This window comes from Methanolinea sp., assembly GCA_016699325.1.
Classification (GTDB): Archaea; Halobacteriota; Methanomicrobia; order Methanomicrobiales; family Methanospirillaceae; genus UBA9949.
Genome location: CP064971.1, coordinates 915,620 through 1,030,962, shown reverse-complemented (window position 1 = coordinate 1,030,962; position 115,343 = coordinate 915,620). Strand labels below are relative to the sequence as shown.

At 56.1% G+C, this 115,343-nt stretch carries 114 protein-coding genes, 1 tRNA gene and 1 pseudogene (1 of these 116 cut by a window edge); 66 read left to right on the top strand and 50 right to left on the bottom strand.

What is annotated here, in order from left to right; all coding sequences use genetic code 11:
• Window positions 1-123, top strand: partial view of a methionine synthase gene (locus tag IPI71_05465; protein ID QQR71957.1) — the end only. The gene continues 759 nt to the left of window position 1, outside the view; 123 of the gene's 882 nt are visible here — the last part of the coding sequence; its start codon lies off the left edge, out of view; its stop codon occupies window positions 121-123.
• 148 nt (window positions 124-271) lie between these two features.
• Here IPI71_05465 and IPI71_05460 read toward each other — a convergent pair whose 3' ends face one another.
• From IPI71_05460 to IPI71_05450, 3 genes are all read right to left on the bottom strand, one after another.
• A complete protein-coding gene (locus IPI71_05460; protein QQR71956.1) occupies window positions 272-766 on the bottom strand; it encodes a hypothetical protein in 495 nt (164 codons plus the stop codon).
• A 129-nt stretch (window positions 767-895) separates the two neighbouring features.
• Window positions 896-2,428, bottom strand: a complete 1,533-nt coding sequence (locus IPI71_05455) for an AMP-binding protein (protein ID QQR71955.1) — start codon at window positions 2,426-2,428, stop codon at window positions 896-898.
• A 90-nt stretch (window positions 2,429-2,518) separates the two neighbouring features.
• Complete coding sequence (locus IPI71_05450) at window positions 2,519-4,939, bottom strand: CDC48 family AAA ATPase (GenBank protein QQR70156.1); 2,421 nt, start codon at window positions 4,937-4,939, stop codon at window positions 2,519-2,521.
• Window positions 4,940-4,985: 46 nt separating this feature from the next.
• Between IPI71_05450 and larC the strand changes: the two genes are divergently transcribed.
• Window positions 4,986-6,173, top strand: a complete 1,188-nt coding sequence (gene larC, locus IPI71_05445; protein QQR70155.1) for a nickel pincer cofactor biosynthesis protein LarC — start codon at window positions 4,986-4,988, stop codon at window positions 6,171-6,173.
• Window positions 6,170-6,889 carry a DNA repair and recombination protein RadB gene (gene radB / locus IPI71_05440; GenBank protein QQR70154.1) on the top strand — a complete coding sequence of 240 codons (720 nt, stop codon included), beginning with the start codon at window positions 6,170-6,172 and terminating at the stop codon, window positions 6,887-6,889. The genes larC and radB overlap by 4 nt, the downstream gene beginning before the upstream one ends.
• A 145-nt stretch (window positions 6,890-7,034) precedes the next feature.
• On the opposite strand, the gene IPI71_05435 is transcribed toward radB, so the two are convergent.
• The gene (locus IPI71_05435; protein QQR70153.1) at window positions 7,035-7,853 is read right to left on the bottom strand and encodes a diaminopimelate epimerase; all 819 of its coding nucleotides are present in this window, start codon (window positions 7,851-7,853) and stop codon (window positions 7,035-7,037) included.
• Between the two features lie 162 nt (window positions 7,854-8,015).
• Window positions 8,016-8,975 (bottom strand): ribose 1,5-bisphosphate isomerase, encoded by a 960-nt coding sequence (locus IPI71_05430; protein QQR70152.1) that lies wholly within the window; start codon window positions 8,973-8,975, stop codon window positions 8,016-8,018.
• Between the two features lie 55 nt (window positions 8,976-9,030).
• Between IPI71_05430 and IPI71_05425 the strand changes: the two genes are divergently transcribed.
• From IPI71_05425 to IPI71_05385, 9 genes are all read left to right on the top strand, one after another.
• Entirely contained in the window at window positions 9,031-9,843 is an 813-nt protein-coding gene (locus IPI71_05425) for an HAD family hydrolase (GenBank protein QQR70151.1), read from the top strand.
• A gap of 70 nt (window positions 9,844-9,913) precedes the next feature.
• Window positions 9,914-11,530, top strand: coding sequence for a methyl coenzyme M reductase system, component A2 (gene atwA / locus IPI71_05420; GenBank protein QQR70150.1), 1,617 nt, complete (start codon window positions 9,914-9,916; stop codon window positions 11,528-11,530).
• Window positions 11,527-13,059: a methanogenesis marker 3 protein gene (locus tag IPI71_05415; GenBank protein QQR70149.1), complete on the top strand. Its 1,533-nt coding sequence runs from the start codon at window positions 11,527-11,529 to the stop codon at window positions 13,057-13,059. Before atwA ends, IPI71_05415 begins: the two co-directional genes overlap by 4 nt.
• A complete protein-coding gene (locus tag IPI71_05410) occupies window positions 13,056-13,514 on the top strand; it encodes a methanogenesis marker 6 protein (protein QQR70148.1) in 459 nt (152 codons plus the stop codon). The genes IPI71_05415 and IPI71_05410 overlap by 4 nt, the downstream gene beginning before the upstream one ends.
• A gap of 1 nt (window position 13,515) precedes the next feature.
• Window positions 13,516-13,965, top strand: coding sequence for a methanogenesis marker 5 protein (locus IPI71_05405; GenBank protein ID QQR70147.1), 450 nt, complete (start codon window positions 13,516-13,518; stop codon window positions 13,963-13,965).
• Window positions 13,962-15,197, top strand: a complete 1,236-nt coding sequence (locus tag IPI71_05400; protein QQR70146.1) for a methanogenesis marker 15 protein — start codon at window positions 13,962-13,964, stop codon at window positions 15,195-15,197. Before IPI71_05405 ends, IPI71_05400 begins: the two co-directional genes overlap by 4 nt.
• On the top strand, window positions 15,198-15,776 hold the full coding sequence (locus IPI71_05395; GenBank protein ID QQR70145.1) for a methanogenesis marker 17 protein: 579 nt from the start codon (window positions 15,198-15,200) through the stop codon (window positions 15,774-15,776).
• The gene (locus IPI71_05390; GenBank protein ID QQR70144.1) at window positions 15,773-16,711 is read left to right on the top strand and encodes a methanogenesis marker 7 protein; all 939 of its coding nucleotides are present in this window, start codon (window positions 15,773-15,775) and stop codon (window positions 16,709-16,711) included. The genes IPI71_05395 and IPI71_05390 overlap by 4 nt, the downstream gene beginning before the upstream one ends.
• Window positions 16,712-17,070: 359 nt before the next feature.
• Complete coding sequence (locus IPI71_05385) at window positions 17,071-17,523, top strand: carboxymuconolactone decarboxylase family protein (protein QQR70143.1); 453 nt, start codon at window positions 17,071-17,073, stop codon at window positions 17,521-17,523.
• A gap of 165 nt (window positions 17,524-17,688) precedes the next feature.
• On the opposite strand, the pseudogene IPI71_05380 reads toward IPI71_05385, so the two are convergent.
• The 6 genes and pseudogenes from IPI71_05380 to IPI71_05355 all read right to left on the bottom strand — a co-directional run bounded on the left by IPI71_05380 (window position 17,689) and on the right by IPI71_05355 (window position 24,475).
• Window positions 17,689-19,553 (bottom strand): annotated as a pseudogene (locus IPI71_05380) (YgiQ family radical SAM protein).
• The gene (locus IPI71_05375) at window positions 19,553-20,017 is read right to left on the bottom strand and encodes a DNA-binding protein (protein QQR70142.1); all 465 of its coding nucleotides are present in this window, start codon (window positions 20,015-20,017) and stop codon (window positions 19,553-19,555) included. Before IPI71_05375 ends, IPI71_05380 begins: the two are co-directional and overlap by 1 nt.
• Before the next feature lie 78 nt (window positions 20,018-20,095).
• Window positions 20,096-21,916: a DUF2207 domain-containing protein gene (locus IPI71_05370; protein QQR70141.1), complete on the bottom strand. Its 1,821-nt coding sequence runs from the start codon at window positions 21,914-21,916 to the stop codon at window positions 20,096-20,098.
• Between the two features lie 8 nt (window positions 21,917-21,924).
• Entirely contained in the window at window positions 21,925-22,497 is a 573-nt protein-coding gene (locus IPI71_05365) for a LemA family protein (GenBank protein QQR70140.1), read from the bottom strand.
• Window positions 22,498-22,620: 123 nt separating this feature from the next.
• Window positions 22,621-23,583, bottom strand: a complete 963-nt coding sequence (locus IPI71_05360; protein QQR70139.1) for an elongation factor Tu — start codon at window positions 23,581-23,583, stop codon at window positions 22,621-22,623.
• Between the two features lie 34 nt (window positions 23,584-23,617).
• Window positions 23,618-24,475 carry a nucleoside 2-deoxyribosyltransferase gene (locus tag IPI71_05355; GenBank protein QQR70138.1) on the bottom strand — a complete coding sequence of 286 codons (858 nt, stop codon included), beginning with the start codon at window positions 24,473-24,475 and terminating at the stop codon, window positions 23,618-23,620.
• Between the two features lie 368 nt (window positions 24,476-24,843).
• Between IPI71_05355 and IPI71_05350 the strand changes: the two genes are divergently transcribed.
• On the top strand, window positions 24,844-25,335 hold the full coding sequence (locus tag IPI71_05350; protein QQR70137.1) for a DUF367 family protein: 492 nt from the start codon (window positions 24,844-24,846) through the stop codon (window positions 25,333-25,335).
• Window positions 25,336-25,351: 16 nt separating this feature from the next.
• On the opposite strand, the gene IPI71_05345 is transcribed toward IPI71_05350, so the two are convergent.
• Complete coding sequence (locus tag IPI71_05345) at window positions 25,352-27,853, bottom strand: PAS domain S-box protein (protein ID QQR70136.1); 2,502 nt, start codon at window positions 27,851-27,853, stop codon at window positions 25,352-25,354.
• A 797-nt stretch (window positions 27,854-28,650) separates the two neighbouring features.
• Here IPI71_05345 and IPI71_05340 point away from each other — a divergent pair.
• Window positions 28,651-29,118: a response regulator gene (locus IPI71_05340; GenBank protein QQR70135.1), complete on the top strand. Its 468-nt coding sequence runs from the start codon at window positions 28,651-28,653 to the stop codon at window positions 29,116-29,118.
• A 375-nt stretch (window positions 29,119-29,493) separates the two neighbouring features.
• On the opposite strand, the gene IPI71_05335 is transcribed toward IPI71_05340, so the two are convergent.
• Entirely contained in the window at window positions 29,494-30,333 is an 840-nt protein-coding gene (locus IPI71_05335) for a hypothetical protein (GenBank protein ID QQR70134.1), read from the bottom strand.
• 281 nt (window positions 30,334-30,614) lie between these two features.
• The gene (locus IPI71_05330; protein QQR70133.1) at window positions 30,615-31,577 is read right to left on the bottom strand and encodes a DNA-3-methyladenine glycosylase 2 family protein; all 963 of its coding nucleotides are present in this window, start codon (window positions 31,575-31,577) and stop codon (window positions 30,615-30,617) included.
• A 443-nt stretch (window positions 31,578-32,020) separates the two neighbouring features.
• On the opposite strand from IPI71_05330, the gene IPI71_05325 reads away from it, so the two are divergent.
• From IPI71_05325 to IPI71_05300, 6 genes are all read left to right on the top strand, one after another.
• Entirely contained in the window at window positions 32,021-33,043 is a 1,023-nt protein-coding gene (locus tag IPI71_05325) for a type II glyceraldehyde-3-phosphate dehydrogenase (GenBank protein QQR70132.1), read from the top strand.
• Between the two features lie 146 nt (window positions 33,044-33,189).
• The gene (locus tag IPI71_05320) at window positions 33,190-34,131 is read left to right on the top strand and encodes a tyrosine--tRNA ligase (GenBank protein ID QQR70131.1); all 942 of its coding nucleotides are present in this window, start codon (window positions 33,190-33,192) and stop codon (window positions 34,129-34,131) included.
• Between the two features lie 13 nt (window positions 34,132-34,144).
• Window positions 34,145-34,933: a serine protein kinase RIO gene (locus IPI71_05315; GenBank protein QQR70130.1), complete on the top strand. Its 789-nt coding sequence runs from the start codon at window positions 34,145-34,147 to the stop codon at window positions 34,931-34,933.
• A gap of 19 nt (window positions 34,934-34,952) precedes the next feature.
• The gene (locus IPI71_05310; protein QQR70129.1) at window positions 34,953-35,492 is read left to right on the top strand and encodes an RNA-processing protein; all 540 of its coding nucleotides are present in this window, start codon (window positions 34,953-34,955) and stop codon (window positions 35,490-35,492) included.
• Window positions 35,493-35,644: 152 nt separating this feature from the next.
• Window positions 35,645-37,804, top strand: coding sequence for an ATP-dependent DNA helicase (locus IPI71_05305; protein QQR70128.1), 2,160 nt, complete (start codon window positions 35,645-35,647; stop codon window positions 37,802-37,804).
• Between the two features lie 6 nt (window positions 37,805-37,810).
• Window positions 37,811-38,326 (top strand): hypothetical protein, encoded by a 516-nt coding sequence (locus IPI71_05300; GenBank protein QQR70127.1) that lies wholly within the window; start codon window positions 37,811-37,813, stop codon window positions 38,324-38,326.
• Between the two features lie 223 nt (window positions 38,327-38,549).
• On the opposite strand, the gene IPI71_05295 is transcribed toward IPI71_05300, so the two are convergent.
• Complete coding sequence (locus tag IPI71_05295) at window positions 38,550-39,038, bottom strand: MogA/MoaB family molybdenum cofactor biosynthesis protein (protein QQR70126.1); 489 nt, start codon at window positions 39,036-39,038, stop codon at window positions 38,550-38,552.
• Window positions 39,039-39,095: 57 nt separating this feature from the next.
• Here IPI71_05295 and IPI71_05290 point away from each other — a divergent pair, with 57 nt between their 5' ends.
• From IPI71_05290 to pdxS, 8 genes are all read left to right on the top strand, one after another.
• Window positions 39,096-39,335 carry a hypothetical protein gene (locus IPI71_05290; protein QQR70125.1) on the top strand — a complete coding sequence of 80 codons (240 nt, stop codon included), beginning with the start codon at window positions 39,096-39,098 and terminating at the stop codon, window positions 39,333-39,335.
• A 400-nt stretch (window positions 39,336-39,735) separates the two neighbouring features.
• Entirely contained in the window at window positions 39,736-41,016 is a 1,281-nt protein-coding gene (locus IPI71_05285; GenBank protein ID QQR70124.1) for an ORC1-type DNA replication protein, read from the top strand.
• A gap of 7 nt (window positions 41,017-41,023) precedes the next feature.
• A complete protein-coding gene (locus IPI71_05280) occupies window positions 41,024-41,515 on the top strand; it encodes an Lrp/AsnC family transcriptional regulator (GenBank protein ID QQR70123.1) in 492 nt (163 codons plus the stop codon).
• A gap of 8 nt (window positions 41,516-41,523) precedes the next feature.
• Window positions 41,524-42,687: an aminotransferase class I/II-fold pyridoxal phosphate-dependent enzyme gene (locus IPI71_05275; protein ID QQR70122.1), complete on the top strand. Its 1,164-nt coding sequence runs from the start codon at window positions 41,524-41,526 to the stop codon at window positions 42,685-42,687.
• 339 nt (window positions 42,688-43,026) lie between these two features.
• Window positions 43,027-44,037 carry an adenylosuccinate synthetase gene (locus IPI71_05270; GenBank protein ID QQR70121.1) on the top strand — a complete coding sequence of 337 codons (1,011 nt, stop codon included), beginning with the start codon at window positions 43,027-43,029 and terminating at the stop codon, window positions 44,035-44,037.
• On the top strand, window positions 44,034-44,243 hold the full coding sequence (locus tag IPI71_05265) for a Trm112 family protein (GenBank protein QQR70120.1): 210 nt from the start codon (window positions 44,034-44,036) through the stop codon (window positions 44,241-44,243). Before IPI71_05270 ends, IPI71_05265 begins: the two co-directional genes overlap by 4 nt.
• Window positions 44,244-44,341: 98 nt before the next feature.
• Window positions 44,342-45,265: a cobalamin biosynthesis protein CobD gene (gene cobD / locus IPI71_05260; protein ID QQR71954.1), complete on the top strand. Its 924-nt coding sequence runs from the start codon at window positions 44,342-44,344 to the stop codon at window positions 45,263-45,265.
• A complete protein-coding gene (gene pdxS, locus IPI71_05255; protein ID QQR70119.1) occupies window positions 45,262-46,158 on the top strand; it encodes a pyridoxal 5'-phosphate synthase lyase subunit PdxS in 897 nt (298 codons plus the stop codon). Before cobD ends, pdxS begins: the two co-directional genes overlap by 4 nt.
• 891 nt (window positions 46,159-47,049) lie before the next feature.
• Here pdxS and IPI71_05250 read toward each other — a convergent pair.
• Both IPI71_05250 and IPI71_05245 read right to left on the bottom strand, forming a co-directional pair.
• Window positions 47,050-49,071, bottom strand: a complete 2,022-nt coding sequence (locus tag IPI71_05250; GenBank protein ID QQR70118.1) for a sodium-translocating pyrophosphatase — start codon at window positions 49,069-49,071, stop codon at window positions 47,050-47,052.
• 352 nt (window positions 49,072-49,423) lie between these two features.
• Window positions 49,424-50,821, bottom strand: coding sequence for a DNA-directed DNA polymerase II small subunit (locus IPI71_05245; protein QQR70117.1), 1,398 nt, complete (start codon window positions 50,819-50,821; stop codon window positions 49,424-49,426).
• A 105-nt stretch (window positions 50,822-50,926) separates the two neighbouring features.
• Between IPI71_05245 and IPI71_05240 the strand changes: the two genes are divergently transcribed.
• Both IPI71_05240 and cofH (IPI71_05235) read left to right on the top strand, forming a co-directional pair.
• Window positions 50,927-51,832, top strand: a complete 906-nt coding sequence (locus tag IPI71_05240) for a S26 family signal peptidase (protein QQR70116.1) — start codon at window positions 50,927-50,929, stop codon at window positions 51,830-51,832.
• Window positions 51,833-51,842: 10 nt separating this feature from the next.
• Entirely contained in the window at window positions 51,843-52,919 is a 1,077-nt protein-coding gene (gene cofH / locus IPI71_05235; GenBank protein QQR70115.1) for a 5-amino-6-(D-ribitylamino)uracil--L-tyrosine 4-hydroxyphenyl transferase CofH, read from the top strand.
• Window positions 52,920-52,921: 2 nt separating this feature from the next.
• On the opposite strand, the gene IPI71_05230 is transcribed toward cofH (IPI71_05235), so the two are convergent.
• A complete protein-coding gene (locus IPI71_05230) occupies window positions 52,922-53,872 on the bottom strand; it encodes a radical SAM protein (GenBank protein ID QQR70114.1) in 951 nt (316 codons plus the stop codon).
• Between the two features lie 45 nt (window positions 53,873-53,917).
• The gene (locus IPI71_05225) at window positions 53,918-54,220 is read right to left on the bottom strand and encodes a YunC family protein (GenBank protein ID QQR70113.1); all 303 of its coding nucleotides are present in this window, start codon (window positions 54,218-54,220) and stop codon (window positions 53,918-53,920) included.
• An 89-nt stretch (window positions 54,221-54,309) separates the two neighbouring features.
• Between IPI71_05225 and cofH (IPI71_05220) the strand changes: the two genes are divergently transcribed.
• Window positions 54,310-55,434, top strand: coding sequence for a 5-amino-6-(D-ribitylamino)uracil--L-tyrosine 4-hydroxyphenyl transferase CofH (gene cofH / locus IPI71_05220; protein QQR71881.1), 1,125 nt, complete (start codon window positions 54,310-54,312; stop codon window positions 55,432-55,434).
• A gap of 70 nt (window positions 55,435-55,504) precedes the next feature.
• Here cofH (IPI71_05220) and IPI71_05215 read toward each other — a convergent pair whose 3' ends face one another.
• The 3 genes from IPI71_05215 to IPI71_05205 are packed head-to-tail and all read right to left on the bottom strand — an operon-like array spanning window position 55,505 to window position 57,107.
• A complete protein-coding gene (locus tag IPI71_05215) occupies window positions 55,505-56,056 on the bottom strand; it encodes a flavodoxin family protein (GenBank protein ID QQR71880.1) in 552 nt (183 codons plus the stop codon).
• A gap of 15 nt (window positions 56,057-56,071) precedes the next feature.
• Window positions 56,072-56,512 carry a GIY-YIG nuclease family protein gene (locus tag IPI71_05210; GenBank protein ID QQR71879.1) on the bottom strand — a complete coding sequence of 147 codons (441 nt, stop codon included), beginning with the start codon at window positions 56,510-56,512 and terminating at the stop codon, window positions 56,072-56,074.
• A complete protein-coding gene (locus tag IPI71_05205) occupies window positions 56,505-57,107 on the bottom strand; it encodes an MBL fold metallo-hydrolase (protein ID QQR71878.1) in 603 nt (200 codons plus the stop codon). The genes IPI71_05210 and IPI71_05205 overlap by 8 nt, the downstream gene beginning before the upstream one ends.
• Before the next feature lie 35 nt (window positions 57,108-57,142).
• Between IPI71_05205 and thiC the strand changes: the two genes are divergently transcribed.
• Window positions 57,143-58,426 (top strand): phosphomethylpyrimidine synthase ThiC, encoded by a 1,284-nt coding sequence (gene thiC, locus IPI71_05200; protein QQR71877.1) that lies wholly within the window; start codon window positions 57,143-57,145, stop codon window positions 58,424-58,426.
• Between the two features lie 221 nt (window positions 58,427-58,647).
• On the opposite strand, the gene purE is transcribed toward thiC, so the two are convergent.
• Entirely contained in the window at window positions 58,648-59,034 is a 387-nt protein-coding gene (purE, locus tag IPI71_05195) for a 5-(carboxyamino)imidazole ribonucleotide mutase (GenBank protein QQR71953.1), read from the bottom strand.
• Window positions 59,035-59,092: 58 nt separating this feature from the next.
• Here purE and IPI71_05190 point away from each other — a divergent pair, with 58 nt between their 5' ends.
• The 9 genes from IPI71_05190 to IPI71_05150 all read left to right on the top strand — a co-directional run bounded on the left by IPI71_05190 (window position 59,093) and on the right by IPI71_05150 (window position 67,981).
• The gene (locus tag IPI71_05190) at window positions 59,093-60,223 is read left to right on the top strand and encodes an alanine--glyoxylate aminotransferase family protein (protein QQR71876.1); all 1,131 of its coding nucleotides are present in this window, start codon (window positions 59,093-59,095) and stop codon (window positions 60,221-60,223) included.
• Window positions 60,220-60,681 (top strand): riboflavin synthase, encoded by a 462-nt coding sequence (locus IPI71_05185; protein ID QQR71875.1) that lies wholly within the window; start codon window positions 60,220-60,222, stop codon window positions 60,679-60,681. The genes IPI71_05190 and IPI71_05185 overlap by 4 nt, the downstream gene beginning before the upstream one ends.
• 56 nt (window positions 60,682-60,737) lie before the next feature.
• Window positions 60,738-61,145, top strand: coding sequence for a 6,7-dimethyl-8-ribityllumazine synthase (locus IPI71_05180; GenBank protein QQR71874.1), 408 nt, complete (start codon window positions 60,738-60,740; stop codon window positions 61,143-61,145).
• Window positions 61,142-62,275, top strand: a complete 1,134-nt coding sequence (locus IPI71_05175; protein ID QQR71873.1) for a pyridoxal phosphate-dependent aminotransferase — start codon at window positions 61,142-61,144, stop codon at window positions 62,273-62,275. Before IPI71_05180 ends, IPI71_05175 begins: the two co-directional genes overlap by 4 nt.
• A 792-nt stretch (window positions 62,276-63,067) precedes the next feature.
• On the top strand, window positions 63,068-63,994 hold the full coding sequence (locus IPI71_05170; protein QQR71872.1) for a magnesium transporter CorA family protein: 927 nt from the start codon (window positions 63,068-63,070) through the stop codon (window positions 63,992-63,994).
• 278 nt (window positions 63,995-64,272) lie between these two features.
• Window positions 64,273-64,965, top strand: coding sequence for a YIP1 family protein (locus IPI71_05165; GenBank protein QQR71871.1), 693 nt, complete (start codon window positions 64,273-64,275; stop codon window positions 64,963-64,965).
• A 1-nt stretch (window position 64,966) separates the two neighbouring features.
• Entirely contained in the window at window positions 64,967-66,109 is a 1,143-nt protein-coding gene (locus tag IPI71_05160) for a hypothetical protein (protein ID QQR71870.1), read from the top strand.
• The gene (locus IPI71_05155) at window positions 66,094-66,834 is read left to right on the top strand and encodes an ABC transporter ATP-binding protein (protein ID QQR71869.1); all 741 of its coding nucleotides are present in this window, start codon (window positions 66,094-66,096) and stop codon (window positions 66,832-66,834) included. The genes IPI71_05160 and IPI71_05155 overlap by 16 nt, the downstream gene beginning before the upstream one ends.
• Entirely contained in the window at window positions 66,779-67,981 is a 1,203-nt protein-coding gene (locus IPI71_05150) for an ABC transporter permease (protein ID QQR71868.1), read from the top strand. The genes IPI71_05155 and IPI71_05150 overlap by 56 nt, the downstream gene beginning before the upstream one ends.
• A gap of 114 nt (window positions 67,982-68,095) precedes the next feature.
• Here the strand turns inward: IPI71_05150 and IPI71_05145 are convergent, their stop codons facing one another.
• Complete coding sequence (locus IPI71_05145) at window positions 68,096-69,526, bottom strand: aldehyde dehydrogenase (protein QQR71952.1); 1,431 nt, start codon at window positions 69,524-69,526, stop codon at window positions 68,096-68,098.
• 148 nt (window positions 69,527-69,674) lie between these two features.
• On the opposite strand from IPI71_05145, the gene IPI71_05140 reads away from it, so the two are divergent.
• The 6 genes from IPI71_05140 (at window position 69,675) to IPI71_05115 (ending at window position 76,264) form a co-directional block, all read left to right on the top strand.
• On the top strand, window positions 69,675-70,577 hold the full coding sequence (locus tag IPI71_05140; protein ID QQR71867.1) for a DUF362 domain-containing protein: 903 nt from the start codon (window positions 69,675-69,677) through the stop codon (window positions 70,575-70,577).
• Between the two features lie 55 nt (window positions 70,578-70,632).
• Window positions 70,633-71,139, top strand: coding sequence for a metallophosphoesterase (locus IPI71_05135; protein ID QQR71866.1), 507 nt, complete (start codon window positions 70,633-70,635; stop codon window positions 71,137-71,139).
• 42 nt (window positions 71,140-71,181) lie between these two features.
• A complete protein-coding gene (locus IPI71_05130) occupies window positions 71,182-72,702 on the top strand; it encodes an SLC13/DASS family transporter (protein QQR71865.1) in 1,521 nt (506 codons plus the stop codon).
• 554 nt (window positions 72,703-73,256) lie between these two features.
• Window positions 73,257-74,615, top strand: a complete 1,359-nt coding sequence (locus IPI71_05125; protein ID QQR71864.1) for a TrpB-like pyridoxal phosphate-dependent enzyme — start codon at window positions 73,257-73,259, stop codon at window positions 74,613-74,615.
• 74 nt (window positions 74,616-74,689) lie between these two features.
• Window positions 74,690-75,808 (top strand): ATP-NAD kinase family protein, encoded by a 1,119-nt coding sequence (locus IPI71_05120; protein QQR71863.1) that lies wholly within the window; start codon window positions 74,690-74,692, stop codon window positions 75,806-75,808.
• Window positions 75,809-75,967: 159 nt separating this feature from the next.
• Window positions 75,968-76,264, top strand: a complete 297-nt coding sequence (locus IPI71_05115) for a tryptophan synthase subunit alpha (GenBank protein QQR71951.1) — start codon at window positions 75,968-75,970, stop codon at window positions 76,262-76,264.
• On the opposite strand, the gene IPI71_05110 is transcribed toward IPI71_05115, so the two are convergent.
• From IPI71_05110 to acs, 6 genes are all read right to left on the bottom strand, one after another.
• A complete protein-coding gene (locus tag IPI71_05110; GenBank protein ID QQR71862.1) occupies window positions 76,261-76,794 on the bottom strand; it encodes a hypothetical protein in 534 nt (177 codons plus the stop codon). The two genes, IPI71_05115 and IPI71_05110, sit on opposite strands and share 4 nt — an antisense overlap.
• A gap of 269 nt (window positions 76,795-77,063) precedes the next feature.
• On the bottom strand, window positions 77,064-77,708 hold the full coding sequence (locus IPI71_05105; GenBank protein ID QQR71861.1) for a hypothetical protein: 645 nt from the start codon (window positions 77,706-77,708) through the stop codon (window positions 77,064-77,066).
• Window positions 77,709-77,812: 104 nt separating this feature from the next.
• Complete coding sequence (locus tag IPI71_05100) at window positions 77,813-78,037, bottom strand: helix-turn-helix transcriptional regulator (protein ID QQR71860.1); 225 nt, start codon at window positions 78,035-78,037, stop codon at window positions 77,813-77,815.
• 671 nt (window positions 78,038-78,708) lie between these two features.
• On the bottom strand, window positions 78,709-79,227 hold the full coding sequence (locus IPI71_05095; GenBank protein QQR71859.1) for a DNA-deoxyinosine glycosylase: 519 nt from the start codon (window positions 79,225-79,227) through the stop codon (window positions 78,709-78,711).
• 72 nt (window positions 79,228-79,299) lie between these two features.
• A complete protein-coding gene (locus tag IPI71_05090) occupies window positions 79,300-80,529 on the bottom strand; it encodes an OFA family MFS transporter (GenBank protein ID QQR71950.1) in 1,230 nt (409 codons plus the stop codon).
• A gap of 78 nt (window positions 80,530-80,607) precedes the next feature.
• Complete coding sequence (acs, locus tag IPI71_05085; GenBank protein ID QQR71858.1) at window positions 80,608-82,509, bottom strand: acetate--CoA ligase; 1,902 nt, start codon at window positions 82,507-82,509, stop codon at window positions 80,608-80,610.
• A 497-nt stretch (window positions 82,510-83,006) separates the two neighbouring features.
• Between acs and IPI71_05080 the strand changes: the two genes are divergently transcribed.
• Genes IPI71_05080 through IPI71_05060 form a run of 5 tightly spaced genes read left to right on the top strand, consistent with a single transcriptional unit; the run spans window position 83,007 to window position 87,692 of the window.
• Window positions 83,007-83,993: an N-acetyl-gamma-glutamyl-phosphate reductase gene (locus IPI71_05080; protein ID QQR71857.1), complete on the top strand. Its 987-nt coding sequence runs from the start codon at window positions 83,007-83,009 to the stop codon at window positions 83,991-83,993.
• Between the two features lie 15 nt (window positions 83,994-84,008).
• Window positions 84,009-84,482, top strand: a complete 474-nt coding sequence (locus tag IPI71_05075) for a CBS domain-containing protein (protein QQR71856.1) — start codon at window positions 84,009-84,011, stop codon at window positions 84,480-84,482.
• 13 nt (window positions 84,483-84,495) lie between these two features.
• The gene (argJ, locus tag IPI71_05070) at window positions 84,496-85,647 is read left to right on the top strand and encodes a bifunctional glutamate N-acetyltransferase/amino-acid acetyltransferase ArgJ (protein QQR71855.1); all 1,152 of its coding nucleotides are present in this window, start codon (window positions 84,496-84,498) and stop codon (window positions 85,645-85,647) included.
• Window positions 85,644-86,516: an acetylglutamate kinase gene (gene argB / locus IPI71_05065; GenBank protein QQR71854.1), complete on the top strand. Its 873-nt coding sequence runs from the start codon at window positions 85,644-85,646 to the stop codon at window positions 86,514-86,516. Before argJ ends, argB begins: the two co-directional genes overlap by 4 nt.
• 12 nt (window positions 86,517-86,528) lie before the next feature.
• Window positions 86,529-87,692 (top strand): hypothetical protein, encoded by a 1,164-nt coding sequence (locus IPI71_05060; GenBank protein QQR71853.1) that lies wholly within the window; start codon window positions 86,529-86,531, stop codon window positions 87,690-87,692.
• Between the two features lie 6 nt (window positions 87,693-87,698).
• Here IPI71_05060 and IPI71_05055 read toward each other — a convergent pair whose 3' ends face one another.
• Complete coding sequence (locus IPI71_05055; protein QQR71852.1) at window positions 87,699-87,983, bottom strand: chorismate mutase; 285 nt, start codon at window positions 87,981-87,983, stop codon at window positions 87,699-87,701.
• Window positions 87,984-88,076: 93 nt separating this feature from the next.
• Here IPI71_05055 and IPI71_05050 point away from each other — a divergent pair, with 93 nt between their 5' ends.
• Window positions 88,077-88,733 carry a peptidase M50 gene (locus tag IPI71_05050; GenBank protein QQR71851.1) on the top strand — a complete coding sequence of 219 codons (657 nt, stop codon included), beginning with the start codon at window positions 88,077-88,079 and terminating at the stop codon, window positions 88,731-88,733.
• Window positions 88,734-89,116: 383 nt separating this feature from the next.
• Here IPI71_05050 and IPI71_05045 read toward each other — a convergent pair whose 3' ends face one another.
• The 6 genes from IPI71_05045 to IPI71_05020 form a co-directional block, all read right to left on the bottom strand.
• Window positions 89,117-89,734, bottom strand: coding sequence for a flavodoxin family protein (locus IPI71_05045; GenBank protein QQR71949.1), 618 nt, complete (start codon window positions 89,732-89,734; stop codon window positions 89,117-89,119).
• 6 nt (window positions 89,735-89,740) lie between these two features.
• Complete coding sequence (locus tag IPI71_05040) at window positions 89,741-90,355, bottom strand: flavodoxin family protein (protein QQR71850.1); 615 nt, start codon at window positions 90,353-90,355, stop codon at window positions 89,741-89,743.
• A gap of 114 nt (window positions 90,356-90,469) precedes the next feature.
• Window positions 90,470-91,114, bottom strand: a complete 645-nt coding sequence (locus IPI71_05035; GenBank protein QQR71849.1) for a peroxiredoxin — start codon at window positions 91,112-91,114, stop codon at window positions 90,470-90,472.
• Between the two features lie 7 nt (window positions 91,115-91,121).
• Window positions 91,122-91,454, bottom strand: coding sequence for a carboxymuconolactone decarboxylase family protein (locus IPI71_05030; protein ID QQR71948.1), 333 nt, complete (start codon window positions 91,452-91,454; stop codon window positions 91,122-91,124).
• Window positions 91,455-91,484: 30 nt separating this feature from the next.
• A complete protein-coding gene (locus IPI71_05025) occupies window positions 91,485-91,607 on the bottom strand; it encodes a desulfoferrodoxin FeS4 iron-binding domain-containing protein (GenBank protein QQR71947.1) in 123 nt (40 codons plus the stop codon).
• Between the two features lie 142 nt (window positions 91,608-91,749).
• Window positions 91,750-91,983, bottom strand: a complete 234-nt coding sequence (locus IPI71_05020) for a hypothetical protein (protein ID QQR71848.1) — start codon at window positions 91,981-91,983, stop codon at window positions 91,750-91,752.
• 151 nt (window positions 91,984-92,134) lie between these two features.
• Here IPI71_05020 and IPI71_05015 point away from each other — a divergent pair, with 151 nt between their 5' ends.
• Window positions 92,135-92,737: a flavodoxin family protein gene (locus IPI71_05015; GenBank protein QQR71847.1), complete on the top strand. Its 603-nt coding sequence runs from the start codon at window positions 92,135-92,137 to the stop codon at window positions 92,735-92,737.
• Here IPI71_05015 and radC read toward each other — a convergent pair.
• A complete protein-coding gene (radC, locus tag IPI71_05010) occupies window positions 92,730-93,398 on the bottom strand; it encodes a DNA repair protein RadC (GenBank protein QQR71846.1) in 669 nt (222 codons plus the stop codon). The two genes, IPI71_05015 and radC, sit on opposite strands and share 8 nt — an antisense overlap.
• Before the next feature lie 207 nt (window positions 93,399-93,605).
• Window positions 93,606-93,773 (bottom strand): DNA-directed RNA polymerase, encoded by a 168-nt coding sequence (locus IPI71_05005; protein ID QQR71845.1) that lies wholly within the window; start codon window positions 93,771-93,773, stop codon window positions 93,606-93,608.
• Window positions 93,774-94,001: 228 nt separating this feature from the next.
• Here IPI71_05005 and IPI71_05000 point away from each other — a divergent pair, with 228 nt between their 5' ends.
• Together IPI71_05000 and IPI71_04995 are read left to right on the top strand one after the other, a co-directional pair.
• A complete protein-coding gene (locus IPI71_05000; protein QQR71844.1) occupies window positions 94,002-94,502 on the top strand; it encodes a rubrerythrin family protein in 501 nt (166 codons plus the stop codon).
• Window positions 94,503-94,848: 346 nt separating this feature from the next.
• Window positions 94,849-95,997, top strand: a complete 1,149-nt coding sequence (locus IPI71_04995; GenBank protein QQR71843.1) for an FAD-dependent oxidoreductase — start codon at window positions 94,849-94,851, stop codon at window positions 95,995-95,997.
• Between the two features lie 5 nt (window positions 95,998-96,002).
• Here the strand turns inward: IPI71_04995 and IPI71_04990 are convergent, their stop codons facing one another.
• Complete coding sequence (locus IPI71_04990) at window positions 96,003-97,241, bottom strand: site-specific DNA-methyltransferase (protein ID QQR71842.1); 1,239 nt, start codon at window positions 97,239-97,241, stop codon at window positions 96,003-96,005.
• An 83-nt stretch (window positions 97,242-97,324) separates the two neighbouring features.
• Here IPI71_04990 and IPI71_04985 point away from each other — a divergent pair, with 83 nt between their 5' ends.
• A complete protein-coding gene (locus IPI71_04985; protein ID QQR71841.1) occupies window positions 97,325-97,879 on the top strand; it encodes a hypothetical protein in 555 nt (184 codons plus the stop codon).
• A 6-nt stretch (window positions 97,880-97,885) separates the two neighbouring features.
• Here the strand turns inward: IPI71_04985 and IPI71_04980 are convergent, their stop codons facing one another.
• Together IPI71_04980 and IPI71_04975 are read right to left on the bottom strand one after the other, a co-directional pair.
• Window positions 97,886-99,352 carry a succinate dehydrogenase/fumarate reductase iron-sulfur subunit gene (locus IPI71_04980; GenBank protein QQR71840.1) on the bottom strand — a complete coding sequence of 489 codons (1,467 nt, stop codon included), beginning with the start codon at window positions 99,350-99,352 and terminating at the stop codon, window positions 97,886-97,888.
• Window positions 99,349-100,974, bottom strand: coding sequence for a fumarate reductase subunit A (locus tag IPI71_04975; protein QQR71839.1), 1,626 nt, complete (start codon window positions 100,972-100,974; stop codon window positions 99,349-99,351). Before IPI71_04975 ends, IPI71_04980 begins: the two co-directional genes overlap by 4 nt.
• Before the next feature lie 83 nt (window positions 100,975-101,057).
• Between IPI71_04975 and IPI71_04970 the strand changes: the two genes are divergently transcribed.
• Together IPI71_04970 and IPI71_04965 are read left to right on the top strand one after the other, a co-directional pair.
• A complete protein-coding gene (locus tag IPI71_04970; GenBank protein ID QQR71838.1) occupies window positions 101,058-102,446 on the top strand; it encodes an aspartate kinase in 1,389 nt (462 codons plus the stop codon).
• On the top strand, window positions 102,439-103,434 hold the full coding sequence (locus IPI71_04965; GenBank protein QQR71837.1) for a phosphoribosylformylglycinamidine cyclo-ligase: 996 nt from the start codon (window positions 102,439-102,441) through the stop codon (window positions 103,432-103,434). Before IPI71_04970 ends, IPI71_04965 begins: the two co-directional genes overlap by 8 nt.
• 13 nt (window positions 103,435-103,447) lie before the next feature.
• Here IPI71_04965 and IPI71_04960 read toward each other — a convergent pair whose 3' ends face one another.
• The 3 genes from IPI71_04960 to IPI71_04950 form a co-directional block, all read right to left on the bottom strand.
• The gene (locus tag IPI71_04960) at window positions 103,448-103,990 is read right to left on the bottom strand and encodes a ZPR1 zinc finger domain-containing protein (GenBank protein QQR71836.1); all 543 of its coding nucleotides are present in this window, start codon (window positions 103,988-103,990) and stop codon (window positions 103,448-103,450) included.
• On the bottom strand, window positions 103,991-104,362 hold the full coding sequence (sepF, locus tag IPI71_04955) for a cell division protein SepF (protein ID QQR71835.1): 372 nt from the start codon (window positions 104,360-104,362) through the stop codon (window positions 103,991-103,993).
• 93 nt (window positions 104,363-104,455) lie between these two features.
• On the bottom strand, window positions 104,456-104,953 hold the full coding sequence (locus IPI71_04950) for an RNA-binding protein (GenBank protein QQR71834.1): 498 nt from the start codon (window positions 104,951-104,953) through the stop codon (window positions 104,456-104,458).
• 180 nt (window positions 104,954-105,133) lie between these two features.
• Between IPI71_04950 and IPI71_04945 the strand changes: the two genes are divergently transcribed.
• From IPI71_04945 to purF, 3 genes are read left to right on the top strand one after another with little or no spacing between them, the layout of a single operon-like run.
• On the top strand, window positions 105,134-105,364 hold the full coding sequence (locus tag IPI71_04945) for an RNA-binding protein (GenBank protein QQR71833.1): 231 nt from the start codon (window positions 105,134-105,136) through the stop codon (window positions 105,362-105,364).
• Between the two features lie 22 nt (window positions 105,365-105,386).
• Window positions 105,387-105,569: a 50S ribosomal protein L37e gene (locus tag IPI71_04940; GenBank protein QQR71832.1), complete on the top strand. Its 183-nt coding sequence runs from the start codon at window positions 105,387-105,389 to the stop codon at window positions 105,567-105,569.
• Between the two features lie 9 nt (window positions 105,570-105,578).
• Window positions 105,579-107,042 (top strand): amidophosphoribosyltransferase, encoded by a 1,464-nt coding sequence (gene purF / locus IPI71_04935; GenBank protein ID QQR71831.1) that lies wholly within the window; start codon window positions 105,579-105,581, stop codon window positions 107,040-107,042.
• Here purF and IPI71_04930 read toward each other — a convergent pair.
• Window positions 107,024-107,098 (bottom strand) — tRNA-Met (locus IPI71_04930). The genes purF and IPI71_04930 overlap by 19 nt on opposite strands.
• Window positions 107,099-107,197: 99 nt before the next feature.
• Here IPI71_04930 and trxA point away from each other — a divergent pair.
• From trxA to IPI71_04910, 4 genes are all read left to right on the top strand, one after another.
• Entirely contained in the window at window positions 107,198-107,602 is a 405-nt protein-coding gene (gene trxA, locus IPI71_04925; protein QQR71830.1) for a thioredoxin, read from the top strand.
• 84 nt (window positions 107,603-107,686) lie between these two features.
• Window positions 107,687-108,244 carry a UbiX family flavin prenyltransferase gene (locus IPI71_04920; GenBank protein ID QQR71829.1) on the top strand — a complete coding sequence of 186 codons (558 nt, stop codon included), beginning with the start codon at window positions 107,687-107,689 and terminating at the stop codon, window positions 108,242-108,244.
• An 8-nt stretch (window positions 108,245-108,252) separates the two neighbouring features.
• Window positions 108,253-108,423 (top strand): hypothetical protein, encoded by a 171-nt coding sequence (locus IPI71_04915; protein QQR71828.1) that lies wholly within the window; start codon window positions 108,253-108,255, stop codon window positions 108,421-108,423.
• Window positions 108,424-108,637: 214 nt separating this feature from the next.
• A complete protein-coding gene (locus IPI71_04910) occupies window positions 108,638-110,761 on the top strand; it encodes a DEAD/DEAH box helicase (protein QQR71827.1) in 2,124 nt (707 codons plus the stop codon).
• Window positions 110,762-110,767: 6 nt separating this feature from the next.
• On the opposite strand, the gene IPI71_04905 is transcribed toward IPI71_04910, so the two are convergent.
• The 4 genes from IPI71_04905 to IPI71_04890 all read right to left on the bottom strand — a co-directional run bounded on the left by IPI71_04905 (window position 110,768) and on the right by IPI71_04890 (window position 115,185).
• Window positions 110,768-111,604 carry an ABC transporter permease gene (locus IPI71_04905; protein QQR71826.1) on the bottom strand — a complete coding sequence of 279 codons (837 nt, stop codon included), beginning with the start codon at window positions 111,602-111,604 and terminating at the stop codon, window positions 110,768-110,770.
• 3 nt (window positions 111,605-111,607) lie between these two features.
• Window positions 111,608-112,594: an ATP-binding cassette domain-containing protein gene (locus tag IPI71_04900; protein ID QQR71825.1), complete on the bottom strand. Its 987-nt coding sequence runs from the start codon at window positions 112,592-112,594 to the stop codon at window positions 111,608-111,610.
• 27 nt (window positions 112,595-112,621) lie between these two features.
• Entirely contained in the window at window positions 112,622-113,188 is a 567-nt protein-coding gene (locus IPI71_04895; protein QQR71824.1) for a flavodoxin family protein, read from the bottom strand.
• Between the two features lie 623 nt (window positions 113,189-113,811).
• Window positions 113,812-115,185 carry a hypothetical protein gene (locus IPI71_04890; GenBank protein QQR71823.1) on the bottom strand — a complete coding sequence of 458 codons (1,374 nt, stop codon included), beginning with the start codon at window positions 115,183-115,185 and terminating at the stop codon, window positions 113,812-113,814.
• Between the last annotated feature and the right edge of the window lie 158 nt (window positions 115,186-115,343).

Here is a 115,343-nt window from a genome sequence, read left to right as displayed (position 1 = left end):
TTTGCACCCGACCAGCTGCTGATCGATCCCGATTGCGGGCTCCGGATGCTCCCCCGCCCCTCTGCATTCTCCAAGCTCTCCCGGATGGTGGAAGCGGTCCGCCAGGTCCGGCAGGCCCTCTGAACCGGTCCCGGACCATCCCGGAAATCATCAGGGCACGTGCTGGTCACCGGCAACGCCTTTTCCCTGCGAAACAGTACAAAGGCCTGGGGATCCCACTCACCTCTTTTCGGGCATCCGGCGACACGGCGCCATCCCCTGGAAACCCGGCCTATACCACACGGGACGTGGTCGAGAGCTCGATTCCCTTCTCGGTGATGTTGAAGGGAATCAGCCGTTTCGTGACCTGGTTGTTCTTCACCTTGCGGACCGCCAGCTGGCGGTCAACCTCGGTCGCGTGGGTGACCTCCCTTAACTCGATGACCACATCGGCTGTCCTGAGCACGCGAATCTCTTCCCGTGCGGTATGGATATTGGTATACAGGATGAACATGATGTTTGACCCGGTCCGTGCAACTTCATCCCGTGCGCAGGTCATGCAGGAGAGTGCCGCCTCGATTCCGTGCTGCAGGATGATTGACGAGAGGGAATCGACCACGATCCGCTGGCCGGTGAAGTGCGGGGGGATCTGGCCAGGAGCAAACGCCTGTGCATCGATCATCCCTTCCTCGATCTCGCTGTCGAGCATCAGGTAGGCACCACCTTCATCATCCGTCTTCCAGAACTGCCTTGCCAGGAGATCGACACCGGCGAGCGGAGATCCCATCACGATGATGGTGGTCCCGCGGGGAAAACCTCCGTCAAGAACGGGATCGAGACCGAGGACACCGGAAGACCGCCTGTTGTTTGATGTCACGGCTCAACGCCCCCTTGTTATGTAGTATACTGCAATCCCTCATGATAAGGTTTGGCCGGGGATAAGCCCCCTGTACTCCTCGCGAAGCTTCCTTCTCAGGAGCTTCCATCCATGGACACGCGGCAATGCATCCAACCGGATAACCGCTCTCGGCACCTTGTAGCCGGCCAGCCGCTCCCTGAGAAATCCAATGAGTTCCTCATCAGAGATAGCCGCTCCCTCTTTGAGGACTATTGCGGCCACCGGGATCTCTCCCCGGTGTTCATCAGGGTGCCCGAAGACCGCCGCATCGTGAATTGCCTGATGGGCAAGGATCGCGTTCTCGACCTCGGTCGGGTACACCTTCCACCCGGACATGATGATCATATCCTTTTTCCGATCGGTGATGTAGAGGACACCTTCCTCATCCTGGTGCCCGATATCCCCGGTGAGGAACCACCCGTCCGGAAGGAACGATTCTTCGGTCAGCCCGGGCATTCCCCAGTAGCCCCGTGCCACAGAGGGGCCTCGCAACGCGACTTCGCCATCTTCACCGGGACGCAATGTTACCGTTGGATCGGCAGGGTCCACAATCTTCATTTCCGAATACCCCACCGGGACCCCCACGCTCCAGTAGTTCCCCCGTATCACCGGGGATCCGGGAAGGGTGGCGGTCCCGGTACCGACAATAATCGTTTCCGAGAGACCGTACGCATTGGCCACGGGGACCCCGTAGCGCCGGTCAAACTCCTCCCAGATGGTGGGGAGGAGCGGGCCGCCGCCACTGATGATAACCCGGACCGATGACAGGCAGTGCTCGGTCCCTTCAGGGGCATTGCACAGGGAGTGGATGACCGGGGGCATCCCTGAGAGCACGGTTATCCGGTATTCCCGGCACAGGTGCAGGTACAAGGGAAGGGAAAACCTCTCCATGGTGACATAGGTGCCACCGGCCCGCAGGACGGAAAGTCCCCAGCTGACTCCGATATGCCCCATCGGGTATATCCCGAGGTACCGGTCATCAATTGTCAGCGAGAGCACTTCACGTTCGGTCTCCAGTGCTGCCATCCAGTTCCCATGGGTGAGCATGGCCCCTTTCGGCCGCCCGGTAGTCCCTGCCGTGTACTGGAGCTGGCACAGATCATCGCACCGGCAATGCTCGGCCCGGACCTGTTCATCCGGCACCTCCTCTCCGGGCTTTTCACTATTGATTACCGCAGACAGGCCTTCCACCCGTTGCCTGACCCCGGACACCACCCCTGCACCATCGCTGGCATGGATCAGGCAGCATGTCCCCGAATCGGTAAGCACGTGGAACAGTTCTTCCTCCCGGTAGGTGATAGTGGAAGGGACGGCAACGGCGCCTATCCTCCAGATGGCAAAATAACTTATCAGGTAGTCGGGGACACTGTCGAGGTAGATGCAGACCCGGTCCCCCTTCACCACCCCCTGCTCACGCAGGCTAAGTGCCCGGGTGTTCACCGCAGAAAGAAGTTCCCGGTAGGTGTAACATATCCCGCGGGAGGGGGCGATCAGCGCCGGTCGGTCCCTGATACGCGCGTTATTATCCAGAAACGTGGTGATGTTTGTCATGTGCGGACTCCAGGACTGCCTGGTCCCGTACAACAGCGTATATAACTCTTAACCCGGTGTATTTTTTCATTTGTGATTAAAAAAAAAGAGTTACTGGTACTCCGGAGGCTGCACCTCGCGCGGCAGCCCTCTCTTGAAGTGCTGCCGTACCCGCGAATAAAAATCCCGTAACCGTTCATTCATGGTGGGATGGATCTTTTCAAGGCTCTGCTCGAAGTGCCGGGCAGTGACGGCCGTCACCTGCTCCCGCATGGCAAAGATACCCGCCTCGCGGCAGAGGCCTTCGAGGTCCGCCCCGACATAGCCCTCGGTCTGGTCCGCAATCGATGCTATGATCCTGTCCCGCGGTTCATCGATCAGGCTAAGTCCCCGCTCAGCCAGGTGATCGACAAGGTATCGCCTCCGCTGGCCCTTGCTCAGTTTCCCTTCCTTCTCGGGCACGACAGCGTCAGCAGCAGCACGGGCTTCCTCCAGGGAGAACCGGCGGGACGTCCCCAGTTGTTCGAGGACGGCATCGAGCGCTGCCTCGTCGTACCGCCCGGTAGAGTCGACCAGCTCTTCAAGCAGTGAACCCGCTAGGGGTGTGTATCGGAGATGGATGGAGAGAATGACCTTTCTCCCTTCCCGGTCTGGCTCCCCGATATAGACCAGGCGGTCGAACCGCCCTGCCCGGAGCAGGGCAGGATCGACAAGCGTGGGCTGGTTCGTGGCGGCCATGACCACCACGTCCTTCAGTTCCTCGAGACCGTCAATCTCGGTCAGTATCTGGTTCAGCACCGTCTCCATCACGTGCGATCCGAGATCGGAGCCGCGGGGCGGTGCAAGGGCATCGAGTTCATCGAAGAAGATGATGGAGGGTGCAACCTGCCGGGCTTTCTTGAAGATATCCCTTACTGCACGCTCGCTCTCGCCGACCCACTTGGAGAGGAGCTGCGGTCCCCTGATGGCGATGAAATTAGCCCCGCTCTCATGGGCAACCGCCTTGGCAATGAGAGTCTTGCCAGTCCCGGGAGGTCCGTAGAGGAGGACTCCCCGCGGCGGATCGATGCCGAGCTCATCGAAGCGTGAGCGTTCGGTCAGCGGCAACTCCACCGCCTCGCGGACCTCCTGTTTCGCATCATCAAGCCCCCCGACATCGTTCCAGGTGACATGGGTGACTTCGAGCATCACCTCGCGCATCGCACTCGGGCTGACATCCCGGAGGGCAGACCTGAAATCTCCGGCATTGACCTCCATCCGATCGAGGATCTCCTGCTCTATTTCATCGACATCGAGGTTGATCTCGGGAAGGTAGCGCCGGAGGGCACGGATGGCCGCCTCCCGGGCGAGTGCAGCGAGATCTGCGCCGACAAACCCGTGCGTCAGCTGTCCCAGCCCTTCGAGGTTGACATCTTCGGCGAGCGGCATCCCGCGGGTATGGATCTTCATGATCTCGATCCGGTCCGGTTCGCTCGGGACCCCGATCTCGATCTCGCGGTCGAAGCGTCCGGGGCGGCGAAGGGCGGGATCGATGGCATCGACCCGGTTGGTGGCACCGATTACCACCACCTGCCCCCGCTCTTCTAGGCCGTCCATCATGGTGAGGAGCTGGGCGACCACCCGGCGCTCGACCTCGCCGGTCACCTCCTCTCTCCGCGGGGTAATGGAGTCCAGTTCATCGATGAAAATGATGGATGGGGCGTTCTGTTCCGCTTCATCGAATATCTCCCGTAGCTTCTGCTCGCTCTCACCGTAATACTTGGAGATGACTTCCGGGCCGGCAATGGAGATAAAGTGCGCACCGCTCTCGCTTGCCACCGCCTTGGCAATGAGCGTCTTGCCGGTCCCGGGAGGGCCGAACAGGAGGACGCCCTTGGGCGGTTCTATCCCGAGCTTCTGGAAAAGTTCCGGGTGACGCATCGGGAGCTCGATCATCTCCCGCACCCGCTGGAGTTCGTCCTTGAGCCCGCCGATGTCCTCGTACGAGATCCGCTTCAGCCCCTCGAAACCGGCTGCCGGCTTCTCGCTGAATTCTATCTCGGTATTCTTGGTGATGATGACTGCCTGCTCAGGCTCGATCTCGATGACTTTGTAGGAGACGATCTGCGGCTGGAGGAATGGCAGCCCGATCATGATAGGCACCGAATCGTTCTTGATGACCGGAAAATCGATCAGGGCATTCAGGACATTGGGGTTGTTGCTGACCGGGATGTTCCTGGGAAGATCCTCAGGTGGGGCAAGGACCACGCGTTTTGCCTCGATCTCGTCTTTTATGGAGGAGATCCGTACCGTGTCCCCGATGCTCACCCCGGCATTAGTCCTCGTGAAATTGTCGATCCTGACCTTATTCTGGTTCCAGTCCTCCACGAGGGACCGCCAGACCTTGGCTACCGTCTTCCGTTTTCCCTCGACCGAGACAATATCCCCGGGGGATATTTTCAGATACAGCATGGTTTCGGGGTCGAGCCGGGCCTTTCCACCACCCTGATCCCCGGGATAAGCGCTATCAACCTTCAGAAAAATCTCGGGCATCACCTTAAAAGTCATATACACAGGGATTTATAAGTACTGTTGATTTATGCGCCTGCTCGTCTTCGATCCCTTCCATGGCGCCGCCGGGGACATGATTACTGCTGCCCTCCTCCATCTTGGCGCAGATCGAAAGACCGTGATATCCGCCATGGCTTCGGTCGTGGAAGAGCCGGAGGTCACCATGGTCGACCGGTCCGGGATCAGAGCCTTCTTTCTCAGGACCCATGCCGGACCTGCCAAAAGGACCTTTGACGAAGTGGCTGCCCGGGTAAAGAGTGCCCATGCGCCCGACAAAGCCATCTCTCTCGCCATCCGGGTCTTCGAACGGATCGACCGGGCAGAGCGGGAGATCCACGGGGGTGCCACCCATTTCCACGAAGTCGGTGCCGACGATGCCATCGCCGACGTAATCGGGGCCTGCACGGCCTATGTATCCCTCGCCCCTGAGGGCTGCGTCGTCCTGCCAGTCGCTCTGGGTGGCGGCCGGATCTCCGGGGCCCATGGCACCTATCCGGTCCCCGCCCCGGCCACTCTTGCAATCCTTCGCGAATCGGGACTTCCTGTCTCACTCGGCAGCGCAGAATCCGGTGAGCTCTGCACCCCCACGGGAGCTGCACTCCTCTCCGAGTTCTCAACCATTCCGGACCTGAAGGGCCTTCGGTTTTTCGTGCGTGCCATCGGGTACGGTGCAGGTTCCCGTGATCCGCCGGGTATACCGAACGTATTGCGGGCAATGGTAGTGGAGTCCACGGAGTCTGCAGATCAAGGCGGGATCGACCTCCTCGAGACGAATGTCGATGATGTCAGCGCCGAGATCATCGCTCACGCCACAGCACTGCTGATGGATGAAGGGGCCTACGATGTCAGTGTATACCCCTGCACCATGAAAAAAGGGAGACCTGGACACCTTGTCCGGGTCATTGCCCCGGCAGGATGCGGTGAACGTCTTGCATCGGTCATGGCAATGGAACTTGGTACACTCGGGATCCGCTGCATCCCGGTGGTGCACCGGTTCACCGCAGAACGCGTGGTCCGGGAGGTGCCGGTCACCATCCTGGGGAAGGAACGGACCGTGCGCGTGAAGTACGGCATGCTTGCAGGAGAGATCTTCTCCCTTAAGGCCGAGTACGAGGATACCGCAGCCATTTCCCGGGAGACAGGCCTCCCGGTGCGGACCGTGGCCCGGATCATCGAGTCCCGGGCATGGGAACTGGCAGGAAACCCGGACCGATGAACGGCGAACGGGTGAGCACCGGCGTGCCCGCCTTTGACGAACTCCTTGGAGGAGGGCTTGAACCCGGCGTCATAACACAGATCTACGGTGGCCCGGGCAGCGGGAAGAGCGTGCTCTGCATTATTGCCGCGGTCAGCTGCCTGCGGTCAGGAAAGGGAGTCGTCTTCATCGACACCGAAGGGTTTTCTATCGAGCGGTTCCGGCAGGTGGCAGGCGATGAGGCGGAATCCCTTGCCCGTGACCTGATCCTGTATGAACCCCACGATTTCGAACAGCAGGGGATCATGGTTGCAGGGATCGCCCGGCAGGTGGCGGATGGCCGGATCGGCCTGATCGTCATGGACTCAGCGACCGGGCTCTACCGCACCCAGCTTGACCGGGGCACCGATATCATGCAGCGCCTCTCCAAGCAGGTCATCCACCTCCTCGGATATGCCCGGAAATACACCATCCCTGTCCTCATCACCAACCAGGTATACATGGACATCCAGCGGAACATCTTTGTAGGCCTTGGAGGCACTGCGCTCGCCCATATATCAAAAGTCATCGTCCGGGTTGAACGGTTGAACGGCACGCGGAAAGCCGTTCTCGAAAAACACCGATCCCGCCCCGGGGGAGGTTCATTTCTCTTCGATATCGTGGAACAGGGAATTGCGGTCCGGGAACACCTGGAAGAAAAGCCCGGGGGGGCAACGAGGGATACCGGCTCCTGCTGACCAGACATCCCGTATCATCTGTGAAGGGCGCCGGAACCTCAGATCATGCAGGCCCCTGGGCTCACCCGGGCACCAGGGAAGCACTTCCCGGGACCGGAGAAGATATCTGGCGGGACGTATCACCGCCAAAGAACGGGAAGCCCGGTCAGAAACTGATGACTCCCAGAAACACCGTGGTTGCAGGGCCTTTTGTCCGGGTTGCTTCACCCAATTGAACGATGAGCGGGCCACCCGGCGTCTCGACCGTGACCGGAGAGGTGACGAACCCGAGGTGGTGGGCAACGGCTGCAGCGGCCGTCGCTCCCGTCCCGCAGGAGAGCGTCTCTTCCTCGACACCTCGTTCGAATGTCCGGACCTTCAGGGCATTATTACCCATCCTCTGCACGAAGTTGACATTTGCCCCCCTGGTAAATGTCGCGTGGTGACGGATGGGGGGACCGGCCTTTTCCAGGTTGAGGGCATCGGTGTCCTGCACGAATACGACCGCATGGGGCACACCGGTGTTTACGGCGAACACTTCCTGTCCTTCGATGGTTTCACGATACTCCCCTTCCCCGGTTGCCGGGATGTCCCTGCGATCGAACTTCGGTTCTGGCATATCGATGGAAGCCATGAAGGTGTCGTCTTCGTAGCCCATCTCCACGTGGATAACCCCTGCCATGGTCTCGACCGAACAGGTCGCTCCAACATACCCGGCATCGAAAGCAAACTTTGCAAAGCAGCGGATACCATTTCCGCACATCTCGGCCTCGCTCTCATCCGGCTGGAAGAGCCGCATCCGGAGATCGGCCTGCTCTGATCGCTGGAGGTAGAGCACCCCGTCACCCCCGATGCCGAAATGCCGGTCGCAGTAGAGGGCGGCAAACTGGGCTTTCATGTCGTCGGGGATGTACTGGCGCCCGTATTCGTCAATCAGGATAAAATCGTTCCCGTTTCCATGTAACTTTGCGAATTCAAGTTCCATACCATCTTCCTCTCCGGTTTTTCCGAATCATCGGCTCTGTTCCCGGGCATCGTCCGTAACCGTTTGGGCACCTGCCTTATTCTCTTTTTGGAAGGTGCATCAGGCGGGTTCGGGCTGCCTCCTGCCGGATACGTCCCGGCCTGTTGGGCACCTGTCTCCCGGTCACAGCCGGCCCCCTGCAGGAGAAGCTCCGGAGAACTCCCCGATCTCCCAGCCCAGAAAGTCCCTGATTATGAGGTAGGCCATCTGGGGAGGGATTGCTCCTTCTTCGGTCACGATCAGGTCAACATACCCGGGAGGGGTGACGTCAAAGGCCGGGTTCCGTACCCTGACCCGGGGAAGAGCAAAAGCGATCTCTGCGGGAAGCACCTCGGCACTTTCCCGTTCTTCGATCTCGATGTATTCGCCAAGAATTGTCCGGGGGGCAAACTTGTAGGTCTCTGCAGCGACCATCACCGATGTCCGCGATTCGTGTGCCGCCAGTGCGATCATTGATGTCCCGATCTTGTTGACCACCGCCCCATTGACCGTGACGGCATCAGCCCCGACCACCACGAGATCGATCTCCTTCATGAAGTAGCGGGCTGCGGAATCGACTATGAAACTGGTCGGAATTTCCGCATCGTGAAGGGTCCTGATGGTGAGATGCCCCTGGTTCCGGGGCCGAACCTCGGTTGCAATAACTTCGAACCGGGTGCCATTGCGATGCGCCTCTATAAGGCAGGCGAGAGCGGCTTCAGAATTGCAGTGCGTAAGCACCACGTCCCCGTCCCGGATATGCCGCGCCCCGATGGTCCCGATCCTGTCAACCGCATTCTCCGATGTGGTAATGAAGCGGGTGCAGGCTGCCGAAAACTGTTCCTTTGCTTCTGCCACCGAACCGGAATCGCAGGAAAGCGAGCCCATTACCATGTGGATCGCGTTCGGGAGAGAGACTGCAGTCGGCCTCGTAGCCAGAAGAACATCGGCGGCCTGCTGGACCGCCGCTCTGAATCCCGGGAGGTCATCGGCAGGAACACGGTTCGCATGATCCTGCAGGGCAGAAACTGCTGCACGTGCAATCCTGCCCGCGCCCCGGATTTCCATCTTCTTTATTTTCTCTGCGGTAACAGATAGGGTCATAGCCCTCCTGATCATAACATTCCAATCCGTACCAAAGAACTTTGCGGGATGATCCATGTCAATTGCCGTTGTATTCGACAGTGCCGGGACGCTCCTTCATACCTACCGTGTGGCAAAGGATATCGCCAGGCAAAAGCTCCTCCCCGGGATAGAGACCGTCACCCTGACATTCAGCTCACCGGAACGCGTCCTTATCGTCATCCATGTCCATTCGCGGGAGGTCATAGCGGCAGATCCGTCCATTCTCCTTTCATCGTATCTCATCTCTCAGCATGCCGGGTTTGGCATCAGCTGCACCCGGAAGATCACCACGGCGGACGAGATTGGAGATGTGTTGTATACCGACAAGAGAGCAACAATCGGAGACGTCCAGGACTGCATCAGGAATGTCTGGGCAGTCTGCAAGCGTGAAGCGGTAGTCACCCTCAACAGCGGAGTGATCCTGAACATGGCCGACCAATCGATCGAGTTCACGGTCACCACGGGAGGAAGACCGTTTGAGGGGGCGCATGAAACGGTTCGTGAACTCCACAGGCTTGGGATCCCGACCTTTATCGCTTCCGGTGACAGGGTTGCCAAACTCGAGAAGATGGCCGATTACCTGGGAATCCCCCGTGATCGGGTGTACGGGGTGGCAACCCCCACGGTAAAAGCCCAGATCATCGCCGATCTCCAGGGAGAATATGACAGGGTGGTGATGGTGGGAGACGGTATCAACGACCTCTGTGCCATGAAACGGGCAGATGTGGCAATTCTTACGGAGCAGCAATCGGGAGATAAACCTGAGGAGCTCTATACTGCCGCTCACTACATCGTGAAAAATGTCAGGGATGTGGTCGAAATCGTGAAAAACCTCGTAAGAGCCTAGCCACGGAGTATTGTCTTTATATAAAAAGTAATATGCCCTGAATGCAACATTAGGATATGAGAGGAGAGGAATGAAGCCACTGATCACGGTTGAAAATCTCTGCATGGACTTTGACGGTAAAAGGGTCCTTGATAATATTTCTTTTAAGATAGGGGAGGGTGAAGTCCTCGGGATCATTGGGCGGAGCGGGTCGGGAAAGACAGTCCTGATGCATCTGATTCGGGGCGTGGAACAACCACCTACGTCGGGATCCATCATATACCATATCGCCGCCTGCGATTCCTGTGAATTTGTGGGCTTCGGGAGTGCTGCCGGAAGCCCGTGCCCACGTTGTAGTGGCATGATGACGGCGCAGGACGTGGATTTATGGGACGATGCCAACAGCCACATGAAGCGCCGGATCATGCGGAGCACGGCAATCATGTTCCAGCGGACGTTTGCGCTATATGGAAATGACCGGGTGATCGAGAATGTCATCCATGCCCTGGATGATATCGAGTATCCCCAGGAGAAGTGTATCAGCCGCGCTGCAGACCTCCTCGACCAGGTCCGTCTCTCCCACAGGATGATGCACATTGCCCGGGACCTCTCCGGAGGCGAGAAACAACGGGTGGTGCTTGCCCGGCAGCTTGCAAAGGAGCCGTTCCTCCTGTTTGCCGATGAGCCGACCGGGACCCTCGACCCCCAGACCGCCCACCTCGTCCATACCATGCTGACCGAGGCAGCAAATACCAATAACATGGGAATGGTTGTTACCTCTCACTTCTCGCAGGTCATTGAAGACGTGGCCGACCGTGCGATGCTCCTTGAAGACGGCAGGATTGTCGGACTTGGGAGCCCGGCAGAAATCATCTCCACGTTTATGGCAGGGCTGTCCGATTCCGAAGACTACGAAACCCCGGAACTCGGAGATAATATTCTCGTTGCCCGCGATGTCTACAAGCGCTACATCTCCGTTGATCGCGGTGTTGTAAAGGCCGTGAACGGAGTAACCTTTGATGTGGCAGCGCGGGAGATCTTCGGCATCATCGGCAAGAGTGGCGCCGGAAAGACCACGCTCTCCCGCATCATTGCCGGGATCATCGAACCCACGTCCGGTGAAATGAACATCAGGATCGGAGATGACCTGGTGGACATGACAAAGCCTGGTATCGAGAACCGCGGACGGGCGAAGGGGTATATCGGGCTGCTTCACCAGGAATACGACCTCTATCCCCACCGGACTGTTCTCGACAACCTCACCGATGCCATAGGCCTCGAATTCCCCAAGGAGCTTGCCATGCGAAAGGCCATACTGACCCTCCGGATGGCAGGGTTTACCGATGTAAAAAGCAGGGAGATCCTGGAACGGTATCCCGGCCAGCTCTCCGAAGGGGAGCGTCACCGGGTGGCCCTCGCCCAGGTGCTCATCAGGGAACCGAGACTTATCATCCTCGACGAACCCACAGGGACCATGGACCCCCTGACCAAGATCGATGTAAAGCACTCCATCCTCCATGCACGCGACGAAATGGATGAGACCTTTATCGTTGTTTCGCATGACATGGACTTCGTCAAGGACATCTGTGACCGGCTGGCCCTGATGCGGGGAGGCAAGATCATTGAAATCGGGAAGACCGAGGATGTCCTGTCAATTCTATCCGAGGACGAACGAGAGATCATGGGGAAGGTTGACGTGAAGGAATGACCGTCATCACCATCCATCTCGATGGAGAGAAGCTCGAGATCGAGGGTGAGAAGCGATTGGGGACGGTCATCCCTGACCGGGATCCGCGGTGCAGTGTGGCGGTCATCCGCCCTCCCTCCCGGGAATCGGCACGCACATCCAGCTACCTGGTTACCACCACACAGGGAGAGATAACCATTGAGCCTTCCGGTGAAGGGGTGGATATCTTCGCCGGCCCGCTGTTTTTGCAATCGTACTCGCTGCACTGGCACGACCGGTATGCAGCGGCATTCGGCCCCTTTTCAAGTACCGTTCGCCCGGAACGGGCACCCCACCTCTACGAGCGGGGTGATGTCATCCTCGGTTGCGGCGGGTATGATCCAAAACGCTCGTACCTGATCTTTTCCAAGATGCGGCACACGGCCGACTTTGGCGCAGGGGTTGACGGTGGAGTAATCGGAAGGGTGGTCAGTGGGCTGGGAGTGCTCGATCGCTGGGCCACGGGGGATGCTATCACCCGGATCGAGCAGGTTATCAGCTGGGCCGACACCACCCGGTCCTTTACGACAACGGATCGCAACCTCGTGCTCGAAAACGGTATGGAGGTCGTGACCGGGGTGGCAATCAGTGCCCAGGGGTTCTCGGCTTTGGGAATCGATACCACCACGGCCGAAAGCGTCGAGCACCTCCTCATAGCGCTCCGGGAGGGCCTGTTCACCGTGAACCGCTCGGGAAGCACTCACATCGCCGACTTTTCCAGGATCGAGACCGATTTACCGCAGGAGCTTCGCCTCCCGCGCCGTGAAGGGCTCGTTACCATCAGAACACGGGGAAAAAACAGGGGCGGAATCTACATCTATACCGGGGATATCCCCGCATCCCCGGCGCATACGGCGGTTGGGCAGGTGACTCACGGTATCGAACTCGCCCGGCTCGCCCGGGAGGGCGATATTCTGTGCGTGAGGACAGAGCCTGAGCGGTTCGACCTGGTCGGCAAGCCTCTCGCAGAAGCGCAGGGAATTGCCCGGGAGCGGGGAATAGCCCTCACCATTGACAGCAGCGAAGGAGAACGGGTGGTCGTAGACCAGAGCCCTGCCACAACACTCGAGAGCCTGTATGCCCGCTCGGTCGAGCTTGCCACAGTCCCGTTTGACAGGGTAATCGACATATCGCTCGATGATATCCATGCCCCGGTATCCTGCGATATCTTCCGCAAGCTGACCGGGCTCAACCAGCACCGGGTGGGCAGGCTCCCTTTTTTCTTCCAGTTTGAAGATGTGTACCTCTTCAAGCCTGCCATCCCACGGGGTGTGAAGATCATCCCCGAGAATGTTCCCAGCGACACGGTCCCTGCCACAACTCTCGCCATCACCAACGATTCGAGAAGGGGATCAGGGCTGGTGGGTGTCCGGACCACCGACAACAGCGAATTCGGACCAACCTCGGAACCGTTCGAAGGCACCAATGTCATCGGGCGCGTTCTCGAACCAGAAAAACTCAAAGAGTACCAGGAGAAAGAAACGGTATTCATACGTGAGGCGGGGAAATGAAGGAATACATGCCGAAGTATGTGGGCACGGTCACGAAATACGTGTTTGTTGAATCCCCGGATATGACACCGGCGGATCTCGCGATCCGGGCCTACGAGATCTCCCAGGGTGTCATGATCAAGGAGACCTGTTTTGGCCTCCAGATCACCGGTCGCCCGGAGGACGTGGATAGGATCATCGCCCGCCTCAGGACGTTGGACCCCTCGCATATCTTTGTCAAGGACCGGGGGTTTCCCCCGGGCGATCCCCGGAGGTGCCGGGCAAACCTTGGTGGGGCGCGGCCTGGCTACTACGGACACGAGTTCGAGATCTCTCTGATACGGCATATCTCGAGGGGGATCGAGGAGCTCCCGCGAAGGGATGCGGATGCTCCGGTCCACCCGCCTGTATCCGCCGGTCCGTCCAAGCTTGATGCAAGGAGACTTCAGGAGATCATCACATCACAGGAGCCCTGACATGGCAAAGGTGTTCATTTATCCGACAACCAGCCTCATACTCTCGGACCTGGTGGCGCGGTTCGGCCATCAGCCGCTCTCCGCGGCTTTGCAGATACGCGAAAAGATCCAGACACCGGGGCTCGAATCCCCCCCTCTGCAGATCACTCCCGAGGACCCGAAGAAAGGGTTGAAGTATGCGGCGGTGGAGGTCCCGTCCGGGGTGAGGGGGCGGATGTCCCTCTACGGCCCGATGATTGAAGAGGCGCAGGCGGCAGTCATCATCCACGATGCCGATTTCTCCTTTGGCTGTATGGGATGTGCGCGGACGAATGAGCTGATCCAGTTCCTGTTAAGGAAACGGGAAATCCCCATCCTCGACCTCAGGTATCCCCGGAGCGACGATGAGGGGATCGAGTTCGTGGCCGCGATCAGGAAATTCCTGCAGGAGCTACCTGGAGGCGGCTCATGAGCAAAGTCCGCATCGCCCAGCTCTCCTGCGGGCCTGAATACAGCGGGGTTCAAAACGAGATCGCGGAGGCTGCACGGTCGGTAGACGCCGAGATATTCTTTCCGGATATCACCCTGAAGGATATCCGGTCAGGGTTCGATTTGTTCGGCCTCGATGTGAGAAGCCCGGACCTGAAACTCGCGATCGCCCGTGCACGGGCTCTCGTGGAGGGGACCGTAGATGCTGATGCCGTATTTATCGCTACCTGTTTCCGGTGCGCCGAGGCGGCAATCGTCCGGAACGAACTGCGACGCTACATCCACGAGAACTCGCGGCTCCCGGTGGTCAGCTATTCCTTCACCGAGCGGACAACCGCCGGCACCCTGCTTACCCGGATGGAAGCCCTCACAACCATCGCCCGGAGAAGAGCACTACTTGCCAGGGAAGTCCAGGAAGGACTCACGCTCGGTGTGGACAGCGGGTCGAGCACCACCAAGGCGATAGTGATGCGGGACAACCAGATTATCGGAACAGGATGGCTTCCCACGACCGCCGTCCTGAAAAGTGCAGAAGATGTCATCGAACTGGCATTGAACGAGGCTGGGGTATCCCGTGACGAGATCCAGGCCGTCGGGACCACGGGATACGGACGGTTTCTCGTCGGTGAAAAGATCGGTGCAAACCTCATCCAGGAAGAGCTCACCGTCAATTCCAAGGGGGCTGTATACCTGGCAGATTCCCAGCACGGCCCGTCAACGGTCATCGATATAGGCGGCATGGACAACAAGGCCATCAGTGTGCAGGACGGTATACCGGGGACATTCACCATGGGCGGAATCTGTGCAGGGGCGAGCGGCCGGTTCCTCGAGATGACGGCAAAACGCCTCGGTGTGGATATCACCGAGCTCGGCCCGCTTGCCATGAAAGGCATGTCGACCATGGTCCCCATGAACAGTTACTGCATCGTGTTCGGGACCCAGAGCCTGGTCAATGCCCTGGCTGCAGGGAGCTCTCAGGAAGATGTTGCTGCCGCTGCCTGTCACAGTGTCGCAGAACAGGTTTTCGAGCAGCAGCTACAGGAAGTTGACATCAAGGAGCCGGTAATCATGGTCGGAGGCACGTCCCTGATCCAGGGGCTTGTCCGGGCAATGGGTGACCTGCTGCAGACGGATATCGTTGTTCCCCACCACTCACAATATATCGGTGCTGTGGGGTCTGCCCTGCTGGCTTCAGGGTTTATCAAGGATCGCTAGATGGAAGCAGTTGAGTATTTCGAGGTGGAAAGCACCGAAGAGACCGGGGGGAATTACTACCGGAGGATTGCCGATGTAGTGCTCCTCGATCACAACCTCCTTCGGGTGATCCGGAAACTCCACATATTCATCGACCCGGGAGTGCCAATTTTTGTCGCTGTCGGCGTCACCAGGAAGCTTCCCGGGATTGTGCGAATTCGCGATTTCGCCGATGTGGCCGTAACAAAGCAGAAAGTGACCATTTCCATCGGAGATGAGACCTACCTTGCACCGCTCCTGCAGATCCTGTGGAAACGGTATGGCAAGGAGAACGTCTCGCAACCCGACCGGTTCACCATCGTGCTGCCTATTGGCGAATCGGATGCCGAGATCGAGGATATTCCTGTCGTCGACCCCAGCGAGTCCATGTACAAGGATCTCATTTATGCCCTCATGGTCATCCAGCCGGAAGGTTTCAAGGTTCGCCGACAATGGTACGGTGACGGTAAGTTTTACCTGGTTGCCAGTGAGGACACCCTGCCGGAAGATATCGAGGACCTGGTCCGGGCGAAATTTGCCATGATGGGGGAGCACCTGTGAACCTTGTACCGGTCACCTACAAGGGAGGGATTTACCGGCACAGCGAGATAATCGATCTCATCGAGGATCTAGGAGGCTACATCATCCAGAAGCACGTCCTTGCCCAGGAAGTCGTGCTCCAGGCCCTGGTGCCAAAGGAAGACATCGCGCTGATCACCGCAATCGCCAAGCCCCTGACCGGTGAGCTTACCCCGTCGCCACTGGTTGGGACAGAGATCGCCGTGGTCACCATGAGCCTTGAGATCCACCACCTCCCCCATGCTTCCTGCGATATCGCCGAGTATATCCGTAGATTTGGGGCAAAGACCAACATGGTCGGTCTCGCCCGGGGGTTTGGGAAACGCATCGCCCAGCTGAATGACGAAGAGCGCGATGTGATCAACGAGCACGACCTCGCTGTCTACCTTCTCGGGGACTTTGAGACCTGCATCAAGCAAAAATTTCCGGTTCTGCGGCGGGGAATCAACGTCCCGATTGTTGTATGCGGGGGGCCGTCACGGGAAGCGCTGCAGCGGATCATCGATCCCCCGGTTGACGGGTATATCGGGAACGTCGGCCGGTTCATGCACCGGACCAAGGAGTCTGAAGAACTTGCAAAGCTCGATGATGTCGTGAATGAGATCACCCGTGTCCTTGACCGGAAGCGGGACGAGATTGCCAAGGATCCCCCTTCAGTTTCCCCGGCGCGCCTGATGGACGTCATCTCTGAACAGGTGGACGAGATCCATGAGGTCCTTTCGCCTACACCGATCACGGTCCAGATGACAGGACTCAGGGTGAAGCTTCCGTATGACACCTTTGCCAGGGTTCTTCGGGATATCCCCGTCGAAGAAGGGATCACGATCGGTGAGATCGCAGATATCGTTCCCTCACGGATGCGTGATTATATCCTCATCCGAATCAGGCCATTCTCCGAGACCAATATCATGGTCTGAAGCGCACATGAGACTTTCAGGTCGCATGCCCCCCTGGTGAAGACCGCGGATGTGGTTTTTCATACCAACCACCGCTGACCACCGTGCGGTCGGGCATAAAGCATGAAAATAAGGTGCAGCCCATATCCTTTCGTGGATGGGTAAGCAGGGCTGGTCCTTTTTTGGTGCATCACCGCCCGGAACCAGTTCAAGGTAGCCTGACCAGGGCTTCATTCCCTTTCATTCTGTCGTTCACGGCATTCCCAAAGGCTAATCTGTGTTTAAAAAAAACTCCGCAGGATGGAGATTTTGCGAGGTCACTTCCCCCGGAAGCCCCCTCAGCGTATTCATAAGGGACCAGGGCGAAAGCTAGAAGTGTTATGTCCGATCTGTCCGATTTTGAACAGAGCCTCAGGCACATCAGCGAGCAGGGCGGGGAGCGGACCGCGGAGGAATGGATGCAGGATATCGAGGCCGAATATGGGCGGGCGCCCCTCATTTTCAAGCGGATGGCCGAGCGCCCCGAAGTCCTGATATCCCATCTCCTGTACAAAGGGACCGTGACCAGGACCAGCGCCATGGATCCCAAGCTAGTCGAACTCATCAGCCTGGCCGCGGGAGCTGCTCTGAAATGCCCGCACTGTACGAGCTACCACATGCAGGCCGCCGCAAAGAAAGGGGCGACGAGGGAGGAGATCCTCGAGGTTATTTTACTCGCAGGAATGATCTCCAACTCGTCCGTGCTGGCCAATGCCTACCGTATATTTGACGAAAAGATGGCCCGGTGTTTCCCCTGCGAGGGCCCGGGCATCGAGCTGAAGAAAAAAGAGTAGCATTAAGGCTTTTTCAGAATGAAGTGAACATGAGACTGTCAGGCCACATGCCCCCTGATGAAGACCACGGATGCGGTACCAGAACAGCTTCGCCATTCTCGTTCTTCATGCCTGACTGCATGGCGGTCACTGGGTGGCTGGTTTTGAATATGCCTCCCGGCATTTTCACCCTGCATGCGTGTCTCTCTCAAGGGACTCCTGGAATTTTTTTCCCTGCCGGGCGGGTTCTCTCCCGGGACCTCCCTGGTTTTGCCGGATGAGGCAGACCCAGGCACTCCCGATGAGATCTTCCCTACCTGCTCGGCGCAACCCCTCGGCAACAAGGTTACGGTTCTTCCTGTCCCGGAACCGGAGCAGGGCCCGCTGGATCTTCTTCTCCCTGCCTTTCGGCACATGGACCGGTTCCCGCGTTTCCGGGTGCAGACCGGTGTAGTACATGCAGGTTGAAGCGGTCATGGGAGTCGGGGTGAAGTCCTGCACCTGCTCGGTGTGGAGACCGGTATCCCTCAGGTACTCAGCCAGCTCGACCATGTCCCCAATGGTGCAGCCAGGGTGACCGGACATCAGGTAGGGCAGCAAGTACTGGCGCTTTTTCTTTCCTTCCTGGAGCTTCTCAAACCGCATCCTGAACGATTCGAATACCGCACACGGTGGCTTGCGCATCAGGTCGGTCACCCTGCGGGTGATGTGCTCGGGTGCAACTTTGAGGTGCCCGGAGACATGGTGGATGCAGAACTCATCGAGGAATCCCCCATCGTCCTCCCTGATGAGGTCGTACCGGATCCCTGACCCGACAAAGACCTTCCTGACCCCGGGGATATCCCTCACCGCTCGCAGGAGATCCAGGAACGCTCCTGGATCTCTGTCAAGGCTCGGGCAGTCAGGACCACAGGTGCGATCAGGGAGCAGGTACCCTGCTCCACCCATCGCCTGCAGGACATTCCGTACATGTTCGCCGTCGGTCCACCTATGTCCTGCACGATCCCTTTCCATCCCGGCATCCGGGTCATCCGGGTAACCTCCCGTACCACGGACGGTATGCTCCGGCTGGTGATGATGCAGCCCTGGTGCAGCGCAAGGGCACAGAATGAACAGTTCCCGAAACATCCCCGGTGACTCGTCACCGAGAACCGGACCGGTTCGAGGGCCGGGACAGGCTCCCGGTACGAGGGGTACGCTCTCCGGGAAAATGGCAGCTCGTATACCCGGTCGAGTTCACCGGCACTGAGCGGGACAGCAGGCGGGTTCTGGATGATAATCGATTTCGGGTGGGGCTGGACCAGGGTCCGCCCCCTGAAAGGGTCCTGTTCTGAAGAGATCCGGAAGAACGCCCCGGCAAAGGCCTCCCGGTCCCTGGAGACTTCAGAATACGAGGGAAGAATTACCGCCTCACCTGGAAAGGACGGGCTGGACACCGGTTTCCGGATAGCCGTTCCCCTGACATCGGTAATCTTACCGACTGGATCCCCATGTGACAGCCGTTCAGAGATCTGGATGAGAGGCCGCTCACCCATGCCAAAGACCAGGATATCGGCCGGGGCATCGGCGAGGATAGACTGGCGGACCCGGTCAGACCAGTAATCATAGTGGGCAAACCGCCGCAGGCTTGCCTCGATGCCCCCGATGATGACCGGGGTTTTCGGAAAGAGGGCATCCAGCCGGTCAGAATAGACCAGTGTGGCACGGTCGGGCCTCTTCCTCCTGCCCCCGGGAGAGTAGGTATCGGTCGATCGCGGTTTTTTCTGGGCAGTGTAGTGATTCACCATCGAATCGACATTTCCGGCCGATACGGCAAAGAAGAGGCGGGGGGTGCCCAACGCCCGGAAATCATCGGGGTTCCTCCAGTCCGGCTGGGGTATGATGCCGACCGTATATCCTTCTTCCCAGAGCACTCTCCCGATGAGCCCGGCAGCAAACGAGGGGTGATCTACATACGCGTCCCCTGAAACGATGATGATGTCAAACGCATCGATCCCGAGTTTGTGGCCTTCCTTACGTGAGACAGGTAAGAACCCGGGCTGCGGAAGCATCATTGATTTCTTCCAGATCGATCAGGGAGGTCCGGGAATGGCAGGTCCATACCCGTTACAGGATCGTAGCGGCGCCGGATCGTGGTCCCGAGTATCTCGATGACCACAGCTTCGACAACGATATATGTCATGGCTTTTTCACGGAGGCAGCCGGTGAGTGCTTCCGTTCCCCTGCCGGCCGATGCATGGTAATGGAGGTGGGGTCCCTGGGGGCCCGGAGTGATGGTTGCAAAGCCCAGGATATCCCATCCCCCTGAAAATGATTGCAGCGAGGGTTCCGGAGGAAGGACGGGCCGTGCTGGTCCGGTGACGATCCTTCCCTCTGCCACGGCACCGATGAACTGGATTATTCCGGCATGGATACCCTGTGCCCTGACAAAATTCCTGAGCGTCTCAAGCAGGTCTTCACCATGATCCACCCTGACGAAGAACACCCTTCCAAGGCTCCCTTCAGAATACCGCATGGTCTAAACTCCCATCCTCCTACATGCTCTCCAAAACATAAACCGATCCGTAACGGCACTCTGCGGTGCCGGAAAGGGTTACCGCCCCCCGACTCCTCCCCCTCCGAAACCGCCTCCGCCTCCAAAACCGCCACCGCCGAAGCCTCCACCGCCGCCTCCCTGGGAGGGTGACGAGAAGAAGAGCACGGGGACAAACGCTGCCTGCAGGCCATGAGCGGTGATCGGGGCGATGGTCTCCGGTATCCTGATATCGAGCTCCTTCATGGCCTTCTCCACCTTGTCACCAACGCCAAGAGCGGTCCCGAAGATCAGCCACTCACCCCACATGGTGATATCTGCCGGGGAATACTGCCGGATCAGGGCAAGATCAGACAGGAAACGGGCAAAGGCATCCCACTCGAGCTTCTCGCGGTACCGTTCATCCTTCCAGTGGCCAAAGAGCGTTGACGGGAAGGCGAGGGCAACACCAGCCTGGACGATGACCGAACCGAAGAGTATGACTGCTGGCACAAGTGCAGCTGCAAGCACGGAGATGGCGATGACCAGTATGAGGGATACGGCACAGCATGCGATACCGGCAAGGAGGAGCGGGAAGAGATGTTCCCGCCCATCAACAATGTACTGTGCAACGAGTGCCGGGTCAGTCTTCCTGGTCACCATGGCAAGGTCGCGCTGGTACGAGAGTATGCGGCGTTCCGCTGACCGATCGGACTTCGCATTCTTGGCAAGGATTTCGAGGTCTGCAGAACTCACCGTACCATCCTGTGCTATTTCCGAAAGGAAGGCCAGTACACGCTGTTCGTAGCGATCATCGGATGATACCGCATTCAGGCGGATCCGGATATTCGCTCCCCCGGATTCCTCGGTGATGGTGATGACCTTCCTCCGGTGGAGGTCAAGGAGGGTGGCGTAATATCCGTCCTGGTCAAAAACCTGTGCATCTCCCTTAAAAAGCAGGTTCACTGCCCAGGGCTTCATCCGGGGATTGGGTGTTGTTGAGAGGTATTCAGGGACAACGAACTCCTTCTCGCGTCCGTACCGGACATAGGTCGCAAAGAGAAGGATGGGGGTCATCAAGGCCGCAATAAACCCGGTGACCTGCAGGAGACGGGCAGTGAGCGAGGGGAGTGTGGCATACCAGGGATTGGCTGCTTCGGTCCTTTCCCTTACGCCATCGACAAAGACCGGGAATCCAGGTATGGTCTCCAGTGCATGTGAAGAGAGCAGCATCTCGATCCCGAGCCCTTCATCCGCAGCAATACTCCCGGTAACAACGGCACGGTCTCCCAGGCCTGTTACCCGGAGAGCAGGGGGGTGAGGATAGAGTTTCTCCGCGAACCCCGCCGGCACAGAGATGGCGAGATTGCGGTAGGGGATATTCCTGTCGACCAGCCGAAGGTTCAGGTGCACATCCCGGCCATCGTGCTCCAGCGGAGGATGCAGGACGTATCGGTAGGTAACCTCGTAGTGCCCGGATGGGAAATAGGATGGATTGTAAATCCCTACTTCACTGTCCTCGGCCATCCGGCGGATGAATGAAGCGTGCTCCGGACTGCCACCTCCGACCAGTGTCACTGTGCCATCATACTCCTTGATATACCCGATCGTTCCCGGAGGGATCTCCATGTCCTGAAACCCGATGTACGGACTGCTGAGCGGATCGATGGAAAGGGGGTCGACCCAGTACCGGAAGAGCATCCGGTAACTCCCCCCGGTTTTCAAGTCGTAAGTGTAGTGTTCAATGAACGTCCCGTCCTCTCCAAGCTCTGCCTGGTAGTCCGCGATCACCAGGCTTCCTTCAATGAGTCCCGGTATCGCCACCGCCACGACGCAGGCGGCGATCCCGATGCCGAACGCCACGGCAACCAGCAGGGCTATCTGCCGCTTCTCGTCAACCATTCAAAACCTTAAAATTCAATGCGGGGAGGGGTGCTGATCGCTTCTTCAAACTCGAGATACGGAAGCTTCTCCAGGCCCAGCAGCCGTGCCACAATATTTGAGGGGATCACATCGCGGAGGGTATTGTACTGCTGCGAGATGTTGTTGTACGTGTACCGCTGCCGGGCAATCTCCTCTTCGATGCCCTTCACTGAATCCATCAGGCTCAGTACCGTAGTGTTTGTCTTGAGGTCGGGGTAATTTTCGGCTACCGCAAAGAGCCTCCCGAGAATGGACCGGGACTCGCGTTCGATCTCGGTAAGATCCCCGGGACCGGCTGATCCGACACTGGCCCGCATGGCCGTGACCTTCTCGAAGGTCTCCTTCTCAAACTTCGCATAGCTTTTCACCGCCCCGAGGAGCTGGTCGATCATGTCCAGCCGTTTCTTCATGGCAACCCGTATCTGGCCGAGAGTTGCTTCCGATGAATTCTTCAGGCTGAAAAACCGGTTGTAAATCCCCACTGCGTAGAGGATGAACCCGATGACGATAAGGAGGATGATTCCGCCGATAATCCAGGGTATGAGACTTCCAAGCGCCATAGGAACCTGCTTAGGAGGTGATCCTTCCCGGCAAAAAGGATTGCGCGAAAAACGACATGAGCTGCGTGAGGGATACCGGCATGCGGGACGTAAAGTGCCTGAGGCATGTTCAAACAAAAGAGATCAATCCAGGTTAAGGGTCCCTGCCACGCGAAGCTTTCCTCCATCGAGGTAATGAAGGATAACCCGGTCCAGGGGGAAGTACACGAGTTCTTTATCGGTCCGCAGCGTGATGAGCGGCCGCTTCCAGTCGCCCGAATTATCCACGAAGGCAACCCTTGCCGGAAGGAACTGCATCCAATGACCGACATGGATAACCATCCCCGGACGCAACGGCGAGGGCCAGAACCGGACAAGTGTTGCTCTCCCGCTGAGTGTTGCCGATGCGGTGATGGACTCGCTGGCAGAGAGCACCCACCCCCGATCGAGATCGCCGACCTCGATTCCCTTCAAGGCAAGCCCGACGCGGTCTCCCGGCCCTGCAGACTGTGCATCGTCCTCATGCTTCTGGATAGAACGAACCTGTGCCTTCTTCTGTGTCGGGAATATGCGGAGGGTATCGTGACGGGATATCGTACCGGAAACCACCTGGCCAAGAACGACCACCCCGGTACCCTTGACCGGAAAGGCATGGTCAACGGGCACAGCCCCCTTTGCACCATGCACCGGCTTCTCCTGCAGCGTTTCGGCTTCGCCGATCAGGTATTCCCTGATCCTTACCGGTTCATCGGGCACCAGATCGTAGTGTTCAACGACCGTCCCCTGGATAAGGGGAGCAACCTTCTCAGGGGTGATATAATTCCGGAGGACGAGCATCCCTTTCCCGATACCGGCACAATCGAGCATCACCACGCATTCCCCAAATACAGGGCCGATCTCATCGACAACAAGCAGTGCACGATGGGCCATGGAAACGGAGAAAAAAAGGGAGGCGAGCCGATCCGGGTACCGCACGGGTTCCACGAAGGTAACGGTGTGCTCGCCCTTCTTTTGATTATAAAAAGCAATATCGGAGGTCGTTCCCTTTTTTCCAAGGTGTCCTGCATATCCTTCCGGGCCGATAACCGCGACCGTGATATTGGACATGCCCAGTGTATCTGATGCCTGCAGATATCAGTATTTACGTGCGGCCTTCCGGCAGCGGCGGGGCTTTGAGGGCTGCGAGGAGGTCTTCGTTCGAACGGACAACGCGGGCGGATTGTTCGAGCATGAGGTTGACCTGCTCGCACTGTCCCGCCATCCTGAAATCGGTCCGTATGGCGATGACAGGAATCCCGTGTGCATAGGCATACCCCATCTCCCAGGCCGTTCCCGAATCGGCATCGGCCCCGTCAATTACCGCGACCACGATATCGGTTTCCCCGAGAGCAGCAATGTGCCGGTCAAAAATCGTACGGTGCGCCTCCCTGTCGCGATGGTGAGTATCATCCCCGATTTCCTGGGGCAGGTAAACTTCGAAAAAGTGGGCAGAGAGGGTTTCAAAGAGGCTGATGTTGTACTCCTTCTCTGCCCGTGAGAAGAGGGGGGCGGCAAGGTAGAGACGGAACCGCGCGAAATCTGCAACGTCAAGAGCCGGGATCTCCGGGAACCGGGCGAGGAAGGCTCCCCTTCCCGATCTCTTTGCATTCGCCGATCCGGCGGGTCCGTAGTATGTTGCATCGACCCCGCAGGCCGGGGATGAATTGACACCTATGATGCAGAGCGGGGGGCCCCGCTCATCGATAATCGACCTGACTTCTGTTTCAAGGTTCCCGAGCAGGCAAAAAAATTCAGGCGTGTTCAATTGGTCAAGAAACATGGCCGGCTCGCGATCGGGACCAAGATACAGGGTTTCCGGGCAGGGAAGGGGGACCGCTTCGATTCCGAACCGCCGGCACCGTTCAAGGGCCCGCGAGTACCACCCGACATCTTCTTCACGGGTTATCCCCCGCGCCCTCAGGCCGGGATTGAGAATACAGGGGGAGAGGAGGACGTACATTGATCTACTATCTCGTTGCCAGGCGCGATAGTTCCACCGATCCGGAGAGCATTAACGGACATTCCGGCTTCACGGTAGCTATCCCTCTGGCAATTTCCCTTGCGATCACCTTCCCGGCTTCCTGAAATCGATGCCAGCATCCAGGAAACCCTCCGGGCCTCGGTAATAAAAACCCGGGCTTCCATTCCCTGCCCGGTGGTCATAACTCTTCGGTTGGGAATCAGGGGCTGGCGAAAGCTTCGCGTCGCCTGGCACCATCCGTCGGAGAGAAAATCGCCGACCCGCCCCAGGGATTCTTCCCGGGGTAATCAGCCATAACAAACCTCATGGATTCATAATCGCCACATAGCTTGTGTGAACGGAGAATGATGATCCCTCTCTATGCCTTCCGCGATAACAGCTGTGATCCGCGGAAATGTACGGTGAAGCGGATGGAACGCTCCGGGTTGGTGAAGGTACTCTCGAAAATCTCCCGCATTCCCCGCACAACCACCCTGCTCGATCCAACCGCAGAGCAGGCCCTCTCTCCTGCAGACCGTCCTGCGCGCTCCCTGACCGTGCTCGACTGCTCGTGGGAGGTTCTTGATACAGGTGCCATCCGGGGTTTTTTACGGCGCCGTGCTCTCCCGTTCCTGGTCGCCGCCAATCCCATCAATTTCGGCAGGCCCTGGCAACTCACCTCTGTCGAGGCCTTCGCGGCGGCTCTGGTAATTCTCGGAGAACCTGATCAGGCCGCCGTGGTGCTTGCTACCCAGAAGTGGGGTCCGCGGTTTCTCGAACTGAACGAAGAACCGCTTGGCCTTTATGCACGCGCCCGGGACAGCAGTGAGGTTATCGGTATCCAGAACCAGTATCTCTAGCCCGAAGCCGGGGACTTCAGGACGGAATCTTCTGGAGGATTACTACCCGTTCATCTCCCAGGGGTATGCCTGCAGTCCGCGCTTCTACGGGAACACCGCTGTTCCCGGTGAGGGGGATGAGGGTTATGCGAAGCATGGTCTCGCCAGGGGAGCAGGCAAGTATCTGCCTTTCATCTGCAGGGAAGAACGTGGAGAGCGGGGCACCCAGCACGATTTGACGATCTCCGTTGACCAGCTCTACAAACCGTTCGTTGGCCCAGAGGATCATTCCCGATTTATCGGTGAGCAGGACCGCCTCTTCCATCAGGTCGAGGATCGATTCCAGTTCCTGCCGCATCCGCGAGAGAGTCTCGACCTTCTGCTTTTCCTCTTCCAGTGGTGTTGCGACCGCTATCCCGGTCGCATCCATCTTCCGGAGGGATTCCCGGGCCCGTTTCCAGGCAGAGATGTCACGGATCGATTCAATGGCGCCGATCGATCGGCCTTCATGGTCGGTGAGTGCTGATGCTTTCCCCCACAGGAACGCCCCTTTTCCGCCGTTCATTGCTGAAACGAACGACTCGATGTAGACGCTGTCGCCGAACCTGCGGACCTTTGGGTATTTGTTCGCCAGTTCGTGAGGGGGGAGATCCAGGATATCGACCAGAACGGGGCGTTCGTCTCCGAAAAATGAGAAGGCATTCCGGAAATCCTTCTTACCCAGCACTTCGCCCCGTTCCACTCCGGTCAATATCTCCAATGCCCGGTTCCAGGCAATGACCCGGTGATCCTTATCGATAATGTACGTGGGATCGGGCATGAACTCGATTGTTTCCGACAGCTTCTGGCGGGAGCTCTTCAGCGCTGTCTCGATGTTCCGGAATTCGGTGATGTTTACCAGGGAGAAAAGGGTGTAGAGAATCGTCCCTGCTTCATCAAAGGAACATCGTATCGATGCGTTGAAATGCTTTTTTTCCCCTCCCGGCATGGTCACGGACATCTCGCCGCTCCATTTCCCTGCTTTTTTTATAAGAGAGAAAACCTCATCAAGCGGGGGATCGATTTCCTCGAACTGTGAGATGATATCAGCGGCCATTTTCCCCTGTATCGAGTTGAAACTGAGGTTAAATTCCGATAAACAGGAATTGTTCGCATAGATCAACCGGAAGTCGCGGTCGAAGATTGCCATCGAGGTCAGCGAGGTCTCGATAGCCGTATCCTTCATCCTGAGCTCCTCCCGGGCTTTTTTGATATCAGATATATCAATAAACGAAGCCATCATGCAGAGCGGGACACCTGACGGGTCACGTACAACACTTGCATTGAGAATCGCATTGAAGCTTTTATCGCCCCTTGTCCTGGCCAGAACTTCACCCGACCACCAGCCACGTTCCTTGAGCGATCTCCATACCTCCAGGATGTCTCCGGAGGCCTTTGCATCGCTGTGAGAAAATATATGGATCGGCTTTCCCAGGACATCGCCCTCGTGGTCGTAACCGAACATGGCCAGGAATGCACTGTTGACATACGTCACGTTTCCCGAAAGATCTGCAATACCAATCCCATTCAACGATGACGCAAGCGCAAAGTTCTTGATCAGGATCGCCTCTGCGGATTTTTTCTGCTCGGTGATATCCCGGCCTACCCCCTGGTACTCAACCAGGATTCCCCGATCGTTAAACAGGGCCTGGATTGCCCACTGATGCCAGTGACACTCCTCCTTCTTATCGAAACTCCGGTGCTCGATGATGCAGAGAGGATTCCCGGGCGTCAGGCTCCTTATCCGGCTCTCGACAAGGTCCCGCTCCTGTGCAGGGATGGAATCGAGTATGGACTTCCCGACCAGATCTTTTTCCTCCAGCCCAAAATACCGGGTAATTGCAGGATTTACAAACAGAAGGTTCAGATCTTTGTCAAACCGGTTCACCATCTCGGTTTGATTCTCCACGATTGCCCGGTACTTTGCTTCACTGACCCTGAGGCGTTCTTCGACCTCTTTTTTTCCGGTGACATCTTCAAAGAGGAACGTAGTGCCCGTTGCACCATCATCAAAAACGCTTGGCAAGACTTTGACGTAAAGGCATGTAACCGTTCCATCCCGCGTGAGAGCTATCTCATGTGAGATTTCACCGGTCTCAATGGCCGACCGGGCCAGATCGTCCAGCCTGAAGCCGTCCCCGCTGTTGATGGGGCTGGTGGAGATGATGCTGCCGATAAGGTCTTCTTTCCGTACCGGGAAATAAGAGAAAAAGTTATCATTTGCCTCGACCACCCGCATATCGCTGTCGAGCACCAGGATGAGTTCATTGGCGAACTTGAACATCGATGAGATTGGCACCCGGTTTGAGAGATAGTACATTTTGGCATTCCCGTACATCTTCATCTCGACATGTCCGGTGATGAGCAGGATCTCGAGGTATTTTGCCACGGAATTGCGGTTGATCTTCAGGTTATGGGAAATTTCAGAGATGGTAAGCCCTTTGGGTTTCACCTTGAGCAGTCGCTTGATACGGGTTATCTTCTCCTGGTCCAGGATCATGGCAATCGATCATGATCTCCTGTTCAATTAAACATTTGCACGGCGTTACTGTCCGCTCCCGCACTGTTTTTCCTAAAACGTCGCATACTAAAAGAACCTGGAGCAAGGCGATTTTAAAAAAAAAAAGAGAGGGCCCTGTTTTCCAATCCTTGTAGGCTCCCGGGACCCAGGCGATCAGGGACAGGTCGTTTTCATTCTTTCTGCTCCTGCTCACCATCAGCACCGCTGCCATCATTGACGTGTTCATCACATTAGGTGGCCTGACCGTTACCAGGCACCAATTGCCAGGAGACTGCTACACTCCTTCGAAACAAGACCGAAAGATGCTCCATGCTCTTTTTCACGGATGCGGCGGCAGCCACTCAGCCGGTTCCCCATCGATACGGTCTCTTTTACCGCTGCAAGCGCAACGATGGGTTGCGTGCCGGGAGGTGTGGCTGGGCAATACACCCGGGTATCCGGGAAATGCCGTCGGTTATGCAGATCCTGTTCTCTTCCTCTCTAACGCCCCCCTGATAAACCCGGAACAGGGATGTTTGCGGAACACGGGGCCGGGGCTTTTGAGAAGGACGGGCAGTCCGTATGTTATGCCTGGGATTGCGGGGCGGGATTCGATAACAAGTATTCCCCCAGAGTCTTCAGGATATCAGTCGAATTAACAAAGATACCCGCTCAAGATGCCGGAGTAGGGCTTGCCACAACTTTGAGCTCCCTCATCGCCATGGGGCACAATCTGGATCGATTCTTCTCCCGGAACCGGTGACAACCTTTTTCTCAAACCCCGGTAAGTTCAATACATGGACTCCGTGGGGAGTGGCGCTGAGATACTCCTTGTAGAAGATAATCCCAACGATGTTGAGCTCATCCTCCATGTCTTTCAGTGGTGCAACCTCGGAGACCGGATCCATGTGGCGTGGAACGGGGAAGAGGCACTGGATTACCTATTTGGAACCGGGCCCTATGATGGTAAGGCTGCCGGGAAACCCAAGGTAGTCCTCCTCGACCTGAAACTTCCCAAGGTTGACGGGCTCCAGGTGCTCCGGAAAATCAAGGAACATCCTCAGACCCGGTCGATTCCGGTCGTCGTGTTCACCTCGTCCCGGGAAGAGCGGGATATCATAGAGAGCTATAATCTGGGGGTGAACAGCTACATTGTCAAACCAGTCCAATTCGACCAGTTCGCCAATGTTATCCGTGACATGGGGCTCTACTGGCAGGTCATCAACCAGCCCCCGGTTGATAACGATAAAAACTGGAAAACCTGAAAGCTGTTCCTGGCGGTTACATCTTCTCCGTTCCCAAATAACGAGGTCGGGATACCGTGGCGGAGGGAGGTGACGTCAGCCACCCCAATGGAGAGGGTGAAACCCGGGGTGGAGCCACGCAACCTTTCCGGGAAAATATGGAGGTAGTTACTCGATTTTTTCATCGTCCGGTATCCGGGATTGTTTCGCTTTTCCCGGCCCTGATAAAGATCTTTTCCATGGGAAAAACACCCGACTCCGGCATCTGAACCCCGAACCGCGGTTTCCCGCAGGCAGGGCGCTATCATGATCCCACCTCCCGCAAGCCGGTGCCGGCTGTCTCCGGAGAGACGGGTATCGGCCAGCACGGACACCGGGCGCTCCCAGACGATTGCTCTACCGGACCGGGGGCACTTCGGGAACAAACGCTTCCCGTATAAGATTGCCCTGCATATGCCCGGGGATGGTTCCGGTCGTCGCAAACTGGTAGAGGGCGGCAACAAAGATGCCGTGGAGTGTGGCATGGAGAATTCCGGAGACGACGAAACCGATTATGGTGAGGGCGGTCATAACGAACACCAGGGGGAGATTTCCAGTCATCACCGAGAGTATGGTAAATAGCATCAGGAGGATTGGAGGAACGAACAGGATTCCAAGACCGAAATGAACGATGATGTTCTCTCCCCAGGTCCTTTTCAGCAACTGCCAGGAATCGCTGATGGCGGCAAAGACACTTTTATCTTCAAAGACCATGACCGGGATCACCAGGAACGTGGCAAGGCTCCAGGCGATGCCGATGATGGCGATGATGATCCTGCTGATAAACCCGGAGCGGCGGGATAGGAGGTTCAGGACCAGCCCCACGGTTGCGGCGACCAATGCCCAGGAAAGGATCTTTCCGAGGTTGTCAAGGGAAAACCGGATCCCGTCCCGCACGGTCGGATCTCCGCCGGAGAACCGGATGGTGGCGCAGGCGATCAGCCCGGTGTTGAAAAAGATAACCACGGCATATGATACATAGTAAAAGAAGAATAGGGCAAGGAACCAAACCAATGGGCCAAATCCGCCGATTTCTCCGAGGATCCCCATAAAGAATATCGGGAGAAGAAAGCTGAGGGCGATCAGGATTGTCCCCAGCCCGGACAGGACGGGAAAGAGCAGCAGCTCCTTGTCCATCATGAGCACCCGCCAGGTATTCTTCAGGAGGTCGATGCTCCGGGATAAGGTTCCGGCCATATTCTGTCCCTTGAAGGTTGGGGGTTCTGGCAAAAAAAATTCTCCTGGGTGGGGAAGAAGGTATGAAGGTTCCAATGGAGCACCATTCCAACCGTAAGGGCACCTCCACCATTTTCGAATATATAAAAGGAGGACCTATTTCACGGCTGCAGTGGGCTTCTGAAAGGCCCAGAGGCGTTCCGGTGATACCTTTTTCTTTTCCAGTGGAAGATCCCCATGGAGGCCGCCTACCGGGAATCCCCGGGTTCCAGTGATCTCTTTTCCTTTTCCAGCGGAAGTATCTAAAACCCTTGAGAAAAGCCTTCTTTGGAATTCCGTTTTCTCCGGGTCAGGGTACTCATCTGGTCGGCAATGAGCAGGTAATAGGCGGCAAGACCCTTCCATTCACCCCACTGATCGGCGATTTTGCGGGCTTCCTCGGCAGATATTTTCCCGCCGCGCTGGTAGCGCTGGGCAATCGACCGCCGGAGCCCGAGATCGTCCGCGGGGAAGGCATCCAGCCGGTGCATGCCCCGGAGGATGGCCAGTTCAGCCGTCCAACGCCCGACTCCCTTGAGCTTTACAAGCTCCGTGATAATCTCTTCCGAATCCCTGATGTTCCGGAGCCTTTCGAGATCGGGTTCTCCCTGTACGGTCCGTTCAGCAACATTCCGGATATAATCGCCTTTCATCGAAGAAAGTCCGCAGGAGCGGAACTGACCAGGTGTCGCGGATGCAATCCGTTCCGGTGCAGGGAAAGCATAGTAGGTCTGCCCGTCGACCACCAGGGAATCGCCGAACATCTTCGTAAGCCGGACCTCGAGCGTACGGGCGACGGCAAGCGAGATCTGCTGCTCGATGATTGAGTCCACCAGAGCCTCGAAGACCGTCGGAGTTGTGGAGGGTTTCAGCCCGCGGAGATGTTTTGTCAGCTCCAGCATGGGGGGATCGTTCCTTACCGCCTGATAGAACGGGGTGAGGTAATCATCGAGGTTGAGGATCCGGGAGATGGTGGTGAGGGCCTGCTCCTGCTCACCGGGTGTCAGGACATCTTCTGCGGTGAGCCTGACTTTGAGGGTGGGATTTCCGGTTGACCCTTCAGCGGTTACCTCCGCAAGCACGAGGTTTTCCCCCACCCGGATGACCTGCCAGAACCGGCCGTTTTCTGCTTTCCGGATCTGGGGATCGCCGGATGAGAAGACGAAAGTGCTGAGCGTGAAATCATAGGGGGGGACAGGGTTTAGGATCACCGCAGTTGCTCCCATGAAAGAATGAGATAAAAAGAATTAATGGATATGGTTTTTCAATCCCGGCAACAATGCCTGCAGAGGTATCCGGGGTGCCTTCATTAAACCTGAATCTGTATGACGCAAGGGAGCAGTTCCATGCCATCGGTGAATGGTTTCCACCCGCCGGCATAGTACAGGATCGTGGCCGGATCATACTGGATCGTGGATGGATCAAGAGGTAATCCCGCGCTGTCCTCCAGGGTGACCTATAATATTCACTGTCTGGAACTCGACATGAGGATCGATACTTGAGATCCAGGTCCAGGCTCGCTCAGCCGTAAGACATGCGGAACGTCTAGATGCCCGGGAGGATGCCTTGTGATACCAGGCCACTGGCATCGCGTTTGAACAATCCGAATCTGAGACCAGGATTCCAGAACGGCAACCTTTAATTCCATTTCCCCCGTAAACCTCCCCATATGATCAGAGTTGCTATCAACGGGTATGGAACCATAGGCAAGCGCGTGGCGGACGCGGTTGCCGCCCAACCGGACATGAAAGTGATCGGAGTTTCAAAGACCAAGCCGAGCCACGAGGCCTTCATTGCAAAATCACGAGGCTATCCGCTCTTTATCGCTGACATCGCCAGGAAAGGTATCTTTGAAAAGGCCGGGCTCCCTGTCTCCGGGAGTGTTGAGGACATGCTGAAAGCGGCCGATATCGTGGTGGATGCTACCCCGGGAGGGGTGGGGGAGAAGAACCGGCCTCTTTACGAGAAGCTTGGGAAGAAAGCCATCTGGCAGGGCGGCGAGAACCACGAAGTGGCCGGGTTCTCGTTCAACTCGGACTGCAACTACAGGGATGCCATCGGAAAACAGTTCGCCCGGGTGGTCTCCTGCAATACCACCGGCCTGTGCCGGATCATCCAAGCCATGGACGCGGCATACGGGGTAGAGAAAGTCCGGGCGGTCATGGTCCGGAGGGGAGCGGACCCGGCGGATATCAAGCGGGGACCCATCGATGCCATCGTTTTAAACCCGGTCCACATCCCGAGCCACCACGGCCCCGATGTCCAGAGTGTGCTGCCGCACATCAACATCGTGACCCTGGCCATGATCGTCCCGGCCACCATGATGCACATGCACGTCGTGCAGATGGACCTGAAGAAGGAGGCGGACCGCGAGGATGTCCTCCGGATTATCGAGAAACATCCCCGGATGGGGCTTGTCCGGAAAGCGACCGGGATCACCAGCACCGCCGAGCTGAAAGAATATGCCATGGACATGGGCCGGTGCCGGTCCGACCTCTGGGAGAACGGAATCTTCGAGGAATCGGTCTCCTGCCTTGGAAAAGAGCTCTATCTCTTCCAGGCCATCCACCAGGAAGCGGATGTGGTAGTGGAGAACATCGACTGTATCCGGGCCATGACCGGGACCGAGAAGGACCCTGCCAAATCGATTGCCATGACCAATAAGGCCATGAACTTCGTGGCTCTCCAGTGACCTCCTTTTTCCCGGTTTTTTTTAAAGTCTCATTCATTCCTCTGAAAGATACATACTATCATGAGGTTTTCCTCCCAGGTTCCCGCCGCCGTCCGGCCACGACATTCTCATAATTATTAACACCACCCAGATCCCATGTATAGCAAATGGATCCCTACGAGCTGGTAACGAGGAACACGGTGGAAGTAATCACCGATGACGAACTGAAGGCTCTCCTTGCCAGGGATAAAAAACGGGTATATGCCGGTTACGAGCCGAGCGGGGAGATCCACCTCGGCCACCTGGTGACCATCAATAAGCTTATCGATTTAAAAGAGGCCGGCTTCGAGGTGGTCGTCCTCCTCGCCGATCTCCATGCCTTTCTCAACCGTAAAGGAACCATGGAACAGGTCAGGGAGCTTGCCGGGTACAACCGGAGGTGCTTTGAGGGACTCGGACTCCGGGACGTCGAGTACGTGCTCGGCTCCGATCTCCAGCTCGCTCCCGACTACCAGCTCAAGGTCCTCCAGCTCTCCCAGCAGATAACCCTGAACCGTGCCCGGCGCAGCATGGATGAGGTGGGAAGGAACATGGAAGCACCGACCGTTTCCCAGATGATCTATCCCATCATGCAGATGGTGGATATCGCCCTGCTCAACGTTGATGCCGCTGTCGGTGGAATCGATCAGCGGAAGATCCATATGCTCGCCCGGGAGCACCTGGCAGCTGTAGGTTACCCTTCACCGGTCTGCATCCATACCCCGATCCTGAACGGGCTCGACGGTAAGAAGATGTCCTCTTCCAGCGGGAACTATATATCGGTGGCCGACTCGGTTGAGGAGATTGAGAAGAAATGCCAGAAAGCATTCTGCCCGCCCGAGTGTGAAGAAAACCCGGTGCTCCAGATCCTCCAGTACCACATCTTCCCCCGGATGGGAACGGTTGTGGTCCGACGCCCGGCAAAGTTCGGTGGAGACCGTGAGTTCAGAAGCTATCCCGAGATCGAGGAGGCCTACCGGAAGAAAGAGCTTCATCCTCTCGACCTGAAAAAGGCGGTGGCCACGAACATGGCAGGCATCCTTTCCTGTGTCCGGGATTACATAACCTGAGGGAGTACCCACCGTGAGTTACGACCGGATCGAGACAAGGTTCGACCGTGAGATCGAACGCCTGGGTATACGGATAAAGGATGTGGACCAGCTCAAGGTCCGCCAGGACGTGTTTGATGAAGTGACGCTCCTTGCCCTCTACAAGCTGGTACATAAAGGCTGGATTACTGCGATCGGCGGCTCCATCAGCACCGGCAAGGAAGCAAACGTCTTTTTCGGAGAGCGGGAAGACCAGGATCTCGCCATCAAGATCTACCGGATCCGGACCGCCAATTTCAACGCCATGACCGAATATCTCATCGGTGATCGCAGGTTCTCCGGGGTCCGGAAAACGCGAAAAGAAGTTGTTTTTACCTGGACTCGGAAAGAATTTTCAAACCTCAAGCGGGCTCATGAAGCGGGCCTGAGGGTTCCCGAACCGTATGGCTGGGACAGGAACATCCTGGTGATGGAGTTCATCGGAGAAAACGAGGTTCCGTTTCCCCAGATCAGGAATGTCAAACTGGACGATCCCGGTACCGTGTACCAGGAGATCGTTTCCTTCGTAAAGACCCTGTACCAGAACGCAGAGCTCGTGCACGCTGATCTCTCCGAGTTCAACATCCTCTTCTCAAACAGGCCGTACATTATCGATATGGGCCAGTCAGTAACACTCGACCATCCCCGGGCGCGGGCATTCCTCGCAAGGGATATTGCAAATGTGAACAGATACTTTGGCAATCTCTGCAGCGTCCGGACAACAGGCGAAATATTTACGGAGATTACCGGAATTCCGTTACCGGGCACGGGAGTTCCAGGATAAGGAGCCCGGATTGAAGACCATGATCCAGGAAGTTAAAGTTACCGGGAACAGAATCGGGGTTCTAATCGGCAAGGGCGGGGACACTAAAAGAGCGCTAGAGGAAAAGACGAAAACCGCCCTCTCGATCGACAGCAAGGAAGGGATTGTCCGGGTTGAAGGAGATGATGCTCCCCTCGTTCTCCGGGCTATGGAGGTTATTCAGGCCATTAACCGGGGTTTTTCCCCCGAGCGGGCATTCGTCCTCCTCGACGATGAAGACCTTCTCCTCGACATGATCGATCTCTCAGGGTTGACCGACAGCCCCCGCCAGCTCGACCGACTGAGGGGACGGATTATCGGGAAGGATGGACGTTCCCGGGAACAGATCGAACACATGACCGACTGCGAGATCTCGGTCTTTGGCAAGACCATCGCCTTAATTGGTCTCCCGGAACAGATCAAAGTCGCCCGTAGTGCCATCGAGATGCTGCTCGAAGGACTGCCCCACGAAGTGGTCTATGGGTTCCTGGAACGGAAGCGGCGCGAGGCTAAGCACGACGCCATTGACTACTACTACTGATAACCTGCTGCCAGGGCCAGAACCGGTTCGATCCACCTGGATCCGGCCTGTATGAGGTCTATTTCCATTGGAGAACGAAACGCGCGCCCAGCAGCTTGTTTATAAAACAACGCTATCCACGGCAGATATAGACTGGAATAAAAGGGGTTCAAATGAAGATAGCCAGCCTTCCCATCCCTGACTCATTGGTCCGGCACTACGAATCCGCGGGTATCGTGGATCTCTATCCCCCCCAGGCGGAATGTGTTGAGAAAGGAATGTTTGAGGGAAAGAACCTCCTGGTAGCAATCCCTACCGCAAGCGGTAAGACTATGGTGGCGGAAATGGCCATGCAGGTGCATATCGCCCGGGGAGGAAAATGCCTCTACATTGTCCCCTTAAAGGCGCTCGCCAGTGAGAAGTACGAGGATTTCAGCGGGAAAGGAGTGCAGGTTGGTATCTCGACCGGGGACTATGACCGCCGCGATGAACATCTCGGGAGAAACGACATCATCGTTGCCACAAGCGAAAAAGTCGACTCTCTGCTCCGGAACGCCTCTGCGTGGCTCACAGAAATCAGCCTGCTCGTGGTCGACGAGGTTCACCTGATCGACTCTCCAGACCGCGGACCAACCCTGGAGATGGTGATTACCAAGATGCGGACCAGGAACCCGGGTATGCAGGTTATCGCCCTTTCTGCAACCATTGGAAACCCGGGTTCCCTTTCCCGATGGCTCGATGCGGAACTGGTGACCGGGAGCTGGCGCCCCGTCGACCTCCGCCAGGGAGTTTACTACGACGGAGCGATTCATTTCCACTCCATGGTAAGGCCGGTCCGGTCGGTTTCGAAATTTGAAGACCTTAACCTCATGATGGATACTATCGAGGAAGGAGGCCAATGCCTGGTCTTCGTTGCATCGCGAAAGAACGCTGAAGCATTCGCCAAGCGGGCGGCAAAGGCGCTTGCCCTTGAAAGCCCCGAACTTACTGCTTCTGCCAGGCAGCTCGGGAAAATGGCTGAAACGGACCAGGAAAAGGCGCTCGCCCTCTGCGTATCCTCGGGATCCGCTTTCCACCATGCAGGCCTGCGGAGAGAGGCACGGACCATCGTTGAAGAAGGATTCCGGAAGGGATATATCCGGTGCATTTCTTCAACGCCCACCCTCGCTGCCGGCCTGAACCTGCCGGCACGCAGGGTCATCATCAGGGATTACCGTAGATACAGTGCGGGAGAAGGCATGGTTCCCATTCCGGCACGGGAGTATCACCAGATGGCGGGTCGCGCGGGACGCCCCCACCTCGATCCTTATGGGGAGGCGGTCCTGATCGGTCATTCCTCGCAGGATGCCGCAGAACTCTTCTCATACTATATCGACGCTCCGCCGGAAGATGTCAGCTCCCAGTGCTCAACCGAACGGGCCCTTGCCACCCATATCCTCTCACTTATCGCCTCCGGGTTTGTAGAATCTGAACCGGCGCTCCGAGAGTTCATGCGGAATACGTTTTATTTCCACCAGAAGAAGACCGACCGGTTGCTGGCCGCAGTCATCGGGAGGTCACTTTCCTTTCTTGACCGGGCTGAGATGATCACCATCCAGGAAGATGCCCTCTATGCAACAGAGTATGGGGCACTTGTTTCGCAGCTCTATATCGATCCTTTGAGCGCCGATATGATTGTTGAACAAATTACCGGTGCGAAGGAGTACTCGGATATCGGTCTCCTCCAGGTTATCTGCAGCACCCCCGATATGTTCACACTCTTCGTGGGAAACCGGGACCGGCATTATTTGGAACGGTTTGTTCTCGAACACGACCACGAGCTCTGGCTGGATCTCCCCTACAGCGATGACGAGGCATACTTCCGGAGCCTGAAAACAGCAATGGTTCTCTCTGACTGGAACCATGAGGTCCCTGATGCAACCATCTGCGAGCGGTACTCGGTAGGGCCAGGAGATATCCATACCCTCGTAGAGAGCGTCAACTGGCTCCTCCACGCGACCGGGCGTCTGGCACGAATGTTCAGGCGGGGCTTTTCTCCACAAATCGGCGAATTCGAGCTTTGCATGAAGCATGGCATTAAACGGGAGCTGATCCCCCTGGTCAGGATCCGGAATATCGGCAGGGTGAGGGCCCGACGGCTCTTCAACAACGGGTTTACCACCCCGGAAAAGATCCTCGCTGCCGGGCAAGAACGGATTGTCCCGATACTCGGCCAGGGGATAACAGCGCAGGTCTTTTCCTGGCTCAAGGGAGAGATAAGCGCCCAGCATCCAGCCCCTCAACCGGGATCGCAAGCTGATCTGTTTCAATTTGGGAAGAGAGAACCGGAGTGAACTTAGATGAAGGCAGAAGAGTGTACGGTTGTCCAGTACAGAACTGTTATCGAGGACCTGGGCGCATTCCTGACAGAAATCCGGGATATTGCTGCCAGGCATGAGATCCACATCATCCTCTTTAATGCATCGAACATGGCCGGGATGGCACATGTCCGCTCCGCACTCGGGCATGCATTCCGCTCATTTAGCACTGGCTCGGCAATATCAAACAGCGTCGAGATGGAGGCATTCCTTTATGCTTCCGGATCGCGCCAGTGCCAGGTTGGAGTCCGGTTCGGGGTGCACGCCGGCCTGAATGATACCTACCTGTGCATCTGCCCTTCATCACCGGATGCTCTTGAAGAACTTCTCAATCTGGGAGAACTATGTGATGAAGACTGGGAGTCTCTCTCTCCTGAAAAGATACACCGTCTCATGGAGCTTTTCGGCATTACCAGTGAAGAGCTTGCGGTCGTCGGTCCTTTGCGCCTTACCGAACTGGTGCTCGAGAGGGTGGCCCTCCTTGAAGTATACCGCTAACTCGGAATTGGTGAAAGTCAACGTACAGGCATCAGGGCCAGGTCCATGTATCCCGGGTGAATCCCTCACACAATTAATAACATGATAATCCCCGCCGGGTCTGTGTCAGCAATGATGAGAAAATATCATTGCAGTACTCCTGGAAAAAGAGCGGGTATCGGTGCGGCCGAATCCTTCAGGCCCCCTGGTCACCGTTCTGCATAGTTTCCGTGCCGGGAATTGTTCACTTGTTTGCATGGGTGAGAATATGCCGGATTTCCGGGATAATGAGCGCACGTGTTGCAAGCTTCACCGCTCCAGTCGATCCCGGAACGCAGAAGATAGCTTTTCCACCGGTGATTCCGGCGACTGTCCGTGAGAGCATGGCTGCGCTGCCGATTTCCGAAAAACTCATCATGCGGAATAATTCCCCAAAACCGTTGATCTGCTTATCGAGCAGCGGAGTAACGGCCTCTATGGTACAATCATCGTGAGTTAGCCCGGTACCGCCGTTCACAATGATACAGTTTGCCCGTTCAAGCGCCCGGATGACTTCATTCCTGATGGCTCCAATCTGATCCGGAACAATCGCATAATGCGTGACTGGTATTCCTGCATCGTGCATGAGGGTTTTAATGGTATCTCCGCTTGCATCATTCTCCATGGTCCGGGAGCTTGAGACGGTTATGACGGCTCCTTCGAGGTTAATCGGTTGGACATGGTCAGGATTCATCAGGTGCATCTATAGAACCGACAGGTTAAAAGTTGCTCTCTTACCTTGATGTGAAAGATGGTAGTGGGAGGATTTACCAACCCCTTTGTTTCCACTGGAACTGATATAGGCAACCCACCTGGAAAGGCGAGACAATCCCTGGTATGGGTCTTGCACCCTGCTAAAAAACCGGTAAACTGCCCGATGACCAGGATACTGGTTCCCTGGGAAGCTCCGGGATCGGGTAGGAATGTATATGCAAGTGAAATTGTAATTCTATCTTTATCCTTGCTTAAAGTATTTTTGATATTCTGTTGAATGTTGGAATGATACTCAAAATTCACTGAGATAGTTTTGATGCTCTGCTAAACATTGGTATGATACTCCAAAACTTATTGAGATCATTTTCATACTCTTTTATATAGTTGCAAAAGATATCCTAAAATGCCATCATTTTTAAAATATAAAATGCAACAATGTTGCATCATTAATTCTTTTCCACTGGAAATCATAGGGTGGGGGAGAGTATAATGACGCCCAGGATCTCGTAAAGAAAGGTCGGAATTTCCTCTCTAAAAAATTATTTTAAAAACAACTCGTTTTTGAGAATAACCAAAAAATAATGAATGTTCGACTGGAAATTAAGGGGTTTATATGCCTGACAAATGATTAAATTTTTATGAAATGATACCTAAGGTTTTCATCCCAGGGGGTCTGAATGCCGGAAGGACAGGAGTCGATAGGGTTATTTAAAAAATATCTTGCAGGGAATCATATTTTCAGGAACAGAGAAGTACTTCGCCATTCATATCGTCCCCAGATCCTTCCCCACCGGAGACCACAGATCGACCAGGTCGCATCGATTCTTGCACCGTCTCTCAAGAACGAGACACCCTCCAACATACTCATCTACGGGAAGACCGGTACCGGGAAGACCGCCGTCGTCAGATACGTTGGAACCGAACTGGAGAATGCGAGTTCCCATATGGGAACCTCGTGCAGGGTTGTCCATATCAACTGTGAGAGCATCGACACCCAGTACAGGGTACTTGCCCAGATATCGAAGAATCTCTCTGATTTCGACGAAGCTGCCAGCGATCGCGGGAGGTCGGTCATCCCGATGACCGGATGGCCTACCGACCAGGTTTACCAGGAGCTCAAGAACCAGCTTGAGGCCACCGGTGGAGTGCTGGTCATCGTGCTCGATGAAATCGACAAGCTGGTCAAAAAAAGCGGGGACGAGACTCTCTATAACCTTACGAGAATCAATACCGACCTGAAGACTTCAAAGGTGAGCATGATCGGTATATCAAATGATCTGAGCTTCAAGGACTTCCTTGATCCACGGGTACTCTCCTCATTGAGCGAGGAAGAACTGGTTTTTCCCCCGTATAACGCTCCACAGCTCTGTGACATCCTCCAGCAGCGTGCTGATATCGCATTCAATGAAAATGTGCTCGAGGATGGCGTCATCCCCCTCTGCGCCGCACTCGCTGCACAAGAGCACGGGGATGCGAGGAGGGCACTGGACCTGCTCCGGGTTTCCGGTGAGATTGCTGACCGGGAAGAGGATGCCCGGGTCGGTGAGAAGCACGTAAAGAAAGCGCAGGCGAAAATCGAGACCGACAGCATGGTGGAATGTATTGCCACGCTCCCCACGCAAAGCAAGGTGGTGCTCTATTCCATGCTCCTCCTCGACCAGATGGGGCAGAATATCTTTACCAGCGGTGAAGTCAGCCGCATCTACAAGGAAATAGCCCCTGCAATGGCCCTTGATATCCTGACCCACCGGAGAATCACCGATCTCATCTCAGAACTCAACATGCTCGGTGTGATAAATACCCGTGTGGTGAGCCGGGGCCGTTATGGACGGACAAAAGAGATGTGGTTTGACTCAAATACGCATAAGATATGGGACGTCATCCGGTGCGACCCGCGGTTGAGCGCTCACGGTCTCGATAAGATGGATCTCGCCTGGGTGAAGGCCCTGTTCAGGTGAAACCGACATGGACGAAACAGATCTCCTCCTCCTGCATCTCCTGGAGGAAAACAGCCGGCTCTCCCCCACGGAACTGGGGGTTATGGCTGAACTGTCTCCCGACGAGGTCAAGCGCCGGGTTGCAACCCTTGAAGAGGAAAAGATCATCAGGAGCTATACCACGGTTATCGACTGGGACCGGGCAGCAAACGGAGGAGTCGCAGCAATCATCGAACTCAAGGTGAACCCTGAACGCGATCACGGATATGACCGGATTGCGGAGCGGCTGTCGAACTTCCGGGAAGTCAAATCGTTGCGCCTGATCACTGGGGTGTACGATCTTCAGTTGACCGTTACCGGGAAAACGATGCAGGAGGTTGCCCGTTTTGTATCTGAATATGTGGCCCCGATGGACCGGATACGCGAGACAGCCACCCACCTCATCATGAAGACTTACAAAGAAAACGGTCAGGCGTTCTTCGAAAAAGAGGCCGGTGAACGGATCCCGTATTCCCCGTGAGGCCGACCATGAGGGATTTTGTATCTGCCCGCGCCCGGGAGATTCCTCCATCAGGGATACGGAAGTTTTTCGACCTGGCCCTCTCCATGGAGGGGGTTATATCACTCGGTGTTGGAGAGCCGGATTTTGCCACTCCCTGGAATCTCTGCGAAGCGAGCATCTACTCCATCGAACAGGGGGGAACCTCTTATACTTCGAACCGGGGAATCCAGAAGCTTCGCGAGATGCTCGCTATATGGCTCCACCAACACTACCAGCTATCCTATGACCCAAACAAGGAGATAATTATCACTACCGGGGTTTCGGAAGGCCTTGATATCGCCGTCCGGGCGGTGACCGACCCCGGCGACGAGGTGATCATCGCCGAACCCTCGTACGTATCGTATAGTCCCTGTGTCATCCTTGCCGGTGGGGTGCCGGTTCCGCTCCAGTGCAGGGAGCATGACCGGTTCCGGATCAATCCCGATGACCTGATGGAATTGGTGACCGCCAGGACCAAGGCGGTGATCATAAATTTTCCGAACAACCCGACGGGAGCGGTGATGAAGCGGGAACATCTTATGCCGCTTGCGGATATTGTCGCCGACCATGACCTCCTCCTCATCAGCGACGAGGTCTATTCCGAATTGACCTATACCGGGCGTCATGTATCTCCGGCTTCCCTGGACGGGATGCGGGAACGAACCATTACCCTGAACGGATTTTCAAAGGCATATGCCATGACCGGCTGGAGGATTGGCTACCTGTGTGCCCCCAGAGAGATCTGCGATGCAGCATTGAAGATACACCAGTACGTCATGCTCTGCGCACCCGTCATGGGCCAGGTCGCAGCACTCGAGGCTCTCCGGCGTGGCGAGGAAGAAAAGGATCGGATGGTTCAGGAGTTCCGTGTGCGACGGAACCTGTTCGTGGAGGGGCTTAACCGGATTGGACTATCCTGCCATATGCCAGAAGGCGCATTTTACGCGTTTCCATCGGTTGAAAAGACCGGGCTTACCGATCTTGAATTTGCCGAGGCACTCCTGCGGAATGAACAGGTGGCGGTCGTTCCCGGGAGCGTGCTCGGGAGAGGGGGAGAAGGTCACTGCCGATGTGCATATGCTGCATCCCGAAAGGATCTTGGCGAAGCCCTCCGGAGGATGGAACATTTCATTACCGGGAATACTGGATAGCGGCAATATTTACGTGGCAACCCTGCTATCATTTTTGCAGATCGTTCGAGTCTTTTATAATACCCTGGTGATGATCTCTTTTCCCGCCCCTGCAACCATGGCAACACTCTCCAAGTGATCGAGGATATAACCGGAACCCACGATCCTCCCAGCCGGGGTTGTGCTTCCTCCCGTCCCTCCGAAGCTCGAAGCCCAAAGTTTCTCGGCTCCTGTGTTCCGGTTTTTTCGAAAAATCTTGTGAGGTCGACGGGAGGAACGTTACCTGGAAGAATGGGACGGGGCCAGCCTTAAACCGGGTAGTTTTATGGCAACCACATCCCTATACTTGATGGTTGGACAATGAGTTGTACGATTATCGTCGGCGGATTTTTCGGTGACGAGGGAAAGGGAAAGATTGTTGCCCATATTGCCTATCATGACCGGCCTACCATCATATCCCGCGGCGGTGTCGGTCCGAATGCCGGGCACACGGTCAAGATGGGAGAAAAGGAGTACGGGGTGCGCATGGTCCCTTCCGGTTTCGCCTATCCGGATGCCCGCCTCTGCATCGGGACCGGTGTCCTCGTGGATCCGCGGGTGCTCATGCAGGAAGTCGAGCTTCTTGGCGTCAGGGATCGCATATTCGTAGACTACCGGTGTTCAATCATCGAAGAAGATCATATCAGGAGGGATAAATCGAGCGAACACCTGGCAAAGACCATCGGCTCAACGGGGAGCGGTTGTGGCCCGGCCAATGCCGATCGTGTGCTCCGGGTGGCGCGCCAGGCCCGGGAGATCCCGGAGCTCGCACCCTATCTCATGGATGTTCCTGCCGAGCTGAATGAAGCGATCGACCGCGGTGAGAACGTTCTCCTGGAAGGAACGCAGGGGTTCGGGATTTCGCTCTATTACGGGACCTACCCGTTCGTGACCAGCAAGGATACCTCGGCATCACAGATTGCTTCGGATAACGGTGTCGGCCCTACCCGCATTGATGATGTCATCGTGGTGTTCAAGGCTTACCCGACGCGGGTGGGCGAAGGGCCGTTTTCCACCGAGATGTCCCGCGAGACATCGGATCGTCTCGGCATCAAGGAGTTTGGGACCGTGACGCACCGTCAGCGCCGGATCGGGGAATGGGATGGCACGATGGCCCGTTACTCGGCGATGATTAACGGATGCACCATAGCCGCAATTACCGGGATCGACAGGGTTGACCATGATTGCTTCGGGGTCACGGAATATGCGAAGCTTTCCAAGAAAGCGAAAGATTTCCTCGCCCAGGCCGAATTAGATATCGGCGCGCCGGTATCGCTCATCTCGACGGGACCGGATGTATCCCAGATCATCGACCTTCGTGACGAGCTATGAAGCGGTCCACTCTTGCCTTCCTCTGCTGCCCCGACTGCAAAGGGGAACTCGTCCTGACCGTGACTGACGGGGATGAACAGGTCGTCAGGAAAGGAAAACTCCACTGCCCGGTCTGCCGCATCGATTATCCCATAGAGGATGGAATCCCCGATCTGCTGTCCCGGACCCGTTCGGGATGGGGATCTCCGCCCGGAAGCAGAAAATAAGATGAGGTTCTACCTCCTTTCTGTGGGTCTGGTACGGTAGAAAAGCGTTCATGGTGGTACCTGCCCTCTGAACCGCCGGAAGTGACCTGCCAATGTTCATGGTCAACGCCCTGATTCTTCCCCTCGCTCTCAGCATCGACCGAACCATCGGTGATCCGAAAATCAGGTTCCACCCTGTAGCTCTCATCGGCTCATTTATCGGATGGTGGGGGAGGCCCGGGAACTGGCGTCCTGGCCAGCAACGGGTGGCCGGGGTGGTGATGTGGATCATAACGGTGACGATCTTTGCCATCCCGTTTTACCTCGCAGAGCAATACCTCCCGTGGTTCCTCCTCCTCGCCGCCGGGCCATTCCTCCTGAAGTTCTGCCTGGCCTGGCGGAGCCTTGAAGAACATTCGCTGGCAGTCAGTGGTGCGGTCTCCCGCAACCTTGGAGAAGGGAGGAGGGAGGCAGCCCTGATGGTGAGCAGGGATACCGGGCAGCTTACGGACGAGCAGGTTCTTTCGGCAGCATACGAGTCCCTCTCAGAAAACCTGGTAGACAGCATCATCTCTCCGATTTTCTATTTCGGAATGTTCGGTCTTTCGGGTGCCGCGGTCTTTCGCGCTGCAAATACCATGGATGCCATGCTTGGCTATCGGGACGAGCGGGAACGGATAGGATGGTTTTCCGCAAGGATGGACGATATCCTCAATTACATTCCGGCGCGGATGGCAGGAATACTATTGCTCCTGGTTTTTGCTGTCCGGGGAAGGTTTTCCCCCGCCTATGGTGCGTTTAAACGGGATCGGCGCAAACGTCCGGGGCTCAACGGGGGCATCCCCATGGCCATTCTGGCGGGTGGAGCGGGGGTGCAGTTCGAGAAACCAGGGGTGTACACGATGGGAGCCCCGGAACGCTCCCTGAAGGAAGGAGGGCCGGAGATCATCTCAGCAGTGCGGGCGGTCACCGTCATCTTCTCATTCGCGGTCATGATGGTACTCATTATATTGGGATCGGTGACAATATGTACAGGCATATGAATCTCAAGGAGCTGAGATCTGGCACCGAGCTCCTGAAGCGCGGTTTTGCATCCATGGAGAAAGGAGGGGTGATCATGGATGTGGTCAGTGCCGAACAGGCACGGATAGCTGAGGAAGCAGGTGCGGTGGCGGTGATGGCCCTTGAGCGGGTCCCCGCCGATATCAGGAAGGCCGGAGGAGTGGCGAGGATGGCGGATCCAGCCATTATCGGGGAGATCATGGAAGCGGTCTCCATCCCGGTCATGGGAAAAGTCAGGATCGGGCACTTCGTGGAAGCGCAGGTTCTCGAAGCCCTCGGTGTGGATATGATTGACGAGAGCGAAGTCCTCACCCCGGCCGATGAGCAGTTCCACATCGACAAGCACCAGTTCACCGTGCCTTTTGTCTGCGGAGCACGCGATCTCGGTGAAGCAATGCGAAGGATCCAGGAGGGAGCGGCCATGATCCGGACCAAGGGAGAGGCAGGCACCGGAAACGTCGTAGAGGCGGTACGGCACATGAGGAATATCACGGGGGAGATCAGGGCCCTGCAGGGGAGGACACCCCAGGAGATTTCCGACCGGGCCCGGGATCTCGAGGCTCCAGCAGAGCTGCTCCTTGAGACCGTGAAGATGGGCCGGCTGCCGGTCGTAAACTATTCTGCCGGGGGGATTGCGACACCCAGTGATGCTGCGCTGATGATGCAGATGGGCGCAGATGGAGTTTTCGTGGGTTCCGGCATCTTCCACTCAAGCGACCCTGAGAGGATGGCAAGGGCGATCGTGGAAGCGGTCAACCATTTTGGCGAACCAGCCGTGATCGCCGAGGTGAGCAAGGGGCTCGGGCAGGCGATGAAGGGAATTGACATCCATACCCTGCGAGAGGACGAGGTGCTCCAGTACCGTGGGCGTTAGACCCGGGCTGCAGCCTCTCCAGGGCGACGTGAGCGAGCCTGTCCGTGGTTTTCAGGCGGCACTCTCGTAAAACCGGATGAGCGGAGGAGAGGCGATCCCGGTCAGGACACCTGCTGGTCTGGACAGGTCTTCGGACTCACAATCCCGGGGGAAGTCCACCACCATCCCCCACCTGATCCTGGAGCGGGGCCCTGTGAAACGCAGGTGCACTTTGACAGGGGCTTCCCTCCACCTGCACGGGCATGGTGCTGATGGCCGCCCGGGTGCGATGAAACGCGGGCGAAGGCGCTCGTGCTCATCGAAATTATTACCGTGAAAAGAAACACCGTTGGCTGCAGGCAGAGTCCTTAGAGGTGGAGATTCCCATTATTGTCCTTTCGGAACCTTACCGCACCCTTTTTGTCTGTGCACCGGCGGCAACCAGCGCTGGAAGCGGAGTCGGGATCCCTGCCCCGTGTTTATGCCGGTATTCTCGCGGTGCGAAAGAAGCAGCACACGGCACTCTCTTTTTTACCCAGAACCGGAGCACGATCCACACCTCAACATACGGATCCCTAGGAACCGCGGGCTGGTTCCGGACCTATGGCATTCACCCCTCAATCCAGGTTACTTCGGAAAGCACTTGTTAAAAATAAGTGTAGTGTTGTTGTGTTTTTTTTTCGGGAGGGTGTAAATGCCAGGGTATCAACCGGTCCCGATCCCTTCAGAACCTTCATGCGATTTGGAGCCGGTTAAAGAGAGGTCCAATAATTCCATGTCGTCGGCTTTGGAAGGACGTCTCCAGCGACCTGGGAAAACCCGTGAGCATGAATCACCGCATCAATGACACTGCTATTGTACAGGAACATGGTTAAGGGAACTGCACGTGATCGCATATCCTGCCGAAAAAAATTAAATAAAAATCGGGGCAAACACAAGGGACACAATCGCCATCAGCTTGAGCAGGATATTTAAAGCAGGTCCGGCCGTATCCTTGAAGGGGTCACCGACCGTGTCTCCGGTAACCGCTGCCTTGTGAGCAAAGGATCCCTTCCCGCCCAGGTGACCTGCCTCAATATATTTCTTGGTATTATCCCAGGCACCTCCGGCATTTGCCATCATAATTGCAACGATGAAACCGGTCGCAATAGATCCTACCAGGAGACCGGCGAGGGCCTGGGTTCCAAGAAGCAGCCCGACAAGGACAGGGGCGATAATTGCCATAAGGCCGGGGGCAATCATCTGCTTCAGGGCAGCATTGGTAGATATTGTGATGCAGGAATCATAATCTGGTTCAGCTGTCCCCTCCATCAGCCCAGGGATTTGCTTGAACTGGCGGCGGACCTCTTCCACGATGTACCCGGCTGCCCGCCCAACTGCCGTCATGGCAAAGGAACAGAACAGGAAAGGCAACACTGCCCCGATAAGGATTCCGACAAAGACGGTAGGGTCAAGCATATCTACAACCTGGAGGCCGACTGCCTGGGTGTAGACTGCAAAGAGAGCAAGGGCTGTAAGGGCTGCCCCCCCGATTGCAAACCCCTTGCCGATAGCAGCGGTCGTATTACCAACCGAGTCAAGCGTGTCAGTAATCGCACGGATCCCTTTTTCCTGGTGGGACATCTCGGCGATGCCCCCGGCATTGTCTGCAACAGGCCCGTATGCGTCGACGGACAGGGTGATCCCGAGAGTCGCAAGCATCCCCACACCGGCAAGAGCGATTCCATACAATCCTGCCTGCTGTGCAGCAATGAGGATTGCAGAGGCAACAATGAGGACCGGCCAGATCGTGCTCTCCAGTCCCACAGCAAGGCCGGTAATAATATCTGTTGCCGCACCCGTTTCAGTGGCTTTTACAATGCGCTGGGTGGGGGGACGTTCATATGACGTATAATACTCTGTCACAAGCCCGATGAGGAACCCTGCAACAAGGCCTGCAACAGTTGCTACAAACACACCATTGTATTGTGGCCCGATGAGTGTATTCACCAGCCAATAGGTGGCAATAACGGTAAGGACAAGGCTGGTGAGAGTGCCGGCGTTGAACGCCTTGTGAATAGCACTGCTCTCGTTCTTCGAACTTCGGACAAAGAATGTCCCGATAACAGAGGCGACGATGCCGAGTCCTGCAATCAGCATTGGGAGCAGCACGAGGTTCTGGACAGGGACATTGACGAACCTTGAAGTGACTGATGCTACCACGGCAAGACCCATCGTTGCAATAATTGATCCCACGTACGACTCGTAAAGGTCAGCCCCCATTCCTGCGATATCTCCGACATTATCCCCGACATTATCGGCAATGACCGCCGGATTTCTGGGGTCATCCTCAGGAATACCGGCCTCTACCTTACCTACCAGGTCCGCCCCGACATCTGCCGCTTTGGTAAAGATACCTCCTCCGACACGGGCAAAGAGGGCGATCGAGCTTGCGCCAAGTGAGAACCCGAAGAGAACGTTCACCGTTTCTGCAAGGGTTAACGCAACCATTGTAGAGAAGATATACAGGAGCGTAGAGAGCCCGAGCAGTCCAAGCCCGACGACAACCAGGCCCATAACCGTCCCGCTCGAATAGGAGACCCTGAACGCGTTTGCCATTCCCTGCCTGGCGGCGTTTGTCGTCCGGACGTTTGCATAGGTGGCAGCCTTCATCCCGATATAACCTGCAAGGGCTGAGAGTGAGGCCCCAACGATGAAACAGATAGCAGTGAAAGGATTGATCGCCAGGGTGAGAACAATTGCCATAGCGATCATGAAGACAAGAATCGCGGTGTACTGGCGCTTGAGGTACACCATGGCACCAAGCCTGATGGCAGCAGCGATCTTTTTCATCAAATCACTGCCCTCATCTTCCCGCTTCATGACCATGTAAGAGTATGCGGCAAAGAGAAGCCCGATCAAGGCACAGATCGGGACGAGAATGAACATATCCATCAAAGATTACCCTCCAAATCTCCAGTAAAAGTGAATTTTTGTACGTATACTGGTCTACATGGAAGGATAAAAATTTAGCCCCCTCCCAAAGTTACCAGCCAGCAAAGCGTTCTGGAACGTCTTTTGAGACTGAAGCCCAAAGAAATGACAGTCCCCAGTAAAAGTACATTTGCAAGCGACCACCTTTTCGACAGAACGGGTTGTATAGCGGTGTAATCGCCTGATCCGATGTATTTTATGGCGTGTCTTGTGTAATCCCATGTTTTTCGAAATCGAAAGTGAAGTTATGGAGGGGACCAATAAAAAAATTAAACGGCTTTATTTCTTCCCCTCTGCCCTGGGGTTGAATGGTTCAATTGAAGTCGATGACCTGCGGCTTCAGGGTCTGGAGATCGAGAACCACGGCCCGTGCAGGGGTGGGGTGGATGTTCATCTGTTTCTGGAATGAGGTCTGGGCCTGCCAGGCTCCCGCATTGATGCAGAGCGTCCCGCGATACTCGCCCAATCCCATGATATGTACATGCCCGGTATGGAGCACTTCGGGGACTGGATCGATGACCAGCTGATCCTCCCGGAGGGCTGCGATCGGGGTCCGCCGTCCATACGTAGGCGCCAGGTGGCGGCGCTGGAGCAGTCTCTCCATCATGGGCGCGACGTTTTCATAACTTGCACCGGGTATCAGCCCGATCATATCATCAATCGACCTGCCATGGTACATCTGTACCATGACCCCCTGGAGGCTGATTAACGCCGGGTTCTCCACGAGAACACAGTTGTCCGGGAACCCGGAAGAGAACTCCGGGGGGATTGCCGGTTGTGGTTCTGCTGCCCTCACGACATCGTGGTTTCCCGGACAGAGGATGATGCTTGTCCTTGACGGGAGATCCCTCATCATAGCCCCGAAAACCTCGTACTGTTCATAGATGTTGGTGATGGTGAGTTCCTGTTCCTGCCCCGGGTAGACCCCGATGCCATCGACCAGATCGCCGGCAATAAGGAGGTAGGAGACCGGATGATCATCGAGCCAGTCGGCAAACCGGTTCCACTCGGCTTCGAGAAAGGTATCGCTTCCGACATGGATATCGGAGATGAGAACCGCGCAACCTGGTTCCGAGCTCCTGTAGGGTGCGTGGTTGATGGGAATGTCAGGGCGGATGAGGGATTCGGCAAAGAAAAGTCGCCCGTCTCCTGAAAGTTGCCCTTTCACTCCTACCACCTCATCGGGGATGAGTTGTTCGCCTTCGGAAAAGATCGGACGATCTTTGTGGAAAAGGACCGGGAGTGAACCGGTGGGATCCTCAAGTTCGGCTATCCGGTGACCATTGGTGGTGGTCCGGACGTCCTGCACCAGTCCCATGACGGCACAGGTCTCCTGGCGAAAACGGGAATTCCGCTGAAGTCCCTGGATCGGTACCGGGTTACAGCGTGCGCGGACGAGCGTACCCAGCCGGTTATAACGGTCACGGAAGTAGGAGAGATAGTCCTGGATACATCCCGAGCTCCCGGATGAACCGGCACTTCCTTTTACAACCTCGAACCGCGGATCGGCCGTGAACCGGGTCCCGTCCCGGTCAACTACGACACCCGGGATGTGTCTTGCTGAGACGACGACGGTGTCTTCAGGGACATTCTCAATAATCCTCTCGATGAGGGCCGGGTCACCCTGCTCGGCCAGGTACCTGACCACGTCGGGATGAACCTGCATCTTGGTATCGAGAAACCGCTGAACGATAATCCTGGCGTCGAGCATGAGTACAGTAGTATTGCCGCTTCCCCATTTTGGTTTTTGGATTCAGTACTACCGGGTCCTGTGCCGATCCCTTATTTATGACGGGATAAAAAAGAATACGAAGGTATGACTGACAAGGAAAAAAATGAAGAGGGGAAGGGCCTCATCGAGCGTTTCCGCACCAGCAGGCATCCGGTAGTCGCGTTCGCCCGCGAACTGCTCTGGGTAGTAGCCGTAGTCGCAGGAATCGCGCTAGTCCTCTTTCTCGTCTCCGGCACCTGGCCTGCTGTGGTGACTATCGAGTCAGAGAGCATGGCCCCTCACATGAACGTCGGTGATCTGGTCTTTGTCGTGAGAGCCGACCGGCTGGGTGAACTGCAGACCTGGGAGAGTGGAAAGGCAACAGGGTATTTGAAATTCGGGGACTCTGGGGATGTTCTCATCTTCACCCGCAATGGGGCTGCAGGCTCCCTCATTCCAGGCCTTGGTGGAGGGGTTCACCCCATCATTCACCGGGCTATGGCAGTAACACCGGATGCATCCCGCATCCCGGTCTACTACTACTTCTTCCGGGGGGCAAGCAGCCCTGAAGTCTACCTGCCGGCAAGTATCGTGGATAATGCCTGGGTTCTTGAAGATGGCACCGTGGTGGCGAGGATTGAGAACGACATCATCGTTCCCGATGCGGGGAACAGCACCCCTGTCCAGGGATATATTCTCACTTCAGAAATAACCGCAGATACGGGAGGGTATATCACCAAGGGTGATAATAATTACCGGAGTGACCAGGGGACGTTCCTTTCCCGGCCTGAGCTTGGCATCATCCAGCCTGTCCGGGATGAGTGGGTCGTGGGAAAAGCGCTTTTTTCCATCCCTCTCCTTGGTTATATCCCCCTTCACATCATTCCCGTGGCTATCATCCTGGTAGTTCTGATGCTGGCCTGGGAGCTGTATCAGAAACGGAAAGAGAGTGACCAGAAGAGCGACAAGAGAAAGAAGACGACAGGCAGGAAGCGTTCCGGAAGAAAATAAGGCGACGGTCATGAGACACCTGCTGGATGACGTTGCGGAAGGTTACCGGATGTCGGAGGAGGAAGGCCTTGGCCTCCTGAAAGCGCGTAACCGTTTCCTGTTTGATATTCTCGCCACAGCAGACCAGATCCGCGAAGAGCGTGCAGGACCGGCAGTCAGCTATGTCCGCAACCAGAATATCCATGTCACCAATATCTGCAAGAACCTGTGCGGGTTCTGCGGCTTCGGACGAAGACCGGGTGATAAAGGAGCCTATTGCGATGATCGTGAGACCGTCCTGAAGAAAGTGGAGCGTGCCCTGGAACGACAGGTGACCGAGATCTGCCTCCTCTCTGGTGTCCACCCTGATTTCACCGCAGAGACTTACATCGAGCTCATTGCATCAGTCAGGGAAGCCGCGCCCGGAATACATATACATGCGTTCAGTCCCGATGAGGTGAACCATGCAGCATCCCGAAGCGGAATATCCACCGGAGAAGTCCTGGCAGCGATGAAGCATGCCGGGCTCGATTCGCTCCAGGGAACTGCAGCCGAGATCCTGGTCGATGAAGTGAGGCGGATCATCTGCCCGCGCAAGATCGACACCACCACCTGGGTACGGATCATCAGGGAAGCCCACGGGATGGGCATCCCAAGCACGGCCACGATCATGTATGGGACGTGCGAACGACCGGAAGACCGAATCCGACACCTTGCAATCCTGCGTGAAATCCAGGACGAAACGCGGGGCTTCACCGAGCTGGTCCCACTCTCGTATGTCTACCCGAATACACCGCTGTACCAGAGTGGCCTGGCCGGCCCCGGGGCAACAGGAAGGGAGGATCTCCTGATGATAGCCGTTTCACGGTTGTTCCTCGACAATTTCAGGAACATCCAGGTATCGTGGGGTAAACTGGGAGTGAAGCTCTCCCAGGTTGCGCTGCTCTCGGGAGGAAACGATCTGGCTGGAACAATGTTTTCCGACGAGGTCTCGGCCCAGGCGGGTGCGAGCGATGCGGGATCTTTCGATCAGGTTCTGATGGAGCGAATCTGTAAGGACATCGGAAGACCACTCCGGCAGCGGCTTACCGGTTATACCCTGGTATGATCCTATTCCGGGCAGAAATAAAAAATTCCCCGCTCTTCCCGTTTTTCTTCGATACGGTGTCCTGACTGGATCTCCCGCAGTATTTTCAGGATTTCACTCCGGGAAAGCCCGGTAGAAGCCGAGATATCTTCGAGGGTGCAGGGCCTGCGCCGTATGAGCTCGCGCACCCTGGCCACGTCATCTGACCACTGGCCCGGCATTGTTGAACCGGCTGAAAGTTCGTAACCAACCGGTTCGACCGCCCCTATGCCTGAAATACCGAGAACTCTCCGGATCTCCTCGAGTTCAGCTATGGAGGCAGGTCTCACCCACTCCTCGGCCCCGGGGCGGTCAAGGGTATTGAGATGGACCCTGTCCGGGCGGATACGGTCGATCGCCGCCCGCAGACCGTCCAGCTCCTCCGCGCTGGTGTTGATGCCGGGTATGATGAAGATTTCGAGCCAGATCTCGCCAGGATACTCGTTTCTAAGGCATTCCAGCCCTTCCACGATGTCCATGGCGGTTATACCGGGGGCCGGACGGTGTATCTTCCTGTGCGTTTCATCGAACACCGACGAGAGGGTCGGGAGAATAACGTCAGCCGGGAGAAGCTCTTCGCGGACTTCCGGTCGCACGAGCAGGCTGCCATTTGTCAGAACGGCGAGGCGGTAAGACGGATAGTTGTCTTTGAGGAAACGGATGACCTCCCCGATGGAGGACGAGAGGGTCGGCTCGCCTGAACCGGAGAAGGTGATGTAATCAAGTTCCGGGGAGCAGGAGAGGTAATCCCGGAGCTCATCGAGTACCTCGCGGGTGGGGAAAAATTCCTGCCTCCTCGTGGTCTCGACCGTTGTACGCCCGCATTCGCAGTAGACACAGTTATAGCTGCAGGTCTTGAAGGGAACAAGGTCGACGCCCAGCGACCGGCCAAGCCGACGTGAGTGGACCGGTCCGAAGAGGGCGGAGTACTGCATAATAAGAAGGGTGAACCGGCACAGGATTAAACCATTGGATGATCCTCATGAGAGCAGGTCAAGCGCCTCCCTTCCACTCATGCCTGTCACAATACCATACCGTTCGGCCGACGGATTTGTTCCGGAGACGGCACCTGCGAGCAAATCGTCGATTGTCGCTATGGAAGACCCGGTCTTCGCCCGGATCCGTGCCGCAGGATACCCGAACTTCTCAAGCGCTGCTACATCGAACGCTCCACACCCTACCATTCCGTTTCTGGCAATTACCCAGACAAGATTGACCGGGCCGAGCGGGAGCACGTAACCTGATCCTGCACCCCTGGAGAGGTGGACTGTTTGTTCCTGCATGGTTCTCCATTCCGGATAGCCCCCGGCCGGCATTAAATGACACGGTCGGATACTTTAAGTGGATATGGCTCAACCCTTCAAGTAAAGCCATGTCAAGGGGTAGCATCCTAGCCGTACGGGGTGACGATGACCGGGAGCTCATGGACATACTCGATGAGGTGCTGGCCGGGAACCGTTTGAGTGAAGAGGATGCATTCCGTCTCTTTTCAATTCGGGACAGGAGGGTATGGGATATTGCCCGTGCTGCCGATGAATGTCGCGAAGCAGCGGTTGGAAACCAGGTGACCTATGTCCGGAACCAGAACATCAATGTGACCAATTATTGCATCAATTCCTGCGGATTCTGCGGTTTTTCTAGAAAACCTGGTGAAGAAGGCGGATATTGCCACGATCTGGAGGTCATCCGGGAGAAGGCTGCCGTGGCAAAAGGGAGGAAGGTGACAGAGATCTGCAGTGTGAGCGGACTTCATCCCGGCTTTGATGCAGAAAGCTACGTTCAGATCTTCTCGGCGATCAGGGAAGGAGCACCGGGTGTGCACATCCATGCCAGCAACCCCATGGAAGTGGCATATGCTGCGAAAAAGAGCGGTGTATCAACCCGGGAGGTACTCCGGATGATGAAGGACGCCGGTCTCGGATCACTGTGCGGAACTGCAGCAGAGATCCTGGTCGACGAGGTCCGCAAGGTCATCTGCCCCGGAAAAGTCTCGACCGATGAATGGGTGAGGATCATCAAGGAGGCGCACCGGCTCGGGATAAGGAGCACCGCCACAATCATGTATGGCCATTGCGAGACCATCAAGGACAGGGTCCGCCACCTCTCCGTTATCCGCGACATCCAGGACGAGACCAGGGGGTTCACCGAATTTGTCCCCCTCTCCTTCATCCACATGAATACACCGCTGTTCCGGAAAGGGATCGCCCGTGCCGGAGCAACCGGGAGGGAAGACCTGCTGATGACTGCCGTCTCACGTCTCTTCCTGGATACCATCGACCACATCCAGGTCTCGTGGGTTAAAACAGGTGTAAGGATGGCCCAGCTTGGACTGCTTGCCGGTGCCGATGACCTCGGCGGCACGATGTTTGAGGAAAGCATTTCGAAGGGAGCAGGGGCCCTGAACACCGATTACCTTGATCCTTCCGAGATGGATCGCATCACTGCTGATATCGGGAGGTCGCTTCGGCAGAGGGATACGCTCTACAATCTCATCTGACACCCCTGCCTGGATAGACGGAAAAAGCCAGCCGCTGCGTAGTCGTGGCAAAAAAAGGAGGGGAGAACGGTCAGTCCTGCGGTTTGAGCAACTTGACGATTTTATCGCCAAGCTCGCCTGCTTTTTTCAGGGCCCGGGTGTCCTTTGCGATAGCCCCTTCGAGGTATCCCTTTCCCCTGACCCAGCCTAGGTATGAGAACTCGTGACTGTTGAGGAACCCTTCCAGTGTCTCGATGGTCCGGGCACCACCCTTGTTGGAGCAGACCGCGACCGCGACCGCCTTTCTTCCGGCAAGCTGCCGGCGGTGATAGAGGGAGTAGCTCCTGTCGATGAAGTTCTTGAGATGCCCGCAGACGTCATAGTAGTATGTCGGTGAACCGATAACCAGCACTTCGGAATCCATGACCTTCTCCATGATAGCCCCCCAGTCATCGTTCTGGATAACACACCAATCGTTTTCCTTGCACTTTTCGCAGCCAAGGCAGGGATTGATCTTTTTTCCGGAAAGAGAGATGAACTCGGTCTCGATTCCTGCCTGTTCACAGCGTTCCAGGATAACCTTGACCAGTATCGAGGTATTTCCGTCTTTTCGCATGCTACCCGAGATACCTAGCACCGTCATAAACGTGTACTCACCTTAAGACTTATTGATAGTTTTGATAGTTGCAGAAAGGTTTCGGGATGAAAAAGTAGAGATTATACGTTTTTCCGGATTTGATGGGAAATACAGGAGATGGGAAGGACACCGACAGTCGCTGCTGCCAAAACCGGGCACCGCGACCCCTCCGATGTTTCGGGCAATTGTGCACTCGCTTTCCCGATCCCCGGTTGTAGCGCAAGACACCGCTGCGAGCGAGAACTCAGGGTGAACGAGGAGGTAATCGATATGCCACCGCGGGGTGCACGGTCCTCCGCCGGCCACGCGGATGTGTCGGAGAACGCGGGAGAATCCACCGGAACCCTGGGCTGAACCTACATAGACATGCCAGCCAGGATGAAAGTTGAGGGTGCCGAGGGCCCCCACGTTCACGCTGCAACCCCGGTTGCGGAAGATAAGGCAGTAGGTTCCCCTATCCATATCCGGCCTTCAGGAGCTGCAGGGCGGCTCCGATATGCTGGTTTCCCTTCCGATGAACCGGTGTTCCATGCCCGGGATAGAGCCCTTCAACCTTGAGGGAGGCGAGACGTCCGATCGACCTGACAAGCGAGGCCCGGTCACCTCCAGGAAAATCAAACCTTCCAAATCCCCCCTCGGCAAACACGGTATCCCCTGATATGAGTGCCTGCTCGTCTTCGAGATAGAGGCAGATGCTGCCCGGAGTATGCCCGGGGGTATGGAGGACGGTGAGTGGACCGACCCGATCACCATCGGAGAGGAGGCGGTCAGGGGCAATGCCAGGAGGCCGTGAGCCGAAATGGAGGGAGAGACTGGCTCCTTCCTGCATGAGTCCCGGAGCATCCAGCGCGTGGATGGCGACTGGTGCAGAACAGAGATGGGATATCTCTTTCACATACGCTGTGTGGTCAAAGTGGCAGTGGGTGAGAACGATGGTATCAATGTCCGCCCGGTACGCCTCGATGGCAGATGGGAGCACCCCGGCATCGATGAGCACCGAACCCACGATGTATGCATTCCCGAAATAACCCCTGCCCGGGATCCAGGTAACTGGCATGTTTACTAATAGGGAGCACCAACCACATCTCTCTTATGCGTACCCTGATCCAGGAGTGTATAGCCGGCATCCCCCCCCTGGTCGAAGCGGCTGCGCGCCAGGAAGGGACAAATCCCCGCGATTTCGCCCGTGCAGTAGCTCGCGGACACATGGTGATCCCGGCAAACCCTGTGCGGCAGCATGCTGTTTGCGCTATCGGTGAAGGCTGCCGTGTCAAGGTCAACGTCAATATCGGGACCTCAGGGGAGCGATGTGATCCCGTCCTCGAGAGTAGGAAAGCCAGGGCAGCAATTGCGAACGGCACCGATACCCTGATGGATCTCTCAACCGGGGGAGATCTCCGTGCCATGAGGAGGGATATCCTCTCCCTTGGAGTGTGCACTGGAACCGTTCCCATCTATGAGGCGGTCCGCCGGGCAGGAAATGCGGCCGATGTCAATGCCGACCTTCTTTTCTCTGTGATCCGGGAGCATTGCAGGGACGGGGTAGACTTCCTGACACTCCACTGCGGCGTGAACAGGGAGGCGCTTGCTGCACTTCGGTCAGATCCCCGCATCCTGCCGGTCGTCTCGCGGGGTGGGGCATTCCATGTGGCGATGATGGCCGCCACCGGTGAAGAGAACCCACTTGCTGCTGAATTCGATTACCTCCTCGAAATCCTGGGCGAGCATGAGGTGGTGGCGAGCCTGGGCGACGGGATGCGGCCGGGGTGCCTCCAGGACGCAGACCGACATGCCAAGACCGTGGAGTACCTGAACCTGGGAAGGTTGGCTGGCAGGGCACTGGCTGCCGGAGTCCAGAGAATGATCGAAGGACCTGGACATATCCCCCTGGACCAGATCGGCTACAATGTCCGGTTCATGAAGGAACTCTCCAACGATGCTCCTCTCTACCTGCTAGGCCCCCTGGTCACCGATATCGCGCCGGGATATGACCATGTTTCGGCTGCCATCGGGGGGGCTGTGGCCTGTATGCACGGTGCAGATTTCCTCTGCATGGTGTCTCCGAGCGAACACCTGGCGCTGCCGCTGGTTGAGGATATCATCGAGGGCACCCGCCTGGCAAAGATCGCAGCCCACGTCGGGGATACGGTCCGAAAAAAGGACGGCTACAAGATGCCCCGCGAACGGCAGATGGCAGAGGCACGCAGAAGACTTGACTGGACAGAGCAGTTCCGGCTTGCCCTGTTCCCGGACGTGGCACGGGCCATCCACGCCCGGGACGGGGAGCTTGAAGCCTGCTCGATGTGCGGGGACCTCTGTGCAGTCCGGCTGATGCGGGACATTTTCGGGGAAAAGAACCGGGCAAAAAAGCAGTAGCCCCTCCATTGCCCAATGGGAAAGACCGGCACTGTCCTGCCCGGACTCGATTCATCCTTCAATCGAACGAAGATAGGGCAGCCGCGAGGTTGCACGAGGAGATACCGAATAAAGTTTCCGTTCGGCCCCGGTCACCATTGACGCGGGAAAGATAGAGACCCGAAAGCCTGCCCTGAGCGGAAGGAAACCCCGCACCCTGCCCTGGAGTGAAAACCCCGGCCTTATTTCACGGAAAGAATCCTGATTGCAAGCAATGCTGCATTCTCGCCGTTATCGATGCCGACACAGGCTACCGGAACCCCTTTTGGCATCTGGGCGATGGAGAGCAGGGCATCGAACCCCATCAGATTTCCGCTGACCGGAACGCCGATGACCGGGCGGTTCGTTTTCGATGCGATGATTCCCGGAAGAGCAGCCGAGAGCCCGGCAATGGCAATGAAGATCTTGCAGGTACTCGACTCTATAAAATCATCAAGGGTGTCAGGCTCGCGGTGGGCCGATATGACCCGGGTCTCGTAACTGATCCCGTTCTCTCTCAGGACTGCCGCGGTTCTCTCCACTACAGCGGAATCTGAAGCAGATCCGGCGAGAATGGCAACTTCGACCATGTGATATGCCATCCACACTTATATCCCGTGGTTATAAAAATACTATGGGGCTGATACAATGGAAAAAGAACCGCTCTTGATGATTCCCGGGCCGGTTCCCATGCCGGAACGGGTTCGCATGGCGATGGTACGCCAGGCCATCAATCACCGGGGGGCCGAGTTCGGCAGTATTTATGCCGATTGTGTGCAGGTGCTGAAAGAGACATTTGGCACGAAGAATGAGCTCTTCGTCATCAGCGGATCGGGAACGGCAGCAATGGAGGCGGCGGTAGCCAATTTCGGGCGGGGCAGGGAAGTAGCCTGTCTCGTGAACGGTAAGTTCGGCGAGCGTTTGTACAAGATTGCCCAGCGTTACGGGACCGCCCATGAAATCGCATCGGAATGGGGGACACCGCTCGATCTTGCGTCGCTGGAAGATCGGCTCAATGCGGGAGCTGAGATGGTGACCCTTGTCCACAATGAGACTTCTGCCGGTATCCGGAACCCTGCTGAACAGGTCGGGAAACTCGCCAGGAAATACGATGCCCTCTTCGTGATGGACGGCATCACCTCGATTGGAGGGGACGAGGTCAGGTCAGACGCATGGGGGGCGGACGTGGTGGTGGTCGGCTCCCAGAAATGTCTTGCTGCTCCGGCAGGGCTTTCGGCGGTTTCGGTGAGCGAACGGGCATGGGAGCGCCTCTCTCCCGAGCGCCCCTATTACCTTGACCTTGCCGCGTACCGGAAGAGTGCCGGGGCGAAAGTGATGGAAACCCCGTATACTCCGGCCGTACCTCTCTTCTTCGCGCTCAGGGAAGCATGCCTGATCATCAAGGAGGAAGGCCTCGTACAGCGCATTGCCCGCCACCGGAGAAACGCAGATGCGGTACGCACGGCGGCGAATACATGGGGGCTGGAGCTCCTTCCTGAACTTGATCGGGACCATGCCTATTCGAATACCGTGACCGCGGTGAAGCTTCCCCCCGGGATGCAGGACAGCGAGTTCCGCGGGACCGTCAAGAGACTTGGCATCGAGATAGCCGGTGGTCAGGACCGTCTCAAGGGCAGGATCTTCCGGATCGGTACCATGGGTGCGACCGGTGCTCCTGAAATCCTCGCCACGCTCGCCGCCGTGCAGCACGCACTCCGTATCCATGGGTATCATCCCCGGGAAGACGGAGTCTCTGCTGCCTGCGGGGTGCTCGGATGAAGATTGGAATTGCCGATACCACGTTTGCCAGGGTCAACATGGGCGCTTTTGCCGCGGATGAGCTAAGGAGGCAGGCCAGTGTCTCTATCGAACGGGTAACCGTTCCGGGGATCAAGGACCTTCCCGTTGCCTGCAAAAAGCTGATCGAAGAGCGGAAATGCGGCATGGTGATGGCACTTGGCATGCCGGGCGGGAAGGAGAAGGACCGGATGTGCGCCCACGAAGCGTCGCAGGGCCTGATAACCTGCCAGCTGATGACCAACACCCACATCATCGAGGTCTTTGTCCACGAGGACGAAGCAGTGGATGACCGGGAACTGGCATGGCTCGCAGAGCAGCGGACACGGGAGCATGCCCGGAATGTGATCAAAATGGCGTTCCACCCTGAAGAACTCACCCGGGAAGCCGGGACCGGGCAGCGCCAGGGATTCCCCGATGCCGGCCCGGCCCGGAGATGAGGAGAGGAATCGGTTTATGAATGAGCAGGTAGGACATAAACAGGCAGGAAATCGATATGAGTGTGAAACTCGGTTTTGTCGTCTCGGAATTCAACCGTGACATCACCTACATGATGGAGATTGAGGGGAGGGAACATGCGGATTTCCTCGGTGCCGAGGTTACTGAGTGCATGTATGTCCCTGGTGCATATGACATGCCGCTGGCCATTAAGAAGATGCTGAAAGAGGGCTCGGTTGACGCAATCGTCACCATCGGCTGCGTTATCGAAGGAGCAACCCAGCATGACGAGATCGTGGTCCAGCATGCGGCCCGGAAGATCATCGATCTCTCCCTCGAATTCGAAAAACCGGTCTCGCTCGGTATCTCAGGTCCGGGAATGACCCGGATGGAGGCCAGTGAGCGGATCGATTATGCACGGCGTGCCGTGGAATCTGCGGTCAAGATGGTCCAGCGATTGGGATGAGAGCGCTCTCCGAAAAAGTCACGGGCATAGCACCATCGGCCACTCTGGCCGTTGCGGAAATGGCCCGGGAGATGCAGCGGAAAGGGTTGGGAGTCATCGACCTCTCAATTGGTGAGCCGGACTTTGATACCCCTGCCCATATCAGGGAGGCATGCATCCGGGCGCTCATGGAAGGAAAGACGCATTATGCCCCGAGCAACGGGATCCCGGAACTCCTGGCAGCGATTGCCGAGAAAACACGAAGGGAGAACTGCTTTCCGTGCATTCCCTCCCAGGTGCTGGTAACCTGCGGTGCAAAGGATGCTATCTACGATGCCGTCACTGCCGTGCTGAACCCTGGAGACGAGGCTATCATCCTTGACCCGTCATGGGTCTCTTATGAACCATGTGTAACCCTCGCCGGTGGAAAACCTGTTCATCACCCCCTGCACGAGAAGACCTTCCAGGTTACAGATACTCTCCTCGAGACCGTAACCCCTAAGACCAGGATGGTGATCATCAATTCACCCTCCAACCCATCAGGTGCAGTGCTCGACCGGGCCTCGCTCAAGCTGGTTGCAGACCTCTGCGCTGACTTTGACCTCCTCGCCCTCTCCGATGAGATTTACGAGAAGCTCGTATACGGAAAGGAGCATATCTCCATCGCCTCGATAGGAGACATGGCCGAGCGCACTATCACGGTAAACGGGTTTTCCAAGGCATATGCCATGACAGGATGGAGACTCGGGTGGGCGGTTGCACCGCGCCCCATTATCACCCAGATGTCCAAAATTCAACAGCATTCAATCAGCCACCCCACAACCTTTGTGATGTACGGAGGGGCCGCAGCATTGACCGGGGACCAGGAATGCATCGCGATAATGCGCAAGGAGTTCAATCGCCGGAGGGATTACTTCGTCCAGGAGCTCCTCCTGATGGGCTTTGAAGTTGCGCCAGCGGACGGAGCATTTTACGCATACGTCAAAGCCGGCGGAGATGACATAGCAACAGCGGAACGATGGCTTGTGGAGGGCCACGTTGCGGTGACTCCGGGATCGGTGTTCAATACACCCGGATGGCAGCGTCTGTCTTATGCGACATCGCTTGACCATCTCCGGGAAGCCGTGCGGCGCATCCACCGGTTCAGCTGAAAAATTCTCTGCCAAGCCCTCATGATACGGGATGAAAGCGATGGAATTCGATGTTGGGGTATCGACAGGCAACCGGCAACCCGGATCCCGAAACCCGGGCAATGCTATCTTCAGGCTGGAAGAGGAATAGCCCCCGCAGAGAGTGACATGCCTGATCAATAGCCCTCTGCGACCACACGTAAACAGCATACGGCAGAGGGTGGCTATTGCGCTGGGAAAAACAGGCGGCCCATCTGCAATGCAACTCTTGATCATCGCGCTTTCCGATGAAGACGGTAACGTGCGGCGCTAAAATTCTGCCAGCCGGGCAATTGATCCGTTTATCCGGCCCCTCAGCGACCCCCGCGCGGGTCCCCTCCCCGGGCGGTGAAAGTCCTGGAGATGGATGGCGAACGGTAATTGCGGGATATCCATGGCACGGGATAGGCGGGGTTCCCTGCTCGTGTCAGCGATTCTCGATACTATCGATGAAAGAAAACGGAAGGTTTTCCCTTCCAAAGAGACTGCCCTGCCTGACAGTATCCATGATCAGCAAGAATCCATTGGCCGGAGAAGTTGCAGTCCGGCATGAGGGAGGCCCGGCCTGCCTTGCCGGTAACGTGATGGGCTTTTCCCGGCGAGATCGATTGTTACCGGGACACCGATCGAAAACTATTTTGCGGATACAGGGGAACGACGAGATCCGGACAGATTCGGAAAGTTGGGCAGGACCATAATGGAGAAACAGGCCTATTTGCTTGTTTTTCATTTATTGGCGGATCCTGCGGGCGGCAAGGTACCTGGGGGAACGGCATGATTACCATATACCGAAGCGGGCGGAACGGTCTCGAGACCATTGAAGAGTACGAAGGCGGATCGTGGGTACATACTGTCAATCCTACCCCCCAGGAGATCGACGCCCTGGTTGCGCGGTTTGCTATCCCTCTCGATTTTCTTACCGATCCCCTGGATGTTGACGAGCGGGCACGGGTTGAGCGTGAGGAGGGAAACACCTTCATTCTCCTCAGGACTACCCGGAGGGAGGATCCCGAAGCCGATATCCCTTTTACCACGCTCCCGGTAGGGATCATCCTGACGCAGAATGTGATCATCACCGTTTCGGTCACCGACCTGGAGGTCTTCCAGGAATTTATCACGGGGAAGGTTCGGCATTTCTCGACCGAAAGGCGGGTTCATTTCGTCTTGCTCCTCTTCTTCAGAAACACCCTCCTTTTTATGCGCTATCTCAAAGAGATCAACCGCATGACAACCCCTATCGAGCGATCTCTTTACCAGGCACTGAAGAACGAACAGCTCATCCGCATGTTGAACCTTGAAAAAAGCCTGATCTTCTTCGTCACCTCCCTCCGGTCAAATGCGCTCATGATAGAGAAGTTCTACACATTCACAAGGATGGACGAAGATGAGCAGGATCTCTTTGAAGAACTCAGCATAGAGAACAGGCAGGCCATCGAGATGGCAAATATTTACAGCGACATCCTCTCGACCATGATGGATGCATTCGCGTCTGTCATCTCCAATAACCTGAACGTGATCATGAAGCTGTTGACCACAGTCACCATCATCCTCATGATCCCGACCCTGATTGCCAGCATATACGGCATGAACGTGGATCTACCCCTCCAGCAAACGCCCTATGCATTCGCCTTCACGATGATCCTCTCCCTGGTCCTCTCCGCCATCGGAATCATCATTTTCTGGAGAAAAGAGTTTTTCTGAACAGAGCCCGGGACAAAAAAAACGCATGATTCCCTGGCCGGAGCACATGCACACAGAATGAAAGTGGCAGGGCCATTTCCATGGTTAAAACAGGATTTTCATGCTTTGTGACCGGCCGCGGGGTCATAGGTGGCTGGTATGATAAACGCATCCGTGGTTACCGTCAGGGGGAGGCATGTGACCCGACAGTCTCATGTGCGGTTCGTTCTTCCAGCAGCCTTTTCCCTTTTTCTCCTCAAAGTTGATAAACAAAGAGCTATAGAACTTCCCCGATTCATATGGCAGGACAGATTGGAGATCTCCTTCTCAGACCCGAGAGTTTTTTTGCCGGGCGTGCCGGAGAGCCCGAGAGCTTGAAGGTCCCGGCCGTGATCGCCATCACCGGCGCCATCATATCAGCCGCAGCAGCCTATCTCACCTTGGGGATTACCATGGAACTATTCGGTAACGTGCCTGAAATGGCAGGCATGACACCGATCCTTGTAATTGTTGGTGTGGTTATCGCCTTTTTCACCTTCCTCGTTCTCTGGGGGCTCATCGTCCCTGGTGTTTTTTACTTGATCTCCATGGCATTTTCCGGTACAGGTGCGTTCAAAAGGACAATTTTGTTTTCCTTGTATGGCCTTGTTCCGTTCATCATCGGATCCTTTCTTTCCCTGCTCGTTTCGCTCTATTATATCCCCATGATCCAGGTGCCCACCCTTACCGCCATCCAGGATCCAGCGGCAATTGAGGCTGCAATGCGGCAACTCATGCACGACACCGCATTCAGCGAGTTACGGTTGATTACCGCCGTGCTATCGGGCATTTTTCTCTTGTGGAGTGCAAACCTGTGGATTTTTGGCCTGAAACAGGCCCGCAGCCTGACATTGAAACAGGCAGCAATCACCGTGCTCATCCCTGTAATCGTTGGTTTCATATTCATCCTTTATACAACGGTTGCAGGTGTACCCGGTTTTGGAGGGGTTTGAAATGGAAAGATCCATCCTCCTCCTGTTCATTACCGTAACAATCGTGTCCCTGATGCCCGGTGCAGCTGCCCAGAATTCCTGCTCGGATGCAGCTGCACAGGTGACGGTCACCCGCGTCTCCATCGATCCGACAATCTTCTTCGAAGGCGATACCGGGATCATCACCGTTGAGATAACCAACAATGGGTTGGAAAGCGTTGCCATCCGGCGTGCAACGATGTACGATGCCGATATCTCGGTCCTTTCAAGCTCCTACGACACTACCACCATAGTCGGCGCAGGAAACAGCATGCAGTTCTCCTTCACGGTCAGGGCAGATGTGCTGCCCGGCATTTACTACCCCAAGTTTTCCCTCGATTTCCGGGATGCAGGATATCTCCGTTACCCGGTACAGATCCGTGTCGAAAACGATCCTCTCGAGGTATCTGTTCTTCAGAAACCGGATGTATTTGGCCCCGGGAGAAAAGAGCGGATCGATATTTTGGTCGGAAACCCTCGTGGCAACCCGGTGAGCGGCGTGGTGGTGCAGGGGAGCGGTGAGGGTATTGATATCACACCCTCGAGTTATTTTATTGGCAACCTTGGTCCCGACCAGGCTCAGCGGGTCTCGTTCAATATCACGCCAGGTCAACCTGGGGTTCTCGAATTCAGGGCAGATTATAAAAACGGGGTAAATCGCCACACATCGTCCGTGAACATCCCGCTCGGGTTCGGCATATCGAAGACCGAGGCGAACCCCCTCATCTCAAATATTATCGTACAGATCGAGAATGCAAAGTATGTAGTCACCGGTGATATCTACAATGCAGGCCTCGAAGTGGCAAACTCGGTTGTTCTTTCCACGGGAGAAGGTACCGTTCCGGTAAATCCCTACCAGAGTTATGTGGTAGGCTCCCTTGAACCCGATGACTTTTCGAGTTTCGAGCTCACCTTCACTGCCGGAGACGTCACCGAGGTTCCCATCATTGTGAACTATCGTGACGTTGACGGGAATCCCTTTGAAAAGATATTCCTGGTGAATATTCCAGCACAGGCCTCGGGAAGTGGAAAAGAGCCTGGGATAGCCATTCCCATCATTGCCCTCCTTATTGCCTGTGCGGCGGCGGTCGGCGGAGCTGTCTGGTATTCATGGAAGAAGAGCTGAATGAGATCTGCAGCAACGGGTCGATTATCAGGTTCCGTGAGGTGACCAAGATATACCCGCTTGAGGGCGGGGACGTACGGGCCCTCGACGGGGTAAGCCTCGATATCGTCCCGGGCGACTTCATCGCCATCATGGGACCCTCGGGATCGGGAAAATCGACCCTGCTCAACCTGATGGGGTGCCTCGACACACCCACCTGTGGAGATCTCTGCATAAAGGGGAGGAATACCAGGGGCATGACCGACGAGGAACTGACGGTGTTGCGGAGAGATCATATCGGATTCATCTTCCAGCAGTTCAACCTCCTCCCCCTCCTCAATGCCCTTGAGAATGTGCAGTATCCTCTCATCCTGAAGACCGGGAGCCGCAACTGCATCGGACGATGCCGGGAGGTGCTGGCTGCCATGAACCTCGATGAAAGTCTCTTTTCCCATAAACCAAGTGAACTGTCAGGAGGCCAGCAGCAGCGGGTGGCAATAGCCAGGGCGCTGGTCAACGATCCCGAGATCCTTCTTGCCGATGAACCCACCGGCAACCTGGATTCGAAGACGGGCACCGCTATCATGGTTCTTCTTGACGATCTCAACCGCAACCAGGGCAAGACGATTATCATGGTGACTCATGACCCGGCTATCGCGAAGTACGCACGGCGAATCATTCGTATTGTTGATGGTAAAATATCCATACCTGAGGAACAGGCCGGTGCACTCGCGAATGTTCTTTGATTTTGCGCGTCGGAATGTCCGCCTTCACTGGCTGCGATCCCTGCTGGCCATGCTCGGCATCATCATCGGCGTCGTAACCATCGTCTCGATCGGAATCCTTGGAAACAGCCTGGTTCTCGCCATCTCGGACAGTCTTTCCACAGTCGGTGACAGTATCATCGTGACTCCGCACACCGGGGGGATGGGGTTTGGCGGAGGCGGGAGTGCCCCCGAGCTCATATCGGATCGCGATGTTGAGCAGATACGGCGGGTGGTCGCACCGCAGGTCACCGTTCCGGTATATTCAGGGAGTGCCCGGATGAAGATAGGGGCTGAAGATACAGTAGGGGTGATATACGGTCTCAAATCAGACGATATTCCTATCCTTCTCGAGCTTGCGGAAGGAACCTATCTCCGCGGTTCTTCTTCGGCAATGGTGGGGTCGAGGTTTGCCCATGACAACCATATCAAGGTCGGGTCCCGTATTTCCGTGGGAGATAAGGGATCCCTGCGTGTTGTCGGCATCCTTGAAGAGCGGGGGATGGGGTTTGACATCAATCCCGATTATGGCATCGTGGTCGAGAGCAAGTGGTTTGAGAATGCGTTTGGCCAGAACGGGTACAATCTGGTCATCGTCAAGGTGAAACAGCTCACCCAGATCGAGGAAGTGAAATCTGATATCGAACGCCAGCTGAACCGCAGGGAAACCGTGGTGGATGTTATCGATACCCGGGCGATCCTCGACACCATCCTCACCGCTTTCGGACAGATCTCCACCTTCGTCACAGCGATTGGGGGGATTTCCCTGATTGTGGCGGGAGTGAGCATCCTCAACGTCATGCTGATGTCGGTGACGGAGCGCATCAAGGAGATCGGTGTACTTCGGAGCATCGGGACAAAGCGGAAGGAAATACGGCGTATGTTCCTCTACGAGGCCCTTATCCTCGGCCTAATCGGAAGCAGTATCGGTGGGGTTCTCTCCATATTCGGGGGATATGCCATCAGTACCGTGATGTTGCAGACTACCGAGTACCTCTTTGTTCCATCGAGCCTGATCTTCATCGCCTATGGTGTGGCGTTTGGGATAGGTACCAGCCTCCTTTCGGGTCTCTACCCGGCATGGAAGGCATCGAATCTGAATCCCATCGAAGCCCTGCGACATGAGTGAGCGGGCAAAGAACGGGGTTCTTTGGGCATCTCGTGTCACCGGGCAGGCATGGAAAGAGCTATTGATAAGAACATGCCTCACCAAGGGAGCCACCCCTGGAGCCCGGCAGGGAAATCACCAGTTCAGGAAAAAGGCCTTGGTCCGAGTGTAGTTCCGGTAGGCCTGCAACCCGTTCTCCCGTCCAAGTCCGCTTGCCTTGACGCCTCCGAACGGTATTTCGGGGGGTAGGACGGTGTGCCGGTTCAGCCATACCACACCCGCATCCACGCGCGAGAAAACCTCGCGGGCAATTACCATATCCCGGGTCCAGACAGATGCCCCGAGCCCGTACCGGGTCTCATTCGCGCGGGATATCGCCTCATCAAGGCTCCGGATTACGCTGACGGGGAGCACCGGGCCGAAGACTTCACGGTTCATGAGGGGGCAGAGCGGACCCGGATCTGTCACAAGGGTGGGCGAATAGAAGAACCCTCCCTCAAACCCGGGCCCGGAGAGTGGAAACCCCCCGGTCAGGATTGTCCCCTGGTCTTTCTTCCGTACCTCTTCTACCATCGATGCGATCCGTTCGAAGATGGCCATTCCGGTAAGAGGCCCCATCTGGACCGAAGGATTGGAACCGTCCCCGACGATCAGGCTCTCGACCTTTCGTTTCAGCTGTGCGATGAAAACACCTGCAATTTCCTCGTGGATGAACAACCGTTTCACGGCAGTGCAGGTCTGGCCAGCATTGTAGAACCGTCCGCGGACCGCACCGTCAACCGCTTCCCCGATATCGGCATCCTTCCAGACAATCATCGGGTCTGACCCGCCAAGCTCGAGGTGGATTTCCGCCAGTCGTGACCCGGCGAGCTCGCGTACCCGGTCGCCAGTCTCACCGTCACCGGTGAACGAGATCTTTCCGATCCTCGGGTGCTTCACCAGGGCCTCACCCACGACACTCCCCCTGCCGGTAACGATGTTAAGGACGCCAGGGGGAAGACCTGCTTCCTCCATAAGACTTCCGATCGAGAGGCTTGTGAGAGGGGTTTCCGATGCCGGCTTGAAGACCAGGGTGTTTCCGGCCAGGAGTGCCGGCCCGATCTTCCAGCCCATGATGATTACCGGCATGTTCCATGGAGCGATTGCTCCGCAGACGCCGATAGGCTCATGTCGCACCAGGCAGTCACCATTCGATCCGAGGTTGATAAAGTCGCCATGCATGGCTCCTGCGATACCGGCATAAAATTCGAGGATGTTGGCAAAGCCGCGGACTTCATCGACTGCTTCTCGTAACGGCTTTCCCTGTTCAGCGGTGAGGAGTGCTGCGAGCTCATTGAGCCGGTTGCGCACAGATACAGCTGCCCTGAAAAGCACCATGCCCCGCTCCCGCACTGTATGGGCGGCCCATGCATCGAAAGCGGCTTCAGCAGCACAAACAGCCTCCTCAACTTCGAAGAGCGTCCCTTCCGGCACCGTGTCAATTACCGTACCGGTTGCCGGGTTGATGACCGGGATCCAACCATCGTCGGGCGAAGAGACATCACTGCCCCCAATCCTCATCTGCATGGAGAGAGAATCGCCAGCAAGTGATTTAACCACTCCGGGACAGTTGAGTGGATTGCCGGTCTGTAACCGGGTTGTCATGGTGCGAACGCTCCCGATCCGGAAAAACCTTTAATGAGTCCATCACCCAGACTGGTTATCCGGGTTTGTCATGGCAGAGGTATTTGTAATAGCGACGAATGATCGCGCGAGTGGAATCCCGATGGTATTCGAAGCGGTTGGACCTGATATTTCCCGAAAGGCGGTGGCGCTCAAGGCAAATTATAACAGTGCAGATCCATTTCCAGCCTCAACCCATCCCGAAACCCTCGGGGCACTCGTCGATACTATCATGGACCGGGATCCGGCTTCCCTTGCCCTGCTTGAGCGGAGCGGCATGGGGTCTACCCGCCAGGTCCTCCAGCGGTGCCGTGTCTATGAAACCCTTGCCCCACTTGCAGCAGATGTCATCGTCCTGGATGAACTCCCGGCGTCAGGCTGGATCCACATCCCTCGTGACGGGAGCCACTGGAAAAATGGATTTTTCCTTCCCGAAAGGCTCCTCTCGTCCGGTGCGGTGATCCAGACCTGCTGTCTCAAGACCCACAGGTTCGGCGGCCATTTCACCCTCTCCCTCAAAAATTCGGTCGGCCTCCTGGCAAAGACCGTTCCCGGCAGTGTGTACGATTTCATGCACGAGCTCCACAGCTCGCCATTCCAGCGGCAGATGATTGCGGAAATTAACCGGGCGTATCCGGTGGACATGGTACTCATGGATGCCATGGAAGGATTTGTCGCCGGAGGGCCTGAGGATGGTGAGCTGATATCCCCCGGACTCCTGTTGGGGAGCCGGGACAGGGTCGCCATTGATGCTGCTGGGATTGCGCTACTCCGATCGCACGGGTCCACTCCCGAAGTGATGAACGGGAGGATATTCTCCCTGGACCAGATAGCACGCGCCGCTGAACTGGGGGTGGGGTGCAGCGACCCGCGGGATATTGAGCTGATTCCGCTCACCGGAGAGAGCAGGAACGATGCGGAGCGAATTGCGATGATTCTCAGGGAGGAAGGGTGACACCGGGTATCTATTTTTCAGGGCATTCCCGATCAGGTATGGGGAGGAAGTTGATATGAGAATCGGCATACTCGGTGACACTCATGATCACCTCGCGGCTATCGGGAAGGCTGTCGAGCTCCTGAACCGTGAAGCGGACGACCTCTTTCTCCATACCGGGGATTTCGTCTCGCCGTTCGTGATACCAGTCCTCGCCGGGCTTGAGGGAACTGTAATCGGGGTATTCGGGAACAACGATGGAGACCGCGATCTCCTGGAGAACCGGTGCCGCGATAGAGGAAACGTGCAGATTGTAGGCAACTTTCACGATATGGAATGCGAAGGACTCCGGGTTGCCCTGCTCCATGGTCACGAGAACGTGCTGCTGGCTGACCTGATCGAGAGCGGACTCTTTGACCTGGTCGTTCATGGGCATACTCACCAGGCTTCGGTATCGTCCCATGGCAGGACCCTGGTGATCAACCCCGGGGAGGTGTGCGGATACCTTACCGGATCTCAGACCTGCGCCCTGTTTGACACGCGGAGCAGGAAAGGGACAATCCTCCCGCTCCCTGGCGATTAAAATCGCGAGATTCATACCAGATAACATCTCATCGTTAGCTTTATGCAGAAATCGATAGGAATCATCGCGGGAATACTGGTCTTCATCGTTATATCCCTGCTCCCCCTCGATCCCGTATCGATTCCTCCGGAAGCAAAGTATGCCGCTGCGGTGACCGGCCTGATGGTCGTATGGTGGCTGACCGAGGCCATTCCTATTTATGCGACAGCGCTCGTCCCGCTGATCCTCTTTCCGGTCATGGGGATCCTGACCCCAAAAGGGGCAGCTGTATCGTATGCCGACCAGACCGTGTTCCTCTTCATGGGCGGATTCTTCATTGCCGCCGCCATGATGCGCTGGAATCTCCATAAACGGATCGCGCTCCATATCATCGGGTTGTTCGGCAGCGGCCCACGGAAACTGGTCCTCGGGTTCATGGCAGCCACCGCCTTTCTCTCCATGTGGATCTCCAACACCGCCACGGCAATGATGATGATCCCGATCGCTATGGCTCTTGTGGCAACCCTCATTCCCGAAGCAGCTCCTGATCAAAACGAAAATAATACCGAGCAGAAGCAATTTGCCATCTGTCTCATCCTTGCTGTTGCCTATGCTGCAACTATCGGCGGGATGGCGACCCTGATTGGAACGCCTCCAAACGGGATCCTTGTGGCCCAGATCTCAAATATTTTCCCCGAGGCACCAGGCATCGATTTCTTTTCATGGATGATCTTTGCGGTCCCCTTCATGGTTATCTTCCTCGCAATCGCCTGGTTCTGGCTCACGTATATCGCCCACCGGCACCTTCCCCGGGAGATATCAGGCAGCAGGAAGGTCATCCATCAGGAGCTGACCGGGATGGGGTCTCTCGGTGCCGGGGAACGGTGGACACTCATCGTTTTTTCCCTGGTCGCCCTGGCCTGGATATTCCGCGAAGAAAAGATCATCGGGGATCTGGTCATTCCCGGGATCACTACCTATGTCCCAGGGATAAGCGATGCAACTATCGCGATTGCCGGGGCGCTTGTCCTGTTCCTGCTTCCGGTAGACGTGGAAAAAGGAATATTCACCCTCGATTGGGAGTCGGCACGGAAGATCCCCTGGGGGGTACTCATCCTGTTTGGAGGCGGCATCTGCCTCTCGGAAGGGATCATCGCAAGCGGCCTGGCGCAGCTCATTGCATCATCATTCACAGTACTCCAGGTACTGCCCCTCATCCTGATCGTGCTGCTTGTCTCCCTGATGATCACCTTCCTAAACGAGGTTGTCTCGAATACGGCCATGGCTTCGATCATGGTTCCGCTCATGGCCATCACCGCAGTCTCGATGGGGATCAATCCGATGCTTTTAATGGTTGCCGCCACACTTGCATCATCGCTCGGGTTCATGCTGCCGGTGGGAACCCCGCCGAACGCCATCGCATACGGGACCGGTTATATCTCGACCAGGGAGATGGCACGGGCGGGCTTTGCCCTCAACATCATCGGCTGCATCCTGGTGACCGTATTTATGACCGTCTTTGTTCCAACGGCGCTTGGGTTATCACCCGAGATCCCGGCCTGGGCGGTCCTGCCCGGCAAATGATCGATTAACCATCCAGGGATGAGTGCTGTCATCCTGGAAAGGATGGCCAGCACTTCCCGTCAGGTATGGTATCCCGTGGTCAGTGAGGTGAACCTTCACAGGGTTACGTGGCTCCCGGGTCGAACCTGGATCATCCTTTTCAGACCGTGCAGGGGAAGGTCCAGTTGAACGTAACTGTTCATCATACATGGCGAACGCCTCTTCCCTATCTCCCGGAGAAACGTTGCGGAAAAACCGACCCCGCGTGGCCTGCCATGCGAATATTCAATGGGTGGGGAAAGGAGGCAGAAATGGGATATAACTGAACTCTGCCATCGGTTTCCCGATTTTTTTTGCACCGCAGGCATCGCTGACAGTTACGATCCAGGGGGATGCAAAGGATATCGCAACCCGATAAGATAAGCATGACCCCTGCCGGCGGTCCGGTCGCCGAAGGTGTGGTAAGGAGCCCGATCGGTTGGGAGGCTCGTGATTGATCTGTTAACCCGGATCACTCCATCAACTACCGTTCTTATACAACAATGTATATATGTATACACTGCTAACCAGCTACCATGAATACCAAGATATTCCTTTCCGAAGAGGACATTCCACGGCGCTGGTATAATGTGATGGCAGACCTCCCCTCACCGCTGGAACCACCTCTCCACCCGGCAACTGGAAAACCGGTTGTACCGGATGACCTGAAGGCCATCTTTCCCATGGAGCTGATAAAACAGGAGATGAGCCCTGACCGCTTTATCGATATTCCGGGAGAGGTGCTCGATGTCCTGCGTCTCTGGAGGCCAAGCCCGCTCTACCGTGCATACCGGCTGGAAAAGGCACTCAAGACTCCTGCCAGGATCTATTACAAGTGGGAGGGAGTAAGCCCGCCCGGAAGCCACAAGCCGAACACTGCCGTACCGCAGGTATATTACAACATGAAGGCTGGAATCGAGCGGATTGCCACCGAGACCGGAGCAGGTCAGTGGGGATCAGCGCTTGCCTTTGCAACCACTCTCTTCGGTCTGCAGGCGACGATCTACATGGTCCGGGCAAGTTATACCCAGAAACCTTACCGAAAATCCATGATGCAGGTCTGGGGAGCAGAATGTATCCCCAGCCCCAGCACCAGGACCAATTCAGGTCGTGCTATCCTTGAGAAGGCCCCTGACACACCAGGGAGCCTTGGTATAGCCATATCAGAGGCCGTAGAAGATGCGGCAACCCACGATAATACCAATTACTCGCTTGGCTCCGTGCTGAACCATGTCTGCCTGCACCAGACCGTCATCGGCCTTGAGGCGCGCGAGCAGATGGCTACTGTTGAGCATTACCCGGATACCGTTGTAGGCTGCGTTGGTGGAGGGTCCAACTTTGCCGGCATATCATTCCCCTTTGCCGGTGATAAGCTGACCGGGAAACACCCGGATATCGATATCGTCGCGGTGGAGCCGGCATCCTGCCCGACTCTGACCAAGGGGATCTTTACCTATGATTACGGTGATGTTGCCGGCCTGACTCCCCTCCTCAAGATGTATACGCTCGGGCATGATTTCGTTCCGCCTGCCATCCATGCCGGGGGCCTGCGGTATCATGGGGGCTCTCCCATTCTCTCACGCCTGGTCCACGATGGAGTTATCCGTGCGGTGTCATACCACCAGAACGAGGTGTTCACTGCTGCGCAGACCTTCGCCCGCTCTGAGGGAATCATCGTTGCACCCGAGACCTCCCATGCGGTAAAAGCCGTCATCGATGAGGCACTCAAATGCCGGCAGAGCGGGGAGGCAAAGACCATACTCTTCAACTGCTCCGGACACGGCAACTTTGACATGTCCGCGTACGACGCGTTCTATGCCAAAGCTCTGGTCGATTACGAGTATCCGGAACAGTTGATTCGGGAATCGTTAGCGCGGCTGCCGAAGGTGGGATGAGCTGGAGATACCAATCACCCCCACACTTCACCTCAACCAATAATCAGAATACCATACTCCGCTCTTTTCTGATCATGAAGACCATCGGCTTTCTCATCAACCCTATTGCCGGCATGGGTGGTGCGGTCGGACTGAAAGGAACCGACGGGATGCTTGCCGAAGCTATCAGCAAGGGCGCCCGACCGATGGCCGCTTCCCGGGCACACCAGACGATCGACCTGCTGAAGGATGTCCCGCTCCGCTACATCACCTGTTCCGGCCCGATGGGAGAGGAGGTGCTTGAGGAGGCAGGAATTACCGGTTTCCTGGTTGTTTACCAGACACCGCAGGTTACTACTGCAGCAGATACCAAAGAGGCCTGCAGGGAGTTCCTTAAATCCGGCGCCGAGCTGATCCTCTTCTGTGGCGGAGACGGAACGGCGCGGGACCTGTATGACGTGGTATCCGATACCGTCCCCCTTCTCGGCATCCCAGCCGGGGTGAAAATGTATTCAGCGGTCTTTGCAGTAAGTCCGGCGGCAGCGGCGGAAATACTCAGGACAGGTGCCTCTGCACCGCTCCACCTCCGCGATGCCGAAGTGATGGACATCGACGAGGAAGCCTACCGGAAGGGGGAACTGAAGGCGATGCTGCACGGCTATGCGAAGAGCCCGTACCTGCCGGGTTTCGTGCAGGGAGCAAAGCAGGTCTATGAAGACCAGGACGAGGACCTGGCAAAGGCCGGTATCGGGCGCTTTATCGCCGAAGTCATCCGGGGAACACCTGATATCCTTTACATTATCGGTCCGGGAAGCACCACCCGGGCGATAGCCCGGGAGCTGGATATCGAAAAGACCCTTCTCGGCTTCGATGCCGTGCAGGATGCCCGTCTTGAAGGAAGTGACCTGAATGAAGAAGGGATGCTGGCCCTCCTCGCAAACGGGAGACCGGCCCGGCTGGTGATCAGCATTATCGGCGCCCAGGGGTCGGTGCTCGGCAGAGGGACGCAACAGGTTAGTCCCCGTGTTCTCAGCCGGATTGGAACCGGGAACATCATCATCGTAGCAACCCCGCATAAGCTGGCAGAGACACCATACCTCTTCATAGATACCGGTGACCGGGAACTTGATGCTGCATTCGGGGAGTTTGTCACGGTCATCTCAGGCTATCATATCGCCCAGCGGAAAAAAGTCGGTTCAGGAAATCCTGAGTGAAGACCTCTATTTTCGCAGAGGGAGGGATGTGTGGAAAATGGTGAGACTTCCCTGATGGTTAAAAAAGCAGGAATCGTGGATTCCCAGGGATGCCCTTGTTTTTTCCCGAGATGTCGCTGGAATGCGGTCTGCCATCCGGCTGACGACACATCATGAGGCATCACAAGACTGGGAAGCATCGCACCCGAAACGCTCGCCTGCCTCAGGGCCATCAAAAAGAGAACGAAACTTCCGGTAGTTCCCGGGTTTGGGATATCTTCACCTGAACATGTCCGGGAATACGGAAAGGCCGGGGCAGATGGAGTGATTGTGGGATCGGCTATCGTGAGGATTGTTGGCGAACATGCGAGACCGGCCGGAAAGGCTGGAAGGAATGGCACGAATCCTCGTTGGCGAACTGAAACGCGCATCCCTGCACCCATGAACGGGCTGAAATTGCAGGGATATACTTTTTAGTGCATTCCAGCATCGCTTTCTTCAGCAATTGAGAACCGCCACTTGCAGAACATACCGGGAGGATGAGGCCCGGGTGGTGCAAAGAGGCATTCGACCCTGATCCGGGGATCGATTGCCCTGGCAAACCCGGTGAATTCTGCCCGGTGCATCTCGCGGCAGGGATACTCTTCAAGTCCCCTCCGCAGCCGCGCTTCCTGGGTTGGACACGAGGGAACCGAGATGATGACCTCATCGGGACGTTCTTCAATCGAATAATCCACAATCATCGCCCAGGGGAAGAACCGCTGAGCCTTCACGAAGCCCTTCAGCCCTTTCTCCGTGATATGAAATTGTTCCTTCAGCTTTTCTGCCGCCATTCCCGCAATGCGGCCCCATACCTTCTCGTTCAGCTCATCGGCAACAGGCTGGCCGAAACGCTCGGTGACAAAGATATACCAGAATCCATCCACAACCCTGTAATGCCAGAGCAGGAATTCGAGGTAGTCATGTTTCTCCTGGTCGGTCATCCGGTCAAAAAAGGTCAGGTTCATACCCATCGAGACCTCCTGAATTTAGAAGGGAGTCCTCCACAAAAGAATTTGTCACTTGAAGCGGTTTCACCCCAAGGTGTGCCAGATGGTTTTCACACGCGCCAACAGATGCATGTCTACGCTCAGGCTGATGCTCCTGATCATGTGATGATGCGAGGATCAAGCATCCCGAACCAGCCACCTTCATGAAATAGGATGTGGGCGGCCCGAAAAAAGTGGGTCATCGGGTATGTTTGGAAAAGAACCAGATATTCTCATCTTGGGTGCCATTAAAAACCTCTTTTCATGATGAGAGCCACTGCCAGTCCAATTCCCAGCGGCACCAGGATGGATGACATGACGGCTGTCGTGGCCCCCGGAGAGACCGGTATTGTTACCACGGGAGAGACTTCAGCCCGGGGTGGTGAACTTTCAGGTCCGGTTCCGGTATTGATAACCCTCCTAATAATGACCTGTTCGGTATCACCGATTGACTGCCCCTGGTTGTTCAGTTCTTCGGCCTGAATGATCCTGAACGGGGTTCCATCTGCTAGGTCCGGCACCATACCTTCAAGCGTTGCGCTTACTGTTACATCACGGTTCGTCGGGTACGAGAGGAGGTAGCCGTTTATGAACACATATTTACCGATCTGGGGAATTACTTTCGCAGGATTGCCGTCAACCATTACCACCACGTTCCACCCGGCACGTTCAAGGTCGGTGGAAAGGACAAAAGTATAACTTTCGGAAAAGGTGGTCGGTCCCTGGGGGATGATCCGGATGATTGCCGAGGTATTTACCTGGGTCCCTGCGGGTAGCGAGTCTCCATGAGGAGCAACACGTTCTTCCTGGAGACTGATGGTTGCCGCAGCAGGGACGATCAGGAAGAGGGTGAAAAGGAGCATCACGGCTGTGCACTTTTGAGAATCTGTCATGGTTATGATGTTGTCATTGTCAAAGATAAGGCTCTTCCAACAGACCTGCAGAGGGAAGACACGGGCGATTCAGAGCGCTGTATCCCGGGAGTCGGCCAGGATCATTATTCCTCGAGTACAACATCCCTGCTGGAATCATCCTCGAAGATGAAGAGGTGATCGATGGTTGTTCCGAGCGCTTTTGCCACTGCATGGGCCAGTTTCAGAGACGGGTTGTATTTTCCGGCTTCAAGGAACACGATGGTCTCCCGTCTCACCCCGACCGCCTCAGCAAGCTCTGCCTGGGTCATCTGGTGCCGTGCCCGGAGTTCCCGGATGCGGGTCTTCATCAGGCACCCTCCGGAGCCGTTCATTCCCCATCCCCCTCCTCTTGAAGGGCCATACCTGGAATACCTTGGCAGAAATTCCCATCACCAGGATGAGCAGGACACAGAGGGCGCCTGCATCCGGGGACCAGGTTCCAAAGTGGTCCAGCCAGAAGAGACCGAGGAGGGCGATGAAGGTCAGGAACCAGGACCATTGAGAGTCCCCATGCACCGATTCTCCGGGTACGCTCATCCTCCAGGTGCCGGCTCTCTCCCCGGCCCCGGTATAGCCGTAAACCGGCCATTGCCACCATGATAAAACCAAAGGTGATGAATGAAAGAGCAAGGTTGCCGGGAGTGCCTGCCTCCGGCGGCATGGATGCCAACCCAAAGAGGCCTGTAATGAGGACCCCCGGCCCGAAGAGGAACATGACTGTGACCCATTTCCCGGATCTTAGATAGGATCCGTTTTTTGTGACATGGTTACATTATGTGAACTATATCTCACACCGGTTAGAACTATACAACATTGTGTTATATATACTTAACATAATGAGGAGGCGAAAATCCTGCGATCTGAAACGGACGTGCAAAGGGGAAGGGGACCCTCGTTTTTTCCATCGGAGGTGTTCCCGGGTCCTGACACGAGGCAGATTTTCGCAGAGCGCACCGTTTTGCGGTAATCCGGTGTTTTTTCACGGTACCAGGAAACCGAGGAGTGTCTGCCACCGTTCGAGTTTCTGATCGAATGTCGAGGTTGCATTCGCAGGGCTCGTGGAGGGGAGCTGCTGGACAACAATCCGGTCCGGGACAGGGGCGCTCCGCGTAATTTTCCTGAAGCATTCCCCCGCTTTCCCCCCATTCAGGGCGACGCAGCGAAGGGTCGGGTAGCTCCGGAGAAACGTGGGAATATCCTGATAAACCGGGTTTTTTATGTCGCGGTCCCCTGCACCGACCTGGAATTCTCTCGATGCAATCACGTCCCAGAGAGCAATATGATGCTCTGTAAGGGCCTCCTGGTTTTCGGTAGTTGCCCTGCTGGTCTCAAGAGAAAGGAGGATCTGCATGATGCGCCAGAAATGGTTGCGAGGGTTGGCATAATACAGGTTCGCGGCAAGCGACATCTTCGAAGGAAAGGATCCGAGTATCAGCACCCAGGGATCCTTCCCGATGACCGGGGACAGACCGTATTCACGGGATGGAACCTGGTTCATTGGAATGGAGGGTTTCTTCCAGACAAGACTCTCACCGCTTCCTCCTGGGCTGTCACATGAAGGGAAAAAGGTTCAGGGAACCTGAGCCTTCTTCGGTGGCTTGAGCAGGCACCATGCAACGGTGATCCCGATCAGAGCCAGCACCAGGACGTAGGGGAAGACACCGAGATAATTTCCGGTGGTAGTCTTGATGAAGCCTGCCAGCTGAGGGCCGGCAATGGCCCCTGCACCGTATGCAAGGAAGACAACACCGTAGCAGCGCGGATAGTCGCAGGTCCCGAAATAGCACCCGGTTGCGGTAGGGGCGATGGCCAGCCACCCCCCTAGGCAACCCCAGAGGATGACAAACGAGAGGATGTATACCGGAACAGACGGCACCTGCCAGAGCAGAGCTGAGGCCCCTGCTATCAGCACGAAGGAGAGAAGCGCCGTGTTGCGAGGGGAAAACCGATCGGTCAGCGCGCCGAAAAGCGGTCGTCCCCCACCATTGAAGATGGCAAAGAAGCCGACAAGAATGGTAGCAAGGCCCGCCTCGATGCCGATCTCGGTGCCCACTGGCTTGGATATGGAGATGGCCATCAGTCCTGCCAGGCAGCCGATAAAATAGCAGAACCAGAGGCCGTAGAATGCAGGGGTGCGGACCATGGCCGATCGGTCGCACTCGCAGATCTCTTCACCGGGTTTTGGGACAGGTGGATTCCATCCGGCGGGCCTCCACCCGGCAGCGGGAAAGCGAAGCGGGAGGGCCAGAAGTACGATCAGGACGATGAAGACCAGACCGAAGATCCGGAATGTTGTCATGACCCCGGTTAAGGTTATAAGATAACCGGCGATATTTGCGGTGAGAAACGCCGAGAAACCAAATCCCAGCAGGGTCAGGCCGACCGCCGTCCCCCTCCTGTCTGGGAACCAACGTGCAGCCACGGCGACCGGCACGCCGTAGGCGATTCCCACGCCAATACCGCCGATGGTTCCGTACATGATATAGAGCATCCAGACCGACGTAACCGTGGATGCGAGCAGCCAGCCAAGGCCGGTAAGAACCCCTCCGATGATCGTCACCTTCCGGGGGCCGAGGCTCTCGATGAACCTCCCTGTAAAAGGCATGGCGATGGCAAAGAACGCAAGAAAGACCGAGAATGGCATCAGAACCTCGTTTGCCGTGACGGTCTGGCCGAGATCGGTCGTAAAGTAATCGGTCAGCGGTTTGACAAAGACACTCCAGGAATAGATGGTACCAAGACAGAGATTGATGATCAGGCCAAGCGCCACGAGGCCCCAGCGCCCGCGCTCGGCGGGCATCCCGAACAACGACTCATAGATGGACAACGGGATCAACTCCTGTTGATTCTCTTCTGAAACAGTATGGATGGGAAGAGATCACTCTTCCAGTGTAGAGACATCGCCGGGATCCATACCCAGCTCTTTGGCTTTGAGCACCCGGCGCATGATCTTTCCGGATCGGGTCTTGGGGAGCTTGTCAATGAACTCGATCTCCGATGGCATGGCAATAGGCCCAAGTGTCATACGGACATGGTAGATGAGGTCCGATTTGAGTTTTTCTGACCTCTGGAAACCGTCACGCAGGATGACGAAAGCCTTTATGAGGCTTCCTTTCATGGGATCCGGCTTGCCGATTACTGCTGCCTCGGCGACTGACTGGTGGGAGACGAGCGCACTCTCGACTTCTGCAGTGCCGATGTTATGCCCTGAGACGATGATGACATCATCCGCCCGGCCGATGATCATGATGTAGTCATCGACCTTTCCCTTAACTGCCAGGTCGCCGGCATTATAGCAATTCGGAATCGTATTCCAGTACTGCAGGTATCGTTCATCGTTCTTGTATACCGTGCGGAGCATCGCCGGCCATGGCTCTTTGATAACCAGGAACCCCCCGTTGCCTGGGGGAACAGGGTTGCCTTTTTTGTCAACGACATCGGCAACGACCCCCGGGAGTGCTTTTCCTGCGAAACCCGGGCGCATGGGTTCTCCCACCATTGTGGTTATCATCTGCATCCCGGTTTCGGTCTGCCACCAGGTGTCGACCAGCGGGCATTTTGCTTTTCCGATGGTGTGGTAGAACCATTCGAACGCTTCGGGATTCAGCGGTTCACCGACCGAACCGAGGAGACGAAGCGATGAGAGGTCGTACTTGGCAGGCCATTGCTCGCCGACCCGCATGAACATCCTGATAGCTGTCGGAGCAGTATAGAAGATGGTCACCCCCAGATCCTGGATCAGCTTCCAGAATGAACCGGGGTCCGGGTAGTCCGGGACCGCTTCAGCCATCACAACGGTTGCACCGGCGCAGAACGGTCCATACACGATATAGCTGTGCCCTGTTATCCAGCCGGTATCGGCGGTGCACCAGTAGACATCGGTGTCCTTGAGATCAAATACATGCTGGGTGGTGTAGTAGGTCCCCACCATGTATCCCCCGCAGGTGTGGACAATTCCCTTCGGCGGTCCTGTTGAACCTGAGGTGTAGAGGATGAAAAGGGGGTCTTCCGAATCCATTATTTCCGGTTTGCACTCTGCCGGAACCCCCTCCATCAGCTCGTAGAAGTCGATCTCCATCTCCTTGTGGAGTTCGACCGGGGCATCGATCTCTCGGGACAGTACGACGACCTTCTCCACGCTGGGAGTGTTGATGATGGCCTCCCCGACGATTCTCTTTAACGGGATCGTCTTTCCACGACGTAGAGCTACATCGGCAGTAATGACAACCTTCGCCTCGGCATCCTTGATGCGCATATTCAGGGCATTTACACCAAAACCCCCGAAAACGACGCTGTGGACAGCACCGATCCGGGCGCAGGCGAGCATGGCGATGACCTGCTCGGGAACGAGCGGCATATAGATACAGACTCTGTCTCCTTTTTTCACGCCAAGCTTCTTCAGCCCGTTCGCAAATCGGCAGACCTCCTGGTAGAGTTTATTGTAGGTGTAGATCTTCTCCCTCTCATCCTCACCCCGCCAGATGAGGGCTACCTTGTTTTTGCGGTGGTTGGCGACTTGCCGGTCCAGGCAGTTGCAGGTAATGTTGAGCTTGGCATTGACGAACCACTTTGCATGCGGGTAATCCCATTCAAGGACAGCGTCCCATTTCTTGAACCAGTCAAGGTTATGAGCCTGTCTTTCCCAGAACCCGGTCTTGTCTGCGAGGAATTCCTCGTATGCTTTTTTATAATCTTTTGTCCACGCCTGCTGCTTGTATGATGGATCGGGGATGTAAAATTTCTCATCCTCGACCAGAGGCACTTCAAATGATTCTGCCATTTATGTACACCTTCTCCGTTTTCGCACAACTCTCTGCCTGATAGTGGTCCGCACCCGGGTACGGGGTGCATGATACCTGACCAACCCGGACAGGGCTGGGAATCATGATCCTCTGAACGCAGTCCTCCGTTTTTGGAATGTCCAGAAAATTATCGATAGTCTCTACTACTGTTCCTAGAGGCAGGGTTCGGAAGTCCAGTCTGCCTCATGATGGGGTTTCGGGGATAGTTGTCCTCGTGGTTCCCTCCTCGTGTATTGTAATGATTAATCATTATAATTAAAAAACCTGCTGGTATGTTCTACGATGGGATTACCAGGAAAGGAATGAATTCCCGGTATATACGAAATAACCCGGCCCCTGCCTGGTGAAACCATGCCGTACTGGAGCGCGCAAAAGAGGGGGGATCCAGAATGAGAAGCGTTTTGCGAGGAAAAAGAGAATCGGGAAGCAATTGCAGGGAAAAACCATTAACATCCTCACAACCGAATAGGATCGTATGAAGATTGCGATCATCGGGGCTTCCGGATATACCGGAGGAGACCTGATACGGCTCCTGCTCTTTCATCCCCGGGTAGAGGTGACTGTTGCCACCTCCCGGAAGCTGGCCGGCAGGCCCGTAGATTCGGTCCACCCCCACCTCAAGGGCCTGACCAGGCTCAGCTTCGAGAATCCCTCACTTGACACCCTCGATGCCGATCTCGCGTTCCTGGCCGTCCCTCATACCGCAGCCATGACGTATGCCGGCCCGTTGCTTGAAAAGGGAATCAAGGTCGTGGATCTTTCTGCAGACTACCGTCTCCCGAAAGACACCTTCGAGAAGGTCTACGGTGTCCCACACACCGATTACTTCGAGGCACCGTATGGTCTGCCCGAGCTGCACCGGGACCAGTGCAAAGGTACTGAATTCATCGCCAACCCCGGCTGCTTCCCTACAGGGGCGACCCTTGCTGCAGCACCGCTTGCAAAGTCCGCCCATACCATCATCTATGACTCAAAGACCGGTGTTTCGGGCGCAGGAGACAATCCTTCTGCGGTGACCCACTACCCGAATGTCGGTGACAATGTCAATCCCTACAAGTGGACATCCCACCGACACCTTGCCGAGATGAAACTGGAGGCTGTTCGGCTGGGATCTGCAGCGCAGGTTTATTTCACCCCCCACCTGGTTCCTGTGAATCGTGGGATACTTACAACGGCACACATCCTCCTTGACGAACCGATGGAGCAGGACGAGGTTGAGCAGCTCTACCAACGATACTACCAGGGGGAGCCTTTTATCCGGTACCAGATGCCAATGCTGGGAGCGGTACGGGGGAGCAATTTCTGCGATATCAAGGCCGAGAGCGAGGGTGACCGGGTTGTAGTGGTTTCCGCCATCGACAACCTTGTTAAAGGTGCTGCAGGCCAGGCAATCCAGAATATGAATATCATGTGCGGATATGATGAGCGGGACGGACTGATGGTCCCCGGACTGCTCCCCTGACAGGAGGTTTCGAAGATGAAAGTATCCGAGATAATGACAAAAAACCCAATTACGGTCCAGGCCGATGATCCCGTGCGGGATGCTGCCGGGCTTCTCCGGACCCACCGTATCGGTGGCCTTCCGGTCATGGAAGGCGACCGCCTTGCTGGAATCGTGACCGAATCTGATATCATCGCCCTTCTCGATACAGGGGGCCTTTCAGATGATCTCTGGCTTCCCTCCCCGCTCGAAGTCATAGAGGTTCCGGTCAGGGAGTTCATCAACTGGGAGAAGACCAAGGCGGCCCTGACCAACATTGGGGATAAAAAGGTCAGGGAGATCATGAGTCACCCGGCCATTTCCATCAGCGAGGATGCAGAGATCGAGGATGCCGCATCCCTGATGCTCTCCCACAGGATTGCCCGGTTACCGGTTGTCAGGGATGGTCGTCTGATAGGGATCATTGCCCGGGCAGACATCATCAGGGGAATCGGAAGGTCAACAGGATGACAGGAGCATCGGTGTGAAGAGCATCTGTGCAGTTGAGGGTGTCAGCGCCTGGGGAATCAAGGAAGGGAAGTACGGCCTGGCACTGATCCGGGCCAGCGGAACAGCAGCGGGCGTCTTTACGAAGAACATCGTCCGGGCACCCCCCGTCGTTCTCATGGAGGAACGGATCCGGTCAGCATATCTCGATGCGGTGATCGTGAATTCCGGCTGTGCGAATGCCTATACCGGGGATCGCGGTTACCAGGACGCACTGCGTATGGGAGAGATTGCCGCATCAGCGCTTTCCATCAGCCCGGAATCGGTCGGTGTGGCCTCGACGGGGGTTATCGGCCGGTACCTCGATCTCCCCCTGATCTCGGACCAGTGTGAGCGTGTGGCACCGCACCTGCGCCAGACTGGTGAAGCAGAGGAGCGGGCCGCAAGGGCGATCATGACCACCGATCTCTTTGAGAAACATGCCCTTGTCCGGGGTGATGGTTTTAATGTCGGCGGAATCACCAAGGGAAGTGGCATGATCGCACCGAACATGGGCACCATGCTGGCGTTCATCTACACCGATGCAGAGATCCCCCCGGGCAGGCTGAACTCAGCCCTGAAAAAAGCGACAACTCGGAGTTTCAACCGGGTCGTGGTGGACGGGGACACGAGTACGAATGATGTCGCGCTGTGCACGGCAACAGGGCTTGCCGGTCCTGTCGACGCTGATGCTTTTGCCCGGGCCCTCGAGGAGTGCTGCCGGAACCTGGCCCTCCAGATTGCCATGGATGGTGAGGGGGCAACGAAACTCCTGGAAGTCACCGTCAGGGGCGCTCCGTCAGAAGAGGAAGGGGCAGACATTGCCCGGACCATCGTCTCTTCACCGCTGGTGAAAACAGCAGTCTACGGGGAAGACCCGAACTGGGGGCGCGTCATGGCCGCTGCAGGACGGGCCGGTGTCCGGTTTGATCCTTACGCTGCGGATCTCTGGATCAGCGATGGAATCATCAGGCAACCACTTGTTGCCGATGGTCGTATTATTGTGGATCTCGCAGCGGCAAAGCAGGCCATGCAGGGGAAAAAGGTCATCTTTGAGCTCGACCTCCATGCCGGCCCTGGGGCAGCAACAGCGTGGGGATGTGACCTTACCGAAAAGTATGTAGAGATAAACGGGAGGTACACAACATGAAACGGGAAGAGGTGCTGACCGAAGCATTGCCCTACATCCAGAAATTTCATGGAAAGACCATGGTCATCAAGCTGGGAGGGCATGCAATGGTCGATTCCGCCATTCTCGAAACGGCAATCAGCGACGTGGTCTTACTCGAGCTGGTGGGAATCAAGGTAGTGCTGGTGCACGGCGGGGGCCCTGAGATAACCGAGAAGATGAAGGCCATGGGCAAGAAACCCAAGTTCGTGGCCGGTCTCCGGATCACCGATGAGGAAACCCTGGAGATCGCCCAGATGGTCCTCGTAGGCAAGATCAACAACAACATCATCTCACTGATCGCCAAGTGCGGCGGTAAGGCGGTCGGAATATCCGGCAACGATGGAAGCCTCATTGTTGCCCGCCGCATGACACCGCAGAAGGTAAGCATCGAGGGAAAGGAAGAAGAAGTTGACCTCGGCCATGTGGGGGAGATTGAGGAGATAAATCCCGCCGTGCTCCACACCCTGCTCGATAATCGCTACATCCCGGTCATCGCGCCCCTGGCCATCGATCGGAACGGCCAGAGCCTGAACATCAATGCCGATACCGCTGCCGGGGAGATCGCCCGGGCGCTCAACGCCTACAAGCTGATCAACATGACCGATGTGGAAGGGATCATGGACCGGGAACGGGTCATGGTGTACCGCCGCCTTCCGGCTTCAGAAGCAGAATCGCTGGTAGCCAGGGGAGTGGTGAGTGAAGGGATGATCCCGAAGGTTTCCTCCATCGTGCATGCGGTCAAGGCGGGAGTATCCTTTGGGCACGTTATCAACGGGAATAAACCCCACAATCTCCTCCTCGAGATGTTTACCGATGAAGGTGTGGGGACCATGATATTTCACGATTGATCCAGGATAACCATGACCGGAGCCAAACGAGAACGCCAGAAGGGGCTATGCACATCTATCATTCTCCTTCTCCTTTTCATCACGGTGAATCCGGTCGCTGCCCAGGAATCTCCTGCCCCGCCCGTGCTCCTGAACCCCCCTGGAAGCCATTCGCCGGGATTTTCCCCGGTCCTGGTCACGGATGGAAAACCGGTCATCTATTTTTTTTATAACATGAACTGTGCAGAATGCCTGAAATCCCTCCCTTTCATAGCGGAGTTTGCAGCAAGCCACCCAGGCGTGGAGGTAAGGTATATCGATATCCGTGAAAGCAATGAAAACCTGGCATTGTTCAAGGCCTTCAAGGAATACTACGGGGCGGACTTCGTCCCGGTGCCCTCTGTCTTTGTCGGAAAATTCGTTCTCTCCGGAGCTGAAGAGATTACCAGTGGTCTTGCGGATGCGATCGCGGCGACACCCACCGTCTTTCCCACGCCTGCCCCCCAGTTCGGCATCCCACGGGAAGCAGAACTTACCATACCACTCGTGATTGCTGCAGGGCTGGTTGATGGCATCAATCCCTGCGCCTTCTCGGTGCTCATCTTTCTCCTGGTTACCCTGATCGCCCTTGGCTCGAGAAAAAAGATGCTAATCGTGGGATCAGTCTTTATCTGTGCCGTATTCATTTTTTACTTTTTTTCAGGCCTTGGACTGTTCGCAGTTATACAGTCAGCCGGGATATCACGATCCATCTCAATTGTTGCCGCTATAGTGGCGCTTGGTGTCGGCGCCTTCAGTATCCTGTCCGTTTTCGGGGAGAACGGGCAGTCAATCCTCTCCATCCCCGAGTCAAAAAAAGGTTTGATAACCCGTTTTATCAAAAAAGCCTCGATTCCGGGGGCATTTACCGTAGGAATTCTGGTTGGGATGTTCGAGCTTCCGTGCACTGGCGGGATTTACCTTGCGATCCTCTCTCTTCTCTCGAACAGGATGACGACCATCGAAGGAATCCCCTACCTCATGGTCTATAACATTTTCTTTATCCTACCCCTCATCGTTATTCTCGCCATTTGCTGCTACGGCCTCCCGGTTGAGCGACTCGAGGAGTGGCGGACCGGGTCGAGAAAGGCAGTCCGGGTACTGATGGGAGCGGTGATGATATTCCTTGGAGTTATCCTCCTGCTCGAGGTGTTCTGAATTATGTCAGGGAAGATTTCCTTCTCCTGAACACTCCCGCTGGCGCTCTTCGCTCATCTCGATAAGCAATTCGAAGACCTTCCGGACGTAGACAGGATTGATGGCCTTCTCAACGGCGTAATTGAAGGCGGCATCAAGCACCTCCCGCGTCCGTTTCGGATCATGTATCGGAAGCCCTTCGGTAGTTTTTGCGAAAGCGATCTTCCCGGCAAGCTTCTGGCGTTCGGTGATCAGATTGATGATCTCCAGATCGATCCGGTCGATCTGTGCTCGCAAGGCTTCAATGGGCATAGCATATTATACGGGCTCACCCGGGATAAAAAACATGGCGGCCCGCTCCACAAGACATATACCGCAACAGCTCCAGAGATTAAGAAGAATTCCATGCTTGAGCGGATCTCACGGAGGGAACGGTTCGACCTGGTCATTTCCTGGCTGGCGATCTCAATTGCATTTTCTCTGGCCTTTTCAGGGGGAATCGGGGTATGGATGGGAAGCCCCCTGAAGGAGATTTCACTTGGAGAATATCTCCTGTACTTCATCCTCTCCATGGTAACGGTGGGCGTGGGCTTCGTTCTCCACGAGCTTGCGCACAAGTTCACTGCCATGCACTACGGCTACTGGGCCGAGTTTCGGAAAGACAACCTCATGCTGCTCGTCGCAGTTGTTCTCGCCGCCCTTGTCGGGGTGGTCTTTGCAGCTCCAGGGGCTACCCTGATCTACGGGGCAGGGGTCACCAGGGAGCAGAACGGGAAGATATCTGCAGCCGGACCGGTTACCAATCTCCTGCTCTGCATCCCCTTCGCATTCTTGCTTGCGCTCGTCGCATGGCTCGGTATTACAACGTGGTGGGGGCAGCTCCTTACCCTGACTGGCATGGTGGGCCTCCAGGTGAATGCCATGATTGCCTCGTTCAACATGCTGCCCGTGAGCGTACTGGATGGCCGCAAGGTGCTTGCCTGGAACCCCGCGGTTTTTGCGGTCCTGATCATCGCATCGTTCGGCCTCCTCATCGCCACGCTCTACCCGGCCATTATGTAACTTCAATTATCGGCTTTTTTTTTCTTTTCCAAGTTATCAGCCCCTTCTCTTCCATGCCTGACCGGACCTTCCTGCTGCTCGAAGGGAAGATCTTCCAGGAAGATATACCGGAGGTGGCATTCGGAAACCCCGGGCACTATACGCAAGGCCCGCCTCTCGATGCCGATTGATGGGGAAGGTGAAGGTATGCTGACCGGGGAGGAGGAAGTGACGGACAACGGTCCCGTCGGGGTACCGGCCGCGCGGAGGGACGGTGATGGACAGGGAGAAGTTCATCGAGTGGCTTAAGAAACCGTCGTGTGGCATCGGGCGAAGCAGGCATGGCAGGGACGATTCCCCTGTTGAATGTCAGGAATGATATTAAAGAGGAGAATAAACAGGCATCAGCCCTGCCCGAAGCGTCCTTTCAGGTCTCCAATGACCCTGACCACCTGGTCCCCTTTCCTGCTGGCCTCGGTAAGTGCGGTAGGATGACCGCGGATTCCCTCGTACTGGTCCATGTTATTGGCGATGATATTATCGTAATATTCAAAACCCAGGGTGTTGAAGAACGCCGTAATAGCCGGGAATGCAGCGTCAAAAACGTTGTCCCAGGAAAGCCCTGCCGTGGAGATGAAGATACCCTTGTGGCACTCGATATGCTCATGGGAGAAGTAGAGCGTCTTCAGGATAAACTTACGGGCCCAGATGTATTGTGCCCGGTCGATGAGCCCCTTGAGTTCGGCAGTGATGCCCATACTGTAGATGGGTGATGCCACAGCAAGGCAGTCGACCGAAAAGATCCGGTCAAAGAGCGGGAGAGCATCGTCCTTCACAATGCACACTCCGGTTCTATGACAGACATTGCACCCCTGGCACGGGGTATAATCCAGTTCCTTGAGAACGACCTTCTCAACCGATGCACCGGCGTTTTTTGTCCCCTCGAGAAATGCATCAAGGAGGGTCTCGGTGTTCCCATGCCGGCGGGGACTTCCCGAAATCCCAAGTACGCTGACGGCCAATGGCATTCACCTCGCAAGCCGGGCCTTGACCTCAGTGATGACCTCCCGGGCAAGGCGTTCGGCCTCCCTTTGTGCGGTGGGATGCTTGAGGATGGCGCCCTTTTCGTCAACGTTATTCACCATCAGGTAATGGATGTCCTTATCCTTCACTTCGATGACGTGGAAGAAACACTTGACCGAAGGGATCGCTCCGTCAAAGACGTGGTCCCAGTTCTGCCCGGCGGTGGAAAGAAATATGCCGAGGCGCTTGCCCTTCCGCTCCGGTGGGACAATGGGGAGCCTGAGGACATATTTCCTCGATCGAAAGACCTGGAACCTGTCAATCAGTGCCTTGGCCTGTGAACAGACGCCCATGCAGAATATCGGGGCTGCGAGGATGATGATATCAGCGTTGATAATACGGTCGTGGAGATAATCCATGCCGTCCCGCTGGACGCACTTATTCAGGGTCTCACAGGCATTGCATCCCCGGCAGGGATTGATGTTGGCCTCGACCAGCACCACCTTCTCCACCTCGACTTCAGGGTCCTGCCGCATAGTATAAAGAACCCAGTCAAGCAATGTCTCGGAGTTGCCATGCCGGCGGGGGCTCCCGGCAAAGGCAAGGACTTTAACTGGCATGATGAAGGAGTTTATCAGAGAGGTTATAAGGATAGGGTTCTTGCGGAAGGACTCAGAGGAGAGGTGCCTGTTTCCGGAGCCTGTGGTACATGGGAAAAGGGAAAAAGAAAGAGATCAAATTTTCTTGAAACACAGGTACCAGTCTTTGCACTCGTAGCCTTCGGTGAGACGCTTATCCATCTCAGCCTTGTTCTTGGGTGACGGAACGACCACCTTGTCTCCCGGCTGCCAGTCTGCAGGTGTTGCGACATTGTACTTGTCGGTGGTCTGGAGCGCCTTGACCAGCCTGATAATCTCAGGGATGTACCGGCCATTCTGCATCGGGTAGTAGAGCATTGCGCGGAGGATACCCTTGTCATCGATGAAGAAGACCGTCCTGATGGTTGACGTCGAGCTCTGGCCGGGGTGGAGCATTCCGAACTTCGTTGCCACCTTCATATCGAGATCGGCGATGATGGGGAAGGGGATGTCGACGCCCATCTTCTCTTTGACGTTCTTGATCCATGCCAGGTGAGAGTGGACACTGTCGATGGAGAGTCCTAACAGCATCACGTTCATGTTCTTTAGCTCATCTGCAACACCGGCAAATGCCATGAACTCGGTCGTGCATACCGGCGTGAAGTCAGCTGGGTGGGAAAAGAGGATGATCCATTTCCCTTTAAGGTCTGAGAGCTTGATGATTCCACTGGTCGTGAGGGCCTCGAAGTCCGGGGCAGGCTCGCCGATGATTGGCATGGAACCATAATCACCTATACACATTTCTTCCTCACTCCCTCATCAGCTCGTCCAGCTGTGCCTTACCATAAACATAGGCTGGCATACCGGCAAGCAGGAATGCTACCCGCAGGGCTTCCTCCACTTCGGCCTTGGTGACGCCAAGCTTCTCGGCTCCTTCCAGCTGCGCGCGTGTCGCATGCTGATCCCGGAGCGATGCCGCGATTGCAACCGCGATGAGCTTCTTGGTCTGGCGGGTGAGTACCCCGTCGTCCCAGATATGCCCCTCGAGTTTCATCACCATCTCGTACATCTTCGGGTCTTTTACCGTGAGTTCTTTAAAGAACTTGGGCACCTTCCCGATCATCTGTTCAAGATCCTTCATCTCGGTTTTTGTTACCATAATAAATCACCGTTATCTCAGCTTCATCGGCTCGCCGCAACAGATAAGTTCACCGCCTCCGGCGACCTTGACCTCCACGACATTCCCGCAGATCTCACATTCATACACTTCTCCTACTTTTGATACATTTACCACACTTAACACCTCCTGTGAGAGATAATCTGGCTCCCCCTTAAAAATAACCTTGCAGGCATCCTGCATGGAAATACTGGTGGGACGGTATCAGGACAGCGGATATCCCGTTCCCGCACCCTCGCTCATAAAAATTAGAAGGATATTACAGGTTGCTCTTCCCACGCTTCGGTGGATGCATTACATCCTCAGGCGTCTTGATATCCGGGCGGATATGGGTCATGGGGAAGCACTGGTACTGTTCACACGCACACTGCGGGCACTTCCTGAGATCCTGCTCAACCGCATCAAGCACCAGTTCCTTTCCGCAGTCAAGGCAGACGTACTTCCCAGGACCTACCTTCTGGCCGGCTTTCGCTTTCTCGGGCAGTTTTATCACCGGATCCAATTATGGGTGCGGACATTATATATCACTTTTGTTTCTTTCAAAATACGGGGTAAAATCGAAAATAAAGGGTAATTCAGTCCGAATCCGACATGGGTGAAGAGCTGCAAAACTATATGCACGTCCCGGCGGAAACCATTCAGGCATGGGTGCAAAGATTATCGCCCTCCTCGGCAGCCCGCGACTGTCGGGAAATACAGCAAAGTTGCTGGAGGAGGCGATCCGGGGTGCGGTCGATGCCGGATGCGAAGTCGAAAAGATTGAGGTAACGACGCTCGAGTTCCGCGCCTGCCGGGAAATCTTCTACTGCAGGGAGCATGAAGCATGTGCCATGAAGGACGATATGACAGAAATATACGGGAAATTCCGGGATATTGACGGGGTAATCCTTGCAACACCGGTCATGACCATGGGAATACCCGGACATCTGAAGTCCTTCATGGACCGGTTCCAGGTCTACTTCATGGCAAAATATATGAGGGGAAGACCGATGGTCACCGAAGCCAAGCGAAAATCCCGTCTCGGCCTGTATCTTGGAATTGCCGGAATGAACGTACCTTACGTCTTTGACGGGGCAAAGCTTACGGTCAAAGCCTTTTTCCAGATCATCGATGTCAGCTACTGGGAAGACCTGCTCATCAGGGATATGGACACTATTCAGGACCTGTGTACCCGGCCGGAACTTCTGGAGGAAGCATATCGGAAGGGAAACGAGATGGGGCGAATTCTTCAGGCAGGCGTTACATGAGGCCCTGCTCTTTCATAGAGAGCCAGCCGGTGTCACAGATGATAAGGTGATCGAGAAGGCGGATGCCAAGCAGAGTCCCGGCCTCAGCGAGTTGACGGGTGATGGCAAGATCCTGGCTGCTCGGCTCAAGTGTCCCTGATGGGTGATTGTGGACGCAGATAATGGCTGCTGCCCGGTCGGTGATGGCATCCGCAAAGACCTCCCGCGGATGGACCAGGCTGTGGTTGAGGAGCCCGACGGTGATGGTCCGGACGGCCAGGACTTCATGTGCTCCGGAGAGCGTGATGCAGATAAAATGTTCCTGCTTCTTCCCCGACAGGAATGCAACGTGGGGAAGGATATCAACGGGAGCAGATATCTTTTTCCTGGATGACTGCTCCGGTGAGAACAACCGCCGCCCCAGTTCGAGGGCAGCGAGGATCTGGGACGCTTTAGCAGGTCCTACACCGTTGATGCGCGAGAGAGTCTGGAAACACACGGCAGTCGGACCTTCCTCGACCATACCGGCAATTTCCTTTGAAAGGCTCCTTACATCATATCCTGGTCCCCCGCTCCCGAGGATGGCAGCCACCAACTCCTGGTTGGAGAGACTGCCCGGCCCCCTCGTCCGTATCTTTTCTCTTGGCCGATCATGTGAACAAATCTCCCGCATCGGTTTCATCAACTCTCATCCCACGCCAATATCCGGAATGTCAGGTTCTTTTCCAGAAAAGAGTTGCTATTTGCTCTTGTAAAAACAGACGGCGAAGGAACGCACTATCTTTCGTGGAAGCACCCTCTATGCATGAGCACTCCCCCTCAAGAAGAAAATCGTTGAAAACCAGGCAAAAATTACCAGAACCTTATGGGGTAAAACCCGGAGAAAAAGTTAGTACCGGGGACGCCTGTGCTTGGGCAGGCACTCCCGGCAGTACACCGGCCTTCCCTCGGTTGGTTTGAACGGTACCTCGCATTCCTTTCCACAGTCTGAACATATGACTTTTGTCATTTCCCGGGGCGGCCTGTCTCTCGGACCACCATAATTCGACTTATACATGGTTCTTTCTCGAACAGTTTGATTAGAACTGTATCATATACTGGACGATGTGAGGTTAAAAAGCTCTCCATCGCATCACACCTCATCCCGCCGAAAACCTTGTTAATCCCGTTGCGAACCGGGTGAATCGCAGGGGGCGCAAATGGGATTCCTGGGGGAGGTTTGCGTGTCCTGGACAGGATGACCCGAAGAATATATTGATATGATAATTCTTCCAGATGTTCGTTCATGGCAACAAGAGAAAATGCACTGGAGGCGTTTGCGGGGGAATCCCAGGCAAACCGGAAATATCTGGCGTTTGCAGAGAAAGCAGAATCCGACGGTTACCTGAATATCGCCAGGCTTTTTAGGGCTGCATCGGAGGCCGAGGCCATTCATGCCCGCAAACTCATGAAAGCGCTGGGAATGATTGGCTCCACGAAGGAGAACCTGGAAAAAGCCGTCGCCGATGAAACCCATGAGTATACCGAGATGTATCCTGCCTTTGTAAGAGAAGCAGAGTCAGAAAAACAGAGCGATGCACTCCTGGCATTCCGGTATGCCCTTCAGACAGAGGAAGTCCATGCCGGGCTCTACAAGGAAGCGCTTAAATCCCTGAATGCCGGGCAGGACATGTCCAACCGGACGGTCTGGCTCTGCCCGGTATGCGGAAATATCTTTCTTGGCAAGGCTCCTGATAAATGCCCGGTTTGTAACGTGTTTAAAAAAATATTCCGGGAGATCTCCTGAATTTTCAACTCTTTAGAAAATCCTAAACGACAAGGGGTGTAACGACGACCATGAGATGCAGCGTCTCCATAATTCGATGTCTCGTCAATGAAGCAGACAAATAAGAGATCAGCGAGCAACAAACACTTACAATTTTCCTCACCCATGGTTTTCTACAGAGCAGAATTGCCTCTTTTTTTTAACCATCCTTTTTGCAGGGGAGACTTTTTCCAGGGGAGATTTATCCGTCTCTCCACGGAACGGTCGGATCCTGCACAGGGCCGGAAAGGCACGCCAGTAAATTGTATACCGGGTCTCCAGCCAGTCCATCACTTTTATTACAATTTCAGTTCTAGTTCAGGGATGAATGCCGAGGGTCACCGTATATTCCACGAAGAATTGCCCCTATTGCCGGATGGTCAAGGCCTTCCTCGAACGGCAGGGAGTCGATTACACGTCTATCGACGTCGGGGCAGATAAGGAGCAGGCAAAGAAGATGGTCGAGATCTCCGGCCAGTACGGGGTTCCCGTTGTCACTGTGGATGGAGAGGTAATCGTTGGCTTTGACGCGCAGCGGTTGAACGAGCTGTTCGGCGAAGAGAAGGTCCCAGAGCTGTATGACGTGCTTATCATCGGAGCAGGACCGGCCGGTCTCACCGCAGGGGTCTACTGCGCCCGGAAGCTGCTGAAGACCCTGGTCATCAGCGAGAATATCGGGGGGCAGGCCGTTGAGTCATGGTCGATTGAAAACTACATGGGCTTTCCAAAAATCACCGGCGACGATCTGATGAGGAAATTTGAGGAGCAGGTACGTTCCCAGGACATCAGGCTCGAGATTGACAAGGCACTCATCCTTGACCGGAGCGGCAACGAATTCAAGGTCAATACCGCGACCGGCTCGTCCTACCGGGCACGGTCGGTGATACTCGCCCAGGGGAAACACCCCAAGACCCTGGGAATCGAAGGCGAGGACCGGTACTGGGGACGCGGGCTCTCGGTCTGTTCGACCTGTGACGGTCCGATCTTCAGGAACAAGGTGGTGGCCATCGTAGGAGGTGGCAATTCAGCCCTCCAGACCGCAATCGAGATGAGCGGTATCGCACGAGAAGTGCATCTCATCGTCAGAAGCAGGATCAAGGCGGATGAGGCCTACGTCAAACTCTACGCGAAGAAGAAGAACATCATTACCCATACCAATGCCATCATCTCGGCCCTCCGGGGGACCGATATGCTCTCCGCCATCATAATCCGGGACAGGGACAGCGGGAAAGAGACCGAGATCGCCGTTGACGGCATTTTCCTTGAAATCGGATGGATCCCGAATACCTCATTCGTGGAAGGGCTGGTTGCGATGAATGATCAGAAGGAGATCGAGGTCGACATCAACTGCCACACCAGTGTCCCCGGCATCTTTGCTGCCGGCGATGTGACCAATATCATGACCAAACAGATCATTACCGCGGCAGGGGAGGGGGCGAAGGCGGCCCTTTCGGCATACGAGTTCCTGATGCGGTGATTCATTCATTCCTCTTTCCTGAAGAGGACTATCCGGTTGGTGTTGGTCCCTGAGTCGTTGTTTTCGACACCCCAGATATGGGACGTTTTTGTAAACGTTTGCTGGTTTACCATGATGGCCAGGGGGCGAAACCCGGCATCATCCCCGATTGGAACGATATGCTCATCGAGCCTGATTCGTCCTTTCCGGACTTCCCCAACTTCAAAGGCAACATATCCCCCCGGGGCGGTAACGCGGTAGAGTTCCCTGAAGGTCCCTGCCATGACCCTGCACCATTCGTGAAGCGACCGTGTAACCGTCAGCTTCCGCTCGACTTCCCGTTCATCAATCCCGTTGAACCAGCACCGGAGCCAGTTGTCCTTTGCATATTGAACGGTATCGAGAAACGGGGGGGAGGTTACAGTGAGCCGGACCGCATCCCTGGGAATGGCCGGGGTATCGCGGGAATCCCCGGTGAGAAACAGGCCTTCATCACCGGCTTTTTTCAGGGCAACCCGCTCCTGCTGGGTTATCCCCTTCAACAGCGAACGGGTCTTCCGGATGATGAGCTCCCGGACGTCCCTGAACGGTGGCACCTGGTTTCGCTTGCGGTTAATCTGTTCCTGGCGGGAGGGGGTGACAGCCTGGTTGGGAGGGAGGGTGTAGACCGAGAAGAAACCGCTGGAGTGACCGGTGAGACGGTTCGTGGCCACCATCCGGATCCAGGCATCAACATGATCCTCATCACCGGCTGCTTCACGTTCCAAGAGATAGGTTCGAAGCGAAATAAGCTGGGACTCGGTATCCCTGTGATAGAACATGGAGAGATCGATCCCGGCCCTGGCCCCCTGGAGCATCGGAATGGTGAACAGACGCTCCCTGACATCGGATTCAGAGGGGAGGTAGAACCGGGGGCGGGTTAGGATGCGGCAGAGGGGGTTTGAATCGTTGGCAATCACCTGTCTTGCCAGAAGACCCGCTTCAATGACCGTGGTCCCCCGGCCTGAAAAGGGATCATAGACCACGTCGCCAATTCCTGTTGTCCCGTTTATGAAAAACCGGGGGAGTTGCGGCTTGAAGCAAGCACGGTAGGATACTTCATGAAGCGGCGAGGCGTTCCGTTGCCGGGACGTCCAGAACTCAGCGGTCAGCCGTGGGATACTGATACCCCCGGTCTCCACCCGGTCGGTGCTGCAGGCGGCAGCCGATATCTGCGAGCCCAGGGAACTGTATCCTGACGCCATGTGTTTGAATCCACCCATCATTTATTTTCCGGGAACTATTAACCGAATCGGAAGGGAGCTATATCCGGTTGCATTATGCACCCTGCCGACAAACGCACCAGGAGATGCGTGAATTCTACCGGAAAATCGTTCATATGCTCTTTGGGCTGGGCATCGCAGCCCTCATTTTCGCAGCCCCCAAAGAACTGACCCTCGCTGTCCTGATGCTCGGCACCTTTACCGGAATTCTTTTTACCGATGCAATCCTCCGGGGATACCGTGTTCCGGTAATCTCGGGACTGGTAGATTCCCTGGAGCGGCGGGGCGCATTGCCTGGAAGAGGAGCACTCACTTTTGCCGTGAGCTCCCTGTTCTGCGTCATCTTCTTTGATAAATCAGCCGTTGTTCCGGCAATCATCGCCCTGGCCGTGCTGGACGGCACAGCGACCATCATCGGCTTCTACTTCGGGCGGGCAAAGGTTGTCCATGGAAAGACCATTGAGGGCTCCCTGGCAGGTATAACCCTCTGCTTCATCGCCCTCCTTCCCTTCCTGCCAGCCATCACTGCAGCGCTGGTCTCTCTTGTCGCCGGTTTGGTGGAACTCTTTTCACCTCTCGATGACAACCTTCTCATCCCGGTCAGTGTCTGTATTCTCCTCACCGCTCTTGCAACCGTGTAAAAACGGTTACGACCAGTCTTCCCGGACTTTCCTTTTGTCTTTTTCCCGGTAGCCCTCGAGAAGGACAGTCGTGATATTCTTCACCGGCCGGTCGGTATGCTCCATTATATGGTACTCGCAGAACGGGCAGGAACTGATCACGATGTCTGCCCCCGTCTTCTCGATCTCCTTTCTCCGGTTCTCGGCCAGGGCTGCAGCCTCTTCAGGCACTCCTGACCGCACGCCGCCCCCCGAACCACAGCAGATGGATGGCATCTCAACAAGCTCAACGACCCGGCTGATCAGCTCCCTGGGCTCGGTCCGGATACCCTGCCCCCGCAAGAGATGGCATGGATCGTGGTAGGTTGCCTTCACCGGAAGCCGTGCGGGGGGCTCGATACCGAATTTCAATAGCACTTCGTTGATATCCATCACCCGGAAAGGGCATTGGTAATCATTCTTGAGCGTGGAACCGCACCCGGCGCACATGGTCATCACGACATCGATCCCCCGGCAGACGAAGGACTCGATGTTGCGGTGCTGGAGTGTTTCCAGGTACCCGATCTGACCTGTCCGTATCAGAGGAGATCCGCAGCAGATCTGTTCCTTTGGTATGATAACCCGGATTCCGTTTCGTCGGAGGACTTCCATAGCATCGAGGGCCGTTTGCGGGAGGCGCATGTTGTACATGCACCCGACGAAAAACCCGATCATGCCTTTCGCTTCCCCGTATGGTTCAAGAACCTCGGGGACCTGCTCGAGGAAGCTGATTCCAATCCTGTCCACGCTCCTTCCGGTCTCCCGAACCAGTTTTTCAACCGCCTGGTGACGGGGCAGCGTGAGCCCCTTCCTGTTGGCAAGCGCCCGCAGCTTCTCGATAGCCTTTCCTGGGATCTGGATATCTTTCGGACATACCTTCCAGCAGGCCTGGCAGGAAGTGCAGGTAAAAAGGCCTCTGGAGACCGCTTCAGTGACCCGGTCACGTGTATCGCGGGGATCGAGGGAGAGGCGCATATCCTCGCGCATGGCCGTGGGGCCGGCAAAATCGATCACCTTCAGGGCAGGACAGGCTGAGACGCAGGCCAGGCACTCGATGCAGCTCCGGAGCGGCTTGATGGCCTCGACTTCTTCCTGTGTCGGCATCCGGAACTCACTACCCGGTTCGAGCGAGGATATCGCCTCCAGGTAAGGTTCCATGTCCACCTCAAGGTCTTTCTGGATCGGGAGATCGAGCGGATCAATGGTCATACCGTCCCGTGCCTCTTCGGTGCATGCAAGCACCGGCTCGCCGTCCACCCTGACTGCACAGCTCCCGCACTGGCCGGATCCGCAGCAGTAACGGTACGAAAGCGTGGGGTCATGCTCATCATGGATAGCATGCAGGACGTGCAGCACCCGTGCCCCTTCGCGGACTTTAACCAGGTAGTGCTGGTAGTGAGGTTGTTCATCGGTTTCCGGGTCATACCGGAACACCCTGACCGAAATATCCTTCATGACTTCACCGCCGTTTCAATACCCTGCCGTGAAAGTGACTGGTAGGTATGGCCGTATGGGGAGTTTGGGCCATCCCATGCCTGGTTGATATCTGTCCGGACATGTGCCCCACGGGATTCCTTGCGGAGGAGTGCTCCGCGAACAACCAGGGTCGCACAGACGAGCATGTGCCGGGCAATGCAGCACCCTGCAAGATTCGCCGGTGTTGCCGCTTTCAGCCGGAGTGTTCCAAGGTGCCCGATAATCCCCAGTGTCTTTTCGAGATCGGCAGAATTCCTGAAGATACCGGCACCCTCCCACATCGCAGTCTGGAGTGAGCGTATCATTGTTGAGGGATACACGTCGCCGTGAAAAAAGGATTCTAGCTCTTTTCTGATCGCTTCGATCTGGACAGGGTCTGCTCTTTTCTCCCTTTTTTTCGCCTTACCCGCCGATTCGCCAGCCCGCCTCCCAAAGACCTGGGTATCGGCGAGAGCATTCCCGCCGAGCCGGTTTGCTCCGTGGACACCCCCGGTCACCTCTCCGCAGGCGTAGAGTCCCGGGACCGTGGTTTCACAACCGGCGGTGATTCGGAGGCCTCCCATGATATGGTGGGCTGTCGGCGCCACTTCCATCGGTTCTTCCCTGATGTCGACCCCGAACTGGAGGAACTGCTCGAGCATGACCGGGAGGCGGGTCTCAACCTGGCTCCGGGGAAGATGGGTAACATCGAGATACACCCCACCATTCCTTGTTCCCCGCCCCTCCATAATCTCAGTCGCGATGGCACGGGCAACGACGTCCCGTGTGGAGAGCTCCATCCGCTCAGGGTCGTACCTGCTCATGAACCGCTCACCACGAGCGTTCTTCAGGATACCGCCTTCACCGCGGACAGCTTCGGTTACCAGCCGCCCCCGTGCATCGTAGGGGAACACCGCACCGGTAGGATGGAACTGAACCTGCTCCATGTCGATCAGCTCACCCCCGGCAGCGAACCCGAGGGAGTAGCCGTCACCTGTACCGCTCGAAGAGTTGGTTGAGATATCGTAGATCTTAGTCCCCCCTCCCGTTGCAAGCACAACGCTATCGGCAAGGAAGATGGAGAGATTGCCCTTCTGGTCCAGGCCCGCAGCCCCGCTCACCCGCGCTCCGTCTTTCAGCAGCGAGATGATAGTCACCTCGTTGACCACCATTACACCGGTGTCGTGGAGGCGGTCGATGAGGGTCAGCATCATCTCGTGCCCTGTCCGGTCACCGGCATAGCAGGTCCGTGGAAAACGCTGTCCGCCAAAGGGCCGCTGGGCGACCTGGCAGCAGTCCGTGACGTCAAAGACAGCTCCCCACCTGAGGAGATCGCGGACCCGATCAGGAGCTTCCTTCACAAGAACCTGGACCAGCTCCGGGTCATTGAGCCATGCCCCTCCTTTCATGGTGTCGTCGAAATGGATTTCGCAGGAGTCCTGTTCCCGGAGGACTGCGTTGTAACCTCCCTCGGCCATGGTGGTACAGCCCCCCTTGCCGGCCAGCGTCTTCGATACCAGGAGGGTTTCCCCATATCCTGCTGCTTCAATCGCTGCACGGACGCCAGCCCCGCCACTCCCGATTACGAGGACATGTGCATCCTGGACATCATCGGAATGCATCTTATTATAACGTGGATCGTATAGGTACATAAAGATAGAGAACGCAGTTACAAAGAAAAACGTGACCCCGAATGAGATTTCTGATGAAATTTGGAGGAACTTCAGTTGCTGATGCCGATAGCCTCGGCAGAACAGTGGACATCGTCGAAGAGTATCACAGGGCCGGGCATGAGCTGGCTATCGTTGTTTCAGCCCAGCGGGGCGTCACCGACCAGCTTATCGCCATAGCACAGGAAATCGCGGACAGCCGGAGTTCTGCAACGATTGCGCCGCTCATAAGCTCGCTCCGTCTCCGCCACATGAAAGTCCTCTCGGAGGTCGCGGCCGACTGTGCAGGCGATGTCGGGAACCAGATCGAAGAACGCCTCTCTGACCTGGAAAACATCCTGAACGCCGTCCATAATCTCCGGGAGCTCACCCCCCGATCGATGGACTACATCATCACCTATGGAGAGCGCCTGAATTCCCTGGTGGTTTCTGCTGCTGTCAGGCAGAGGGGCATCCCATCCATGGTCCTGGACGGGTGCGAGGCGGGCATCCTGACCACATCGCAGCACGGGGAGGCCATGGCGCTCCCGGAGAGCGAGGGAAGGATCCGGAGCCGGGTGCAACCGTTGTTGACCGAGACGGTTCCGGTCGTGATGGGCTTCATGGGCTGCACCGAGCGAGGAATCGTCACGACACTCGGCCGGAGCGGTTCTGACTATTCTGCGGCGATTGTCGGTGCCGGGATCGATGCCGACGAGATCTGGATATGGACCGATGTTGACGGGATCATGACCTCTGATCCGCAGCTTATCCCGGACGCACGGGTGATTTCGACCATTTCATACCTCGAGGTCATGGAGCTTTCCTATTTCGGTGCGAAAGTGATGCACCCCCGTTCTATCGAACCGGCGATGAAGAAGAACATCGTGGTCCGGGTGAAAAATATCTTCAATCCGTCGCACCCGGGCACGACCATCGTTCGACATGAGAAGCGGGACAGCAGGGTGGTCAAGGCTCTCACCTATATTGACAAAGTCGCCCTGATCAACATCTGTGGTGCCCAGATGATCGGGCGGCCCGGGGTTGCAAAAGCTATCTTTTCGGCCCTCGCTGACAAGGAGGTCAACGTCATGATGATCTCTCAGGGTTCTTCAGAGGCAAACATCTCACTGATCGTGGATGAAAGCCAGGCCGGGGTTGCCATCGATTCCCTGTCGGGACTGGTCCGGCAGGGAATGATACGCGAGGCCACCGCCAACCGCGACGTCTGTGCAGTCGCTGTGGTAGGGGTTGGCATGGCCGGTGCCAAGGGGACGGGTGGACGTATCTTTACTGCGCTCGGCAATGCCGGGGTGAACGTCATGATGATCTCGCAGGGATCTTCTGAAGTGAATATATCCTTCGTTATCAGGCAGGAAGACGGTCCGAAAGCTGTACGGGTCCTCCACGACGAATTCAGGCTCTCCGAGGAGGACGATGCCTGAACCGTTCTCCTACCGGGAATCGGGTGTTGATATCTCCCGTGAGGCGGAAGGAATATCAGCCCTGGTCCGTGCGCTTACATTCCGACGGGTCGGGACGGTTACCATGATGGGGAGTGTCGGGCACTTTGCCGGCCTGATAGATTGCGGAACCCACGCCCTGGCACTTACCGTTGACGGAGTGGGGACCAAGATGCTTGTTGCAGACCGGATGCAGGAGTGGGGGACCATCGGCATCGACTGCATCGCAATGAACGTCAACGACCTCTATGTCATGAATATCGAACCGGTGGCCTTCGTCGATTATATTGCTGCCGAGGAGGTCTCGATCCCGAAGATGGAGCAGATCGGCAGAGGATTAAACGAGGGGGCCCGCCAGGCAAATATCGACATTGTCGGTGGCGAGACGGCAACCCTGAAAGGGATGGTCACCGGTCTCGACCTTGCCGGCGCCTGTCTTGGCATCCAGGAGAAGGATCGGATCATTACCGGGGAGGCTATCCGTCCCGGTGATCTCATTCTCGGGGTTCCCTCTTCAGGTATCCACAGCAACGGGCTCACGCTTGCGCGGCGTGTTGTCGATGCCATGGACGCGTGGGAGAAGCGGCTTTCCAACGGGAGGACACTCGGTCAGGAGCTGCTTGTACCGACCCGGATCTATGCGGAAGCACTCAGGGTGTGCAAGACGACCGCGGTCTCCGGTATGTGCCATGTGACCGGTGGCGGGCTGCTCAACTTTTCCCGCCTGACTAAGTATGGCTTCTCGATTGATTCTCCGTTGCCGGTCCCGGAAGTCTTCCGGTGGATCCAGGAAAACGGTGGCATTGACCGGGATGAGATGTACCGGACATTCAACATGGGAATGGGGTATGCCTTCATCGCGCCGGAAGAAAACCTCCCGGAGATCGTTGCAGAGGTTCCTGACGCAGCTGTCGTCGGGAGCATCACCCGCGATCCGGGTATCCGGCTCAATGGGATCCCCTTCTCCTGAATAACCCTCGTTCCTACTCTTCTCCCGGTTCCCCGGAAATCCTTTCAATCCGGAAGACCCGTGCATGGTCAGCAATGATCACACTGTTCCCTGAAAGATCCTCGATGACCAGGGTGACCGGGAGGCTGCCGCCCCTGACCTCGTTCAGGCGGTCTTTCATGAGGCAGGCCTGTTCCCGTTCTTCATCAGTATCGGCCCACGAGCAGAGATTGTCGAGCACAGCCTCTACCCGGTTCAGGACCCCCTCAACGTTTGAGACAAAACCTTCGCAGGCAGGACCTGGATCGATCCTGATCCCGAGCTCGGGAATGGAAATTGCGCCGGTCATGCTACGCACCACCCTGACGTTCATATCATCAGGCGATCCGAGGGGTAGTTCCCACCGGGACGGTTCTGCATTTTTTAGGAGTTGCGTGTCGATGAACCGCCATCCGCAGGTAGGGCATACCGCAGAAATAATCAGGAGCTCGGAAAAATAGGGGATGTTTTCGGTGTGATAAAGGTATTCTATCTCGGTATTGCAGAGAGGGCACGGTCCGGGAACAGTTGTCCGCACCTATTCGACCCCACCGATCTTATCCCGTGAGATCTTTACCGAGTTAGGGGTGATAATGACATAGTGCTGGTCACCGAGCCCGGCGATGTCTCCATTGACATCCCTGGCCACTTCTTTCAAGTCCTTCAGGACCCGTTCATACATGACCTTGTCCATTTTCAGACGTGAGATATCCACGATCACGATATTGGCGTTGTAGACCTCGTCCTTGATCCGCGGACTCTCTTTGATATCGCTGATTTGCGCGATCTTGACGAACATTGCCGGGGCCCCGATCTCGGCCTCCTCAAAGGCTTCAAGGTCAAGATCCATGTAGTCATCCTCAGTGGAGGGAGTCGACTTGCCCAGGAGCGAATCGAGAAATTTTACCATAGCAAAGTTGTCTATTGGTTTTTATTTAATAGTATCTCTTTTTTAAAAAATGGCCAGATTGGACAGGAAATTTTTAGGCGTACCTCCCTCCCTTCAGAACTCAAGGTTCCAGAGATCGTCGCCGATATAATGTATCGTTTTTACTACCTTTCCCGACGTTTTTGCCAGGAGTCCGGCCGAATCGAAGAGTGCAATTCCAACGGCAATTGGTTTCCCATGCCGCTCTTCAACGACCTGTACCGGCCTTTGGGCCTGGATATCGCTGGAAACAGTAACGGTCCCGGGACGCATGATATCGGCGCCGTTCACTACGAACGGAACCGCCCCGCTATCAACGACAACCCGTCGTTCGGGAAACGGGTGCTCGAGAAGCCCTTTCAGCGTGGGAAACACCCAGCCATCCCTTTCCATGAGATTGGGTTTCTTGTCGATGAGGTATAACACGGTTCCGGCGCTCGTCTCGAGCCGCTCCACCCTCTCGCTCCAAAAGAGCCCTGCTGATGCCCCGATCTCCTCTCCAAGCAATGCATAGAGGGCTGTTGCCTGCGACTTCCTGATACTGTGCCGCTTCTTCCCCGTTATTCTTGCCATGTCCTTATACCCGTTATTACCCGGTGATGAAAAAGCATTTCAGGATGTGTGGCATATCTCATGACGTGCAGACGGAAAGCCAGTGCGCCGGACGAGTTGATGCAGGGTCACTCGCCAAGGTTTAAGTATACTTCCCACGCACATTAATTACTCCAAAGTGATGGAAAACTGGGAATACGTATGACTAAGCGGCCGTTGGATATTTTGGATCAGGTGCTGAACCGGCAGCCAGTAATCGTCTCCCTCAAGGGCGGCAGGGAGCTTCGGGGCGTATTGCAGGGATATGACGTCCATATGAACCTTGTTTTGGACAGGGCTGAAGAGGTTGCCGAGGACGGTCAGGTGCGCGGTGTCGGAACGCTGATTGTCCGCGGTGACAATGTGATCTATATCTCTCCATCCGTGGAATGAGTTGTGCGAGAAGTGAATCGATATGTCAAAGGGCACTCCGTCAATGGGAAAACGGTCAGGCAAGACGCATATCGCCTGCAGGCGGTGCGGGAGTATCTCCTTCCACCTGCGGCACAGGGTATGTTCCGCCTGCGGGTTTGGTAGAAGCGCGAGGATACGGAACTATAAGTGGGTGAACAAGAGGCCAAAGATCCCCACCCACTAGTGATCGATCATGTGCGGAATCGTTGGCATCAGGGATGCTGGCGGTGTATCATTCTCACTTTATTTTGCGCTCTATGCCCTCCAGCACCGGGGGCAGGAGAGCGCCGGAATTTCAACCTTCGATGGAACCAGGCTCTATGAGCAGAAAGGCCAGGGCCTGGTCGCAGAAGTTTTCAACTCTGAGATATTGAACCGGCTGGAAGGTCCGGTCGGAATCGGGCACGTCCGGTATCCGACAACGGGTGCCAACCGGCCGGAGAATATACAGCCCTTCAATTTTGTTTACCGGAACCATTCCGTTTCCATCGCCCACAACGGCAGCCTGGTCAATAACCGCGAACTCCGCGAGGAGTACGAATGCCAGGGCCAGATCTTCTGCACGACCACTGATACAGAGCTCATCGCAAAGGTCATCACCGGAGAATTGAGCAATTCCGGTTGTGTCGAGGATGCGGTCCATCGCTGCATGCGCCTCCTGCGGGGATCGTTTTCGGTGGTCATGATTTTTGACGGTGTGCTCTACGGGTTCCGCGATCCCCTGGGACTCAAGCCGATGTGTATTGGGAAGACTTCTCAGGGTTTTATCATTGCCTCGGAGAGCGTTGCCATCGATGCCCTTGGCGGCACCATGCTCAGGGATGTGCACCCCGGCGAACTGGTATGCATTGACGAGAGCGGGATGCGTACCATGCAGATTGCCGTCGCCGAAAGGAAAGCTTACTGTATCTTTGAATATGTCTATTTCGCGCGGGCGGATGCGGTGATGGACGGTGCGCTGGTCTATGATGTCCGACGAAAGATCGGGGCGAAACTCTCCGAAGAATCTCCGGTGAAGGCCGATTCGGTATGCCCGGTACCCGATTCCGGGACGTCGTATGCGATCGGGTATTCCCAGCAGTCAAAGATCCCGTTTGTGGAGAGCCTGATGAAAAACAGGTACATGGGCCGGACATTCATCATGCCATCCCAGGAAGAACGGGAAAATGCGGTCCGGATCAAGCTGAACCCCATACGGGAGCACCTCAAGGAAAAATCGGTAGTCCTGGTGGATGACAGCATTGTCAGGGGAACCACATCCCGCCGTATCATAGGGATTATCCGGGATGCGGGGGCAAATGAGGTTCACGTGCGGATTGGATCTCCAGCCATCAAGTCTCCCTGTTATCTCGGGGTGGATATGCCGACCCGGGAAGAGCTGATCGCCAGTGAACGGGAGGAGGAAGAGGTGCGAAAACGTATCACCGCAAGCAGTCTCCACCACATATCCCTGGATGCCCTGGTCGAAGCCATCGGCATTCCCCAGAGGGACCTCTGTACAGGGTGCCTTACCGGATGCTATCCGGTCCCCATTCCCGGCGAAGAATCACACTTAGCCGGGATCGATTTCCTGAGCGGAACCTACCAGACCAAGCTTGAGCGATTTGGAGAGAAAGATAGCGTTTCGCAAGAAAAAGATAGCGAGGGATGGATTTGAACCATCGATCTACGGGTTATGAGCCCGTCGGGATATCCTGACTACCCCACCTCGCTGTTCAGGAGTATAATAATAGAATATTGCGGGAGATATAGTTTACTCTCGTTCCGGAATCAGGGCAGCCATTAAGTGACCGGAATTCATATTATAGTCCCATGGACGATGAACTCCAGCGGATCCGGGAGAAGAAGCTACGCGAGATGGAAGAGCGGCTCCACCCGCCGAAACAGGAATTCAAGGTTCATCCGGTTGATGCCACGAATTTTCAGACCATGCTGAAAACCCACCGCTTCCTGGTAGTTGATTTCTGGGCAGAATGGTGCGGGCCGTGCCGGAGAGTGGGACCGGTTATCGAGGAACTGGCCCGGGAACTCGGCGATAAGGTGACATTCGCCAAGTGCAATACTGATCGGAATCCAGGTATCGCCTCAGGTTTCGGAATTTCTGCAATTCCCACCATAATCCTGTTTTCCGCAGGCCAGGTGGCCGATATGGTGGTCGGTGCATATCCGAAAGAGACGCTGAAGGCAAGAATTTATAAGGCGTTTGGACTTCTCTGAAACGGGTGAACGATTCTTCCAGGGGGGACCGAACCATCCTTTTTATTTCAAATGGCAGGATACTACAATTGGATGGGATATCCAATGCGTCTGATTGTAGGCCTGTCCGGGGCCAGCGGCATCATCTACGGTATCAGGATGCTCGAAGTGCTCAGGGATCTTGGAATAGAGTCCGACCTGGTCATGACAGATATGGCCGGAAAGATGCTGGATCTGGAAACGTCTTTTTCAGAGGAGGAGGTCGTCGGTCTCGCCACGAGGTCTCATGACTCCTTTGATTTCACCTCACCTCTTGCCAGTGGCGGATACCGGAACTTCGGCATGGTGGTGCTCCCCTGCAGCATGAAGACCCTGGCAGGTATTGCCTGCGGGTTTGCCGACAACCTGCTGCTCCGGGCCGCTGACTGCACTCTCAAGGAGCGGCGACCGCTCGTGCTGGTCCCCCGCGAGACGCCCCTGAATGCCATCCAGATCCGGAATATGCTCACCCTCGCAGAGGCCGGGGCGACAATCCTCCCGGCAGCGCCAGGGTTCTACCACCACCCGAAAAACATCGGTGACCTGGTGGACCATATCATTGGAAAGACACTCGATGTGTTTCATATAGAACATCGTCTCTATACCCGCTGGAAGGGAGAGTGACCTTCCTGATGCACCAGGTCTTCTCTCCTGGCAGAGATACAGGGAGAATCATAATAGGATACTTTGCTGTTCACGCTATCGGTCCTGCTGAGCCTTCCCTTCCAAACCGGAGGATAAGAATGGTGATGGCAGAGACCGGCAGGGCAATGACTACCAATTTGATTGCATTCCAGGGATAACCAGGAATGCCCGCTGGGCCGGGGAGACACCTGGAGCAAAGCCGATGGGATAAGTTCCATGGGACAATCCAACCCGCTTCTTGATGAATTCGGCGCTGCCAACCATCATTGAGGGGGTGGTGGAGGACATCAATCTTATGGGTATTTCAGATTTTTTTCCACCAGGAAGGCCGAAAACCACTTGAGCACGCCCGCCAACAGAGGAATGAAGAGCATGGAGACTTTTTCCGGGCTGCATGAAGGAGTGAAAGATGTTATCTCTCATCGCCTGGGGTGGAACGAGCTTCGGCCGGTTCAGGAAGAGACCTGCCGTGCGGTTGCCGGGGGATGCGATGTGCTGGTCGTCGCCCCGACCGCAGGGGGAAAGACTGAAGCGGCGCTTATCCCGGTCATCGATGGCATCATGAAAGGAGCATTTCCAGGTGTAGCTGCCATCTACCTCGCCCCACTCAAAGCCCTCATCAATGACCAGGAGGAACGGTTCACTGCGTTCTGCCTGCCAAACGGCCTGGAACTGGCGAAGTGGCACGGGGATGTCCCGAAGGGGGACCGTGCCTGGAAGGAGGGGGAGTCCCCCCATGTCCTGATGATAACACCCGAATCCCTGGAAGTCCTCCTCATGGAACCCACGCTCTCTTCCGATCTCTGCAACCTCCGCTACCTGATCATCGATGAACTCCATGCGTTTGTCGAATCTGACCGGGGTGTTCAGATGAGGGTCCTGCTCGATCGGCTCGACCGGGTGGCCGGCCGGGCGATCCAGCGGGTAGGGCTTTCTGCTACCGTGGGCAACCCTGGAGAAATCCTCTCCTGGCTTTCCGGAGGGAGGCGGAGGGGGGCCCTGGTCCGGATACCGTCACCGGTGCAGGAGAAGCACTTCAGATTTGTGGTCGAACAGCATGAAAATCGACGAATGCAGGCACTTGCCCGCCTCATATCCGGGAAGAAAGCGCTGGTATTTGTCAACAGCAGGTCCGATGCCGAGAGCCTGACGAGTGCGCTCTCGGGGCAGATCGAGCAGTTGATGGTGCATCACTCCTCGCTCCCGCCCGCCCTCCGCAGGGAGGCAGAGATGGCTTTCTCGGGCGGGGGCAGCGCGTGTATCATCTGCACCAGCACCCTTGAGCTCGGTATCGATATCGGCGATCTCGATGTCGTGGTGCAGGTCGGCCCGCCGGGTTCGGTCTCTTCGTTTCTCCAGCGGATGGGGCGAAGCGGGAGGAGAGGAAAGCCGCCTCACGTTGCCTGCGTTCTGAGGGATGCCGGGGAGCTCCTATGCATGGTAGCAGTGATTGAGGCAGCGAGCAGGAAGGAGGTGGAACCTCTCAGGCCCCCCGAAAAACCATTCAATGTCCTTGCCCAGCAGATCCTCCTCGAGCTTCTCCGGAAACGGCGGTCCTCGCGGGCTCGTATCCAGCGGTTCCTCCGGGTTCTCAAGCCCTTCAGCTCCATCCGGGGAAGGGAGATCGATGCGGTTCTCGCACACATGGCTGAGATGGAGATGATCGAGCGCGATGGTGATATGCTCATGGCAGGAAAAGGGGCTGAACAGGTGTTCGGCAGGTCCAACTGGAAGGACCTCTTCTCGGTCATCAGTGGCGGTGGGGAATTTCGGGCAATAACACCGGATGGAGAAGTCGTGGGAAAACTCGATGCCCGGTTTGTGGCCGCCAGGGGGAAAACAAGCTTCTCCCTCGGAGGAAAGAGCTGGACGTGTATCGGGAGCGATGAGTCGCACGACCTCGTGGTGGTGGTTCCCGGCGAGGGCGAACGGAGTGAGGTCTTCTGGACCGGAGGCCAGGCAGGGTTTTCACCGGTGGTCTGCCACTCCGTTGAAGAAATCCTTTCCAGGGGAGGGTCCATCTTACCGCTCCCCGCAAAGGAACGGGATCTCCTGGCATCGATTATCAGTGAATTTCCAGCCCTCCGGGCCGGTTCATTCCATGTGCTCGAAAAGCCGGGGCCGAAAGGACCGGAAGTGCTCATCCTGACGTTTAAAGGACGTAGGTTCAACGGCACCCTGACCGCGCTGCTCCGGGCTGAAGCTGCCCGGAAGGTCACGATCCTGTATGATGATTTCAGTATAACTGTGAAAGGAGTGGCAAAAGAAGGGTCCGCGGCTGCCGTTGCAGGGATGATCGAGCAGATCAGGAAAAAAGGAATGCAACGCGCCGCAAATGTCCTGAAGATACCCGGGCAGGACGTCTGGAAGTTTGCTCCTGCACTGCCCGGAACCTCGCTTCGCGAGATGGCTATCCACGATTATTACCGGCTTCCCGGCTTCTTCCGGGATCTTGCAGCAACCGAGCTGGTTACGAACCCTCACCAGGATCCCTGAACCTGATCAGGCCACGGTTGCTTTCCTGAACCTCCAGACAGCGAAGGCAAACATCAGGAGTGCAAAGACTGCCAGGAGGAGGAATGAAAAGATGATCTCAACCGGCGTGGCGGTATAGTGGATCCCGATTGCCTGGAAGTTATCACCAATGGCAAAGTACCGGATCCCGTTTACCAGATGGGTGAGTGGGTTGATGACCGATAGTGCCTGGAGGAGAGGGGGAAATGCATCGATTGGGTAGAGGGCATTGCTTGCAAAGAAAATTGGCATGGTGAGCAGGGTGATGATCCCCTGGAGGCCTTCGGGGCTCTCGAGACTGATGGAGATTGCCGCGGACAGGAACAGAAACCCGAGAGAAAATACCCCGGTAAAGAGGAGTATCCCGGCAATCGAGATGATGGTCCGTCCGGCGCCAAACCCGGCAAAAAATGCAGCCCCGAGGATAATTCCGAACACCATGATGATGATGGCCTGGATGAATGCCTTGGTCATGCCGGAGAGAGCGATGCCGAAAATGATATGGTTTCGGGGTAGCGGACTTGCAAAGATCTCCCGCATCAGCCCCCAATTTTTATCAAACAGGAGCACAACGCCCCCGAAAAGGCTGGTGAAGAGGGTGGTCATGGCAATGACCCCGGCGGCCATAAACGTGAGATAGTCAACGCTCGGAACACCAGGGATAGGGGGAATTACGCTCGTCAGCCGATCGAAATTGGCGGACATGGCGATCCCGAAAAATGCCATCCAGAGGGCGGGCTGGACAAGTGAAGAAATGAGCAGTGTCCTGAAGCGGAAAAACCGGATCATGTCCCGCCAGTATATCGTTATGAACCCGGTATTCAACGGTTACCGCCTCCCTGCACTTGCAGCCGCGCTGGCCGGTATCCCCGCCCCCTTATCACGAAGCTCGCGCCCCGTGAAGTGGAGAAAGACATCGTCCATTGACGGTTTCTTCAGGTTGACCGCGCTGATCCGTATGCCGTTTCCTGCCAGGTTCTCGATAATCCTCGGCAGGATTTTTGTGCCGTCACCGTCAAGCGTGGCTACAATACCATGCGATTTATCCCTGATCTCCCTCACATTGTTCATGCGGGAAAGGATCGCCCGCGCGCCAGGCAGGTCCGCAGTTTCCAGGTAAACGAGGTCTTCTCCCAGGGTATTTTTCAATTCATAAGCTGTTCCGGTTGCGACAATCCGCCCATGGTCGATAATACTGATCCGGTCGCTCAGGTGATCGGCTTCATCCATGTAGTGGGTGGTCAGAAATATGGTGGTGCCCTCATCGTTCACCGCCTTGATATACTCCCACATCCGCGTACGGGTCTGGGGGTCGAGACCTATGGTCGGCTCATCGAGGAAGAGGACTCTTGGCCTGGTCATCAGCCCCCGGGCGACCTCCAGGCGCCGTTTCATCCCGCCAGAAAGGTGCTTGGTCCGGACATCCCGCTTTGCATCGAGTTGGACCAGGGAGAGGAGTTCGTCAATTCGCTTTTTCCGTTCAGCCGCAGGCATCCGGTAGAGTCTTCCATGGAACTCCAGTATCTCGCGGCATGTCATATCCCGGTCCAGCGTGACGTCCTGAAAGACGATCCCGATAGAATTTCTCACCTGCTGGGGTTTTTTCTGCACATCAAAGCCGGCAATGGTGGCCTTTCCCTGCTGGATCGCGAGCAGGGTTATGAGTACATTGATTGCGGTGCTTTTCCCTGCGCCGTTGGGACCGAGAAATGAGAAGATCTCCCCTTCCTCTACAGAGAAACTGATCCCGTCAACTGCCACGATTTCTCCGAAACGGTGATACAGTCCCTCGACAGTGATGATTGATCCGGTCATGATACCCTCCTTTCCCGGCTCCTCCTTTCAGGACAACCTGGTGATAACCCGTGCGACATTTTCGGCAAAGAGGCGAATAGTCCTGATCCCCTCCTCGTCATCCCAGACCTCGCCTGGTTCGCGACCAAACACCATGTTCCAATAAGTCGACCCGGGCACGATCATCTCGTTGATGAAGAAGAACATCAACATCTCCTGTAAAGTCGCCGTGTGCCCGCCCCTCCGGGCGACCGCAATCGGGCCACCGACTTTCCAGGAAAGGAACCTGTCAGAAGCCATGGATACCATACCGATACGCTGGAGGGCGGACATGACATCTCCCCGGGCAGTTCCGAAGTATACCGGCGATGCGACAATGAACCCGTCGGCTTTTCGGACAGAATCGATCAAGGTGTCAAGATCATCATCAAGAACGCAATTTCCCTCTTCCTTGCAGCGGTAGCAGGCCGTGCAGGACTCGATTTTCTTCCCGGCAAGCGAGTAGATCTCGGTTTCAAGCCCCTGGTCACGGATAACCTTTGCACATTCTTCGATGACCTGTGCTGTATTTCCTTTTGGCCGCGGGCTGCCGCACAGGAGTACAACTTTCTTCATGCTATTAGAATATCAATACCAAGGATCCTAGTTCTTTCGCCCGGAAAGGGTTTCCTCGCGTGGAATCTTCATTCTGCAAGTGCACTTGCTGGATGTTCGGAACCGGAGGACGCGGGTCGGGAAGTACCTCATGGCTCTGGTAAAGGCAGTGCATTGCTTGAGATTTGTGAACGTTCTGGAAGAGCCTGTAAAAACAACGGTATAATCCCGCGGGAAACGGCGAATGGCGTTTAGCCCGTCACGTGGATGATGGCAGCATGCCGGCACAGTTCTCTGCAAAGTTGCGACAGGATTTGATGGGCAGGCAGTATGGTCCGTTTCGCAGGCATTGGGAATTCATGGGGTCCCGGTGTCAAAGGGAGGCTCCCGCACTGCCCGGTTCCGATATAGACCACCTCCGGCCGGCCGGGTGTAATCAAGTTCCCCTTCCGATAGTGGTGTATGTCCACATTCCAGATTTTCGTTCACGCGAGCGCTTCTTTGAGCGCTTCCGGATCGTCCCGGCTTCCTCCAATCTCAATCAAGCAAAGTCCGGCGGCCACCATGATGCGTTCCCCGAGGAACCCTGTGCTTGTTAATAGAAGAAATGACCCCTAATCCGGGAAAACCGTGGAACGCTCTGTTCAGACCGAACTATTCTGACCGCGGTTGATCCCCATGTACTTCCACTGCTCGGCTGGTTCAGGACCGGAGACTTTTCTCAATTTTTTTCTGATAGGGATATCTTCGAAGAGCACCGAATCTGCAGGTAACAACTCGAATTCGTGCAACATTGCAGGTGCCGGGCCGTTTATCTTATCATGGCTGTCATAACCCCGGTCTCCAGTGCCTGCAGGTTTTACCGGCATGTAGAGGGCTTTTTTCCATCTTTCTCCCATCGCCGGATCTTCCGAATGCAGGGGACCGCAGGAACCATGGATATCCTTTTTCGAAGGATCCGCTGGTGGTAGAGGGGCATGGTTCCGGGCATGAGAAGGAACAGCGGGATCCTTTCTCCAGCCAGGTTGATCGTTTTCAACTGATGAACCGGTGAGACTCCCTTCCTCTTCCGCTGTGCTCGGAAGGGTGTCTCCGCTGGTTGTTTCCGCATCGATCCCTGTTTGGGATGTATCCGATGAGCCGGGATCAGGGTAAACGGGTCGCATTTCAGAATCAAAACTTGTTTCCGGATAATGATCGGGACCGGAGTCCGACCCTCCAGGTTGAATGTTGCCGGCATCCTGTATATTTGCGCCGGAGGCTATCCAGGCAGGCTCCTGATTCCCCTTGACGCACCAGGGCCTGTTGAACTCGAGGGCAAGGCGAACCTGGGCTTCATCAAGGTCAGATATGAGAACGTCGCCCTTTGTGAAGCGCTGTGTATATATCATCCACAGTGCCATGTCACCACCAAGGTTGTCGTATTCTGCAAGGATGATCCTGCCCGCATCATAAACGAGACGGATGTTTGACCCGCCAAGGTTGATCCAGCAGGTACCCCTGAACTCAGAACGGTGCAGGTTGCGGAGGAGCGATATGATACTGACATCCCGTTCGAGAGATATGAATTTCCCCCGGGGAAGTGACATGTGGGAAAGGAATCTTCGGGGGGAAAGCTCCGCACCCTCAGGCGAGGGGTTCGGGAGGGTGGAGAGGTTGGAAACCATTAGCGGTTTCAGGAAATTGGCGGAATGCTCTGGACAGGCTCCCTCTGCAGAGGGGTATGCCATTCCCCCAGACAGGTCCCTTTCCCCGGTTGCCGTACCTCCGTCTTCGGGACGGGCGACAATAACCCTATCTGGCCGTCCTTGTCCCGTTCGCGGGGATGGTACAGGAGGTACGATAAACCCGTTCCTGACCGTGACCTCCCGTTCGGGAACTTCGAGGTGATCATTTGAAGGGGGATAAATGGTGGTGATAACGTAGTGAGGCCGTGGGGAGCTGTCCGGGAGGTAATCATCGATATTGGTCTTGGACGCCTCGCCCCTCATATGGGTATAATTATCAGATTCCGACATTGTCCCCCAGAACGAAATTAATCAGTCCGATTAATATTCACCGTAAAGGCGAAGCTTAACGATATAGAATGGAACAGTGTTCTTATAAAGGTATCTGCTTCCCGGTAACTATTTGGATGTGGATGAGATCGATCTCATACAGGTATCCCTGTGGACTG

Coding starts and splice junctions, on each gene's coding strand:
- IPI71_04990 (QQR71842.1), bottom strand. CDS start 97,241: ATGATGGGTGGATTCAAACACATGGCGTCAGGATACAGTTCCCTGGGC.
- IPI71_05080 (QQR71857.1), top strand. CDS start 83,007: ATGAAGATTGCGATCATCGGGGCTTCCGGATATACCGGAGGAGACCTG.
- IPI71_04910 (QQR71827.1), top strand. CDS start 108,638: ATGGAGACTTTTTCCGGGCTGCATGAAGGAGTGAAAGATGTTATCTCT.
- IPI71_05320 (QQR70131.1), top strand. CDS start 33,190: ATGGATCCCTACGAGCTGGTAACGAGGAACACGGTGGAAGTAATCACC.
- cobD (QQR71954.1), top strand. CDS start 44,342: ATGGTCAACGCCCTGATTCTTCCCCTCGCTCTCAGCATCGACCGAACC.
- IPI71_05375 (QQR70142.1), bottom strand. CDS start 20,017: ATGCGGTATTCTGAAGGGAGCCTTGGAAGGGTGTTCTTCGTCAGGGTG.
- IPI71_05050 (QQR71851.1), top strand. CDS start 88,077: ATGCTTGAGCGGATCTCACGGAGGGAACGGTTCGACCTGGTCATTTCC.
- argB (QQR71854.1), top strand. CDS start 85,644: ATGAAACGGGAAGAGGTGCTGACCGAAGCATTGCCCTACATCCAGAAA.
- IPI71_05425 (QQR70151.1), top strand. CDS start 9,031: ATGTCAATTGCCGTTGTATTCGACAGTGCCGGGACGCTCCTTCATACC.
- IPI71_05160 (QQR71870.1), top strand. CDS start 64,967: ATGGAAAGATCCATCCTCCTCCTGTTCATTACCGTAACAATCGTGTCC.
- IPI71_05175 (QQR71873.1), top strand. CDS start 61,142: ATGAGAGCGCTCTCCGAAAAAGTCACGGGCATAGCACCATCGGCCACT.
- IPI71_05405 (QQR70147.1), top strand. CDS start 13,516: ATGGCAAAGGTGTTCATTTATCCGACAACCAGCCTCATACTCTCGGAC.
- purE (QQR71953.1), bottom strand. CDS start 59,034: ATGGTCGAAGTTGCCATTCTCGCCGGATCTGCTTCAGATTCCGCTGTA.
- IPI71_05145 (QQR71952.1), bottom strand. CDS start 69,526: ATGCAGATGAGGATTGGGGGCAGTGATGTCTCTTCGCCCGACGATGGT.
- IPI71_04970 (QQR71838.1), top strand. CDS start 101,058: ATGAAATTTGGAGGAACTTCAGTTGCTGATGCCGATAGCCTCGGCAGA.
- IPI71_05000 (QQR71844.1), top strand. CDS start 94,002: ATGGCAACAAGAGAAAATGCACTGGAGGCGTTTGCGGGGGAATCCCAG.
- acs (QQR71858.1), bottom strand. CDS start 82,509: ATGGCAGAATCATTTGAAGTGCCTCTGGTCGAGGATGAGAAATTTTAC.
- IPI71_05230 (QQR70114.1), bottom strand. CDS start 53,872: ATGCAGTACTCCGCCCTCTTCGGACCGGTCCACTCACGTCGGCTTGGC.
- IPI71_05060 (QQR71853.1), top strand. CDS start 86,529: ATGACCGGAGCCAAACGAGAACGCCAGAAGGGGCTATGCACATCTATC.
- IPI71_05275 (QQR70122.1), top strand. CDS start 41,524: ATGAGGGATTTTGTATCTGCCCGCGCCCGGGAGATTCCTCCATCAGGG.
- IPI71_04985 (QQR71841.1), top strand. CDS start 97,325: ATGCGTGAATTCTACCGGAAAATCGTTCATATGCTCTTTGGGCTGGGC.
- IPI71_05245 (QQR70117.1), bottom strand. CDS start 50,821: ATGCTCGACGCCAGGATTATCGTTCAGCGGTTTCTCGATACCAAGATG.
- IPI71_05415 (QQR70149.1), top strand. CDS start 11,527: ATGACCGTCATCACCATCCATCTCGATGGAGAGAAGCTCGAGATCGAG.
- IPI71_05345 (QQR70136.1), bottom strand. CDS start 27,853: ATGATCCTGGACCAGGAGAAGATAACCCGTATCAAGCGACTGCTCAAG.
- IPI71_04900 (QQR71825.1), bottom strand. CDS start 112,594: ATGACCGGATCAATCATCACTGTCGAGGGACTGTATCACCGTTTCGGA.
- IPI71_05180 (QQR71874.1), top strand. CDS start 60,738: ATGAGTGTGAAACTCGGTTTTGTCGTCTCGGAATTCAACCGTGACATC.
- IPI71_05165 (QQR71871.1), top strand. CDS start 64,273: ATGGCAGGACAGATTGGAGATCTCCTTCTCAGACCCGAGAGTTTTTTT.
- IPI71_05385 (QQR70143.1), top strand. CDS start 17,071: ATGTCCGATCTGTCCGATTTTGAACAGAGCCTCAGGCACATCAGCGAG.
- IPI71_05250 (QQR70118.1), bottom strand. CDS start 49,071: ATGGATATGTTCATTCTCGTCCCGATCTGTGCCTTGATCGGGCTTCTC.
- IPI71_05270 (QQR70121.1), top strand. CDS start 43,027: ATGAGTTGTACGATTATCGTCGGCGGATTTTTCGGTGACGAGGGAAAG.
- IPI71_04895 (QQR71824.1), bottom strand. CDS start 113,188: ATGAAGAAAGTTGTACTCCTGTGCGGCAGCCCGCGGCCAAAAGGAAAT.
- sepF (QQR71835.1), bottom strand. CDS start 104,362: ATGGTAAAATTTCTCGATTCGCTCCTGGGCAAGTCGACTCCCTCCACT.
- cofH (QQR70115.1), top strand. CDS start 51,843: ATGAGACACCTGCTGGATGACGTTGCGGAAGGTTACCGGATGTCGGAG.
- IPI71_04980 (QQR71840.1), bottom strand. CDS start 99,352: ATGAAGGATATTTCGGTCAGGGTGTTCCGGTATGACCCGGAAACCGAT.
- IPI71_05005 (QQR71845.1), bottom strand. CDS start 93,773: ATGTATAAGTCGAATTATGGTGGTCCGAGAGACAGGCCGCCCCGGGAA.
- atwA (QQR70150.1), top strand. CDS start 9,914: ATGAAGCCACTGATCACGGTTGAAAATCTCTGCATGGACTTTGACGGT.
- IPI71_05140 (QQR71867.1), top strand. CDS start 69,675: ATGGCAGAGGTATTTGTAATAGCGACGAATGATCGCGCGAGTGGAATC.
- purF (QQR71831.1), top strand. CDS start 105,579: ATGTGCGGAATCGTTGGCATCAGGGATGCTGGCGGTGTATCATTCTCA.
- IPI71_05105 (QQR71861.1), bottom strand. CDS start 77,708: ATGACAGATTCTCAAAAGTGCACAGCCGTGATGCTCCTTTTCACCCTC.
- IPI71_05120 (QQR71863.1), top strand. CDS start 74,690: ATGAAGACCATCGGCTTTCTCATCAACCCTATTGCCGGCATGGGTGGT.
- IPI71_05075 (QQR71856.1), top strand. CDS start 84,009: ATGAAAGTATCCGAGATAATGACAAAAAACCCAATTACGGTCCAGGCC.
- IPI71_05460 (QQR71956.1), bottom strand. CDS start 766: ATGGGATCTCCGCTCGCCGGTGTCGATCTCCTGGCAAGGCAGTTCTGG.
- IPI71_04965 (QQR71837.1), top strand. CDS start 102,439: ATGCCTGAACCGTTCTCCTACCGGGAATCGGGTGTTGATATCTCCCGT.
- IPI71_05410 (QQR70148.1), top strand. CDS start 13,056: ATGAAGGAATACATGCCGAAGTATGTGGGCACGGTCACGAAATACGTG.
- IPI71_05030 (QQR71948.1), bottom strand. CDS start 91,454: ATGAAGGATCTTGAACAGATGATCGGGAAGGTGCCCAAGTTCTTTAAA.
- IPI71_05205 (QQR71878.1), bottom strand. CDS start 57,107: ATGCCAGTTACCTGGATCCCGGGCAGGGGTTATTTCGGGAATGCATAC.
- IPI71_05035 (QQR71849.1), bottom strand. CDS start 91,114: ATGTGTATAGGTGATTATGGTTCCATGCCAATCATCGGCGAGCCTGCC.
- radB (QQR70154.1), top strand. CDS start 6,170: ATGAACGGCGAACGGGTGAGCACCGGCGTGCCCGCCTTTGACGAACTC.
- IPI71_04950 (QQR71834.1), bottom strand. CDS start 104,953: ATGGCAAGAATAACGGGGAAGAAGCGGCACAGTATCAGGAAGTCGCAG.
- IPI71_05370 (QQR70141.1), bottom strand. CDS start 21,916: ATGGTTGACGAGAAGCGGCAGATAGCCCTGCTGGTTGCCGTGGCGTTC.
- IPI71_04920 (QQR71829.1), top strand. CDS start 107,687: ATGCGTCTGATTGTAGGCCTGTCCGGGGCCAGCGGCATCATCTACGGT.
- IPI71_05295 (QQR70126.1), bottom strand. CDS start 39,038: ATGAATCCTGACCATGTCCAACCGATTAACCTCGAAGGAGCCGTCATA.
- IPI71_05335 (QQR70134.1), bottom strand. CDS start 30,333: ATGGCCGGAACCTTATCCCGGAGCATCGACCTCCTGAAGAATACCTGG.
- IPI71_05365 (QQR70140.1), bottom strand. CDS start 22,497: ATGGCGCTTGGAAGTCTCATACCCTGGATTATCGGCGGAATCATCCTC.
- radC (QQR71846.1), bottom strand. CDS start 93,398: ATGAAACCGATGCGGGAGATTTGTTCACATGATCGGCCAAGAGAAAAG.
- IPI71_05280 (QQR70123.1), top strand. CDS start 41,024: ATGGACGAAACAGATCTCCTCCTCCTGCATCTCCTGGAGGAAAACAGC.
- IPI71_05290 (QQR70125.1), top strand. CDS start 39,096: ATGGTAGTGGGAGGATTTACCAACCCCTTTGTTTCCACTGGAACTGAT.
- IPI71_05285 (QQR70124.1), top strand. CDS start 39,736: ATGCCGGAAGGACAGGAGTCGATAGGGTTATTTAAAAAATATCTTGCA.
- IPI71_05325 (QQR70132.1), top strand. CDS start 32,021: ATGATCAGAGTTGCTATCAACGGGTATGGAACCATAGGCAAGCGCGTG.
- IPI71_05170 (QQR71872.1), top strand. CDS start 63,068: ATGATTACCATATACCGAAGCGGGCGGAACGGTCTCGAGACCATTGAA.
- IPI71_05400 (QQR70146.1), top strand. CDS start 13,962: ATGAGCAAAGTCCGCATCGCCCAGCTCTCCTGCGGGCCTGAATACAGC.
- IPI71_05350 (QQR70137.1), top strand. CDS start 24,844: ATGATCCCTCTCTATGCCTTCCGCGATAACAGCTGTGATCCGCGGAAA.
- IPI71_05225 (QQR70113.1), bottom strand. CDS start 54,220: ATGCAGGAACAAACAGTCCACCTCTCCAGGGGTGCAGGATCAGGTTAC.
- IPI71_05130 (QQR71865.1), top strand. CDS start 71,182: ATGCAGAAATCGATAGGAATCATCGCGGGAATACTGGTCTTCATCGTT.
- IPI71_05110 (QQR71862.1), bottom strand. CDS start 76,794: ATGAACCTGACCTTTTTTGACCGGATGACCGACCAGGAGAAACATGAC.
- trxA (QQR71830.1), top strand. CDS start 107,198: ATGGACGATGAACTCCAGCGGATCCGGGAGAAGAAGCTACGCGAGATG.
- IPI71_05215 (QQR71880.1), bottom strand. CDS start 56,056: ATGACGGTGCTAGGTATCTCGGGTAGCATGCGAAAAGACGGAAATACC.
- IPI71_05435 (QQR70153.1), bottom strand. CDS start 7,853: ATGGAACTTGAATTCGCAAAGTTACATGGAAACGGGAACGATTTTATC.
- IPI71_05305 (QQR70128.1), top strand. CDS start 35,645: ATGAAGATAGCCAGCCTTCCCATCCCTGACTCATTGGTCCGGCACTAC.
- IPI71_04995 (QQR71843.1), top strand. CDS start 94,849: ATGCCGAGGGTCACCGTATATTCCACGAAGAATTGCCCCTATTGCCGG.
- IPI71_05360 (QQR70139.1), bottom strand. CDS start 23,583: ATGTCCAATATCACGGTCGCGGTTATCGGCCCGGAAGGATATGCAGGA.
- IPI71_04945 (QQR71833.1), top strand. CDS start 105,134: ATGACTAAGCGGCCGTTGGATATTTTGGATCAGGTGCTGAACCGGCAG.
- IPI71_04890 (QQR71823.1), bottom strand. CDS start 115,185: ATGTCGGAATCTGATAATTATACCCATATGAGGGGCGAGGCGTCCAAG.
- IPI71_05265 (QQR70120.1), top strand. CDS start 44,034: ATGAAGCGGTCCACTCTTGCCTTCCTCTGCTGCCCCGACTGCAAAGGG.
- IPI71_05100 (QQR71860.1), bottom strand. CDS start 78,037: ATGAAGACCCGCATCCGGGAACTCCGGGCACGGCACCAGATGACCCAG.
- IPI71_05430 (QQR70152.1), bottom strand. CDS start 8,975: ATGACCCTATCTGTTACCGCAGAGAAAATAAAGAAGATGGAAATCCGG.
- IPI71_05125 (QQR71864.1), top strand. CDS start 73,257: ATGAATACCAAGATATTCCTTTCCGAAGAGGACATTCCACGGCGCTGG.
- IPI71_05090 (QQR71950.1), bottom strand. CDS start 80,529: ATGCCCGCCGAGCGCGGGCGCTGGGGCCTCGTGGCGCTTGGCCTGATC.
- IPI71_05190 (QQR71876.1), top strand. CDS start 59,093: ATGGAAAAAGAACCGCTCTTGATGATTCCCGGGCCGGTTCCCATGCCG.
- IPI71_05300 (QQR70127.1), top strand. CDS start 37,811: ATGAAGGCAGAAGAGTGTACGGTTGTCCAGTACAGAACTGTTATCGAG.
- thiC (QQR71877.1), top strand. CDS start 57,143: ATGCGTACCCTGATCCAGGAGTGTATAGCCGGCATCCCCCCCCTGGTC.
- IPI71_04940 (QQR71832.1), top strand. CDS start 105,387: ATGTCAAAGGGCACTCCGTCAATGGGAAAACGGTCAGGCAAGACGCAT.
- IPI71_05150 (QQR71868.1), top strand. CDS start 66,779: ATGGTAAAATATCCATACCTGAGGAACAGGCCGGTGCACTCGCGAATG.
- larC (QQR70155.1), top strand. CDS start 4,986: ATGCGCCTGCTCGTCTTCGATCCCTTCCATGGCGCCGCCGGGGACATG.
- IPI71_05340 (QQR70135.1), top strand. CDS start 28,651: ATGGACTCCGTGGGGAGTGGCGCTGAGATACTCCTTGTAGAAGATAAT.
- IPI71_05155 (QQR71869.1), top strand. CDS start 66,094: ATGGAAGAAGAGCTGAATGAGATCTGCAGCAACGGGTCGATTATCAGG.
- IPI71_05395 (QQR70145.1), top strand. CDS start 15,198: ATGGAAGCAGTTGAGTATTTCGAGGTGGAAAGCACCGAAGAGACCGGG.
- IPI71_05450 (QQR70156.1), bottom strand. CDS start 4,939: ATGCCCGAGATTTTTCTGAAGGTTGATAGCGCTTATCCCGGGGATCAG.
- IPI71_05330 (QQR70133.1), bottom strand. CDS start 31,577: ATGGGAGCAACTGCGGTGATCCTAAACCCTGTCCCCCCCTATGATTTC.
- IPI71_05135 (QQR71866.1), top strand. CDS start 70,633: ATGAGAATCGGCATACTCGGTGACACTCATGATCACCTCGCGGCTATC.
- IPI71_05095 (QQR71859.1), bottom strand. CDS start 79,227: ATGAACCAGGTTCCATCCCGTGAATACGGTCTGTCCCCGGTCATCGGG.
- IPI71_05240 (QQR70116.1), top strand. CDS start 50,927: ATGACTGACAAGGAAAAAAATGAAGAGGGGAAGGGCCTCATCGAGCGT.
- IPI71_05185 (QQR71875.1), top strand. CDS start 60,220: ATGAAGATTGGAATTGCCGATACCACGTTTGCCAGGGTCAACATGGGC.
- IPI71_05040 (QQR71850.1), bottom strand. CDS start 90,355: ATGCCAGTTAAAGTCCTTGCCTTTGCCGGGAGCCCCCGCCGGCATGGC.
- pdxS (QQR70119.1), top strand. CDS start 45,262: ATGAATCTCAAGGAGCTGAGATCTGGCACCGAGCTCCTGAAGCGCGGT.
- IPI71_05015 (QQR71847.1), top strand. CDS start 92,135: ATGGGTGCAAAGATTATCGCCCTCCTCGGCAGCCCGCGACTGTCGGGA.
- IPI71_05355 (QQR70138.1), bottom strand. CDS start 24,475: ATGTACGTCCTCCTCTCCCCCTGTATTCTCAATCCCGGCCTGAGGGCG.
- IPI71_05210 (QQR71879.1), bottom strand. CDS start 56,512: ATGGATAGGGGAACCTACTGCCTTATCTTCCGCAACCGGGGTTGCAGC.
- IPI71_05055 (QQR71852.1), bottom strand. CDS start 87,983: ATGCCCATTGAAGCCTTGCGAGCACAGATCGACCGGATCGATCTGGAG.
- IPI71_04915 (QQR71828.1), top strand. CDS start 108,253: ATGCACCAGGTCTTCTCTCCTGGCAGAGATACAGGGAGAATCATAATA.
- IPI71_04975 (QQR71839.1), bottom strand. CDS start 100,974: ATGCATTCCGATGATGTCCAGGATGCACATGTCCTCGTAATCGGGAGT.
- cofH (QQR71881.1), top strand. CDS start 54,310: ATGTCAAGGGGTAGCATCCTAGCCGTACGGGGTGACGATGACCGGGAG.
- IPI71_05455 (QQR71955.1), bottom strand. CDS start 2,428: ATGACAAACATCACCACGTTTCTGGATAATAACGCGCGTATCAGGGAC.
- IPI71_05310 (QQR70129.1), top strand. CDS start 34,953: ATGATCCAGGAAGTTAAAGTTACCGGGAACAGAATCGGGGTTCTAATC.